Here is a 111734-nt window from a genome sequence, read left to right as displayed (position 1 = left end):
CCTTGTGATCCTGTGCTATCCCCTAAAGCTGACTTTCTGGAAAGCGTAATGGCCGTGCCTCTCCCCTCTGTAAAACCCACGTTGCGTTCACGCCTTGCCATGCGCTGGTATTCCTGGCTGTTCCTCGCCGGCGCGATCATTTACGGCGTGGCCTGGGCGATGCACTGGGACGACCGTGGCGTGTTGTGGCTGGCGGAGGGTTTCGAAACCCCGGCCGAGCGCCTGGAAAGCGTCTGGCTCCCGGACTACCACGCGGTGATCGACGCCAAGCTGCTGCCCGGCATGGAGAAGGACGAAGCCTCGGACCTCGCCTATAACCCGCTGACCAAGACCCTGTTCTCGGTGATGGGCAAGAACCCGTTCCTGGTTGAACTGACCCTGCAAGGCGACGTGCTGCGCAAGATGCCGCTCAACGGCTGGAACAATCCGGAAGGCGTGACCATGATGGAAAACGGCCTGATGGCCGTGGTCGATGAGCGCCAGCACAGCCTGACCATCGTCAAGGTCGACCCACAGACCCAGCAGTTGAACAAAGCCGACTTCCCGTCCTATGACCTGGGCCCGTCCAAGGACCAGAACAAAGCCTTTGAGGCGGTCACCTGGGACAAGCGCAACCAACAGCTGATCCTCGGCGAAGAACGCCCACCGGCCCTGTTCACCTGGAAAAGCGACGGCAGCCAGACCCTCACCGGCGCCAAGCAAAAGCTCGCCAGCACTGAACTGGACATGCGCAACCTGTCGGCGCTGACCGTCGACCCGCGTACCGGCCACCTGCTGGCGCTGTCGGCGGACTCCCATCTGTTGCTGGAACTGGACGAGAAGGGCGAGCAGGTCAGCTTCATGACCTTGCTCGGCGGCTTCAATGGCTTGAAGAACACCATCCCGCGTGCCGAAGGTGTGACCATGGACGAGAACGGCACGCTGTATATGGTCAGCGAGCCGAACCTGTTCTATCGCTTCGAGAAGCAGGCGCAGTAGTTCGATTACGTCAGATTTTTCTCTATCTGCGGCATAAGCCAGACACCCGGGGCGTTTAAGTTTAAATTCAGGCGACCGTGATATTCATTCGCCAGTTTTTACTCTGAGCCCCGCCCGATGCGTCGACTTGCCCGCCCCAAACCTGCTTTTTTTATCCTGATCCTGATCGCCCTGGTGGCGTGCGGTGTGGTTGCCCAGCAATTGCGTCTGTTTGAGCGTGCCTGGTTCAACTGGCAATCCTGGCGCAATCCCGCCGGGGAGCACTCCATTGGCCTTGGCGATTACCGGGTGGCCCTGGAGGCGCAGGTGATCGACGGCCTCAACGATGATGTCTCGGCACTGACCTTTGATCCGGTGCGCAACAGCCTGTTTACCGTGACCAACAAGAACGCTGAGCTGGTCGAACTGTCCCTGGACGGCAAAATCCTGCGGCGCATTGCGCTGGTGGGGTTTGGCGATGCCGAGGCCGTGGAGTACATCAGCGACAACACCTACGTGATCAGCGACGAACGCCAGCAGCGGCTGATCAAGGTCCACGTGGATGACGACACCCAATTCCTCGATGCCGCCGACGCCGAGCAAATGACCCTCGGCGTGCACCTGGGCGGCAACAAGGGCTTCGAAGGCCTGGCCTATGACTCGGTGGGCAAGCGCCTGTTTGTGGCCAAGGAACGCGACCCGATGCTGATCTACGAGGTCCACGGCTTTCCGCATTTCAAACCGGAAAAGACCTACTCGGTGCACGTGATCAACAACCCCAAGCGCGATGCCGGGTTGTTTGTGCGCGACCTGTCGAGCCTGCAATACGACGAGCGCAGCGGTCATCTGCTGGCGCTGTCAGATGAGTCATTTTTGGTGCTGGAACTGGATATCGACGGTCGCCCCCTGAGCAGCCTGTCGCTGCTCAAGGGGCGCCATGGCCTGAAGCAGCGCGTGCCTCAGGCCGAGGGGATCGCCATGGACAACGACGGCACGTTGTACATGGTCAGTGAGCCGAACTTGTTCTATGTGTTCAAGAAATGAACCCGATCCCAGCCATGGCGAGGATCGAATGTGGGAGCTGGCTTGCCTGCGATGCAGGCGACGCGGTCTTTCAGTAGTACCGGGGCGATGCCATCGCAGGCAAGCCAGCTCCCACACTGGGCCTGTGGTGCTTTTATGCCTTAAGGGTTTTTACGCCTTCCGGGGTGCCCAGCAGCAGTACGTCAGCCGGACGGGCCGCAAACAAACCGTTGGTGACGACGCCGACGATCGCGTTGATCTGGCGCTCCAGTTCCACCGGGTTGGTGATCTGCATGTTGAACACGTCGATGATGATGTTGCCGTTGTCGGTCAGCACGCCTTCGCGGTACACCGGGTCGCCGCCCAGTTTCACCAGTTCGCGGGCCACGTGGCTGCGGGCCATCGGGATCACTTCCACCGGCAGCGGGAACGCGCCGAGTACCGGCACCAGTTTGCTGGCGTCGGCGATGCAGATGAAGGTCTTGGCCACGGCCGCGACGATCTTCTCGCGGGTCAGGGCTGCGCCGCCGCCCTTGATCAGGTTCAGGTGTGCGTCGCTTTCATCGGCGCCGTCGACATAGAACTCCAGGTCGCTGACGGTGTTCAGCTCGTACACCGGAATACCGTGGCCCTTGAGCCGCGCAGCGGTGGCTTCGGAGCTGGCAACCGCGCCGTCGAACGCGCCCTTGTGCAGGGCCAGCGCATCGATAAAGCAGTTGGCGGTGGAACCGGTGCCGACACCGACGATGCTTTTATCGTCGAGTTTAGGAAGGATTAAATCGACGGCGGCCTGGGCCACTGCCTGTTTGAGTTGATCCTGGGTCATGCGGGCTCCGGAACGGGCGGGGAGTAAAGAGGGGCGCGAGTATAACCCAACAAAACCTCGGTTTTCGTGTGGTCGCCCGGCCAAACGCTGGGTTAGACTCCTTGGCCCTGCCCAACCCGCCCAGTGATGCTTTCCGATGCTTGAACAGTACGTCAAAAAGATCCTCACCTCGCGCGTTTACGACGTTGCCGTAGAAACCCCGCTGCAGACCGCCCGCCAGCTCTCCGAGCGGCTGGGCAACAAGGTCTGGCTCAAGCGCGAAGACTTGCAGCCGGTGTTCTCGTTCAAGATTCGCGGTGCCTACAACAAGCTGACCCAACTGAGCGCCGAAGAACGTGCGCGTGGCGTAGTCACCGCTTCGGCGGGCAACCATGCCCAGGGCCTGGCCCTGGCGGCCAAGGTGCTGGGGGTCAAGGCCACCATCGTGATGCCCAAGACCACGCCCGAGATCAAGGTCGAAGGCGTGCGCTCCCGTGGCGGAAAAGTGGTGCTGCACGGGGATTCTTTCCCGGAAGCCCTGGCGTATTCGCTGAAGCTGGTCGACGAAAAAGGCTACGTCTACATTCACCCCTACGATGATCCGCACACCATTGCCGGGCAGGGCACCGTGGCGATGGAGATCCTGCGCCAGCACCCGGGGCCGCTGGACGCGATTTTCGTCCCGGTGGGCGGCGGCGGCCTGATTGCCGGTATCGCGGCCTACGTGAAATACCTGCGGCCCGAAATCAAGATCATCGGCGTCGAGCCGGACGACTCCAACTGCCTGCAAGCCGCCATGGCGGCGGGCGAGCGCGTGGTATTGCCGACCGTGGGCATCTTCGCCGACGGCGTGGCGGTGGCGCAGATCGGCCAGCACACCTTCGACATCTGCAAGGATTACGTGGATGAAGTGATCACCGTCAGCACCGATGAAATCTGCGCGGCGATCAAGGACATCTACGACGACACCCGCTCCATCACTGAACCCGCCGGCGCCCTGGGCGTGGCGGGTATCAAGAAATACGTCGAGACCCGTGGCATCACCGGGCAAACCCTGGTGGCCATCGATTCCGGGGCCAACGTCAACTTCGACCGCCTGCGCCACGTGGCCGAGCGCGCCGAGCTGGGGGAAGGCCGCGAAGCCATCATCGCCGTGACCATCCCCGAGAAACCGGGCAGCTTCAAGGCCTTTTGCGAAGCCGTGGGCAAGCGCCAGATTACCGAATTCAACTACCGCTACCACTCAGGCCGCGAGGCGCACATCTTTGTCGGCGTGCAGACCCACCCGGAAAACGACCCGCGCAGCGCGCTGATCGCCAGCCTCACCAGCCAGGGTTTCCCGGTGCTGGACCTGACGGAAAACGAACTGGCCAAGCTGCACATCCGCCATATGGTCGGCGGCCATGCGGCGCACGTCAGCGACGAGGTGGTGTTCCGCTTCGAATTCCCGGAACGTCCGGGGGCACTGTTCAACTTCCTTAACAAATTGGGCGGGCGCTGGAACATCTCGATGTTCCACTATCGCAACCACGGCGCCGCCGATGGGCGCGTGGTGGCGGGCCTGCAAGTACCGGCGGACGAGCGTCACCTGGTGCCGGCGGCGCTGGAGGCCATTGGCTACCCGTACTGGGATGAAAGTGATAACCCGGCCTACCAGCTGTTCCTCGGTTGAGCGACTACGCTGACTGGGCGGCCTTCAAGGAATCGAGAACATGGAAACGCTGACCACCCTTAAAGTTATCCACATCGCGGCCACGGTGTTGCTGCTGCTCAGCGGCCTCGCCCTGGCAGTGCTGGCCTGGCGCAAACGCAGCGCGGGGCCGGCCTATACCGTGCAGCGGCCGTGGGTGTTTGTGTGGTTGTTGATGGGCATTTGCGTGGTGAGCATGCCGTTCACCGGCTGGTGGCTGGCGCACCTGATCGGCTGGCCGCTGGGGCAAACCTGGATCCTGGGTTCCAGCGTGATCTACACCGTGGCGGCGCTGAGCTGGTTCTGGCTGGTGGTGCGGCTTAATCGACTGCGGCTGGGCGGGGCGGGGAGTTTGAACTTTACCGTGGCGCTGGCGGTGGTGAGCCTGGTGGGGTTTGTGGCGATTGCCGGGTTAATGGGTGCCAAGCCCGTATGATCGTTCCCACGCTCCGCGTGGTAACGCCGCCCGGGACGCTCCGCGTCCCAAGAGCGGACGCAGAGCGTCCAGTGATGCATTCCCACGCGGAGCGCGGGAATGATCTTTAGCTGCGCAGGCTAATCACCGGCCAACCACGCTTCTCAGCCTCAGCCCGCAGATTCGGATCCGGATCCACCGCCACCGCATGCGTAACTTGCTCCAGCAGCGGCAGGTCATTCATCGAGTCGCTATAGAAGTAGCTGTCCTCCAGGTTATACCCGGTCTCTTCCAGCCAGCGATTCAAACGCGTCACCTTGCCCTCGCGAAAGCACGGGATATCCGTACTGCGCCCGGTGTAACGGCCATCCTGCATCTCGCATTCCGTCGCAATCAGGGTTTCAACCCCCAGCCGCTCGGCAATCGGCGCGGTCACAAAACGGTTGGTCGCGGTGATGATCACCAGCTTGTCGCCCGCCGCCCGGTGCTTGGCCAGCAACTCAACTGCCTTGGGCAGCACGATCGGCTCGATGCAGTCGCGCATGTAGTCGCGATGCCATTCATCCAGCTGGGCCATCTCGGTGCGGCCGAGGATTTCCAGGCAGAAGTTCAGGTACTCGGCGTTATCCAGCTTGCCGGCCAGGTAGTCCTGGTAGAACTCGTCGTTGCGGGCCTTGTAGGCCACCGCGTCGAGAATCCCGCGTTCACAGAGGTAATCGCCCCAGGCGTGATCGCTGTCACCCCCCAAAAGCGTGTTGTCCAAGTCGAATAAAGCCAGGCGCATTGCAGTTACTCGCTGAAAAGTCTGTAAAAAGGCGTCCAGAATACGGTCTTTTCACAAGAGTGCACATAAGGTAAGCAGCCTCGTTGCCGCTGTATCAATCTTTGTGGAACAATGCGGTGACATGCGTTTGCGAGGTTGTTGCCGTGATCGACCCCGATGGTTTCCGTCCTAATGTCGGGATTATTCTTACGAATGATGCCGGACAGGTGCTATGGGCTCGCCGTATCAACCAAGATGCCTGGCAGTTTCCTCAAGGCGGAATCAACCCCGACGAAACCCCTGAAGACGCCTTGTACCGTGAGTTGAACGAAGAAGTAGGCCTTGAACGTGAAGATGTGCAAATTCTGGCCTGCACCCGAGGCTGGTTGCGCTATCGTTTGCCGCAACGTCTGGTGCGTACCCACAGCCAACCGCTGTGCATCGGCCAGAAACAGAAATGGTTTCTCCTGCGCCTGATCTCCAACGAGCAGCGGGTGCGGATGGATTTGACCGGTAAACCGGAGTTCGATGGCTGGCGCTGGGTCAGTTATTGGTATCCGTTGGGCCAGGTGGTGACATTCAAGCGCGAGGTTTATCGTCGCGCTCTTAAAGAGCTTGCCCCGCGCCTTTTAGCGCGCGACTGACGACGGAGTTCGACCCCGAGCCATGCTCAATACGCTGCGCAAGATCGTCCAGGAAGTTAACTCCGCCAAGGATCTCAAGGCGGCGTTGGGGATTATTGTGTTGCGCGTCAAGGAAGCCATGGGCAGCCAGGTCTGCTCGGTTTACCTGCTGGACCCCGAGACCAACCGTTTTGTCCTGATGGCCACCGAGGGCTTGAACAAGCGCTCCATCGGCAAGGTCAGCATGGCGCCCAATGAAGGTCTGGTGGGCCTGGTGGGGACGCGTGAAGAACCCCTGAACCTCGAAAACGCGGCCGATCACCCGCGTTATCGCTACTTTGCCGAAACCGGTGAAGAGCGCTACGCCTCGTTCCTCGGTGCGCCGATCATTCACCACCGCCGCGTTGTCGGCGTGTTGGTCATCCAGCAGAAAGAACGCCGCCAGTTCGACGAAGGTGAAGAAGCCTTCCTCGTGACCATGAGCGCGCAGCTCGCCGGGGTTATCGCCCACGCCGAGGCCACCGGTTCGATTCGCGGCCTGGGGCGCCAGGGCAAGGGCATCCAGGAAGCCAAGTTCGTCGGCGTGCCGGGTTCGCCGGGTGCTGCTGTCGGTACCGCCGTGGTCATGCTGCCGCCCGCCGACCTGGACGTGGTGCCGGACAAGACCGTCACCGACATCGACGCTGAAATCATCCTGTTCAAGACCGCCCTCGAAGGCGTGCGCAATGACATGCGCACCCTCTCGACCAAGCTGGCCACCCAGCTGCGGCCTGAAGAGCGGGCGTTGTTCGACGTGTACCTGATGATGCTCGACGACGCGTCCCTGGGCAGCGAAGTCAAGGACGTGATCAAGACCGGCCAGTGGGCCCAGGGCGCGCTGCGCCAGGTGGTCACGGATCACGTCAACCGTTTCGAATTGATGGACGACGCCTACCTGCGCGAGCGCGCCTCGGACGTGAAGGACCTCGGTCGCCGTCTGCTGGCCTACCTGCAGGAAGAGCGCTCGACCACGTTGGTGTACCCCGACAACACCATCCTGATCAGTGAAGAACTGACCGCCACCATGCTCGGCGAAGTGCCGGAAGGCAAACTGGTGGGCCTGGTCTCGGTACTGGGTTCGGGCAACTCCCACGTCGCGATCCTGGCCCGGGCCATGGGCATTCCGACGGTGATGGGTCTGGTGGACCTGCCGTATTCCAAGGTCGACGGCATCGAAATGATCGTCGACGGCTACCACGGCGAGGTCTACACCAACCCCAGCGAAGTGCTGCGCAAGCAATACGCCGAAGTGGTGGAAGAAGAACGCCAGCTATCCCAGGGCCTCGACGCCCTGCGGGAACTGCCGTGCGTGACCCTCGACGGCCACCGCGTACCGCTGCTGGTCAACACCGGCCTGCTGGCGGACGTGGCACGTGCACAACAGCGCGGCGCCGAAGGGGTGGGCCTGTACCGCACCGAAGTGCCGTTCATGATCAACCAGCGTTTTCCGAGTGAGAAGGAGCAGCTGGCGATTTATCGCGAGCAATTGTCCGCCTTCCATCCGTTACCGGTGACCATGCGCAGCCTGGACATTGGCGGCGACAAGTCACTGTCGTATTTCCCCATCAAGGAAGACAACCCCTTCCTTGGCTGGCGCGGTATTCGCGTTACCCTCGACCATCCTGAAATCTTCCTCGTCCAGACCCGCGCGATGCTCAAGGCCAGCGAAGGCCTGAACAACCTGCGCATCCTGCTCCCGATGATCTCCGGCACCCACGAGCTGGAAGAAGCCCTGCACCTGATCCACCGGGCCTGGGGCGAAGTGCGCGACGAAGGCGCCGACGTGCCGATGCCGCCGATTGGCGTGATGATCGAGATTCCGGCGGCGGTGTACCAGGCTAAAGAGCTGGCGCGGCAGGTGGACTTCCTGTCGGTGGGCTCCAACGACCTGACCCAGTACCTGCTGGCCGTGGACCGCAACAACCCGCGGGTGGCCGACCTCTACGACTACCTGCACCCGGCGGTGCTGCAAGCCTTGCAGAACGTGGTGCGCGATGCCCATGCCGAAGGCAAGCAGGTGAGTATCTGCGGCGAGATGGCCGGTGACCCGGCGGCGGCCGTACTGTTGATGGCGATGGGCTTTGACAGCCTGTCGATGAACGCCACCAACTTGCCGAAGGTGAAATGGATGCTGCGCCAGATCAACCTGAGCCGGGCCAAGGAGCTGCTGGCGGAGTTGATGACTATCGACAACCCGCAAGTTATCCACAGCTCGCTGCAATTGGCGCTGAAGAACCTTGGGTTGGCGCGGATGATCAACCCGGCGTCTGCAAAGAGCCTCTAAACGGATTTCAGAGCCTGTCCCCAATCGAAATGTGGGAGCGGGCTTGCTCGCGAAAGCGGTGCATCAGTCAGCTTATGTATTGGCTGACACGCCGCCTTCGCGAGCAAGCCCGCTCCCACATTTGGTTTGCGTGAGGTTCAGATTTTGAGTTCAACTTCACCCAACTGTCCGCCATACGGCCCAAAACTGCGCTCCACGATATGCCGCGTCCCGTCGGCATTCACAATCAACGCCGTACTCGCCCGCGTCCCATAACTGGGGCTGGCAATAAACACACTCGACAGCAAACTCTCCGTCGCCAAGCCCACGCCGGTGTCCGGCAAGTCAGCAAACGGCGCCGTCTGCGGGTCGCTCAAAATCCCCAGCAAGGCTTCAGGCTGCGGATCTTCCAGTACTTCTGTCAGCGCCGCCTTGGCCTTCAACAACTTCGGCCACGGCGTATCCAGCCCTGCATTGGATAACCCATAAACCCCCGCCATCAATGGTGTCGGCGCAGATTCCTTGGCGTTGTAATGCCAAAGCTCGTCCCGCGTCCCGACCAGCAGGTTAAACCCGGCATATTCAATCGATCTGCCATTAACGTCGGCCAAATAGTCGTCAATCGACAGCGAACCGCTGAGAAAGCGCGCCACCAACTCACCCCGCGACTTGCGCGCCGGCGGCTGGTGCGGGTCACGGATATTGGTCAGCGCCGCAAAGCGCCCCTCTGCGCCAACTCCCAGCCAGGTCCCGCCCGCTTCCTGGTCCCTGCCCGCGTAAACATGGGGCGCATCCAGCCACTGGGCCAACGGCAAACTGGGCCGGGCATAAAATTCATCACGGTTGGCCGCGACGATCAGCGGCTGGGCGTGGCCCGGCCGCCAGGCGAAAACAATCAGGCACATAAGGCAATCCCTTTGTGTTTTGCCCACTCTACCCATAGAACCCTGTGCTTTGCATCCGTTAACATGCCGGTCTGTTTTCGGGGGCTCCCATGGAATTTCTGCTGTATTTGCTGCTGGGATCCTGCGCGGGCATGCTCGCCGGGCTGTTCGGCGTGGGCGGCGGCATCATTATTGTGCCGGTGCTGGTGTTCAGCTTCACCTTGCAGGGCTTCGATCCCGCGGTGCTGACCCACCTCGCTGTCGGCACGTCCCTGGCGTCTATTATCTTCACGTCGGTGAATGCGGTGCGTGAGCATCATCGGCGCGGCGCCGTGCGCTGGCCGATCTTCGTATGGATGGCCGTGGGTATCCTGCTGGGCGCGGGCGTTGGCGCGCTGACCGCCGAGGCGATCTCCGGGCCGCATCTACAGAAGATCATCGGTGTGTTCGCCCTGGTGATCGCCGTGCAGATGACCCTGGAGCTCAAGCCCAAGGCCAGCCGCCAGGTGCCGGGCAAGCTCGGCCTGACCCTGGCGGGCGGCGTGATCGGCTGGTCGTCGGCGATTTTCGGCACCGGCGGCGGTTCGTTGACCGTGCCGTTCCTGACCTGGCGCAGCGTGCCGATGCAGCAGGCAGTGGCCACTTCGTCGGCCTGCGGCTTGCCGATCGCCCTGGCCAGTGCGTTAAGTTTCATGATTCTGGGCTGGCATGATCCGCTGTTGCCCGATCATAGTCTCGGCTTTGTGTACTTGCCGGCGCTGCTGGGCATCGCCCTGACCAGCATGGTGGCGGCCCGTTTCGGCGCGCGCCTGGCGCACCGGCTGTCGCCGCGCTTGCTCAAGCGGCTGTTCGCCGGGCTGCTGTTTTGCGTAGGGCTGAATTTTTTGCTGTAACGCAGGCTTAATCGCGCACCGGCATGGTCCGATGCGCCATGACTATTGATTTAACGAGGAGTCGCAATGCTGCCTTACCCGCAGATCAACCCGGTGGCCGTGGCCATCGGTCCGCTGCAAATCCACTGGTACGGGTTGATGTACCTGATCGGCATCGGCGGTGCCTGGCTGCTGGCTTCCCGGCGTCTGAACCGTTTCGACCCGACCTGGACCAAGGAGAAGCTCTCCGACATGGTGTTCTGGATGTCGATGGGGGTCATCGTCGGCGGACGCCTGGGTTATGTGCTGTTCTACGACCTGCCAGCCTACATCGCCAACCCGACGCTGATCTTCGAGGTGTGGAAGGGCGGCATGGCGTTCCACGGCGGGTTTGTGGGGGTGATGATCGCCGCCTGGTGGTTTGGCCGGCGTAACGGCAAGTCGTTCTTCCAGTTGATGGACTTCGTCGCACCGTTCGTGCCGATTGGCCTGGGTGCCGGGCGCATCGGTAACTTCATCAACGCCGAACTGTGGGGCAAGCCGACTGACGTGCCGTGGGCCATGGTGTTCCCGCCGTTCAGCGACCCGGCGCAATTGCCGCGCCACCCCTCGCAGCTGTACCAGTTCGCCCTGGAAGGCGTGGCGCTGTTCCTGATCCTCTATATCTTCTCGCGCAAGCCACGCCCGACCATGGCCGTTTCGGGGATGTTCGCGTTGTTCTACGGGATCTTCCGCTTTATCGTCGAGTTCGTACGGGTGCCGGATGCGCAGCTGGGCTACCTGGCGTGGGGCTGGGTGACCATGGGTCAGATTCTCAGCCTGCCGATGATCATCGCCGGCCTGGGCCTGCTGTGGTGGGCTTACAATCGCCCGCAAGGCATCAAGAACACCGCGCTTTAAATTCGAACGCCGGGGCCCGAGGGTCCCGGCTTCAACGATACAGGTATACACATGAAGCAATATCTCGAACTACTGAACGATGTCGTGACCAATGGCCTGACCAAGGGCGACCGCACCGGCACCGGCACCAAGGCCGTGTTTGCCCGTCAGTTTCGGCATAGCTTGGCCGACGGCTTCCCGCTGCTGACCACCAAGAAGCTTCACTTCAAAAGCATCGCCAACGAATTGATCTGGATGTTGAGTGGCAACACCAACATCAAGTGGCTGAACGAAAATGGCGTGCGTATCTGGGACGAATGGGCCACCGAAGACGGCGACCTGGGCCCGGTGTACGGCGAGCAGTGGACCGCGTGGCCCACCAAGGACGGCGGCAAGATCAACCAGATCGATTACATGGTCGAGACGTTGAAGACCAACCCCAACAGCCGCCGCATCCTGTTTCACGGCTGGAACGTCGAGTACCTGCCGGACGAGACCAAGAGCCCGCAGCAGAACGCCCGGGACGGCAAGCAAGCGCTGCCACCTTGCCACCTGCTGTACCAGGCTTTTGTGCATGACGGTCATCTGTCGATGCAGTTGTACATCCGCAGCTCAGATGTATTCCTCGGCCTGCCGTACAACACCGCTGCCCTGGCGTTGCTCACCCATATGCTGGCCCAGCAGTGCGACCTGATCCCTCACGAGATCATCGTCACCACGGGCGACACCCATGCCTACAGCAACCATATGGAACAGATCCAGACCCAGCTGGCGCGCACGCCGAAGAAGCTGCCGGAACTGGTGATCAAGCGCAAACCCGCGTCGATCTACGATTACAAATTCGAAGATTTTGAAATCGTGGGCTATGACGCTGATCCGAGCATCAAGGCCGATGTAGCGATCTAAAAGCGATCTCGGTCCCAATGTGGGAGCGGGCTTGCTCGCGAATACGGTGTATCAGAAACACATTCAGTGGCTGACACACCGCTTTCGCGAGCGATCTCGCTCCCACATTTGTTTTGTGTACACATCAATGGCCGTGGCTTCTGCCCACATGTGAGGGCTCAGCCTCGCTGGCCGCGACACTCCCGCTGACTTCCAGTCGCTGCAAAATCCCGCACTGATCCAGATCCGGCCCGCCGCCACAGCGTTGGCGCAGGTCGAGCAACTGTTCCTGCAACGCCAGCAGCCCGTCGATCCGCGCCTTGACGTGGTGGATATGCTCGTCGATCAACGCATTCACGCTTTCGCACTGGTCCTGAGGACTGTCACGCAGGCCCAGCAGGCTGCGAATTTCCTCAAGGGTCATGTCCAGGCTGCGGCAGTTGCGGATAAACACCAGCCGTTCGGTGTGCGCCTGGGTGTACAGCCGGTAATTACCGTCACTGCGCGCAGGCGGCGGCAGCAGGCCTTCTTTCTCGTAATAACGGATGGTTTCCACCTGGCAATCCGTCAATTTTGCCAATTCGCCGATCTTCATCGCAGCAATCTCCAAAAGGATGCTTGACCCTATAGTGGCTACAGGGTCTTTACTTGGCAACAGGCACCTTTACGGACGCGACAGAATGAGCGATTCCATCCACACCCCGCACAAGCACGACCATGATCACGACCACGCGCACGATCACGGCCCCAAGCTCAAACCTGTGCAGAAGCACGACCATGGCAGCCATGGCGATTCCTGCTGTTCCAGCAAGGCCGCGCCGGCGCTGGTGAAGCTGACCGAAGCCCCGACAGCGGGCTCGCGGCTGAGCACCTTCCGCATCGAAGCCATGGACTGCCCCACCGAGCAGACGCTGATCCAGAACAAACTGGGCAAGCTTGCGGGTGTGCAGCAGCTGGAATTCAACCTGATCAACCGCATTCTCGGCGTCACCCACGACCTGCCGACGACCGCGCCGATCATCGACGCCATCAAGTCCCTGGGCATGCAGGCGGACCCCATCGAAGAAGGCGTCGCCCCGGCTGAGCCGCCGGCGAAGAAGCACTGGTGGCCGCTGGCTGTGTCCGGCGTGGGCGCGCTGGGGGCTGAAGTGCTGCACTTCACCAACGCAGCCCCGACGTGGGTGATTGCCCTGGTCGCGCTGATCTCGATCTTCAGCGGCGGCCTCACCACCTACAAAAAGGGCTGGATCGCCCTGAAAAACCTCAACCTGAACATCAACGCCCTGATGAGCATCGCCGTCACCGGCGCGATCCTGATCGGCCAGTGGCCGGAAGCGGCGATGGTGATGTTCCTGTTTACCGTCGCCGAGTTGATCGAGGCCAAGTCCCTGGACCGCGCACGTAACGCCATCAGCGGCTTGATGCAGATGACGCCGGAACAGGCCACGGTCCGTCAGGCCGATGGCAGTTGGGTTGAACAGGAGGTTAAAGTCATTGAACTGGGCGCCATCGTGCGGGTTCGTCCCGGCGAGCGCATTGGCCTGGACGGTGAAGTCACCTCCGGCCAGTCCACCATCGACCAGGCGCCGATTACCGGTGAAAGCCTGCCGATCGAAAAGACCGTGGGCGACAAAGTCTTCGCCGGCACCATCAACCAGGCCGGCTCCCTGGAATACAAAGTCACTGCAGCCGCCAACAACTCCACCCTGGCGCGGATCATCCACGCCGTGGAACAGGCCCAGGGCGCCCGCGCGCCAACCCAGCGTTTTGTCGACACCTTCGCCAAGGTCTACACCCCGGCGGTGTTCATCTTTGCCCTGGGTGTGGCGTTGATTCCGCCGCTGTTCATGGGCGGCGTATGGTTTGAATGGGTCTACCGCGCGCTGGTGCTGCTGGTGGTCGCGTGCCCATGTGCACTGGTGATTTCCACCCCGGTGACCATCGTCAGCGGCCTGGCGGCCGCGGCGCGCAAAGGCATCCTGATCAAGGGCGGTGTGTACCTGGAGGGTGGCTACAAACTCGACTACCTGGCCCTCGACAAGACGGGCACCATCACCCACGGCAAGCCGGTGCAAACCGATTACCTGGCGCTGTTCCCGAACATGGAAGACAGCGCACCGGCTTTGGCTGCAAGCCTGGCCGGGCGCTCCGATCACCCGGTGTCCCTGGCCATCGCGAACGCGGCTGTGGACAAAAACCTCACCGTGCACACTGTGGATAACTTCGAGGCCCTGACCGGGCGCGGTGTGAAGGGCGAGATCAATGGAGAGATCTATTACCTGGGCAACCACCGTCTGGTGGAAGAGCTGAACCTGTGCTCGCCGGCCCTGGAGAAGAAGCTCTTCGCCCTGGAAAAACAAGGCAAGTCCGTGGTCCTGTTGCTGGACAAGTCCGGCCCGCTGGCGCTGTTCGCCGTGGCCGACACCGTGAAGGACACCAGCCGCGAAGCCATCCAGCAGTTGCATGACCTGGGCATCAAGACCCTGATGCTAACCGGCGACAACACCCACACGGCCAAGGCGATCGCCGATCAGGTGGGCATCGACCAGGCCCAGGGCGACCTGTTGCCCACCGACAAACTGCAAGCCATCGAAGCGCTCTACGCCAAGGGCCACCGGGTCGGCATGGTCGGCGACGGCATCAACGACGCCCCGGCGCTGGCCCGTTCCGAGATCGGGTTTGCCATGGCTGCTGCGGGTACCGATACCGCCATCGAGACCGCCGACGTGGCCCTGATGGACGACGACCTGCGCAAGATTCCGGCATTCATTCGGCTGTCGCGGCAAACGTCGAGTATCCTCAAGCAGAACATCGCCCTGGCCCTGGTGATCAAGGCGATCTTCCTCGCGGTGACCTTCCTTGGGATGGCCACCATGTGGATGGCGGTGTTCGCCGACATGGGCGTGAGCCTGCTGGTGGTATTCAATGGTCTGCGCCTGCTGCGCAAATAGTCGATGAGAGGGTGGTGTGCTGAGTGCCGAGCTGAAGGCGTTTTACATGGTCGCCCGCCTGGGCAGCATTACCCAGGCGGCGAAAAAGCTCGGGCTCAGCCAGCCCACGGTGACCACCCAGATTCGTCACCTGGAAAGCCAGTACTCGGTGGAGTTGTTCTACCGTGGCGGGCGCCGACTGACCGTCAGTGATGAAGGCGCGCGGCTGTTGCCGATGGTCAAGGCGCTGTTGCAGCAGGAAGCGGACATCGAGTTTTTTCTGCGCAACAGTGGCCAGGTGCAAGGCACGTTGAGGATTGCCGCGACGGCGCCTTATTACATCCTCGACCTGGTCAAAACCTTCCGCGAGCGGCTGCCGCAGGTCGAGGTTTCGGTGGAGATCGGCAACTCCCAGCAGGTGCTGGAAGCGCTGGATGACTACCGCGTCGACGTCGCCGCCTCGTCCCAATTGCTTGAAGACCCGCGCCTGATCCGCCGGGTACTGGGCATGGACCCGCTGGTGCTGGCGGTGCATCGCAATCATCCGCTGGCGGTACTTGAACATGTACCGCTGACCGCGCTGGCCGGGCATACCTTGCTGATGCGCGAGCCGGGGTCGACCACCCGTCGATTGACCGAAGAGATGTTGCAGGGCGCCGGAGTGAATTACGGGCCGCTGCTGGAGATCGGCAGCCGGGAATCGATCCGTGAGGCAGTGCTGCGCAATATCGGCATCAGCATCATTGCCCGCCAGGAAGTGCCCCACGACCCGCAATTGCGCGTGCTGACCATCGAAAATGCGCCGCAGATTCCCGAGTATTTGTACTGCCTCAAAGAGCGAAAGGGCGCGCGGTTGCCGGCGGCTTTCCTGGGGTTGGCCCAGGAAATGTCTCCTCTCTGATCGTTCCCACGCTCTGCGTGGGAATGCCGGCCTGGACGCTCCGCGTCCGCTCTTAAGGTCGTGACGCGGAGCGTCACAGGATGTATTCCCACGCAGAGCGTAGGAACAATCTGTCGGCGCAACCCAAATCCACCAATACCACTATCGCCACGTTTTGCCTTTCTGCCACAAGAGGGACGCATTGCCTGCCTAGGATGACCTTCATCAGTTTGATGAGGTGCCTCCATGAACACAGCACAGACCCGCCCCGGCGCGCCAATGAAGGTGCGCGGTGTACAGAAACGCTTCGGCGCCTTCACCGCGCTGGATAACGTGTCCCTGGACGTCGCCGCTGGCGAACTGGTGTGCCTGCTGGGCCCGTCGGGCTGCGGCAAGACCACCTTGCTACGCTGCATCGCCGGCCTGGAGCGCCAGGACAGCGGCGAGTTGTACCTCGGCGACCGCGATGTTTCCCTACTGGCACCCCAGGCTCGGGACTACGGCATTCTGTTCCAGTCCTACGCGCTGTTTCCCAATCTCACCGTCGAAGCGAACATCGGCTACGGCCTCACCGGCAGTGGCCGTGATGAAGTGCGCAAGCGTGTCGGGCAGATGCTCGAACTGGTGGGTTTGGTGGGCAGCGAAAAGAAATACCCCGGCCAACTTTCCGGCGGCCAACAACAGCGTGTGGCACTGGCTCGCGCCCTGGCGCCGGCGCCGTCCTTGCTGCTGCTGGACGAACCCATGTCGGCCCTCGACGCCCGGGTGCGCGAGCATCTGTGCACCGAGCTGCGCCAATTGCAGCGCCGCTTGGGCATCACCACCCTGATGGTCACCCACAACCAGGACGAGGCCATGCTGATGGCCGACCGCATTGCCGTGATGAACAACGGCAAGGTCGAGCAGTACGCCACGCCCCAGGAAATCTACGACCGCCCGGCCACACCGTTCGTGGCCGAGTTTGTCGGCCAGGGCAACTGGCTGCCGTTCAGTCGCAACAGCGCCAGCCACGCTCAGGTTGGCGGCATGAACATGCGCCTGGCGGACAACGCTGGCGTCGCGAAATCGGGCCGTCTGTTCTGCCGCCCGGAAGCCATCAGCGTCAACCCGCCGGTGCATGAAGAAAACCTGTTCCCGGCCAAGGTCCGCGAGATCACTTTCCTTGGCAACCGCTGCCGCATGAGCTTCGAGCTGGACCAACTGCCCGGCCATCCGCTGCTGGCCGAATTGGCCCCGGAAGCCATGCCGCGCCTTGGCGCCCAGGACATCTGGGTCGCGCTGCCCCCGCGCAGCCTGCAGGTGTTTGCCTGAGATGGCCCGCGATATGACTCTGCCGATACCCGATAACGTGGCTCGTCAGGTTTCCCGTGCCGAACTCGGCGACCGTATTTTTGTAGTCGGCGGCAAGCTGCTCTGGCTGTGCCTGCTGGGCGTCGCGGTGCTGATGCCGCTGCTGGCGATCTTCTGGCGCGGCTTCAGCAGTGAAGCCGGGCAGGGCGGTGGCCTGGTGGCGGCGCGGGAGTTGGTCACCAGCGACAATTTCCACTGGTTGCTCGGTAACAGCCTGAAGGTTTCCGGCAGCGTTGCCGCCATCGTCGTACCACTGGCTTATCTGTTTGCCTACGCTTTGCAACGCACGCTTATTCCGGGCAAGGCGATCTGGCGCGGCATGTCGCTGCTGCCGTTGATGGCGCCGTCGATGTTGCCCGGGATTGCGCTGGTCTACCTTTTCGGCAACCAGGGCATGTTGCGCGGGCTGCTGTCGGACAACATCTATGGCTTCTGGGGCATCGTCCTCGGCGAAGTGATCTACACCTTTCCCCATGCCTTGATGATCCTGTTGTCGGCGCTTTCCCTGGCGGATGCACGTTTGTTCGATGCCGCATCGAGCATGGGCGCGAGTCCCGCCCGGGCGTTTCGCAGCATCACCTGGCCGGCGACGCGCCAGGCCGTGTTTGCCGCGTTTTGCCTGGTGTTCACCCTGACCATCACCGACTTCGGTGTGCCCGTGGTAGTCGGTGGCGACTATCAAGTACTGGCGCTGGAAGCCTACAAAGCTGTGGTCGGCCAGCAGCAATTCGGCCGCGGTGCCTTGATCGGCATGGTCCTGCTGCTGCCGGCACTGTTCAGCTTCGGTGTCGACGCCTGGTTGCGCCGCCGCCATGGCGACTCCATGAGCGGCCGCGCCCAGGTGTTCCAGCCGGCACCGTCGAAACTGCGGGATGGCTGCTACCTGGCCATCGTCCTGCTGATCTGCGCGATCCTGCTGCTGGTGTTCGGCATGGCGGTCTACTCATCCCTGGTGAAATTCTGGCCCTATAACCTTTCGCTGTCCCTGGCCCACTACCAGTTCGAAGACACGGCCGGCGGCGGCTGGCTGGCCTACCGCAACAGCATCACCATGGCCCTGTGCACCGCGTTGATCGGCAGCGTGCTGATCTTCACCGGCGCCTACCTGATGGAAAAGACCAGGGGCCAGAAGGGCCTGAACCTGGCGCTGCGCATGCTCAGCTTCGTGCCGATGGCGGTGCCGGGGTTGGTGCTCGGCTTGGGCTACGTGTTCTTTTTCAACCTCAACGGCAACCCGCTGCATGTGCTCTACGGCACCATGACGTTGCTGGTGGTGTGCACCATTGCTCACTATTTGACCACCGCCCAAATGACCGCCACCACGGCCCTGCGCCAACTGGACGCGGAATTCGAAGCCGCCGCGCTGTCGCTGAAGGCGCCGCTGTACCGCCATTACCTGCGGGTCACCGTGCCGATCTGCCTGCCGACGCTGCTGGACATCGTGCGCTACCTGTTCGTCTCGGCGATGACCACCGTCTCCGCCGCGATCTTCCTCTACAGCCCCGACACCATCCTCGCCGCCGTCGCCGTACTGAACATGGACGACGCCGGCAACGTCGGCGGTGCGGCGGCCATGTCGACCCTGATCCTGTTCACCTCGGCGGGCGTGTCCTTGCTGCTGGCGTGGGCCTCACGCGGCTTGTTGCGCCGCTCCCAGGCCTGGCGCCAAACCGCGCCCGGCCAATAATTCACCCATAAAGGAACTGCACCATGTTCAAGCCCCTGGCGTTAGCCGCTGCTGTGCTCACTGCGTTCAGCCTGAATGCCTTTGCCGCCAAGACCGAGTTGACCGTGTACACGGCCCTCGAAGCCGAGCAATTGAAGACCTACAAACAGGCCTTTGAAAAGGTTAACCCGGACATCGATATCAAATGGGTGCGCGATTCCACTGGCATCATCACCGCCAAGCTGCTGGCCGAAAAAGCCCGCCCGCAGGCTGACGTGGTCTGGGGCCTGGCGGCTTCCAGCCTGGCGATCCTCGACCAGCAGGGCATGCTGCAAAACTACGCACCGGCAGATTTGAGCAAGATCGGTGCGAACTACCGCGACGCCGCCAATCCTCCGGCCTGGGTCGGCATGGACGTATGGGCTGCGACCATCTGCTTCAACACTGTCGAAGCCGAAAAGCAGGGCCTGAGCAAGCCGGTGAGCTGGCAGGACCTGACCAAGCCTGAGTACAAGGGCAAGATCGTGATGCCCAACCCGGCCTCGTCCGGCACCGGTTTCCTGGATGTGAGCGCCTGGTTGCAGACCTTCGGCGAGAAGCAGGGCTGGCAGTACATGGACGACCTGCACCAGAACATCGGCCAGTACGTTCACTCCGGTTCAAAACCCTGCAAGCTGGCGGCCTCGGGTGAATTCCCGATCGGCATTTCCTTCGAATACCCGGCCGTTCAGCTGAAGCGCCAGGGCGCACCGCTGGACATCATCCTGCCGAAAGAAGGCCTGGGCTGGGATATCGAAGCCACTGCCGTGATCAAGGGCACTGCCCACGCAGACGCGGCACAGAAACTCGCCGACTTCTCCGCCAGCCCCGCGGCGATGGAGCTGTACAAGGAAAACTTCGCGGTACTGGCCCAGCCGGGCATCGCCAAGCCGCAGACCGAGTTGCCGGCGGACTACGAGCAGCGGTTGATCAAGAATGACTTTGCCTGGGCGTCGAAAAACCGCGACAGCATCCTGACCGAATGGCGCAAGCGCTATGACGGCAAGTCGGAAAAACAATAACCACCGATCGTTCCCACGCTCTGCGTGGGAACGCGGCTCTGGACGCTCTGCGTCCGCTTTTGTAGTCGTGACGCGGAGCGTCACAGGATGCATTCCCACGCGGAGCGTGGGAACGAGAGGTCTTCATGACACAACTGCTGATCATCGGCGCCGGCATCCTCGGCCTGTCCCACGCTTATGCGGCCGCCAAACGCGGCCTCAAGGTCAAGGTCTTCGAGCGCAGCGCCACACCGCTGGGTGCTTCCGTGCGCAACTTTGGCCAGGCACTGGTCACCGGCCAGCCGCCCGGGCCGATGCTCGACCTGGCGCGGGAAAGCCGCGAAATCTGGGGCCAGTGGGCGCAACTCGCCGGCATCCGGCTGAAGCGCAACGGCTCTTATTTGTTCGCCCGCACCGAAGCCGAAGAGCACTTGCTTGAAGCCTTCTGCGCCGGTCGCGCGCAAGAACACGGTTATCGCGTCAAGTTGCTGCAAGGCGCCGCCCTGCACGAGCTGTACGGTGGCCAGTTCGCCCATCACCGCGCTGCGCTTCACGGCCTGGATGATCAACAACTGTATTCGCGCGAGGCTATCCCGGCGCTGATCAAGTACCTGAGCCGCGAACTGAGCGTGGAGTTTCATTTCTCCACCCTGGTGCGCGACATCGAACCCGGCCAGGTACACACCACGGCCGGTTCCTTTCACGGCGAGCAGATCATTGTCTGCTCCGGCCACGACTACCAGACGCTGCTGGCCGAGCAGATCGGCGAACTCAACCCGCAAATCTGCCGCCTGCAAATGCTGCGCGCCCGGCCAGTGGTGGAGTTGAACCTGCAACACGCGCTGCTGACCGGCCTCAGCTGCGTGCACTACGGCGCCTTCGCCGACTTGCCGGAAGCCGCGCCGGTGCAGGCCGAAATCCTGCGGGACGTGCCGCACCTGCATGAAAACGGTATTCACCTGCTGATCAGCCCGACACCCTATGGCGAACTGATCATCGGAGATTCCCACCATTACGGCAGCGATCCTTCACCGTTCAACGCCGAACAGGTGGACAACTGGATGATCGAACTGGCCGAACATACACTGGGCTGCAAGATCCAGGTCGTGGAGCGCTGGCAGGGCGTCTATGGTTCCCGTGGCCCAGGGCCGTTTTCGTTCCTGCGGGCGGCGCCGGGGGTGAGTGCGGCGTTGATGCACACCGGCGTGGGCATGAGCGTTGGGCCGGCGATGGCGGAGCGCAATATCACAGAGTTGTGGGGGAGCGCGTGATGAACGCAGAGCAGGCAATCGCCGAGGTCTTCGGCCTTTACGAACAGCACGGCACGGCTGACTACATCGGCGAACCGGTCTCGCAGATCGAGCACATGTCCCAGGCTGCGCAGTTGGCCATGGCTGAGGGCTTCGATGATGAAGTGGTGCTGGCAGCGTTCTTCCACGATATCGGGCATATCTGCGGCCAAGGTGGCGAGAACATGGGCGGTTATGGTGTGGTCAGCCATGAACGGCTGGGCGCCGATTATCTGCGCCGCGCAGGCTTCAGCGAGCGGATGGCAAAACTGGTGGAATACCACGTGCAGGCCAAGCGTTATCTGACCTTCAGCCAGCCGGATTATTACGCACGCTTGAGCGAAGCCAGCCGCCGTACCTTGGGTTACCAGGGCGGCGTGATGACCGCCGAGGAAGCCCAAGCGTTCGAGCAGGACCCGCTGTGCGCCGTCAGCCTGCGCATGCGCCACTGGGATGAACAGGCCAAGGAAATGCATGTGCCGGTGCTGGACCTTGAAGTGTTGAAATCCAAGGCCCGGCAGTTGTTGGCGGCTTAGGTTTCGTCCAGGCGCTGGGCCAGGGCTTCGATCTGTTCCTGGCGTTCGGCCTGGCTCAACCTGGGGTGCGGGTTGAGGGACGACCATTGCGGATGGGCGCGGGCCTTGTTCAGGGCTTCCGGCAGCTTGCCTTCGCGCCAGGTCTTGTCCTGGGGCGTGTCGACCTTGATGCTGTGGATCGCCGCGTGGCCCCGCAGGTTCAGGGCCTTGAGCAGTTGCCGCTGGCGCAGGGCCAAGAGGCGCAGCACGCTGTCGTCGACGGTCAGCTCGCGCTGGCCCTTGATCTTGCCCAGCAGGCGGCTGCCATAACTGCGGGCAGTTTGCAGCGCGCCTCCCGCGATGGCGCCGGCGAGGGCGGCGGCGCCGAGGGTCAGGCCGCCTACGAGTAGATCCACACCTGCACCGGCCGCCGCGCCGGCCGCGATACCGCCACCGACCCGCACGCCCAGTTGCTTGAGGGTCTCGGGGTTGAACAGGTCATCGCCCCAACGCCCGTCCAGCAGCGGTAAATCGCTGGCGGCGGCGTCCTGCGGGCGGAAGCCGAACAACTTGAGCAAGGCCTCCACGCAACGCTGTTCGCGCTGGCGCACGGCTTTGCGCAGTTCGCTGATGGCTTGCTGTTCTACCTCGACTTCGCTGACCACGCTGCGGCGGCAGGCGGCGCAGTCGATCAGCAGTTCGGCAATCAATCGCGCAGCACTTTGCTGGCGGGCCTGGCGCTGGGCTTCCTGATCGAGGATCAGCCGCTCCAGTTGCCCACGGGAATTCTCCAGCAGCAGGGCGAGGCTTTCATAGAGGCGGCGCTCGCCGTCTTCCGGCGGCGCGACGCTGTCAAAACGCACCAGCGCGTGCAGACCGAGGCGGGCGAGGGCTTCGCGCCAGTCCGGCTCGCGGTGGTTGGCGCTGCTGACAAAATTGAGCACTGGCAGCAACGGTTTGCCACAGCTGGCCAGCACTTGCAGCTCATCGCGGTACTTGGCCAGCACCGGTTCCCGGGCGTCGATCACATACAGGCCCGCATCCGAGGCGAGCAGTTGGCGCAGCACCTTGGCTTCCTGTTCGAAGCGTTGCCGGGCCTCGCTGCCTTCCAGAAAACGCGCCAGCCGTGCCGGGCCGTCGAGGCGTTCGCCGGGACGGTCCAGGCGCTCGAGGTAATCGAGCAGGGCGATGGCATCTTCCAGGCCGGGCGTGTCGTACAGTTCCAGCAAGGCCTCGCCGTCTACCGACAGCCGAGCACCTTCGACATGCCGGGTGGTGCTGGGACGATGGGAGACTTCACCAAAGCCGACGTCTCGCGTGAGCGTGCGCAGCAACGAGGTCTTGCCGACGTTGGTGTGGCCGACCACCGCAAGTTTCAGGGGCTTAGTCATGACCGGTCTCCAGCCAAGTGAGCGGCGCGCAATCGGCGAACGGGATCTCCAGTTGTTGCAAGGCCGTGTGCCAATCACCCAGGCGCTCAGCATCCAGGGCCTGGCCGGCGGGCGCTTGCAGCAGCCAGACCCGAGTGGCGGTGGCGCTGCGGGCCAGTTCGGCAATCAGCGCAAGGCTGCCGCGATCCGGCGAGCGGCGTGGGTCGCAGGCGATGGCCAGGCGCGCGGGCGGGAAGCGGGTGAGTTGCTCCAGCAGCTTGTTGCGGGATTCACGGCTGTCGAGGATGCCGGCGTCCTTGACACTGGCCGGGAGCTTCGGCGGCCATGGGCGCTGGTCGTCCAGCTCGATGGCCACCAGCAGGGCGCCGTTGCTTTCCAGTTCACTGACGCCGCCGGTCACGTGGTGCAATTGTTCGGGCGCCGCATCATTGACCCCAAGCCGTTCGCTGCTGGGCATCAGCCGTTCACGCAGTTGGCTGTAGCCGGGCAGGTTAAGGTCGAGGCTCAAGGCGGCGCGCCCACGTTTCCAACGCCACAGGCACAGCAACGCAAGGATCAGCCGCGGCAGGATGCCGTATACCAGCAGCACGCCCACCAGCCAGGCGGCCCAGGCCTGGCGGGCGCTTTCGATATTCAAGGCGGCATCACCACTGGCGCGGATCATTTCGACAGTGGGCACATTGAAGCCGAGCAAGGCGGGCAGGGCCCCAAGGGTTTGGGTCACGGCGACAAAGGTGTCCGCTCGCAGGATGGTGGTTTCCCACACAAAGCCGTAGCGCCGGGTGGCCAACAGCGTCAGCAGGATCACCAGGGCGCTGAGCAGGGCCAGCAGCCACAGGCTGTTGACCAGCACACCGACGGCCCAGCGATTGAGCTTGCGCCGTTGCAGCAACAGCAGCAGGGCGGGCGCCAGTTGCGCGGCCTTGGCGTCGCGGGCGAGTTTTTCGCTGAGCCATAACCACAGGCGGCCGAGGCTGGCGCTGTGTTCACCGGCAAACAACAGGCCCAGGGCCCAGCTCAACAACAGGATCAGGTTCAAACCCAGCAGGCTGCCCAGGGCCCAGAACACATTGACCGGCGCCAACCCGTTGCCCAGCGCGGCAAACGCCAGGCCGGCGCCGCTGATAATGGCGACTGCCGCCAGCAGGATCAGCGCCAGGCGCGCACCTTGCAGCCAGCGGGTCAGGGCGGCGGTCAGGCCATCGCGTTCGGCCAGCCACAGCGCGCGGTTTTGAATGCGCGTGGGCAAATCGCCGCCGGCGCTGCGGGCCAGGCGATTGGCTTCCTGGTCTTCCAGGGCGCCCGCGTGTTCCTCGCGCAGGCGCACGGTCTCGGTCAGCCAGAGTGTTTGCAGGGGGGTCAGAGCTGTCACGCGCCGTCCTGTTGAGCCAGTGAGTCTGGAGCATAACCGCTGGAACGCCGGTTGGGGTATGCCGCGCGCGGCTCTGGTATTCTCGTCGCCATGAAAAAAACTCTCCCTTTAAGCCTGATCGCAGCCCTCGGTGAAAACCGTGTGATCGGCGTCGACAACAGCATGCCCTGGCATTTGCCGGGGGATTTCAAATATTTCAAGGCCGCCACCTTGGGCAAGCCGATCATCATGGGGCGCAAGACCTGGGATTCCCTGGGGCGACCGTTGCCGGGCCGGTTGAACATTGTGGTCAGCCGTCAGACCGATCTGGCGCTGGAAGGTGCGGAAGTTTTTCCGTCACTGGACGCGGCCGTGGAGCGGGCTGAGGAATGGGCCAAGGCGCAGGGCGTGGATGAGCTGATGCTGATCGGCGGCGCGCAGTTGTATGCCCAGGGGCTGGAGCAGGCGGATCGCCTGTATTTGACGCGGGTGGCGTTGAGCCCGGACGGGGATGCGTGGTTTCCCGAGTTTGATTTGAACCAGTGGAAGCTGGTGTCGAATGTCGAGAATGCGGCAGAGGGTGATAAGCCGGCTTACAACTTCGAAGTCTGGGAAAAAGCCTAAGAGCATCGCAGGCAAGCCAGCTCCCACAGTTGACCGAGTATTACTGAAAAAACCGGTTCAATGTGGGAGCTGGCTTGCCTGCGATAGCGGTCTGTCAGGCCTGCGCCAATTCCGCATGCTCATCGGCATTGAGCAGTTCTTTATCCGTCTGCTGCATGATCTGGCTGGTAATCGCCCCCGCCGTCATCGAACCGTTCACGTTCAACGCGGTACGGCCCATGTCGATCAGCGGCTCAACCGAAATCAGCAGCGCCACCAGTGACACCGGCAAGCCCATCGCCGGCAGCACGATCAGCGCGGCAAACGTCGCACCGCCGCCCACGCCCGCCACACCGGCCGAACTCAAGGTCACAATCGCCACCAGTGTTGCGATCCACAGCGGGTCCAGCGGGTTGATACCCACGGTCGGCGCAACCATCACCGCCAGCATCGCCGGATAAAGGCCGGCACAACCGTTCTGGCCAATCGTCGCGCCAAACGAGGCGGCAAAGCCGGCGATGGACTGCGGAATCCCCAAGCGACGGGTCTGCGCTTCAATGCTCAGCGGGATGCTCGCGGCGCTGGAGCGGCTGGTGAAGGCAAACGTCAGTACCGGCCAGACCTTGCGGAAGAACCTCAGCGGGTTGATCCCGGCCAGGGACAGCAGCAGGCCGTGCACCACAAACATCAGGCCCAGGGCCAGGTACGACACCACCACAAAACTGCCGAGCTTGATGATGTCTTGCAGGTTGGAACTGGCGACCACTTTGGTCATCAGCGCCAATACGCCGTACGGGGTCAGCTTCATCACCAGGCGCACCAGGCGCATCACCCAGGCTTGCAGGGTGTCGATGGCGTTGAGGACTTTCTGGCCTTTTTCCACGTCATCCTTGAGCAGTTGCAGCGCGGCAACCCCAAGGAATGCAGCGAAGATCACCACACTGATGATCGACGTCGGCTTGGCCCGGGCCAGGTCGGCGAACGGGTTCTGCGGGATGAACGACAGCAGCAGTTGCGGGATATTCAGGTCGGCGACCTTGCCCGCGTAATCACTCTGGATCACTTGCAGGCGCGCCATTTCCTGGGTGCCGGCCACCAGACCTTCGGCGGTGAGGCCGAACAGGTTGGTCAGGCCGATACCGATAAGCGCCGCGATTGCCGTGGTGAACAGCAGCGTGCCGATGGTCAGGAAGCTGATCTTGCCCAGGGACGAGGCGTTATGCAGGCGGGCCACGGCGCTGAGGATCGAGGCGAACACCAGCGGGATCACGATCATTTGCAGCAACTGCACGTAACCGTTGCCGACCAGGTCGAACCAGCCGATCGAGGCCTTGAGCACCGGGTTGCCGGCACCGTAGATCGCGTGCAGCACCACACCGAAGATCACGCCGAGTACCAACGCAAACAACACCTTCTTGGCGAGGCTCCAGTTGGTTCGGCGGGTTTGTGCCAGGCCCAGCAGCAAGGCCACGAACACCAGTAAGTTGAGAATCAGGGGCAGATTCATTGAAGCTCCGTTGAGAAGGCAGCCAATCGCAGGAGCCTGCGATTGCGAACCGGCAAGCCTAACAGCTTGAAATATATTGATTTAATAACGTTATCGCATGGTGACTGTCGTTTTTGGAATAAGCGGGTGACGCCCAGGCGTATGGCATTGGCGCGATCACGACGAAAGCGGTCGCGCTCGGGCGATAACTGTCATACAGATTTGTTAGCGTCGATGTCTTTCACTCAGGGAGAAAACGCACATGAAGCTAGCGCCGAAACTGTTTGCCGCCGCGCTGTGCCTGGGCCTCGCGAGCCAGGCCTTTGCCGCCACCGAGTTGAAACATTGGCCTGCGGCTGCCGCCAAGCAACTGGACACGATGATTGCCGCCAATGCCAACAAGGGCAACTTCGCGGTGTTCGACATGGACAACACCAGTTACCGCTACGACCTTGAAGAGTCATTGCTGCCGTACCTGGAAAACAAGGGCCTGATCACCCGCGACACCATGGACCCCTCCCTGAAGCTGATCCCGTTCAAAGACACCGCCGACCACAAGGAAAGCCTCTTCAGCTACTACTACCGCCTCTGCGAAGTCGACGACATGGTCTGCTACCCGTGGGTGGCGCAGATTTTCTCCGGCTTCACCCTCAAGGAGCTCAAGGGTTACGTCGACGAGATGATGGCGTCGGGCAAGCCGGTGCCGGTCACCTATTACGACGGTGACGTGGTCAAGAACATGGAAGTGCAGCCGCCGAAGGTCTTCACCGGCCAGGCTGAGCTGTTCAACAAGCTGATGGAAAACGGCATCGAGGTCTACGTGATGACCGCCGCGTCCGAGGAACTGGTGCGCATGGTCGCGGCCGATCCGAAGTACGGCTACAACGTCAAACCCGAGAACGTCATCGGCGTGACCACCTTGCTCAAGGACCGCAAGACCGGCGAGCTGACCACCGCCCGCAAGCAGATTGCCGCCGGCAAGTATGACGAGAAGGCCAACCTCGGCCTGGAGCTGACCCCGTACCTGTGGACCCCTGCCACCTGGATGGCCGGCAAGCACGCGGCGATCCTGACCTACATCGACGAGTGGAAAAAACCGGTGATCGTCGGTGGCGACACGCCGACCAGTGACGGCTACATGCTGTTCCATGACGTGGACGTGGCCAAGGGCGGCATCCACCTGTGGATCAACCGTAAAGACAAATACATGACCCAGCTCAACGGCATGATGGCCAAGCACGCTGCGGCCCAGGCCAAGGAAGGGTTGCCGGTGACGGCGGATAAAAACTGGGTGATCGTCAAGCCGGACGAGATTCAGTAAGACCGAGGCGCGGCCATCGCAGGCAAGCCAGCTCCCACATGGACCGAGTTCGCTCAGGCAACTCGGTCCATGTGGGAGCCGGGCTTGCCCGCGATGAGGCCGTCGGCAGCACTGCAAAACCCCAGCAAAAATAGATATCAATTGCGAGCCAATCTCATCCTCTGCTAGCGTGCGCACTTCCTGAACATCCCGTTCTTCTCAAGGTAGTGCTGTGCTCTCCTGGAATTCGCAGATCGCGCGCCTGTTCGCGGAGCAGAAGAAGGCCCTCGAAGCCTTCGTCACCCGCCGCACCGGCAGTGCCCAGGTGGCCGCCGACCTGACCCAGGAATCGTTCCTGCGCCTGGCCCGGCTGGACTCCGGCGAGAAGATCGACAACCTCCCGGCCTTCCTCTTCACCATCGCCAGTAACCTGGTGCGCGACCACCAGCGCCAGGCCATCCGCCGCGAGCGCCTGGATGCCGGCGAACCCAGCGAAGAACTGCCCTGCAGCAACCCAAGTGCCGACGAGCAATTGGCTGCCTATCAACAGGAGCAACTGATGCAGGACGCGATCCTGGCGCTGCCCGAAGCGACTCGGCAGATCTTCCTGCTTTATCATGTCGACGAACTTTCCTACCGCGAGATTGGCGAACGCCTGTCGATCACCCCGCGCAGTGTGGAATACCAATTGCGTCGGGCCTTGATCGAATGCCGTGCCTTTATCAAGGCGCGACTGGCCTGTGATGAACAAGGACGCCGGTCATGAGCGCCGCACCCACTGCCGACGAGTTGTTTGCCGAAGCGTCCGGCTGGTATTTCCGTCTTCAGGCTGAAGACGTCACGGCGGCTGAAATCGAAGCGTTTTCCGCATGGCTCGGGCAGGGTGCCGCCCAGGATGATGCGTGGCAGGAAGTCCAGGCGATGCTGGGTGGCCTGCGCGAGCCAGCGCGGGTGATTCGTCGGGCCGAGCAAGCGGCCTGGCGCAAGCCGGCGCGCCGTTGGGCCTGTGCTGCCGCTATGTTGCTGGCCGTCGGCCTGACGCTGCAGAACACGCCATGGCTGGATCGCCTGCGGGCTGACTACGCCACCGGCACCGGCGAGTCGCGCACCGTGGAACTGGCGGACGGCTCGCAGCTGCAACTCAACACCGACAGCGCTGTGCAGATCCGCATGAGCGCCGGTGAACGCCAGGTTCGCCTGTTGCGGGGCGAAGGATTTTTCAGCGTGACCAAGGATCCATCGCGGCCTTTCGTGGTGCAGTCCGGTGACGGTTGGGTGAAGGTAGTGGGTACGCAGTTCAGCGTTGCTCGCCGCGATGCGCAGACTCAGGTGCAAGTCGCCCAGGGCAAGGTTCAGGTCAGCTCCGGCGTGGGTGAGCCGGTGTACCTGGAGCCGGGGCGAGCGGTGGAGTATCAGGATCAACGCTTGGCCGCAGTCCACGCGTTCGACCCTGCCAGCGGGTTTGCCTGGCGCCAGCGGCAACTGGTGTTTCGCCAGCAGCCACTGTCTGAAGTGGTGGCCGAACTGAATCGCTACTGGCCGGGCAAGACCCTGGTGTTTGGCGATGCATTGCGCGATCGCGTGGTGTCCGGCGTATTCGAGATCGATAAACCTGACGCGGTCATCAAGGCCCTGGAATACACCCTCAACCTGCGTGCCGAGCATTACACCCCGTATTTGCTGGTGTTGCGCGAAGGCAAAGCGTCCTAGGCGAATCTTTTTCAAAAATCTTTCAGGGTTTCTCCCCAAGCCATCGTCCTTGATCACTGAGGCGTAAATAGTAAGCACTCTCAAGTAGTGCCGCGCCCGTTCACTGATTTTTGCACCGGGGAGCATCACCCATGGCACACCGATTCGCCGCACGGCCCTTGCTGGCGCTGGCCATTTCCTTGGCTTGCGGCACTGCGCCATTGTCTCTGCAGGCCGCCGAGACCACTCAGGCCCAGACCTACCGCTTCGATATTCCGGGACAAAGCCTGGATGGCGCATTGGCGGCGTTTTCGGCGGTGACGCGGGTTCAGGTGTTGGTGCCCAGTGAGTTGACCCAAGGTGTGGCATCGCCCGGCGTCAGTGGCAGCCTGGGGCAACGGGACGCTCTGGCGCGGTTGCTCGCGGGAACGGGTTTGAGTGCGGCCTTTATCAACGCCGATACCGTGACCCTGGAAAAGCGTGTGGCATCAGGCACAGCCCTTGAAGTGGGCGCAACCACCATCAGCGCCGAGCAGCTTGGGACGACAACCGAAGGCACCGGCTCCTACACCACCGGCGCGGTGACCATCGGCAAGGGTGAGCAGAAACTCAAGGATATCCCGCAATCGGTCAGCGTCATGACCCGCAAGCAGATGGATGACCAGAACACCACCAAGCTCTCCGAAGTGGTCAAGCGCACCCCGGGCCTGACGGCGACCAAATCACCCGGCCCCGGCATGTTCATCTTTTCCCGTGGCTTCGAAGTGGGCACCCTGCAATACGACGGTGTTGGCATCCCGCGTAACACCTACGCGCTGGGCAGCTACCTCACTGAAAACATGGCGATCTACGACCGTGTAGAGACGCTGCGCGGCCCAGCCGCCTTGCTACAGGGCGCCAACAGCCCCGGTGGCACCATGAACCTGGTGCGCAAGCGCGGCCAGGAGGCGCCGACAGTCACCATCACCGCCAAGGCAGGCTCCTGGGACCACTATGGCACCCAAGTCGATGCCGGCGGCCCGCTGAACGCCGAGGGCACGTTGCGCGGCCGCTTTGTGGCGGATTACGACACCACCCACTCGTTTGTCGACTACGCCGGCAGCTGGAACCAGACGGTGTATGCCGCCGTCGACTACGACTTCACCCCCGACACTACCGTCGGCGTGGGCATCAGCAACCAGAAAGGTCACTCTCGCCCGAACTTCATGTCTTTGCCGCGTTATGCCAATGGCAGCGACATCGGCCTTGCGCGCTCGACCTTTGTCGGTGCCAGCTGGAACCGTAGCGTCAACAACCAGACCCAAGTGTTCGCCGACCTGGAACATCGCTTCAACGACGACTGGAAACTGAAAGCCGCCGTGGTGGCCATGGATGAACACAACGACGCCACTTATCAGGCGACGTGGGACGAGATCCCCAATCCGGGCAGCACCGGCAACGTGCGTTATGTGGACTGGGTCACCGACTTCAACAACAAGAGCCGTGGGGTGGACGTCTACGTCAACGGCAAGTTCGAGACCCTTGGGTTCCGCCAGGAACTCGTGCTGGGCGCCAACTACTCGAAGCTTACGACCCACGACCTGTACGCCCGGGATGCCACCGACGGTGCGGATATCTTCAACATCGACCACAACCGTGTGCAGCGCGACAAATATCAATTATTCCAGGACGGCTCCGGGTCAAAGAACTGGTATGACATTCGCCAGAAAGGCATCTACGGCACTTGGCGCGTCCAGTTGCTGGACCCGCTGACCCTGATCGTTGGCGCCCGTACCAGTTGGTATGACTTTTCCTATATCGACCAAAGCGGTTTCCAGGGTGTGTACGACGCCCCTACTCAAAGCACCACCCAGACCACTGGCCGGGTCACGCCGTACGCAGGCCTGGTGTATGCCCTCAATGACCAATGGTCGGCCTACGCCAGCTATGCCGATGCATTCGAACCCCAGACCAACCTGACTACGTCCGGCAGCATGCTCAAGCCTATCGAGGGCAAGAATTACGAACTGGGCCTCAAAGGTGAATTGGCCGATGGTCGTCTCAATACCTCGTTTGCGATCTTCCGCTACGACCAGGAAAACCGTGGCGTGCAGGACCTGCAAGGGCCGATGAATTGTGGTGGCTGGTACTGCTCGGTCGCGTCGGGCAAGGTCCGCAGCCAGGGCTTTGAAGCCACCTTGAGCGGTGAGGTGCTGCCTGGTCTGCAACTGGCATCCAGTTACACCTACAACACCACCAAGTTCCTCAAGGACAATACTTACGAAGGCAAGATCTTCAGCACCTGGACCCCGAAGCACCTGCTCAAGGTGTGGGGTGATTACCAGTTGCCGGGTGACTGGGAGAAAGTCAGCGTCGGCGCCGGCGTTACCGCGCAAAGCAGCACTGAATCCTATGACCGCAACTTCAGTGTGCCGGGCAACGCCCTCTGGGATTCGCGGGTGGCCTACAAAATCAATCAGGAATTCACCGTGGCGGCGAACCTGAACAATATGTTCGACAAGAAGTACTACATCCCTGCGTACAACGCGACCTGGGGCAGCAACTACTATGGCGATCCGCGTAATGTGATGTTCACCATGACCTATACGCCGCAGTTCTGATTCAACCAGGCAAAAAAATGCCCCGCACATGGCGGGGCATTTTTATGGGCGAGGTTTACAGACCGTCAAGCATCGCCTTGTTACGCACAGCACCTTTGTCGGCACTGGTGGCCAGCAGGGCGTAAGCCTTCAACGCGGTAGTGACTTTGCGCGGACGCTTCTCCACCGGCTTCCAGCCTTTCTTGTCCTGCTCGACCCGGCGTGCCGCCAGTTCTTCATCGCTGATCAACAGGCTGATCGAACGGTTCGGAATGTCGATCAGCACCTTGTCGCCATCCTGCACCAGGCCGATGGCACCGCCCGCAGCGGCTTCCGGCGAAGCGTGGCCGATGGACAGGCCCGAGGTACCGCCGGAGAAGCGGCCGTCGGTGAGCAAGGCGCAGGCTTTGCCCAGGCCTTTGGATTTCAGGTACGACGTCGGGTAGAGCATCTCTTGCATGCCCGGGCCGCCTTTCGGGCCTTCGTAACGGATGATGACGATGTCGCCTTCCTTCACTTCGTCAGCGAGGATGCCGCGTACCGAACTGTCCTGGCTTTCGTAGATCTTGGCGCGGCCTTCGAACACGTGGATCGACTCGTCGACACCGGCAGTTTTCACCACGCAGCCATCCAGCGCGATGTTGCCGTACAGCACGGCCAGGCCGCCTTCTTTCGAGTAGGCGTGCTCAACACTGCGGATGCAGCCGTTTTCACGGTCGTCGTCGAGGGTTTCCCAACGGGTCGACTGGCTGAACGCGGTCTGCGTCGGGATGCCGGCCGGGCCTGCCTTGAAGAAGTGATGCACGGCTTCGTCGGTGGTCTGGGTGATGTCCCACTTGGCGATGCCTTCGGCCAATGATTTGCTGTGCACGGTCGGCAGGTCGGTGTGCAGCAAGCCGCCACGGGCCAGCGAACCGAGGATCGAGAAGATCCCGCCGGCACGGTGCACATCTTCCATGTGGTACTTCTGGATGTTTGGCGCGACTTTGCACAGTTGCGGCACGTGGCGCGACAGACGATCGATGTCCCGCAGGTCGAAGTCGATCTCGGCTTCCTGGGCGGCGGCCAGCAAGTGCAGGATGGTGTTGGTGGAACCGCCCATGGCGATGTCCAGGGTCATGGCGTTTTCGAACGCCTTGAAGTTGGCGATGTTGCGCGGCAACACCGACTCATCGTTCTCGGTGTAGTAGCGCTTGCACAGCTCGACGATGGTGCGGCCGGCCTGCAGGAACAGCTGCTCGCGGTCGCTGTGGGTGGCCAGTGTCGAGCCGTTGCCCGGCAAGGCGAGCCCTAAGGCTTCCACCAGGCAGTTCATCGAGTTGGCGGTGAACATGCCGGAGCACGAACCGCAGGTAGGGCAGGCGCTGCGCTCGTATTCCGCGACCTTCTCGTCAGAAGCGCTGGAATCGGCGGCGATGACCATGGCATCCACCAGGTCGAGGCCGTGGGAGGCGAGCTTGGTCTTGCCGGCTTCCATCGGGCCGCCGGAGACGAAGATCACCGGGATGTTCAGGCGCAGAGCGGCCATCAGCATGCCGGGGGTGATCTTGTCGCAGTTGGAGATGCACACGATGGCGTCGGCGCAGTGGGCGTTGACCATGTATTCCACGGAGTCGGCGATGATCTCGCGGCTCGGCAGGGAATACAGCATGCCGTCATGGCCCATGGCGATGCCGTCATCCACGGCGATGGTGTTGAATTCTTTTGCCACGCCGCCGGCGCGTTCGATCTCGCGGGCGACCAGTTGGCCCAGGTCCTTGAGGTGGACGTGGCCGGGTACGAACTGGGTGAACGAGTTGGCAATCGCGATGATCGGCTTCTTGAAGTCGTCATCTTTCATCCCCGTGGCGCGCCACAGTGCGCGCGCGCCGGCCATGTTGCGGCCGTGGGTGGATGTTTTCGAGCGGTAATCAGGCATTGGAGCACTCCGGGCGGCTAATCAAGTACTAAAGGGGAGTGAGCTTCTAATTGACGACTGGAACACCCGAAAAATGGCCGTGTGTCCGGAAGTTGCCACTCGCGTCGCGGGATCGCCGCTTGCTTGGGCCTCGAGCTCATAAACCCGCCGGGGGATGACTGGCGATGAATAGGTCCGATTCTACACCGCTGGCGGCCGGAGGGAATGGCCGCCAGCGTGTAGATAGCGCTTACGAGACGTGTGGGTGTGCAAGTTTCATGGTCAGCGACCGACCCGGGCGTTCGTCACCACGCCCCAAACGCTGAACACGATGAAGCTGATGGCGATGGTCATCAGCAGGTTTGCCCCGGCTTGGGCGAGGGCGGCGCTGCTGACGGCGGCGGTGATGAACATGATGCTGTTGCCGGCCGACGCGGCGGTGCCGGCGCTGCTGGAGAACAGCAACATGGCCGCAGAAATCGCGGCGGGGCGTACCAGGGTCACGGCCAGGGCGCTGATCAGCATCGGGATCAGCAGGGTGATGGTGGTGATAGCTCCAAGACCGACGATCAGCATCAGAAGCACGCCTGCGACAAGCAGCAATCCAAGGCCGATGTTGATTTGCCGGGACAGCGAGATGCGTTTTTGAAGATACGACGCCGCCAAGCCACCGAGCAGATAGGCCACGCCATACACCATGAGTACCAGTGCGTACTGGTATTCGGAGAGTTTCAGCGAGTCCATGAAAATCAACGGTGTCACGCTGATCAAGGCGAAGTAGCAGGCGAACACCAACGCGGCGATCCACCAGTAACGCAGGAAGTCGCGATTGGTTGCGACATCTTTCAGCGTACCGATGATCGACACCTGCGTGCGGTGCGGGCTGGCGGACTTGGAGGGCAGTATGCAGAACGCATGGATCAACATGCCCGACGCCATCAGTGCGAACCCATAGAAACTGCCTTGCCAGTCGAAGGTGGTTTGCAACCAGGAGCCGATCAGCGGTGACAAGGCGACGAACGAGCCGCTCAGGGTCATGTAGTAGAGGCGCACACGGGCTCGATCCTGTTCTTCGAACAGGTCCTCCACTAACGCGTGGCCCAGTACGAAGAAGCCGCAACCCATGGCCTGGATCGAGCGAAACAGCAGGAAGCTCAGGTAGTCCGTCGATAATGCGCAACCTATCGCACCCAGGATCGACAGCGTGATGCAACCGAGCAGGACTTCCTTGCGGCCCCATTTATCCGACAGCGGTCCGGCGACCAGTTGGGAAATCGAAAAAACCAGGGTGAACAGGCTGATGGACAGCGCCACATCGGCGGTGGGTGTATCGAACCTTTCAGCCAAGGCGGGGAAGGAGGGCAGCAGGATGTTGATCGGGAAGAAGCTGATAAGTGAGATGCAAGTGATGAGGATGAAGCGTGAGAGTTGGTGGCGTTTTATCTCGCTGCCGAGTAAGGGCGAGCAGGAAGACTCAGACATTGTTTTTATTTCCGGTGGGGTGCCAAAAACCGATATTAGCCTTGGGTGGCGAGAATTCAATCAATAAAGGTGGAGTCATTCTCTTCCAAGGGCATGCTGTAAAAGGCTGCATCGCCAAGGCCTCAATCAGTACTCAAAAGCTTTTCGAATTCATCGCTGAAAATCTGACCGTCGCTGTAACCGGCGCCTACGAAAAGAACCAACTGCTCTTTAAGGTCCTGTATGCCAAGGGCTTTCTCGATCTTGGTGTCGTTGAGAGCGGAGGAAATCCAAGTGTTAAGCCCCATGGCGGTTGAAATGAGCTGAGCTGTTTGTGAGATGTGGCCGGCTTCTATCAGGGCAACTCGGTAGGCTCTGGAGTGTGGGTACTTCCACCACAGTTTGTCGAATCGTGATGTAATGAAAATACCAAAGGGAAGATTGTCGATGAAGTGCTGGCCGTTAAGGTAGTTTCCAAGAGGCTCTTGTAGTCGACGAATCAGCCTGAGTGCGTGTAACTCCGGGTGGTAATAATAAAGTCCGGGATTTACGCCTCTTATGTTGTACGCATACACATAACCTTCGCTGGAGCTTAATCCACCACCTGACGGGCTGCTTCGTCTAGCGCGGAAAGAGGGGGGCGTTAAATGTGAGGTGTCTTGCAGGCGTTCTTTTAAGTGCCCTAGAGACAGGTAGAGCAGCGTACTCAGGTCTTCTAAAGAAATGCTTTTGTTTAAATAGGTGCGGCAGGTTTTTCGCTTAATTAACGTGTGTTGCAGTAACGGGTATGTTCTGAGAGATTCGTTTGGTGAGGGTTGCGGCAGACTGATAAAGTCTTCTGATTGGAGATGGGCGAACCGATTCGAGTCAGGAGGACTCTTGCGCATAACGCCCTGGCAGTGGGCCAAATAATGAGCTGCCCAACTGACGCTGTCTGTAGGTTGATCAGCGTCTGATAAGTCTTTTGTACCGATGTGGAATATCCTCGACAAGTCATCCCACCCCCACTGGTTATCTAACGTTGGCGCACCTTGTTGAATAATTGCATGGTGAGTGAACGTCGAGTCGATCTCAAACTCAGGGTTATAAAGCGAAAGGTCGTATATTAGTTCTAGCAGTCGCTGCGAGTGCGCGCGATCTAATTCAAATTGCTCATGAGTTTTGTAGTTCCAGATGATCAGATGTTGTGATTTGGTTAAGAAAAATAAGTTGGGATTTATGTGCATTGTTTTCTTCCCGTTCTTAGGGCTGGGTTGGCGTACAACCCAGCTTGTCATCAACGACTTATTTAGGCATTCCAATCAATGCGAATGCTGCCAGTGCTTTTGACTCAAGAACGATTGCCTTCATATCAGCTCTCCATTTCATTAAGTTAAATGGCTGTCACACAAAATGATTGTGACAGAAACTAGGCTAGGCGCTGGTTTTAGATTTATCTAGTCAGGAGGCGTAGGAGGATTCTGCTGGCGTTGTAGTATGTTTTTGCTGTAACGATGAAGCTATATGTGGTTTTTGACGTTGTACAAGAAATTAAAAAGTTTGCTTTTATTTGAAGGCGCGGCTTTGTGAATTGATGCTGCCCGGAGCCAGTCGGGCAGCATCGCGGGAATAACTTAGCTATTCGGCAACAACCGGCAAGTAATGCTCTTGATATACCGGGTCTCGGCAATCGCCGGGTGCACCGGGTGGTCCGGGCCCTGGCCGCCGCGTTCCAGCATCTGGATGTTGCGATCCAGGTGACGGGCGCTGGTCAGCAGGATGTTTTGCAGGTCGTCTTCCGGCAAGTGCATCGAGCACGAAGCGCTGACCAGGATGCCGTCCTTGCTGAGCAGGCGCATGGCTTGCTCGTTCAGGCGGCGGTAGGCGCCTTCGCCGTTCTTCATGTCTTTCTTGCGCTTGATGAAGGCAGGCGGGTCGGCCACGATTACGTCGAAACGCTCTTCGCTGGCTTTCAGCTCTTTGAGGGCTTCGAACACGTCGCCTTCGATGCAGGTCATTTTCTCGGCAACGCCGTTCAGTGCCGCGTTGCGCTCCACGCCGTCGAGGGCGAAGGCGGAGGCGTCGACGCAGAACACTTCACTGGCACCGAAGGCGGCCGCTTGCACGCCCCAGCCGCCGATGTAGCTGTACAGGTCGAGTACGCGTTTGCCTTTGGCATACGGGGCCAGGCGGGCGCGGTTCATGCGGTGGTCGTAGAACCAGCCGGTCTTCTGGCCCTGGATCACCGGCGCTTCGAACTTCACGCCGTTTTCTTCCAGTGCCACCCACTCCGGCACCAGGCCGAACACGGTTTCGACGTAGCGGTTGAGGCCTTCGGCATCACGCGCGGCGGAGTCGTTCTTGAACAGGATGCCGCTTGGCTTGAGCACTTGGGTCAGTGCGGCAATCACGTCTTCCTTGTGGGCTTCCATGGTCGCCGAAGCGATCTGCACCACCAGGATGTCGCCGAAACGGTCGACCACCAGGCCTGGCAACAAGTCGGAATCGCCGTACACCAGGCGGTAGAACGGCTTGTCGAACAGGCGGTCACGCAGGGACAGGGCGACGTTGATGCGGTGCACCAGCAGCGACTTGTCCAGCGGCAACTTGATGTCGCGGGACAGCAGGCGGGCGCAGATCAGGTTGTTCGGGCTCATGGCCACGATGCCGAGGGTCTTGCCGCCGGCTGCTTCCAGGATCGCCTGGTCGCCTGCCTGGAAGCCGTGAAGAGGTGTGGCGGTCACATCGATTTCGTTGCTGTAGACCCACAGGTGGCCGTTGCGCAAACGACGATCGGCGTTGGCTTTGAGACGCAGGCTTGGCAGGGACATGACGTCGCTCCGGAAAAAAGAGCGGGAGTATACCGTGTTGTGCAGTACTTGGCGGTGCCGCCGGACATGTGGGTTGTGATGTCCCTGTGGGAGCTGGCTTGCCTGCGATAGCATCACCTCGGTTATCTGAAAGACCGAGCCGTCTGCATCGCAGGCAAGCCCGCTCCCACATTCGGTCCGGTTTCAGTTCGGGTTTTTGAGGTGTCAGCCCGGTTGCCATAAAGGTTAGAATCGCCGCCTAGTCCAGAGTGTGCCCCCTATGTCCCAAGAGCTATCCGCCGAACAGATCCAACAGAGCCTCCAAGGCATCAGCGTGCCGCCTCAACCGCAAATCATGGTGGATTTGCAGATGGAGCAGTACATGCCCGATCCGGACCTGGAAGTGATCGCCCGGTTGATCGCCCAGGACCCGGGCCTCTCCGGCTCGCTGCTGAAGATCGTCAATTCGCCGTATTACGGTCTGAGCAACAAGATCGTCTCGATCCAGCGCGCGGTGAACCTGCTGGGCAGCCGCTCCATCGTCAACCTGATCAACGCGCAGTCGATCAAGGGCGAGATGAGCGACGACACCATCGTCACCCTCAACCGTTTCTGGGACACCGCCCAGGACGTGGCCATGACCTGCCTGGCCCTGGCCAAGCGCACCGGCAGCCAGGCGGTCGATGAAGCCTACGCATTGGGGCTGTTCCACGATTGTGGCGTGCCGTTGATGCTCAAGCGTTTCCCGAACTACATGAGTGTGCTGGAAGAGGCCTATGCCAACGCCGGCCCGGAGTGCCGTGTGGTCGACACCGAGAACCAGGCGTTCAACACCAACCATGCCGTGGTGGGTTACTACACCGCCAAATCCTGGCGCCTGCCGGAACATGTGACCGATGCCATCGCCAATCACCACAATGCCCTGGCGATTTTCAGCGACGAGTCCAACCACAAGCCGCAGCTGAAAAACCTGCTGGCGATCCTGAAAATGGCCGAGCACATTTGTGCGTCGTACCGCGTGCTGGGCAACCAGGTGGATGACCATGAGTGGAACGCCATCGGCCCGCTGGTGCTGGACCATATCGGCCTGTCGGACTACGACTTCGAGAGTTTGAAGTTGTCGATCCGCGAGCTGGGCGCGCACTAACCCTTTTTCCAAGAGGTACACATGCCCGAGTTACCGGAAGTCGAAACCACCCGGCGCGGAATTGCGCCGCACCTGGAAGGCCAGCGGGTCAGCCGTGTGGTGGTGCGTGAGCGGCGCCTGCGCTGGCCGATCCCGGAAGACCTGGATGTGCGGCTGTCCGGGCAACGCATCGTGCTGGTGGAGCGGCGGGCCAAGTATTTGTTGATCAATGCCGAGGTCGGCACGCTGATCAGCCACTTGGGGATGTCGGGCAACCTGCGCCTGGTGGAAGCCGGCAGCCCGGCGGCCAAGCATGAGCATGTGGATATAGAACTGGAGTCGGGCCTGGCCCTGCGCTACACCGACCCGCGACGCTTTGGCGCGATGCTCTGGAGCCTCGACCCACTGAACCACGAGCTGCTGATCCGCCTGGGGCCGGAGCCGTTGACCGACCTGTTCGACGGCGAGCGGCTATTCCAGCTGTCCCGTGGACGCTCGATGGCGGTGAAGCCGTTCATCATGGACAACGCGGTGGTGGTGGGCGTGGGCAATATCTATGCGACGGAAGCGCTGTTTGCCGCCGGGATTGATCCGCGTCGGGAAGCCAAGGGCATTTCCCGTGGGCGTTACCTGAAGCTGGCGATCGAGATCAAGCGCATCCTGGCGGCGGCCATCGAGCGCGGCGGCACCACGCTGCGGGACTTTATCGGCGGCGACGGGCAGCCGGGGTATTTCCAGCAGGAATTGTTCGTCTATGGCCGTGGTGGCGAGGCGTGCAAGGTCTGTGGGACCGAATTGCGCAACGTGATGCTGGGGCAGCGGGCGAGTGTGTTTTGCCCGAAGTGTCAGAGCTGACAATTTGTGGTGCTGCTGATGGCCTATTCGCGAGCAAGCCCGCTCCCACATTCGACCGAGTTCCACCTTTGGAATGCAGTCGAATGTGGGAGCGGGCTTGCTCGCGAAGGGGCTTAATGAAGCGCCAAGGGACTTAGGCCTTCCCGGTAATCAACCGGTACTTCTCCATCAGTTGCTCTTCCGTTTCCGGATGAGCCTCGTCCAGCGGAATGCAATCCACCGGGCAAACCTGCTGGCACTGGGGTTCGTCGTAGTGGCCGACACACTGGGTGCACAGGTTGGGGTCGATCACATAGATCTCTTCACCCTGGGAAATGGCAGCGTTCGGGCACTCGGGTTCGCAGACGTCGCAGTTGATGCAATCGTCGGTGATGATCAGGGACATGGAAACTCCTGCCAGGGCTGTCAGCCAAGGCATCTGAAAACTAATGCGCGCAATTGTGCCGCATTGGCGCCCGCAGTGCGAGTCACAGCGATGGACAGTAGGAGCCGGCTTGCCGGCGATGGCGATGGGGCAGTTGCACCGTGGCGCCTGGATCGCTGGCAAGCCAGCTCCTACTGTCCGGGATTATTTCTTGAATCGCAGGGTGAGAGCATCCGCCACAGCCGGGTGCACGAACTTGGTGATATCCCCGCCCAACGCCGCGATTTCCCGGACCAACGTCGAGGAAATGAACGAATAACGTTCCGAAGGCGTAAGAAACAGGCTTTCCACGTCCGGCGCCAGTTGGCGGTTCATGTTGGCCAGCTGGAATTCGTATTCGAAGTCCGACACCGCCCGCAGGCCGCGCAGGAACACATTGGCGTTCTGTTCCTTGGCGAAGTGCGCCAGCAGCGTCGAGAAGCCGACCACTTCAACGTTGGGCAGATGCTTGGTGACCTCACGGGCCAGCTCCACGCGCTGTTCCAGGGGAAACAGCGGGTTTTTCTTGGAGCTGGCAGCGACCGCGATAATCACATGGTCGAACAAGCGCGAGGCGCGTTCGACCAGATCGCCATGGCCCTTGGTGATTGGGTCGAAGGTACCTGGGTACAACACTCGGTTCATCGCGTCGTCCTGGCGGAGTCCGTTGGGGAACCGGATGGTATCGCAGCCATCCCGGTCGGCCAAGTCAACTTATTCAGAAGAAAGCACTATAGACACCGCGAATACCCGGTTTTTTCAGGCCGTTTTCAGACGTTCGGCCAATGCCGTCGCCAGTTGCGCCGTCAATCCATACACCGATAACTGCGGGTTAGCGCCAATGCTGGTGGGGAATAGCGAGCCATCGTGGATCGACAAGTTGCGCAGTTGATGATGGCGCCCCAGGCTGTCGGCCACGGCGTTTTTCGGTTCTTCCCCCATCGCGCAACCGCCCATTACATGAGCGCTGCCGAGCCGGGTTCGGTGCAATTCGAGGTTCAACCCGTCGATCATGCTGCGGGCTTCAGCCAAGGTGTTCACGTAGCGCGCATCGCCGTGCAGCGGCATCACCGACTTGGCGCCGCCGGCAAACTGAATCTCCGCCATGCTGTGGAATGCCCGGCGCAGGCCGTCCCAGGCGTAGGGCGAAACCTGATAATCGAGCACCGGTGTGCCATCGCCGCGTAATTCGACTGTGCCACCCGGGCTGTCGGGGTGGAAGCCGTCCCGCAGCAGCGCAAGCATGGCGTGGGTTTTCGGCAGTTGACCCATGTCCAGCGCGTTCTGCGTGCCGTAGCCGCCGAGCAAGGTGCTGGCCAGGCCCGGATGCAGTGGCGGTACTTCGAGCTTGTAGGACATTTTGCCGGTAGTGCCGTCCTGCCATTGGAAGTGATCGGAATAAATCGACTGCGGCGCGCCGTAGAACGGGTTGATCACCTCGTCGAACAACCCGGCGGAAAAATTCACCAGGTGTAAAAAGGTTCGCTTGCCCAGGCGCGAGTGGGGATCGGGTGCGTCCGAGCGCAGCAGCAGCGCCGGGCTGTTGATGCCGCCGCCGGCCAGTACGTAATGCTTGGCTTTGACTGTGATCTTGCGGCCTGTGGGTGCCACGCAATACTGATCCATGGCCACGCATTCGAGGCTGGTGATGGTGTCGCCGCTGAACTTCAGGCGTTCGGCACGGGCCAGGTACAGCAGCTCGCCGCCTTTCTCCAGGGTGGACGGAATGGTGGTCACCAGCATTGATTGCTTGGCGTTGACCGGGCAACCCATGCCGCAATACCCCAGGTTGAAACAGCCGCGCACATTGCGCGGGATCACGTGCCAGCTGTATCCAAGCTTTTCGCAGCCCTTGCGGATCACGTCATTGTTGGCATTCGGTGGCATGGCCCAAGGCGCGATGCCCAGGCGTTGTTCCATTTTTTCGAACCAGGGCGCCATTTCGGCGCTGCTGTGGCCCTTGACCGCGTACTCGCTGGCCCAGTGGGCGAGGGTCGGGTCCGGGGTGCGGAAGCTGGAGGTCCAGTTGATCAGCGTGGTGCCGCCGACCGCGCGGCCCTGCAGGATGGTGATAGCGCCGTCCTTGCTCATGCGGCCGATGCCTTCCTGATAGAGGCTGGCGTAGGCCTCGTCTTCCAGCAGCTTGAAGTCGTTGCTGGTCTTCAGCGGGCCTTCTTCGATCAGCAGCACCTTGTAGCCGGCGGCGCTGAGGATTTCGGCGGTGGTGCCGCCGCCGGCGCCGCTGCCGATGATCGCGACGTCGGCTTCCAGGGTCAGGTCCTGGTCGAGGGCGGTGCCATTGTGGGTCTTCCAGCCGCGGGCCATGCCATCGCGGAACAGATCAGGTACGGGCATCAGGGTCGTCTCTTGTTTTTATCGGGATGCAGATCAGATTTTCGGTGGGCCGGGGTAGCCGCAATGCGCCCAGGACTCGGGGCGGAAATACCAGGCCATGATCACCAGCTTGAGCAACGAGCCCTGGCCCATGCGCAGCAGGTTCAGGTAGCTGTTTTCCCAACGGTGCAGGAAGTTGCGGATCTGTTCGCCGCTGGCGTTTTCCCAGCTGCCCCACACCCCGGTCAGCGGCCCACGGGTGACGGCCATGCCCAAGACGTCGAACAATTGCTGGGTCAGCTTGAACATCTCGGGCGACAGGTGTTGCAGGCTGAAGTCGAGCTTTTTCAGGGTGTCGTCGATGCCGGCCACCACTACCTCGGCGCTGGCCACGCCCTCCAGCAGCACCGGAATCACTGCCCGCAAAAACGGCAGGTCACTGCTGCGCAACATCGCAAAGCCGCTGGCCGGGGTGCTGCTGGAGCAGCCGCTGAGGCTGGCGCCCAGCCCGGCGGTGGCCAGGAAGGCGCTGGCGCACAGGCCGAGTTTCAAGACGCCGCGCCGTGACAGCGCGGGTGATTCAGTCAGGCTAGGGTTCATTCTTATTGTTATCCCGGTGATGGGTTTGTTAGCGGACGAACAGCTTCTGGATCAACTTCTGGATGGATTTGCCATAGGGCGGGTAAATCAGCTTGGCCGCGTTCAGGCGTTGCTTGATCAGCACGCCCTTGGCCTTGCTGAAGGTCAGGAAACCTTCATGGCCGTGGTAATGGCCCATGCCCGACGGGCCGATGCCGCCGAAGGGCATGTCGTCCTGGGCTACGTGCAGCAACGTGTCGTTCAGGCACACGCCGCCGGAATGGGTTTCGTGCAGTACGCGGTTCTGTTCCGCCTTGTTGTAGCCGAAGTAATACAGCGCCAGTGGGCGAGGGCGCTGATTGATGTAGGCAAAGGCCTGGTCGAGGCCGCGATACGGCACGATCGGCAGCACCGGGCCGAAGATTTCGTCCTGCATCACGGTCATCTCGTCGCTGACATTCAGCAGCAGGCTGTGGGCCATGCGGCGGTCCTGGCCCTGGTCGTACAGCGGGACCAGGGTGGCACCCTTGTCGGTGGCGTCTTTCACGTAGCCGTTGAGCCGGGCCAACTGTCGTTCGTTGATGATGGCGGTGTAGTCCGGGTTGTCGGCCAGGGTCGGATAGAACCCGCGAACCGCCTTGCTGTAGGCCTCGACGAAGCCGTCTACACGGTCTTCCGGCACCAGCACGTAGTCTGGCGCCACGCAGGTTTGCCCGGCATTCAGCGCCTTGCCGAAGGCGATGCGTTCGGCGGCGTCCTTGAGCGGCACGTCGGCGGAAACAATCGCCGGTGATTTGCCGCCCAGTTCCAGGGTGACCGGCGTCAGGTGTTCGGCCGCCGCGCGCATCACGTGCTTGCCGATGCTGGTGGCGCCGGTGAACAGCAGGTGGTCGAAGCGCAGCTTGGAAAACGCCATGCCCACTTCAGCCTCGCCGAGCACCACGCACACCAGGTCCTCGGGGAAGATCTTCGCCAGCAGCGTCTTGAGCAACTGGCCGGTGGCGGGGGTGGATTCGCTGAGCTTGAGCATCACCCGGTTGCCGGCCGCCAATGCACCCACCAGCGGGCCGATGGCCAGGTACAACGGGTAGTTCCAGGGCACGATCACCCCGACCACACCCAGGGGTTGATAGATGACCTTGGCGGACGCGGGCTGGAAGGCAATGCCTACAGCGCGGCGGGAAGGTTTCATCCAACCCTTGAGGTGTTTGCTGGCGTAGTGAATGCCATGCAGGCTGGGCATCAGTTCGGCGAACAGGGTTTCGTCGGCGCTGCGGTGGCTGAAATCACGGCTGATGGCGTTGATCAGCGCCTGGCGCTCGTCACTCAACAGCTCGCGCAAGGCCTTGAGCCATTGCTGGCGCTGGGCGGCCGGCGGCATCGGGTTGGCGGCGTAGGCCCGACGTTGGGCGTCGAACAGTTCCTGGAGTTGGTCCAGCGCCTGGGAATCTTGCAGGTAGGCAACGTTGGCAGACATGGCGAAGTTCCCGATTGTTATTGGAATGCTTCAGTTTTTAGAGTCATTGCTCTAAATTGTCAAATAACATTGCACAACGTGCCGATTTATCCGGACAAGGATAGTCCGTAAGATGCCGCCATCACGGGTCTAGAAGTTGATTTCCCATGGCACCACGAGTAAAGACCAGCGAGCGCATTGTGCAAACCAGCCTGGAGCTGTTTAACCAGCAGGGCGAGCGCAGTGTCAGCACCAACCATATCGCTGCCCATATGGAAATTTCCCCGGGCAACCTGTACTACCACTTCCCCAACAAGCAGGCGATTATCGCAGTGCTGTTTCGTGAGTACGAAGCGTTGGTGGACAGCTTCCTGCGCCCGCCCCAGGGCCGTGCGGTGACCGTGGAAGACAAGCGCTTCTACCTGCAGGCGGTGCTGGCCGGCATGTGGCGCTACCGCTTCCTGCACCGTGACCTCGAACACCTGCTGGAAAGCGACCCGGAGCTGGCCACCGGCTACCGGCGGTTCTCCCAGCGCTGCCTGATCCAGGGCGCAGCCATCTACCAGGGGTTTGTCGATGCCGGCATCCTGAACATGGACCCGGTGCAAACCGAAGCCCTGACCCTCAACGCCTGGATCATCCTCACCTCATGGGTGCGCTTCCTGTGCACCACCAATGAAAAGTCCACGCACCTGAGCGCTGAGGCCATCAAGCGCGGTGTGTACCAGGTGCTGGTGCTGGAAGCCGGGTTTATCACCCCCAAGGCCAAGGACGCGGTGGATGCACTGTTCAAAGAGTTTTACGTGCCGTTGAATCAGGCGCTGGAAGAAGTGAAGTAGGATGTTTCCCGAACGCTAACCTAGCCACAGGAGTCAGTCATGCCGCTTGCCCAACTGATCAGCCCCCAGCAACTGGCCGAGCGCCAGAAGTCCGGCGGGCTGGTGATCCTCGATTGCCGCTTTGCCCTGGAAGACCCGGACTACGGCCTGTGCAGCTACGCCGAAGGGCATATCGAAGGGGCGCAGTATGCCGACCTGGAGCGCCACCTCAGCGGGCCGATAATCAAGGGCGTGACCGGTCGCCATCCGCTGCCGGCGCCGGATGCGTTTATCCGGCAACTGCGGGCATGGGGCGTTAACGCCGACAGCGATATCGTTTTGTATGACGACGGCCCCGGTGCCTATGCCGCCCGTGCCTGGTGGCTGCTGGCCTGGCTGGGCAAGCGCGACGGCGTGTTCATCCTCGATGGCGGCCTGAAAGCCTGGCACGCGGCGGGCTTCCCGTTGAGCCTGGATGCGCCGGTGATCGAGCCCGGCACCTTCAGCGGCACGCCGGACAACCACTTGCAACTGGACGCCGAACACCTGCAGAAACGCCTTGGCCAGCCCGGCCTGACCCTGATAGACGCCCGCGCCCAGCCGCGTTTTCGTGGTGAAGTGGAGCCTATCGACCCGGTTGCCGGGCATATCCCCGGCGCGCAATGTGCCGCATTCAATGAAAACCTGGGCAGCGACGGCCGTTTCCTGCCGGCGGACCAGCTCAAGCAACGCTTCGCCGCCAAGCTGCAAGACCGCTCGCCGGATGACCTGGTGGCCTACTGCGGCTCCGGCGTGACTGCCTGCCACAACCTGTTTGCGCTGTGCCTGGCGGGTTACCCGTTGGGCAAGTTGTACGCGGGGTCGTGGAGCGAGTGGATCACTGATCCAAAGCGGGAAGTTGCAACAGGCGACTGAGGTCTGCCTGACCCGGTCTGATCCAAAGTGTGGGAGCCCCCACATTTTTATCGGCGTTGTGTCAGTAGCCACTCCGGGATTCGCCGTTCCAGGTAGTAAGTTGGCTGTTTCAGTGAACCGTCCACAAACCCGACATGCCCGCCCTTGGCCAGCAGTTCGAACTCGGTGCAATCCGACAGTTCGCTGGCCTCGGGCAGGCTGTGGGCGAACACGAACGGGTCGTCCGCGGCCTGGATGATCAGGGTTGGTGTGCGAATGCCCCCGAGGTAATAGCGGCTGGAGGCGCGGCGGTAGTAGTCCTCGGCACTGAGGAACCCGTGCAGCGGCGCGGTAACGCGGCCGTCAAAGTCCCAGAACGTGCGCATCTTCTCCAGCGAGCCCAGGTCGGCGAGGGTTTTCAGGCCTGCCTCGCGGCCATCCTTGAGAAACCGGCTTTGTTTGACGCGGATATAGGCCAGCATTTCGCGCATGAAATGCTTCTGATAAACCCGAGAAAAGCCCAGGCCAATGCGATCGGCGCACTGATCCAGGCGAAACGGTACCGACACGGCTGCCGCACCTTGCAGCCCGCAGGCTTCGCCGGTTTCGCCCAAGTACTTGAGCAGCACATTCCCGCCCAGTGAATACCCCACCGCATACAGCGGCGCCAACGGGCGCTTGGCCCGCAGGTGAGCGATGGTTTCGGCCAGGTCTTCACTGGCGCCGGAATGGTAGCTGCGGGCAAGCAGGTTGGGTTCGCCGGAGCAGCCACGCCAGTTCAGCGCGACGCTGGCCCAGCCTTGGGTTGCGAGGGCTTTTTGCAGGCCGGCGACGTAAGGGGAGTTGGACGAGCCGGTCAGCCCGTGCAGTACCAGCACCAGCGGGGTGGTTGCGTCATGGGGCCCATGCCAGTCGAGGTCGAGAAAATCGCCGTCTGCCAGCCACAGCCGTTCGCGCTGGCGTTCGATGTGCGTGGTTTTGCGCCACAGCGGTCCCCACAACGTTTGCAGGTGCGGGTTGCCGAGGCCGAAGGCGGGGGAGAAGCGGTCGAGGGGCGGAGTCATGAAATTCTCGGTGCCGAATGGGCTTGCTCCAATCATTGTAGGAGCGAGCTTGCTCGCGAAAAACTCAAGATCACCGCGTTCCCCTGGTTTCCCGCGTCATCGTTAACGATCTTCGCGAGCAAGCTCGCTCCTACACGGTGCGTTGCCACAACGCGTAATACACCCGCCCGGATTTCTGCTCGCGGTGCAGGCGCCAGGTGCCCGGCAGGCCGAGTGTGGACGGTGCGGTTTCGCTTTCAGTGTAGATCCAGGCATCCGGCGCCAACCACTGACGCTCTTCCAGCAGCGCACATACAGTCGGCAGCAGGTTCTGGTTGAACGGCGGATCAAGAAACACCACGTCAAACTCACGGGCTTCCTGGGTTTCCAGGTAGCGCAACGCATCAGCCGTCTGCACTTGCCCGGTGGTGCAACGCAGGGTGCCCAGGTGTTCCTTGAGGCTGGCGACCGCCACATTGCTGGCATCCAGCGCCTGGCCCAGCGCCGCGCCACGGGACAGCGACTCCAGGAACAACGCGCCGCTACCCGCGAACGGGTCCAGCACCTTGGCCCCGGCGATATACGGCGCGAGCCAGTTGAACAGGGTTTCACGCACGCGGTCTGGCGTCGGGCGCAGGCCCACGACATCGGGGAAGCTCAGCTTACGGCTGCCCCACTCTCCGCCGATGATGCGCAGTTGGCCCACACCGTTGTGAACGTTGTGGACAGGTTTTTTGGGACGGGATGGACGGGCCATTAATGCTCCGGAACCCCGAGCGGTTGCTCGGCGGGTTTATCAGTGGGGGGCGGTAGTGGCTTTTGCGCAATCGTCGGGCCGGCGGTCACGATGACCATCTTGTCGGCACTCAAATGTTTGTTCAAAGCAGCTTTGACCTGGTCAACGGTCAGCGCCTGGGATTGTTTCATGAAATCTTCCAGGTAGCTCAGCGGCAGGTTGTAGAAACCCATGGCGCCCAGCTGCCCGACGATATCGGCGTTGCTCGCGGTGGACAGCGGGAAGCTGCCGGCCAGTTCGCGCTTGGCGTCATCGAGTTCTTTCTGTGTCGGGCCGGTCTTGAGGTAGTCGGCGAGTACGTCCTGCACCAATCGCAGCGTGCCGGCGCTCATTTCGGCGCGGGTTTGCAGGTTGATCATGAACGGGCCGCGTACCTGCATCGGCGAGAAGCCGGAGTATACGCCGTAGGTCAGGCCGCGTTTCTCGCGCACTTCGCTCATCAAACGGGTGCCGAAGCCACCGCCGCCGAGAATCTGGTTACCCAGGGACAGCGCGGCGTAATCCGGGTCGGCACGGTCGATACCCAGTTGCGCCAGCAGCAGGGTTGTCTGCTTGGACGGGAACTCGATGTGCGTGGTGCCAGCCTTGGGCTCGACCGGTTGGGCGATTTTCGCCAGCGCCGGGCCTTTTGGCAGGGACGCGGAAACCTTGGCGGTCATGGCTTCGGCTTCGGCGCGGGTCAGATCGCCGACTACGGAAATCACTGCGTTGCCGGCGGCGTAGGCCTTGGCGTGGAAGTCCTTCAATTGCGCAAGAGTCACCTTCGGCACGCTCTCGGCGTTGCCTTCGCTCGGGTGCGCGTAAGGGTGGTCGCCATAGAGCTGCTTGAACAGTTCGATACTCGCCAGTTTGCCGGGGTTCTGTTTCTGGTACTCGAAGCCCGCCAACAACTGGTTCTTGATCCGCGCCAGGGAGTCTGCCGGGAAGGTCGGCTTGCCGATCACGTCGTCAAACAGTGACAGGGCGGCGTCACGCTTGTCGCTGGCGCTCAGGCTGCGCAGGGAAACCAGCGCCATGTCGCGGTAGGCGCCATTGCTGAAATCGGCACCCAGGCCGTCGAAACCGGCGGCAATCTGGCTGACGTCCTTGCCCGGCACGCCTTCGTTGAGCATTGCGTTGGTCAACAGCGCCAGGCCTGGTGTTGCGCCGTCCTGGCTGCTGCCGGCGGCGAACAGGATGCGCATGTCGAACATCGGCAGTTCATGGGCTTCGACGAACAGCACCTTGGCGCCTTCGGCGGTGGTCCAGGTTTGCACGTCGAGCTTGCGGTTGGTCGGCGCCTTGTCGTCCAGCTCGGCCAGGGATTGCAGCTTGTTGGCGGACTTGGCCTGCTCCAGCGCCTGGCTGGCGACGGATTCGCTGGGGCGCAGCAAGTACACCGCGCAGGCCGCAGCCAAAGTCACCACGATCAGGCCGGGCAGCACCAGGCGGTTGTTTTTACGTTCACTCATGAGCGGTCTCCTCAGGCAAGACATGGGCGACGCTGAGACGTTCGCGGGTGAAATAGGTGCGTGCAGCTTTCTGGATATCTTCGGCGGTGACGCTTTGCAGCTCGGCCAGCTCGGTGTCCATGAGTTTCCAGGACAGGCCCACCGTCTCCAGGGAGCCGATGGCAGTGGCCTGGCTGGTGATCGAGTCGCGCTGGTAAACCACCCCGGCGATGACCTGGGCGCGGATACGCTCCAGTTCTTCAGCGCTCGGTGGCTTGGCCTTCAGCTCATCCAGCAGGCGCCAAAGGCCGGCTTCAGCCTGGGCCACGGTCTTTTTCTTTTGCAGGTTCGGTGTGGCAGTCAGGGTGAACAGGCTGTCACCGCGGGTGTAGGCGTCGTAGCTCGACGAGCCGCCGGACACCAGCTCTTCGCCGCGCTCCAGTTGTGTCGAGATGCGCGCGCTGTAGCCGCCGTCCAGCAGGGCCGAGATCAGGCGCAGGGCGTTGACCGAGCGTTTGTCTTCAGCGGTGGCCAGGCTCGGCACGTTGAAACCAAGGATCACGCTCGGCAGTTTGGTCTGTACATGCAGAGTCAGCAGGCGCTCACCGGGCTCGGCCAGCTCCAGCGGGATTTTCGCCGGGGGGACGTCGCGCTTGGGGATCGGGCCGAAATAGCGCTGGGCCAGGGTTTTGACTTCATCCGGGGTTACGTCGCCCACCACTACCAGGGTGGCGTTGTTCGGCACGTACCAGGATTGGTACCAGTGGCGCAGTTCTTCAACCTTCATGCGGTCCAGGTCGGCCATCCAGCCGATGGTCGGCGTGTGGTAGCCGCTGGCCGGGTAGGCCATGGCCTTGAAGCGCTCGTAGGCCTTGGACATCGGGTTGTCGTCGGTGCGCATCCGGCGCTCTTCCTTGATCACCTCGATCTCGCGGCTGAACTCGTCGGCCGGCAGGCGCAGGCTGGCCATGCGGTCGGCTTCCAGCTCGAAGGCGACGCCCAGGCGGTCACGGGCCAGCACCTGGTAGTAGGCGGTGTAGTCGTCGCTGGTGAAGGCGTTTTCTTCGGCGCCCAGGTCACGCAGGATCAACGAAGCCTCGCCGGGGCCGACTTTGGCGCTGCCCTTGAACATCATGTGTTCCAGGGCGTGGGACAAACCGGTCTGGCCCGGGGTTTCGTAGCTGGAGCCAACCTTGTACCAGACCTGGGAAACCACCACCGGGGCGCGATGGTCTTCGCGCACGACGACCTTGAGGCCGTTGTCCAGGGTGAATTCGTGGGTGGGTTGTGGGTCGGCAGCCAAAGCTGAAAGGGGCAGACAAACTGTGCTGAGCAGCAGGCCTGCGGCGCGGCGGGCTAGAGCATTCATTCGTTTTTAAACCTGTTGGGCTGCCCGCTTGGTCTTAGCGTCGGCGGGCGAGGAGGTGCTAGGATACTGGTCCGACCTAGGGACGGCCACTATGGCTGTCTTGTTAAGGCTCTATTTAGGCCTTACAAAATGTTGCGCATGAACGAGCTGGCTAAAAAACAGTCTGTTACGCATCGAATTTTATTTACCGGCACGCCCCCTGGCGCGTCGCTACCTTGAGATAGCCGTCTCCATGTTTGGTTCCAACGACGACAAGAAGACCCCAGCTGCGGCTGGCGAGAAAAAAGGCCTGTTCGGATGGCTGCGCAAAAAGCCGCAGGAAACCGTCGTCGAACAGCCGCAGGTTCAAGCTGAACCGATCCCCGAATCCATAGTAGAAGCCGAACCGGTTGCCGAAACACCGGCCCCGGTGGTGTTGCCGATGGCCGAGCCGGTGTTGCAGCCGGTGGTTGAGCCAGAACCTGCGCCAGAGCCAGAGCCAGAGCCAGAGCCAGAGCACAAGCCATGGCTGGTGTTGCCGGTGGCAGAAGAGCCTGTAGCACTGGTTGAAGACGAGCTGGCCGAGCATGTGGCGCCGCCGATTCCGGCCCTCGTGGAGCCTGCGCCCGTTGTGGTCCAAGCGCCGCCAGTGGTTGAGGTGCCTGCACCGGTGGTCGCCGAACCTGTTCCGGTCGCGGTCGCCGCGCCAGCAGTCATCGAAGAGCCTGCTGTTCCTGCCGAACCCGGCAAGACCGGTTTCTTCGCCCGCCTCAAGCAAGGCCTGAGCAAGACCAGCGCCAGCATCGGCGAAGGCATGGCCAGCCTGTTCCTCGGCAAAAAGACCATCGATGACGAGCTGCTGGAGGACATCGAAACCCGCCTGCTGACCGCCGACGTGGGCGTCGAAGCCACCGCCGTGATCATCCAGAGCCTGACCCAGAAGGTCGCGCGCAAGCAGCTGACCGACGCCGATGCGCTCTACAAGTCGCTGCAGGCCGAGCTGGCCAACATGCTCAAGCCGGTGGAAGCGCCGCTGATCATCGATACGCAGAAAAAGCCGTTTGTGATCCTGGTGGTTGGCGTCAACGGCGCCGGCAAGACCACCACCATCGGCAAGCTGGCGAAGAAGCTGCAACTGGAAGGCAAGAAAGTCATGCTCGCCGCCGGTGACACCTTCCGTGCCGCCGCCGTGGAGCAATTGCAGGTCTGGGGCGAGCGCAACAAGATCCCGGTCATCGCCCAGCACACCGGCGCCGATTCGGCTTCGGTGATCTTCGATGCGGTGCAGGCCGCCAAAGCGCGCAACATTGATGTGCTGATCGCCGATACCGCCGGTCGCTTGCACACCAAAGACAACCTGATGGAAGAGCTGAAGAAAGTTCGCCGCGTCATCGGCAAGCTCGATGCCGACGCGCCCCACGAGGTGTTGCTGGTGCTGGACGCCGGTACCGGCCAGAACGCCATCAGCCAGGCCAAACAATTCCACCAGACGGTCCAGCTGACCGGCCTGGCATTGACTAAGCTCGACGGCACGGCCAAGGGCGGTGTGATCTTCGCCCTGGCCAAGCAGTTCGGGTTGCCGATTCGTTACATCGGCGTCGGTGAAGGCATCGACGACCTGCGCACTTTTGAAGCCGAACCCTTTGTACAGGCACTGTTTGCCGAGCGGGAGCGTTCATGATTCGTTTCGAACAGGTCGGTAAACGCTACGCCAACGGGCATGTCGGCTTGCATGAGCTGAGTTTCCGGGTGCGTCGCGGCGAATTCTTGTTTGTGACCGGCCATTCGGGTGCCGGTAAAAGTACCTTGTTGCGCCTGCTGCTGGCCATGGAGCGCCCAACCACCGGCAAACTGCTGCTGGCGGGCCAGGACCTGGCAACCATCAGCAACGCACAGATTCCATTCCTGCGTCGCCAGATCGGCGTGGTGTTCCAGAATCACCAGTTGCTGTTCGACCGCACGGTGTTCAACAACATCGCCTTGCCGTTGCAGATTCTCGGTCTGTCCAAGGCCGAAATCGTCAAGCGCGTGGATTCGGCCCTGGAGCGCGTGGCGCTGTCGGACAAGACCGACCTGTACCCAGGCGACCTGTCCACCGGCCAGCAACAGCGCGTCGGCATCGCCCGCGCCATCGTCCATCGCCCGGCCTTGCTGCTGGCGGACGAACCCACCGGTAACCTCGACCCGCGCCTGGCCGCAGAAATCATGGGCGTGTTCGAAGACATCAACCGCCTGGGCACCAGCGTGCTGATCGCCAGTCACGACCTGGCGCTGATCGCCCGCATGCGCCACCGCATGCTGACCCTGCAACGCGGCCGCCTGATCGGTGACGGGGAGGCTGGGGTATGAGTGCAACACGCAGCCCGAAGGTTTCCGAGCGCGTCGCGCCAAAGGCGGCCGACCCGCAGCCACAGAAGAAAAAACGCGACGAAGACGATGGCCCGGATTTCGGCACCCTGGTGCATGCCTGGATCGAAAGCCACCGTGCCAGCCTGGTAGACAGCCTGCGCCGCCTCGGCAAGCAGCCGATCGGCAGCTTTTTTACCTGCCTGGTCATGGCCGTGGCCTTGAGCCTGCCCATGGGCTTGTCATTGCTGCTAAACAATGTCGAGCGCCTTGGCGGTTCGTGGCAGCGGGCGGCGCAGATTTCCCTGTACCTGAACCTGGATGCCAGCGCCCAGGACGGTGAGTCCCTGCGCGACCAGATCAAGGGCATTCCGGGTGTGGCCGAGGCTGAGTACATCAGCCGCGATCAAGCCCTGGAAGAGTTCCAGCAACAGTCCGGCCTGGGCGAGGCGCTCAAGGAGTTGCCGCAAAATCCGCTGCCGGGCGTGGTGCTGGTCACCCCGAACGAGGTCGACAAGACCACCCTGGAAGCCCTGCGACAAAAACTCGCAGAGCTGCCGAAGGTCCAACAGGCACAACTTGATCTAGTCTGGGTAGAGCGGTTGGCCGCGATTCTCAAGCTGGGCGACCGGTTTGTGTTCGGCCTGACGGTGTTGCTGGTGTCTGCATTACTTTTGGTGATAGGCAATACCATTCGTCTTCATATTGAAAACCGCCGCACCGAGATAGAAGTGATTAAACTCGTCGGCGGCACGGACAGCTATGTGCGTCGGCCTTTTCTGTACATGGGCGCGCTTTATGGCTTCGGTGCGGGAATTTTGTCCTGGGGCGTACTGGCTTTTGGCCTGAACTGGCTGAACGACGCGGTGGTGGGGCTTGCCGGTTTGTACGGCAGCGATTTTGCCCTGGCCGGCGTGCCGGCAGCCGATGGTCTGTCATTGTTGCTTGGGGCAGTGCTCTTGGGGTATATCGGTGCTTGGATTGCGGTCGCACGGCATTTACGTGAGCTGGCACCGAAGTAGTTAATGTCAGGGTAATGTGGTTTCGTTTGTATTGACCGTATCAGTGGTTTAGGGAACTTGTCCTACGGTTCCCGGTCAATTTTCGCAGTGCTGAACTGCACGAGTTATGTGAGTCGGAGGTTTTTTCGTATGACCACTTCTTTGCAACCTGCTTATGCTCTGGTCCCGGGTGCGAACCTGGAGGCCTATGTGCACACGGTCAACAGCATTCCATTGCTGACGCCCGAGCAGGAGCGTGAACTGGCCGAGAGTCTCTACTATGAGCAGGATTTGGGGGCGGCTCGGCAGATGGTGCTCGCCCACCTGCGTTTTGTCGTACATATCGCCCGTAGCTATAGCGGCTACGGCCTGGCCCAGGCTGACCTGATTCAGGAAGGCAACGTTGGCCTGATGAAAGCTGTGAAGCGCTTCAACCCGGAAATGGGTGTGCGCCTGGTGTCGTTTGCTGTGCACTGGATCAAGGCGGAAATTCACGAATTCATCCTGCGCAACTGGCGCATCGTGAAAGTCGCGACCACCAAGGCCCAGCGCAAACTGTTCTTCAACCTGCGCAGCCAGAAGAAACGCCTGGCGTGGCTGAACAACGAAGAAGTGCATCGCGTGGCCGAAAGCCTCGGCGTAGAGCCACGTGAAGTGCGCGAGATGGAAAGTCGCCTGACCGGCCATGACATGGCCTTCGACCCGGCCGCCGAAGCGGACGACGACAGTGCCTTCCAATCGCCGGCCAACTACCTGGAAGACCACCGGTACGACCCGGCGCGTCAGCTGGAAGATGCCGACTGGAGCGACAACTCCAATCACAACCTGCACGAAGCGCTGGAAGTGCTGGACGACCGCAGCCGTGACATTCTCTACCAGCGCTGGTTGGCAGAAGAAAAAGCCACGCTGCACGACCTGGCGCAGAAGTACAACGTGTCGGCCGAGCGGATTCGTCAGCTCGAGAAGAGTGCGATGAACAAGCTGAAACTGTCGATCGCCGCCTGACACAGGTAGCTAGGACAGCGCGATCGAAATGTGGGAGCGGGCTTGCTCGCGAAAGCGGTGGATCAGTCACCTAAGGTATTGACTGGCACACCGCTTTCGCGAGCAAGCCCGCTCCCACTTTTGTTTTGTGGTGGGTCAGTCAGCCCAAGGCGCCTTGCGCGAGTTGTTCAGCTCATTCAAATAGCTGTCGCCACCCAACTGACTCATCTGCTGCCGAATCCACGCCGCCCGTCGCGCGACATACGACGTTGGATGGCTGGCACTCCACACCCGCGGATTAGGCAACACCGCCGCCAGGTAGCTGGCCTGCTGGCGGGTCAGCGCCTTGGCGCTCACGCCAAAGTGATGCCGCGCCGCCGCTTCGGCGCCGAACACGCCTTCATCCCATTCCACGCTGTTGAGGTACACCTCAAGAATTCGCTGCTTGGGCCAGAGAATTTCGATCAGCCCGGTAAACCAGGCTTCCAGCCCCTTGCGGAAATAGCTGCGGCCGGTCCACAGGAACAGATTCTTCGACACCTGCTGGCTCAAGGTGCTGGCGCCACGAATCGAACCGCCGCGCTCGTTATGCTGCAATGCCGCCTGGATCGCGCCGAAATCAAAACCCCAATGTTGCGGGAAGCGCTGGTCTTCGCCGGCCATCACCGCCACTTTCAGTTCGTCGGAGATCTGATCCCACGGCACCCACGTGCGCTGTACGTCAATCGGCTCGCCGTCGACCCAGGACTCGACCTTGCGCTCAACCATCAGCGCAGTGCCCGGTGGTGGCACGAAACGGAACAGCAGCACCAGCAGCACGCTGCCGATGGCAAACCACTTGAGGGCTTTGAGAAAACGCTTGAAGAGGAGACGCAGCATAGAGATGGCTTGGCCGAACCCGTTGAGCGGGCCATTATACAGACCCTGCCCCCTGAGTCTGACTGGAGTTCCTCATGTTGCGTGGCTTTCTGATGCTGGCTGCCTTTTTCGGTTTCACCGGCGTCGCCCTGGGTGCGTTTGCCGCCCACGGCCTGAAAAACCGCCTGAGCGCCGAGTACCTGGCGATTTTCCACACCGGCGTGACCTACCAGTTGGTGCACACCCTGGCGCTGTTCGGCGTGGCACTGCTGGCGGCGCACATCCCGGGCAGGCTGGTGACGTGGGCGGGGGTGTCCTTTGCCGTGGGCATCCTGCTGTTCTCCGGCAGCCTGTATGTGCTGACCATGACCGGCATCAGCAAGCTCGGCATCATCACCCCGTTTGGTGGCCTGGCGTTCCTGCTGGGCTGGTTCTTCCTCGGTTTGGCGGCGTGGCGTCTACAGGCTGCCTGACCAAGGGGCTTGGGCCAGCAACGTCAATCACGCTAGAATGCTGGCCCCTAAAAACGATGGCGGCCCGTGGCATGCGCATTCAGTTGAACGGCGAACCCTTTGAACTGCCCGACGGTGAAACCGTTGCGGCCCTGCTGACCCGTCTGGACTTGACCGGACGCCGCGTCGCAGTGGAGCTCAACCAGGATATCGTCCCGCGTAGCCAGCACGTCGAGACCGCGCTCACCGAGGGTGACCAGGTCGAAGTGGTCCACGCCATCGGCGGCGGCTAGCCGTCCGGCGCTCCAGGGCGCCAACCCGCATTCTGCAGAACCTCACCCCAACTCGAGGATTTCCCATGAGCATCGTTCGTAGCGACAAGCCTTTCGTCCTGGCCGGTCGTACCTTCCAGTCGCGTCTGCTGGTCGGCACCGGCAAGTACCGCGACATGGAAGAAACCCGCCTGGCCATCGAAGCCTCGGGCGCCGAGATCGTTACCTTCGCCGTACGCCGCACCAACCTCGGCCAGATCGAGGGCGAGCCGAACCTGCTCGAAGTGCTGTCGCCGGATCGCTACACCTTCCTGCCGAACACCGCCGGTTGCTACGACGCCATCGAAGCCGTGCGCACCTGCCGCCTGGCCCGTGAGCTGCTCGACGGCCACAACCTGGTGAAGCTGGAAGTGCTGGCCGACCAGAAAACCCTGTTCCCCAACGTGATCGAAACCCTCAAGGCCGCCGAAACCCTGGTCAAGGAAGGCTTCGACGTGATGGTCTACACCAGTGATGACCCGATCATTGCCCGTCAATTGGCGGAAATCGGCTGCATCGCGGTGATGCCGCTGGCCGGCCTGATCGGTTCCGGCCTGGGCATCTGCAATCCGTACAACCTGCAGATCATCCTCGAGGAAGCCAGGATCCCGGTGCTGGTGGATGCGGGCGTGGGCACTGCCTCCGACGCCACCATCGCCATGGAACTGGGTTGCGATGCGGTGCTGATGAACTCGGCCATCGCCCATGCCCAGCAGCCGATCATGATGGCCGAAGCCATGCAACACGCAATCGTCGCCGGCCGCCTGGCGTACCTCGCCGGGCGCATGCCGAAAAAACTTTACGCCAGCGCCTCCTCGCCGCTGGATGGTCTGATCAAGTAAGAGCCATTGATGACTGAATCAAACGAAACGCCGAACACCCTGGAAGAAGGCGACGAGTCCAAGCACCGCCGCATCAAGAGTTTTGTGATGCGCGCCGGTCGCATGACCGAGGGCCAGCAAAAGGGCCTGGAGCAGGGCACGCCGCTGTTCGTCCTGCCGCTGGCAGACGCGCCGGTGGATTACGACCAGGTGTTTGGCCGCTCGGCACCACGCTCCCTGGAGATTGGCTTCGGCATGGGCCATTCCCTGCTGGAAATGGCCGCGGCTTCGCCGGAGCAGGATTTTATCGGGGTTGAAGTACACCGTCCGGGTGTTGGCGCGCTGCTGAACGGCGTGCTGACTCAGGGCCTGACCAACCTGCGGGTCTACGACTGCGACGCGATCGAAGTGCTCAACCGCTGCATCGCCGACAACAGCCTCGACCGGCTGATGCTGTTCTTCCCGGACCCTTGGCACAAGAGCCGCCACCACAAGCGCCGCATCGTCCAGGCTTCCTTCGCGGAACTGGTGCGCAGCAAGCTGAAAGTGGGCGGCATCCTGCACATGGCCACCGACTGGGAACCGTATGCCGAGTACATGCTGGAAGTAATGAACGTCGCCCCTGGCTACCGCAACCTGGCGGAAGACGGCAAATGCGTCCCGCGCCCGGCCGAGCGGCCGATCACCAAGTTCGAACGTCGCGGCGAGCGACTCGGGCATGGGGTTTGGGATTTGAAGTTCGAGAAAGTGGACTGATAAGTCCCAGGCTTGAAATGCAGTAAAAAATGTGGGAGCGGGCTTGCTCGCGAATGCGGTAGATCAGTCGACATTTACGCTGACTGACACACCGCATTCGCGAGCAAGCCCGCTCCCACATTTGTTTTGTGCCGCGCTTAAGGTCAGCGGCGATCCGCCACCACCCCGATCAGCACCAGCACCACCAACAACACCGGCGCCAGGCTGTAGTTGTTGAACTGGCTCAACCCGCGAACAATCCACGGCGTGGCATAGATCAGCGCAGCGCCGCTGCCGATCATGCACACCAGCGCCATCAGCGGCACGCGCAGCGCACCTGCGATGCTGCCCAGCCGTGCTTCGACCCAGCCCTTGATGTCGGCGCCAAACAGCACCAGCAGGCAGCCTACCAACGCCAGGGAGATTTCCGACAGGTTGCTACGGCTCCAGCGGGATACGGTGGCGAGCAGGTCGAGTACCAGATCCATTTGATTTCCTTAAGAGCAATCAGCTCAAAAACTTCTGCAGCAGGTCATTGAGAAAGAGTTGCCCGCGGTCGGTGGCCGCCAAGCGTGACGGTTCGACCTGCATCAGGCCACTTTGTTCTGCCTCGCGGCGAGCTTCATCGAGGCTGGCCAGTTCGAGGCCGGTACGCTCGGCGTAAAGCCTGGCTTCGACGCCGTCGGTGAGGCGCAGGGCGTTCATCAGGAACTCGAACGGTAACTCTTCGTTGGTCAGTTCTTTCGCGCCGGCCTGGTAGTTTTTCGCCGGGTTGAGGTAGTCCTTCGGTGCCCGGGTTTTCCAGGTGCGCACGATGCGCCCATCCGGATGGCTGAGCTTGCCGTGGGCGCCCGGCACCGATGCCGATAAAATCGCCAAAGCTCCAGTAGTTCAGGTTATGCCGCGCCGGCCGGCCCGGTTGGGCGTAGGCCGAGACTTCGTACTGGGCGTAACCGTGTTCGGCGAGCAACGCCTGGCCGGCTTCCTGAATGTCCCACAGGGTGTCGTCTTCCGGCAGCACGGGCGGCTGGTTCCAGAACACGGTGTTGGGTTCCAGGGTCAGTTGATACCAGGACAGATGCGTGGGCTTGAGGGCAATGGCCTGGCGCAGGTCGCCCAGGGCGTCCTCCAGGGACTGATCGGGCAAACCGTGCATCAAGTCCAGGTTGAAGTTGTCGAACCCGGCCTGGCGCGCCATGCCGGCGGCACGCACGGCTTCGTCACCGTTGTGGATGCGGCCCAGGGCTTCGAGTTTTTCCTGCTGGAAACTCTGGATGCCAATCGACAGCCGATTGATCCCCAGCTTGCGGTACGCCACGAACTTCTCTTGCTCGAAGGTACCGGGGTTGGCTTCCAGGGTGATCTCGATATCGCCGGCAAACGGGATGCGCGCTTCCACGCCCTTGAGCAACCGGCCCAGGGCAACGGCGCTGAACAGGCTTGGGGTGCCGCCGCCGAAAAAGATCGAACTCAGCTCACGGCCGTACACCGCGTGCAGGTCCTGATCGAGGTCGGCCAGCAACGCGTCGACGTACTCTTCCTCCGGCAGCACCTTGCTGGCGGTGTGGGAGTTGAAGTCGCAATAGGGGCATTTGCGCACGCACCACGGGATGTGGATATACAGCGCCAGGGGCGGCAGGTGAGGCAGGGCCGCCCGAGGTGTTTGCGCGCCACCGAGAATCAGTGGCTGCGCGGAGGTGTTCTGGGTCATTTCAGGCCCAGGCGCTGGCGCAGCAAATCCATTGCGCGGGCGCGGTGGCTGATCTGGTTCTTGTCGGCCGGGCTCAATTCGGCGCTGGAGACATTGCGCTCCGGCACCCAGAACAACGGGTCATAACCGAAACCGTGCTCGCCGCTGGCCGCGTGCAGGATGCGCCCGTGCCACAGGCCTTCACAGAGGATCGGTAATGGATCATCAGCGTGACGCACCAGGGCCAGCACGCAGACGAACTGTGCGCCGCGCATCGCGTCGGGCACGTCCTTGAGGGCGTCGAGCAGCTTGGCGTTGTTGGCCGCGTCGCCTTTACCGTCGGCGTAACGTGCCGAGTAGATGCCAGGCGCGCCGCCCAGGAAGTCCACGGCCAGGCCCGAATCGTCAGCCAGTGCCGGCAGGCCGGAAATACGCGCGGCGTTGCGGGCCTTGAGGATGGCGTTCTCGACAAACGACAGGCCGGTCTCTTCCGGCTCTACCTGGCTGAACTCGCCAATCGAGCGCAGTTGCACCGAGTCGCCGAGCATGGCCTGGAGTTCTTTGAGCTTGCCGGCGTTATGGCTGGCCAGTACGAGTTGTGTGAGGTTCATCATTGCGCCGGAAACAGTTCCTGGTTGAATTGGAAGCTATGGGCTTTGCCGCCGGTTTCAACATTGATGGTAAACGTCTTGTATTCCCGCTGTGTCACAGAGTATGGCGCGAGGTAATTAATCCCGCCTTTCTCGTCGATTTGCTTGAACGTCAGGATCTCGCTCTTGCCGCCCAGGTCCTTGATAGTGCCTGTCACTTGCGCGGCCACCGGGGTTACGCCCTTGATCACGGTCACGTTGATCAAGCCCTTCTCCTTGCTGCGCACCACGCCAACTTTCTGGGCGGTTTCCGGCTGCAGGAAGCTGGAGGTGAAGGTGTTGTAATGAACGGTGATATCGCCGAATTCTTTCTGGCGATTACCGTCGATAACATCCGCCGCCATAGCGCTGACGCTCAGGCACGCGGTGAGTAGAAAAACAGCCAGGCGACTCATGATCGTCCTCCTTGAAAATGGTTAGACGGCAATCTGGTGGTCCGTCAGGCCCGGGCTGCTGACCCGGTAGATCCCGATCTCACCCAGCAGGTTGGGCCATAGCTTACTCGCCCAGCCGTGACGATGCTGTTGATCGACGGCAAGGCGGTTGATGACTTTGGCTTCGCGCTCGCCACACAGCGCTTCGAAGTCTTCAAAGGTGCAGAAGTGGATGTTGGGCGTGTTGTACCAGGTGTACGGCAGGAAGTCCGACACCGGCATGCGGCCCTTGGTGGCCAGGTACCAGCGGCAACGCCAGTGGCCGAAATTGGGGAAGGTGATAATGCACTGGCGGCCGACGCGCAACATTTCGTCGAGGATCCGGTCCGGGTAGTGCACAGCTTGCAGCGCCTGGGTCATGACCACGATGTCGAAGCTGTTGCTGGCAAAGTTGCCGAGGCCCTTGTCCAGGTCCTGCTCGATCACGTTGATGCCCTTGGCCACGCACTGGGCGATGTTGTCCGGGTCGTTTTCCAGGCCATAGCCGGTGACTTGCTTGTTGTCGCGCAGCCAGCTCAGCAGTTCTCCATCGCCGCAACCCAAGTCGAGCACGCGGCTGCCGGCGGGGATCCAGTCTTGGATGATTTCCAGGTCGGCTCTCATGGCGTTCTCACAGTGCTATTCGGTTCATGTAATTGCTAAAGGCCTGCAAGTAACGCGGGATCGGGATCAGGAAGGCGTCGTGGCCTTGCGGTGCGTCAATCTCCAGGTAGCAGACGTCTTTCTTGGCGGCCATCAGCGCATCCACCAATTCCCGCGAGCGGGCCGGGGAGAAGCGCCAGTCGGTGGTGAACGACATCACGCAGAACTTGGCGGTGGCCGCCTCGAAGGTGCGCGCCAGGTCATCGTCGAAATTCGCCGCCGGGTCGAAGTAGTCCAGGGCCTTGGTCATCAGCAGGTAGGTGTTGGCGTCGAAACGCCCGGAAAACTCCTCGCCCTGATAACGCAGGTAGCTCTCGACCTGGAATTCGACGCTGTGGAAGTCGTAGTTGAGCTTTTCGCTCTTGAGGCCACGGCCGAATTTCTCGCCCATGGAGTCATCCGACAGGTAGGTGATGTGCCCGACCATGCGCGCGAGCATCAGCCCGCGCTTGGGGATCACGCCCGCTTCCTGGAACGAACCGCCGTGGAACTCAGGGTCGGTCAGGATCGCCTGGCGCGCCACTTCGTTGAAGGCGATGTTCTGCGCCGACAGCTTGGGGGCCGAGGCGATGGCCAGGCAATGGCGCACGCGGTCCGGGTAGGTGATGGTCCATTGCAGGGCCTGCATGCCGCCCAGGCTGCCGCCGATCACGGCGGCCCATTGGGCGATGCCCAGAACGTCGGCCAGGCGCGCCTGGCTGTGCACCCAGTCTTCCACGGTCAGCACCGGGAAATCGGCGCCAAACGGCTTGCCGGTTTCCGGGTTGAGGCTGCTGGGGCCGGTGGAGCCGTTGCAGCCGCCGAGGTTGTTCAGGCTGACCACGAAGAACTTGTTGGTGTCGATGGGCTTGCCGGGGCCGATGCAGCTGTCCCACCAGCCGGGCTTGCGCTCGTCCATGCTGTGGAAACCCGCAGCGTGGTGGTGGCCGGACAGGGCGTGGCAGATCAGCACGGCATTGCTGGCCGTGGCGTTCAGTTGGCCGTAGGTTTCATAGATCAGGTCGTAGGCGGGCAGCGAACGGCCGCAGGCCAGGGCCAGCGGTTCGCTGAAGTGCGCCACTTGGGGCACGACCAGTCCAACAGAATCGGGGGGGAAGGCAGTTGGCATCGACCCTGCTCTCGTTTAAATGAGGCGTAAGTCTAAAGACCGCTGCACCCAGCGGCAAGCAAAGGCCTGCGGCTGGTGTTTTTAAGGCTTTTTGTGGCGAGGGAGCTTGCTCCCGCTGGAGCGCGAAGCGGTCCCGGTCCGGCTGCCGCGATTTTGCAGATGCAACGCGGTCGGCCGTTTTGGGGCTGCTGCGCAGCCCAGCGGGAGCAAGCTCCCTCGCCACATTGTTGTCAGATCAGACCGAACAGTTCTTTGGGCATGAATGCGTAGAACGCCAAACGTGGAATCACCCAGCTTTGCAGCAGCTGAATCGCGATAAACGCGAAGATCGGCGAGATATCCAGCCCACCCAGGTTAGGTACCAGGCGACGGAACGGTGCCAGCACCGGCTCAGTGATCTGTGCCACCAGCTCGGCACCCGGGCTGCGGCTGCCCGGAGCGACCCAGGACAGGATCACGCTGATGATCATCGACCAGAAAATGATCTTCAGGAACAGCGAGAAGATCCCGATCAAGGCCCACGGCAGCAACAGCAGCGTGGTGGCCTGATAGCCATTGAGCAGCAGGATGACTGCGAACAGCAGGATCTGCAGCAGCAGCGCCAATACCAGCGACGACATGTCCAGGCCGAACAGGCTCGGGATCACCCGGCGCAGAGGCTTGAGCAGTGGCTGCGTGGCCTTTACCACGAACTGGCACAGCGGGTTGTAGAAGTTCGCCCGCACCAGTTGCAGGATAAAACGCATCAGCACGATCAGCAGGTACAGGCTGCCCAGGGTCTGGATGATGAAAATGGCAGCGTCATTGATTCCGAGCATGTTTGATTCCTATGTGGGGGACGACTATTTGCCCAGCTGCTCGGCCATTTCGGCCGAACGATGTGCTGCGGCACCCAGTGCTTTTTCCACCAGGGCTTCAAAGCCCCCGGCCTGGAACGATTCGATTGCCGCCTGGGTCGTGCCGCCGGGCGAGGTCACGCGACGGCGCAACTCGGCCGCGTCGACATCGCTGGTCACGGCCATCTGCGCGGCGCCCAGTGCGGTCTGCTCGGCCAGTTGCTCGGCGACTTCCTGCGGCAGGCCGAGTTTCACGCCAGCGGCGGTCATGGCCTCGATCAGCAGGAAGAAATACGCCGGGCCACTGCCGGAGACGGCGGTGACGGCGTCCAGTTGCTGTTCTTGTTCCAGCCACACGGCGAGACCTACGGCGGACAGCAGCTCTTGTGCCTGGTCGCGCTGTTGGGCAGTGACTTCGGATGTGGCGTACAAGCCGCTCACGCCCTTGCGCAGCAGCGCCGGGGTGTTGGGCATGCAACGCACAATCGGCTGGGCGCCGAGCCAGTGGGTCATGCTGGCGCAAGTGATGCCGGCGGCGATGGACACCACCAGTTGATGGGGCTTGAGGCTTGGGCGCAGGCTTTCGCACACGGCTTTCATGGCTTGTGGCTTGACCGCCAGCACTACCACGTCCACGCCTTCAATCGCTTCTGCGTTGTCGGCGAAGGTGTCGATGCCGTGCTCGGCGCTGACGCGGGAGCGGGTGTCGGCGCCCGGGTCGCTGGCGCGAATCTGTTGTGCTTCCAGGCCCTTGGCCCGCAGGCCGCCGATCAGGCTGGCCGCCATGTTGCCGGCGCCGATAAAGGCAATACGCGTGTTGCTCATGACAGGTCCTTACTCAGATGGAAGTCAGCCATTTCACGGCTGGCCATAGTCGCGGGCACCAAACAGGGCGGTACCGATCCGCACCCAGGTGGCCCCTTGGGCGATGGCCGACTCAAGGTCATGGCTCATGCCCATGGAAAGTGTGTCGAGCCCCAGGTCGAGGCTCGCTTGCAGGTCGCGCACGGTGGCGAAGACTGCGTCTTGCTCTGCACGGTCGTCGGTCGGCTCGGGAATCGCCATCAGGCCGCGCAGCTTCAGGCGCGGCAGGGCGCTGATGGCTTCGGCCAGGGCGGGCAGGTCGGCGGGTGTACAGCCGGACTTGCTGGCTTCGCCACTGACGTTGACCTGGATGCAGATATTCAGCGGCGGCAGGTCAGCCGGGCGTTGTTCGGACAGGCGTTGTGCGATTTTCAGGCGGTCCACGGAATGCACCCAGGCGAAGTTCTCGGCGATCGCACGAGTCTTGTTCGATTGAATGGGGCCGATGAAGTGCCAACTCAAGGGCAGGTCGGTTAATTCGGCCTGTTTGCCCAGGGCTTCCTGCAGATAGTTCTCGCCAAAGTCACGCATCCCGGCGGCATAGGCTTCGCGCACGGCCTGTGCGGGTTTGGTCTTGCTCACGGCCAGCAGGTGCACGCTGCCTGCGTCGCGCTGCGCGGCCTCGGCGGCTGCCCGGATCCGCTCGGAAACCAGGCCGATGTTGTCTGCTATGGTCGACATTCAAGTTGCGCCCGTGGATATGGAGTCCGCGGCATTCTACTGGAAATGGAAAGCCCTATGGATATCACTGAACTGCTGGCCGCCGGCGTACGCCTGCGGGCCTCCGACCTGCATCTGTCGGCGGGGTTGGCGCCGATGCTGCGAGTGGATGGCGAGGTCTGGCCACTCGATTGGCCTGTACTTGCGCCGGTGCAAGTGGCGGCGTTGCTCAGCCCTTTGCTGAACAATCACCAGCAAAAGGATTTCGAAACATCTCTTGAAACGGATTTTGCCTTCGAGTTGCCCGAGGTGGCGCGGTTTCGGGTGAATGTGTTCCAGCAGCACCGGGGCATGGGCGCGGTGTTTCGTACCATCCCCTCAACGGTGCAGAGCCTGGAACACCTGGGGTTGGGCGAGGTGTTCCGGCGCATCGCAGACCTGCCACGGGGGCTGGTACTGGTCACCGGGCCGACCGGTTCCGGCAAGTCCACCACCCTGGCAGCGATGATCGATTACCTCAACACCCATCGCCGTCAGCACATCCTCACCCTTGAAGACCCTATCGAATTTATCCATCAGCCGAAAAACGCCCTTATCAACCAGCGGCAGGTGCATCGCGACACCCACAGCTTCTCGGCCGCCCTGCGTTCGGCATTGCGGGAGGACCCGGATGTGATCCTGGTTGGCGAATTGCGGGACCTGGAAACCATTCGGCTCGCGCTGACGGCGGCGGAAACCGGGCATCTGGTGTTCGGCACGCTGCACACCACGTCGGCGGCTAAAACCGTGGACCGGGTGGTGGATGTGTTTCCGGCGGGGGAAAAGACCATGGTCCGCTCGATGCTCTCGGAGTCATTGCAGGCGGTGGTGTCCCAGGTGCTGGTGAAGAAGGTCGGCGGCGGGCGGGTGGCGGCTCACGAAATCATGCTCGGCACACCGGCGATTCGTAATTTGATCCGCGAGGACAAGGTGGCGCAGATGTATTCGGCGATTCAGACCGGCGGGGCGTTGGGGATGACGACGCTGGACATGAGTTTGAAGGCGTTGGTCAGCCAGGGGCTGATCAGCCGGGAACATGCCCGGGAGAAGGCGAGGGTGCCTGGGGATATTTAAGATCATGATCGTTCCCACGCTCCGCGTGGGAACGCAGCCCGTGACGCTCTGCGTCACAAGAGCGGACGCGGAGCGTCCAGTGAGGCATTCCCACGCAGAGCGTGGGAACGATCAAGCGTGGGAACGATCAATCAGCGCTGCACAATCCGCAGGTTGTTCTGCTCTTTAGGCAGAACACGCTTGGCAATCACGTAGTTCTTGTCCCAGAACGGCTTCTTCAGCGTATCGATGCTCACGGACTTGCCACGACGCGGTGCGTGGATGAAACGGTCGTTGCCCAGGTAGATGGCAACGTGGTTCACCTGGCGGCTCTTCAGTTTGAAGAACAGCAGGTCACCCGGTTTCAAATCCTTGCGCTCAACTTTCAGCCCGTGGCCGGCGGCCATGGCGTTGGAAGTGCGCGGCAAATCCACGGCTTTTACGTCGTTAAACGCATATTTCACCAAACCACTGCAGTCGAACCCTTTACTTGGGCTGCTGCCGCCCCAACGATAAGGAGTACCGAGCACGTTGACGGCACGGCTGAGGACGTTGCTGCTTTGCTTGGTGTTGACGGCCATCAGCCCTGGCGCCGCATTACCGTGGGCCTTGCTCAGTTGAGTCGGGCGCTTCACGGTCAGCTTTACCGATTTGGCGGAGCTGGTGGTGGCGTGAACTTTAGGGGTGAAACCGTTAACGTTGGGAAGTCGTTGCTCACGATTGGTGGCGTGGGCGGCCAGTGGCATTAATAGGCAAATGGTTAGCCATGTCTTGAAAAATGGTCGCATTAGGCGTGGCTCTTTTTGGTTTGCGCGCAACTTTATAACAGCTTTTTGTGTCGTGCTAAGGCCGTTTGTCGACTGAACCCTGGGGTCAAATTCAGGAAAACCGTGACGAATTGCCGCGATTGTCCTACACGAGTCAGGCGGTATAAGGCTTTGAGGGAAGCGAAGATACCATTTGCCGCATGTCGGGCGCCCGTAAAAAAGTCACAAAGAAACCAGAAATATTTATCTATCGAGGCTAAAGAGGTACTCCATGAACACCTATCGACAGGATGTTTCGCAACAAGACACCCACAGCAAGGTGATCGGCTACCTGCTTTGGATTTTCGGTTTTACCGGAGCTCACCGCTTTTATTACGGCAAGCCGGTGACCGGGACGATCTGGTTTTTCACCTTCGGTTTGTTCGGGATTGGCTGGTTGATCGACTTGTTCCTGATTCCGGCAATGGATCGCGAAGCGGACCTGCGATTTACCGCCGGGCCGATCGAGTACAACGTGGCCTGGATTCTGTTGGCGTTCCTGGGTGTGTTCGGTTTGCACCGCATGTATCAGGGCAAATGGATCAGCGGGATCATTTACCTGCTGACCGGGGGCTTGTTCCTGATCGGGGTGCTGTATGACTTCTGGACGCTGAATACGCAGATTTCGATCCGCAATGCCGAGCGCAACGGCGGCCGATAAGATTTGTGAAGATCCAAATGTGGGAGCGGGCTTGCTCGCGAATGCGATGTGTCAGTCGACATCTCTATTGACTGACCCACCGCTTTCGCGAGCAAGCCCGCTCCCACACTGACTGTGCCCACTCTGGATTGGATTTAAGCCTGGTAGCTGATCCGCCCATCCACCAAGGTGTACCGCACAGTCGCCGGCAGGCTATGGCCGATGAATGGGCAGTTTTCACCCTTGGACAGCCAGTGTTCCCCGGCAATCGTGGAGCTGGCCGGATCAAACAGCACCAGGTCCGCCGCCGAGCCCACCGCCAGCTTGCCCGCCGGCAGGCGCAGCGCCTCGGCAGGGCCCGCACTGAGACGCGCCAGCAGGGTCGGCAGGTCCAGCAAACCATCTTCCACCAACGTCATTGCCAGCGGCAGCAACAGCTCGACGCTGCTGATGCCTGGCTCCGTCGCACCGAACGGCGCCAGCTTGGCATCCCGCTCGTGGGGCTGGTGATGGCTGGAGATCGCCGAAACCACCCCGGACTTCACCGCCGCCCGCAAACCGTCACGGTCAGCGCGGGTACGCAGTGGCGGCTGCACGTGATACAGGCTGGAGAAGTCGATCAGCGCCTCATCCGTCAGAATCAGCTGATACAGCGCCACATCCGCCGTCACCGGCAATCCGCGGGCCTGGGCCTGAGCGATCAGGGCCACGCCGCGAGCGCTGGTCAGCTGGCTGAAGTGCGCGCGTACGCCGCTTTGTTCCACCAGCAGCAGGTCGCGGGCCAGGGCCACGGTCTCGGCGGTTTCCGGGATGCCCGGCAGGCCGAGGAAGCTCGCGGTGGCGCCTTCGTGGGCCAGGCCGCCTTCGGCCAGGTCACGGTCCTGGGAGTGGAAAATCACGGTCAGGTCGAAAGTCGCCGCATATTCCAGCGCACGGCACAGGGTGCGGGTGCTGCGAAAGCTCTCCAGGCCGTTGCCGAAGGCCACGCAGCCTGCGTCGCGCAGGGCGATCAGCTCGGCCAGTTGTTCGCCGTCCAGGCCTTTGCTCAGGGCGCCGATGGGGAACACTTTGCAGTTGCCGGCTTCGCGGGCGCGGTCGAGGATCAGTTCGGTCACCGCCGAGGTGTCCAGCACCGGTTTGGTGTGGGGCGGGCAGCACAGGCTGGTCACGCCACCGGCAGCGGCAGCGCGGGTTTCGCTGGTGATGTTGCCCTTGCGGCTGTAGCCCGGCTCACGCAGGGCGACGTTCAGGTCAACCAGGCCAGGCGCGGCGATCAGGCCTTTGGCGTCGATAGTTTCGCTGGCGCTGAAGCCTGCGGGTGCGGCGCCGATGGCAATGATCTTGCCGGCTTCCAGGTGCAGATCGGTGACTTGATCCAGGCCGCTGGCCGGATCGATGACTCGGGCGCCGAGAATGCTGAGCTTCACTGGGCGTTCTCCTGCTCGAATTGACGTTGCGCGGTTTGCCCGCTCATGGCCATGGACAACACCGCCATGCGGATGGCGATGCCGTACGTGACCTGGTTGAGAATCACCGACTGCGCGCCATCGGCCACCGCCGACTCAATCTCCACGCCACGGTTGATTGGCCCCGGGTGCATCACGATGGCGTCCGGCTTGGCGCCGGCCAGGCGTGCGGTGGTCAGGCCGAACAGGCGATAGAACTCGCCTTCGCTCGGCAGCAGGCCGCCCGCCATACGCTCGCGCTGCAGGCGCAGCATGATCACCACGTCCACATCCTTCAGGCCTTCGGCCATGTCGGTGTAGACCTTCACGCCGTACTGCTCGATACCGATCGGCAGCAGGGTCTTGGGGGCGATCACGCGGATGTCCGGGCAACCCAGGGTTTTCAGGGCCAGCATGTTCGAGCGCGCAACCCGCGAGTGCAGGATGTCGCCGACAATGGCCACCGAGAGGTTTTCAAAGCTGCCCTTGTGCCGCCGGATGGTCAGCATGTCGAGCATGCCCTGGGTCGGGTGGGCGTGACGGCCGTCGCCGCCGTTGATGATCGCCACATTCGGGCACACGTGCTCGGCGATGAAGTGCGCAGCACCGGAATCGCCGTGGCGCACCACGAACATGTCGGCGGCCATGGCTTCCAGGTTGCGCAGGGTGTCGAGCAGGGTTTCGCCCTTGCTCGCCGACGAGGTGGACACGTTCAGCGTGATCACGTCAGCCGACAGGCGTTGGGCCGCCAGTTCAAAGGTGGTGCGGGTGCGGGTCGAGTTCTCGAAGAACACGTTGCAGATGGTCTTGCCGCGCAGCAACGGGACTTTCTTCACCGCCCGGCCGCCGACTTCGAGAAACGAGTCGGCCGTGTCGAGGATTTCGGTGAGCAGTTCGCGGGGCAAGCCGTCGAGGGACAGGAAGTGTTGCAGCTGGCCCTGAGCATTGAGCTGCAGCGGGCGCTTGGCATCTAGAGGCGTCATCGCGGGGACTCTTTACAAGGCGGTTTAAAGGGCAAGGTCTTGCAGTTCGAGTTCGAGCGGCGTGGGACCGGACAATTTTACCCGCTGGTGGGCTTCCAGGGACAGGGTGGCGCCGACCACGTCCGGGCTGATCGGCAATTCGCCGGCGTCCAGGTCCAGCAAACAGACCAGGGTCACGCTGGCCGGGCGGCCGTAGTCGAACAGTTCGTTCATCGCGGCGCGGATGGTGCGACCACTCATCAGCACGTCATCGATCAGCACCAGGTGCTGGCCTTCGATCTCGAAGGGCAGGGCCGAGGGGCGCACTTGCGGGTGCAGGCCGTTCTGGCTGAAGTCGTCACGGTAGAAAGACACGTCCAGGGTGCCCAGGGGCGAGTCGCTGCCCAGTTCTTCCAGCAGCGCCTGGGCCACCCAGACGCCACCGGTGCGGATGCCGATAAAGCGCGGCTCGCTGATGGCACGGTGTTCCAGGTGCGCCTTGAGGCGGATCGCCATCTGGCTGATCAGATCGGCGGGATTGGGCAGGCTCATGGGTGCTCCTTCTAGGCCTCGCGCAGGCAAGGTCCGGGCTCAAACGTAAGAAGACGCGGCAAGCCGCGTCAGTCAGGATTCAAATAAAGCGGTGTTTTCATCCAGCCAGCCCTGCAACAGCAGGGCCGCGGCGATGGCATCCACCGGGTTGTCGCGGTAACTGCCTTTCTGCCCGCCACGGTCGCGACGCTCGCCCTTGGCTTCGAACGTGGTCAGGCGTTCGTCGTGGGTATAGAAGGGCAGGTTGTAGCGGCCGTTCAGGCGGCGGGCGAACTTTTCGGCCCGCAGGCACATCTCGCTCGGGGTGCCGTCCATGTTCAGCGGCAGGCCGACCACCACGGCGTCGGGCTTCCACTCCTTGATCAGGGCTTCGACCTGGTTCCAGTCCGGCACGCCGTTCTGGGCCTTCAGGGTGCACAGCTCGCGGGCCTGGCCGGTAATCACCTGGCCGACGGCGACGCCGATCTGTTTGGTGCCGTAGTCGAAACCGAGGATCAGACGCAAGGCCATCAGGCGTGCCCCGCCTGGCTGGTCAGCAGGCTGAGGTTGATCCGCAGCTTGGCGGCGGCCGCTTCCAGGCGCAGTTCGCTGGGGGTGTTGAACAGGATGTCGGCGTCGAACGGGCAGGTCAGCCAGGCATTGCTCGCCAGCTCCGCCTCCAGTTGCCCGGCTTCCCAGCCGGCGTAGCCGAGGGTGATCACACTTTGATCAGGCCCCACGCCGTCGGCAATCGCGAACAGGACGTCCTGGGACGTGGACAGGGACAACCCTTCAAGGTCCACGGTCGCCTGGAATTTCGGCCCGGTGGGGTGCAGCACAAAACCCCGGTCCGTCTGCACCGGCCCGCCGATGTAGATCGGTACGTGCTGGCAGCTGGCGGGTGGGTCGATGTCCGGGCGCAGTTGCTCGAGGATATCGGCCAGGTTCAGGTCTTGCGGGCGGTTGACCACCAACCCCATCGCACCATTGGCGGTGTGCTCGACGATGTAGGTCAAGGTCTGCGCAAAGTTCGGGTCGGCCATATGGGGCATGGCGATCAGGAATTGGTGCTTGAGGTAGGTCGGGCTGACATTTTTCATGTCCGCTAGTGTGGCGTTGGAGGGGCGAACTGACAAGCTGAGGATGCGCAGGAAATCACCGTCAGCATCAATTGCTCGACAGCCGATCACCCTTGGCAAAGCGCCAGGTGCGAATGATTTCCAGGCGGTCGATGTCGTTCAGGTCTCCGGTAAACGGCGCAAAAGGCGCCGCCAGCCGCACGATGCGTTGCGCTGCCTGGTCCAGCAGCGGTTGGCCGGAGGACTCCAGCACCTGCACCTCGTACAAGGTGCCGTCGCGGTTGATCGACACCAGCAGTCGCAAATTGCCGTAGATCTGCTGGCGACGGGCTTCGTCCGGGTAGTTCAGGTTGCCGATGCGCTCGACCTTCTTGCGCCACTCGTCCTTATACCAGGCGCCTTTGTCGCGCATGGTGGAGGCGGCGTTGAGGCGGTAGATCCGCGGGCGCTTGGCGTACAGCTGTTGTTCGTGGGCCAGTTCGGCTTCCAGGCTGGAGATCTCACTGGAGAGTTGCGAGCTGTCAAAAGTCGGGGCAGGCGGGGCAGGCGTGGGTTCGGTCTTGGCCTTTTCGCGCTGGGTCGGGGCTTTTTGCGGCTTGGGCGCCACGGTGGTGACCGCCGCCTTGGGTGCGGCCTGTTTCACCTCCGGCTTGGGCGCCGGCGGTGGCGTGACCTTATTGACCTTGTTGTCCTGGAATGGCGCGACTTCAGTGGTCTTGGGCACGGCCTTCTTGTCGAGGGTGCCGCTGCCTTGCTGGTTGTCCTGGGCGAGAAAGTCGGCCTTTTCGGGCTTCTTTTCGCTTTTGAACGTGGCGAGGGTGATTTCCAGGGTCTTGGTGATCTGCTTGGGTTCGGCAAAGGTGAAGCCCAGGCCGAGGATCAGCGCCAGGTGAATCAACGCCGCCAGAAACAGGGTAAATCCGAGCCGATCAGCCGGGCGCACGCCGCTGTGGGAGAGTTCGGGGGGCAGATCGGACGGGAGCGTCATGACAAGAAAACCAACATCGCGCGTTTCACAGGTGGCGCATGATAACGCAATGTTGGTTTGTGTCCGGCTGTTCTATGTCACTTGGCTTGTAGCTTGGCGGCAATCGCAGCCATCAGCATTTCGCCGATGTTCGTGCCAAATGCGTTGTCGATCTCGCGAATACAGGTCGGGCTGGTGACGTTGATTTCGGTGAGGTTCTCGCCGATTACGTCCAGGCCTACGAACAGCAAGCCTTTTTCGCGCAGGGTCGGGCCGACTTGGGCTGCAATCCAGCGATCCTTGTCCGTCAGCGGGCGGGCTTCACCCCGGCCACCGGCGGCCAGGTTGCCGCGGGTCTCGCCGGCGGCCGGAATGCGCGCCAGGCAGTAAGGCACCGGCTCGCCGTCGATCATCAGGATGCGCTTGTCGCCGTCCTTGATCGCCGGAATGTAGGCCTGGCCCATGATCTGCTGGGTGCCCAGCGCAGTCAGGGTCTCCAGGATCACCGACAGGTTCGGGTCGCCGGCGCGGTGGCGGAAGATCGAGGTACCGCCCATGCCGTCCAGCGGCTTGAGGATCACATCGCCGTGCTTGGCGGCGAATTCACGCAGCACATCGGCGCGGCGGCTGACCACGGTCGGCGGCGTGCACTGCGGGAACAGCGTGGCGAACAGCTTTTCATTGCAGTCGCGCAGGCTCTGGGGCTTGTTGACGATCAGCACGCCCGCGCGCTCGGCCTGCTCCAGCAGGTAGGTGGAGTAGACGAACTCCATGTCGAACGGCGGATCCTTGCGCATCAGGATCACGTCGAGGTCGCTCAGGGGGCTGTCGATTTCGTCTTGCAGCTCGAACCACTTCTCGGGGTTGGCAAACACCTGCAGGGGACGCATCCGCGCCCGCGCTTCACCGTCGCCCTGGTAAAGGTCCGGCTGCTCCATATAGAACAGGCTCCAGCCGCGGGCCTGGGCGGCCAGCAGCATGGCCAGCGAGCTGTCCTTTTTATAGGAAATGCTGGCGATAGGGTCCATGACAATGCCGACGCGAACGCTCATGGGGGATTTCCTCTAGCAAATAAGGGCGCATAAAAGTGGCGTCAGAGTGGCGCTGCGGCTGTTGTGGGTCAAGGAAAAACCACCACGCGGGTCGGCCGATAGATTGCGTTCTGAGACTGTGCTAAAAAGGCTGCCATGGCACATCAGCCCTTGAATTCCGAGGCTTTTGGCGCTCGTCCTGTGCAACATCAGGCAGTACACACCGAAAACCTATTCGCTGTGGCGATGGTAGAGCAGATATGGAACAGCATTCCAACGCCTTGAAAGTGATGGTGATCGACGATTCGAAAACGATTCGCCGCACGGCCGAAACACTGTTGAAGAACGTAGGGTGCGACGTCATCACGGCCATCGACGGTTTCGATGCCCTGGCCAAGATTGTTGACCATCATCCACACATTATCTTTGTCGACATCATGATGCCGCGCCTGGATGGCTATCAGACCTGCGCGCTGGTGAAGAACAACCCGGCGTTCAAGTCGATCCCGGTAATCATGCTGTCCTCCAAGGATGGTCTGTTCGACAAGGCCAAGGGGCGCATCGTCGGCTCTGATCAGTTTTTGACCAAGCCTTTCAGCAAGGAAGAACTGCTGAGCGCGATCAAGGCCTATGTACCGGGCTTCGCCGCAGTAGAACAAGCACACTGACGGGGGCCCCACGAGGGCTTGCGTCTACTAGATAAGTGGGGAAAACCATGGCACGTGTTCTGATCGTCGACGATTCGCCGACTGAAATGTACAAACTGACCGAAATGCTCGAAAAGCACGGTCACACCGTCCTCAAGGCCCAGAACGGCGGCGATGGCGTTGCGCTGGCCCGTCAGGAAAAGCCGGATGCGGTGCTGATGGATATCGTGATGCCGGGCCTCAATGGCTTCCAGGCCACCCGTCAGTTGACCAAAGATGCCGAGACCAGCCACATCCCGGTGATCATCATCACCACCAAGGATCAGGAAACCGACAAGATCTGGGGCGAGCGCCAGGGCGCCAAGGATTACCTGACCAAGCCGGTAGACGAAGAAACCCTGATCGCCACCCTGAACAAGGTGCTGGCCGGCTGACGGCACGTTCCCATGACCGAGTCGCAAACCGCCTTCGAGCTGCTGCTGGACATCGACCGCCGCTGCCGCTTGCTGGCTGCCGACCTGCCGTCCCAGGAAACCCGGCTGCTCAGCTGGAGCGGGATCGGGTTTCGCCTGGGCGAACACTGGTACGTGGCGCCCATGGGCGAGGTGGCGGAAGTGCTGCACGAACCGCGCTGTACCTTGATGCCCGGGGTCAAGCCGTGGATCAAGGGCGTGGCCAACCTGCGCGGGCGCTTGCTGCCGGTGATGGACCTGGGCGGTTTCCTTGGCCTTGAGCTGTCGGTGGCGCGCAAACAACGGCGGGTGCTGGTGGTGGAGTATCAGGACGTGTTTGTCGGCCTGTTGGTGGACGAGGTGGTGGGCATGCAGCATTTCGCACAAGACGCGTTGTCGACGAGCACCGCAGGCGGCGCGCCGTTTATCCAGGGCCAGTTCGACGGCGACCAGCTGTGGCAGGTCTTCAGCCCCTTCGCCCTGGCCCAGGCTCCAGGTTTCATGGATGTCGCCGCATGAGTACCGTCACCCCGGTCAAACCCCAGGAAGCCTCCCGCAGCCGCTCGCAGATCATCGTGCTGTTTATCGCGCTGATCGTGTTCATCATGCTGCTGTTCGCCAACTTCGCGTACCTCAACACCCAGTCTACCTACGACAAACAGTACATCGGCCACGCCGGTGAGCTGCGGGTGCTGTCCCAGCGCATCGCCAAGAACGCCACCGAGGCTGCCGCCGGCAAGGCGGCGGCGTTCAAGCTGCTGGGGGATGCACGCAACGATTTTGCCCAGCGCTGGGGTTACCTGAAAAAAGGCGACCCGGCCACCGGCCTGCCCGCTGCACCCACCGCCGTGCGTGCAGAAATGCGCGCCGTGCAGACCGACTGGGAAGCGCTGCTGAAAAACGCCGATGCGATTCTGGCCAGCGAGCAAACGGTGCTGTCGCTGCATCAAGTGGCCGCGACCCTGGCGGAAACCGTTCCGCAGTTGCAGATGGAGTCGGAAAAGGTTGTCGATATTCTGCTGCAACGCGGCGCACCGGCCAGCCAGGTAGCGTTGGCCCAGCGCCAGTCATTGCTGGCCGAACGCATCCTGGGGGCGGTAAACACCGTGCTGGCGGGGGACGAGACTGCCGTGCAGGCCGCCGATGCCTTCGGCCGCGATGCCAACCGTTTCGGCGTGGTGCTCAGCGGCATGCTCAACGGCAATCCCGGGCTGCGCATCACCCAGGTTGAAGACCACGACGCCCGCGCCCGGTTGGCGGAGATTTCCGAGCTGTTCGAATTCGTCTCCGGTTCCGTGGACGAAATCCTCGAGACCTCGCCGCAGCTGTTCCAGGTGCGCGCCTCGGCGAGCAATATCTTCAACCTGTCGCAAACCCTGCTGGACGAAGCCTCGCACCTGGCCACCGGCTTTGAAAACCTGGCGGACGGGCGCACTTTCGACACCATCGGCGGCTACGTGCTGGGCTTGCTGGCGCTGGCCTCGATCATCCTGATCGGCCTGGTGATGGTCCGCGAGACCAACCGCCAGTTGCGGGAAACCGCCGAGAAGAACGAGCGCAACCAGAACGCGATCATGCGCCTGCTGGATGAGATTGAAGACTTGGCCGACGGCGACCTGACCGTCACCGCCTCGGTCACCGAAGACTTCACCGGCACCATTGCCGACTCCATCAACTATTCCGTGGACCAACTGCGCGACCTGGTGGCCACCATCAACCTCACTGCCGGCCAGGTGGCTGGTGCGGTGCAGGACACCCAGGCCACCGCCATGCACCTGGCCCAAGCGTCGGAGCATCAGGCACAGCAGATTGCCGAAGCGTCCACGGCGATCAACCAGATGGCCCAGTCCATCGACCAGGTGTCGGCCAACGCCGCCGAATCTTCGGCAGTGGCCGAGCGTTCGGTAGAGATTGCCAACAAGGGCAACGAGGTGGTGCACAACACCATCCACGGCATGGACAACATTCGCGAACAGATCCAGGACACCGCCAAGCGCATCAAGCGCCTGGGGGAATCGTCCCAGGAAATTGGCGACATCGTCAGCCTGATCGATGACATCGCCGAGCAGACCAACATCCTCGCGCTCAACGCCGCGATCCAGGCGAGCATGGCCGGTGATGCCGGGCGTGGTTTTGCGGTAGTAGCCGATGAGGTACAGCGCCTGGCTGAGCGTTCTTCGGCGGCGACGCGGCAGATCGAAACCCTGGTGCGGGCGATCCAGACGGATACCAACGAAGCCGTGATTTCCATGGAGCAGACCACCACCGAAGTGGTGCGCGGTGCGCGGCTGGCCCAGGACGCCGGGGTGGCGCTGGAAGAGATCGAAGGCGTGTCTAAAACCCTGGCGGCATTGATCCAGAGTATCTCCAACGCGGCGCAGCAGCAGACGTCGTCGGCGGGGCAGATTTCCCTGACGATGAACGTGATCCAGCAGATCACCACTCAGACTTCGTCGGGCTCTACGGCCACTGCCGAGAGCATCGGCAACCTGGCAAAAATGGCCAGTCAGTTGCGGCGGTCGGTGTCGGGGTTCACCTTGCCGGCGGCGAAGCGGGTGGATGAGTGAAATGCGCCCTCGAAAACACCGAAAAGCAAATGTGGGAGCGGGCTTGCTCGCGAATGCGGTGTGTCAGTCGCCGACGCTTTGTCTGACCCACCGCATTCGCGAGCAAGCCCGCTCCCACAGTTGATCTCCTTTGTTTTGAGATCGGTGTACGCATGACCCAGCACTACCAGCAACTCATGAATTCAGACGGGAGCGGTTATGGTTGATCGGCACGACTACGTGGCCCTCGAATGGGTCAAGGGCGAAATTGCCGAAACCCTGAAACAGGCCCGTTCGGCGCTGGACGCCTATGTTGAAGAAAGCAGCAGCGAGGCCATCGGCCAGTGCCTGGAATGCATCCATCAGGTGCATGGAAGCCTGTTGATGGTCGAGTTCTACGGCGCGGCCCTGTTCGCTGAAGAAATGGAACAACTGGCCCTCGCCCTGCAAGGCGCGCGCGTCAGCCAGCGCGACGAAGGCATTCGCCTGCTGCAACAGGGCCTTGGCCAACTGCCGCTGTACCTCGACCGCGTACACAGCGCCCGGCGCGACCTGCCCCTGGTAGTGCTGCCGCTGCTCAACGACCTGCGCAGCGTGCGCGGCGAAAGCCTGCTCTCGGAAACCAGCCTGTTCAGCCCGCAACTGCTGGTGATCCCGCCGCTGCCCGAAGACGCCCTGGCCCAGCGCACGCCAGAGGATTTCCCCGAGCTGCTGCGCCAGTGGCGGCAGATGCTGCAACAGGCGCTGGTCGGTTTGCTGCGCGAAGACCACGGCCCCAGCAACCTGGAAGACATGGCGCGGGTCTTCGCCCGCCTCGAAGCCCTGTGCCATGGTGCGCCGCTGTTACCGTTGTGGCAGGTCACCTCGGCGCTGGTGGAAGGCATGCTCATTGGCGTGGTTGCCAACAGCCCGGCGTTGCGCAGTTTGCTCAAGGCCTGCGACAAGCCACTCAAGCGCCTGCTGATCCAGGGCATCAACGGCATCAACACCCCGGCCCCGGATGAGCTGCTCAAGAGCCTGTTGTTCTACGTCGCCAAAGTCACCCGACCGACTCCACGGATGCAAAGTTTGAAAGAACGATATGGCCTCGATGAAGCTTTGCCCGACAGCGCCGTGGTGGACGCCGAACGCGCCCGCCTGGCCGGCCCGGACCGCGACGCGATGGGCTCGGTGCTCGGCGCGTTGTGCGAGGAGCTGGTGCGGGTCAAGGAACGCCTGGACCTGTTCGTACGCAGCGACCGTCAGCACGCCTCGGACCTTGAGGCGTTGCTGGCGCCGCTGCGGCAGATCGCCGATACCCTGGCGGTATTGGGCTTCGGCCAGCCGCGCAAAGTGATCATCGACCAACTGGCGGTGGTACTCGGCCTGGCCCAGGGGCAGCGCGAACCCAACGATGCGGTATTGATGGACGTTGCCGGTGCGTTGCTCTACGTCGAGGCCACGCTGGCCGGGATGGTCGGCACTGTCGAGCCGGAGCGCCGCGAAGAAAGCCGCCTGCCTACCACCGACCTGACGCAGATCCACCACCTCGTCATCCGCGAATCCTGCCAGTGCCTGACCCAGGCCAAAGAGCTGGTGATCGACTGCATCGAGGCTCACTGGGACCGCCAGCGCCTGGAGTCGCTGCCCGAGTTGCTGACCCAGGTGCGCGGCGCGCTGGCGATGATTCCGCTGCCCCGTGCGGCGAGCCTGATGCGTGGCTGCAATGACTACGTCAACGAGCAACTGATGGTCGGCGACGCCGCACCTTCCGAGGCGCAGCTTGAGCATTTTGCCGATGTGCTCACCAGCCTCGAGTACTACCTGGAACGCATGCTCCAGGACCACGACGCCCCGGGCGAACGGGTGCTGGAAGTCGCCGCTTTAGGCCTGGCCGCGCTGGGCTATTTGCCGGCCGAAAAACCCTGGCGCCAGGCACTGCTTGAGCAGGGTGATACGCCCACGGAGCAAACCCCGTTCCTCGCCGATGCGTTGGCCAGCCCCACCTCGCGCCTCAACCCGCCGGCACTCCAGCGTCCCGGCAGCCTGCTGCCGCCGCCCGCCGGTGAAGAAGCCATTGATGATGAACTGCGGGAAGTCTTCCTCGAAGAAACCGCCGAAGTTCTCGACGTGCTGCATCGCTATGTGCCTGCCGGCACCGCCAGCCTGGAAGACAAGGCCACCCTGAGCGAAATGCGCCGCGCCTTCCACACCTTGAAAGGCAGTGGCCGCATGGTGCGCGCCCTGGTGTTGGCAGAGCTGGCCTGGGCCGTGGAAAACCTGCTCAACCGCGTGCTGGAGCGCAGCGTCGCGCCGGGCCCGGATGTGCAAGCGGTGCTGGATGACGTGTTGGAATTGCTGCCGGAGCTGATCACCGATTTTGCCGACGATGCCCAGCGCCAGCGCGATGACGTAGACGAACTGGCGGCACGCGCGCACGCCCTGGCCAGCCGTGTCGAACCGTCGTCCACAGACCCGGCCGCCCTGGACCCGCAGTTGCTGGAAATCTTCCGCAACGAAGCCCAGAGCCACCTCGACAGCCTCAACCACTTCCTGCAACAGGCCACCGAGCACCTGCCGCTGCAAGTCAGTGATGAACTGCAACGCGCACTGCACACCCTCAAAGGCAGCGCCTATATGGCCGGTGTGTTGCCCATCGCCGAACTGGCGCGCCCGCTGGATCACCTGACCCGCGAATACAAGGCCCACCGCCTGCCGCTGGACCTGGATGAAATCGAATTGCTGCTGGAGGCCGAGGCGTTGTTCCAGCGCGGCGTGCGCCAGCTGGACAGTGACCCTCACGCGGCCATCAATGGTGCAGCAGGGCTGATCGAGCGCACGCAAAACCTGCTGAACAGCCAGCTTGAAGCCTTGCTGAATGCGCCCAACACCGGCCTGCGGATCAAGCGCGACCCGCAGTTGATCGCCAACTTCCTGGCCCAGGGCATGGACATCCTGCTGGACGCCGAAAGCCTGCTGCGCCGCTGGCAACAGCACCCCGGCGAACGCCAGGAACTGAGCGCGCTGCTGGACGAACTGACCACCCTCGGCGAAGGCGCGCACCTCGCCGACCTGCACCCGATGGACGAATTGTGCGAAGCCTTGCTCGACCTCTACGGCGCAGTGGAAGAAAGCAGCCTGGCGGTCAGCGAGCGCTTCTTCCACGAGGCCGAACAGGCCCACGAAGCCCTGATCAACATGCTCGACCAACTGGCCGCCGGCCAGGAAATCAGCGCGGCGCCGGCCCGGGTACGCGCCCTGCGCGAGCTGCTGGATGAAGGCCTCGACCCGTCCGCCACCGGCTTGATCAAGACCGATGGCAGCCGCGCGCTGAGCATCTCCGAGCTGGGCGCCGCTACGGCGAAGCTCGATCAGGGTTTTGCGGTGGATGACGAGATCGTCGAGATCTTCCTTGAGGAAGCGGTGGACATCCTCGACAGCGCCGGCCAGTCCTTGAAGCGTTGGCTGCTGGACCCGGATAACGCAGCGCCGCTGTCATCGTTGCAGCGGGATTTGCACACCCTCAAGGGTGGCGCGCGCATGGCTGAAATCGGCGCGGTGGGCGACCTGGCCCTTGAGCTGGAAAACCTTTACGAAGGTTTGGTGGACCGTCGCTACAGCTATTCCAGCGAGCTGGCCAATGTGTTGATGGCCAGTCATGAGCGGCTGGCGCTGTTGCTTGAGCAACTGCAACACCAGCAACCGTTGAGCGACTCCTCCGACCTGATCAGCCACTTGCGTGAGTTGCGCCAAGGCACCGGACAAGCGGCGCCCGCAGCGGCCGCCGAAGTCGAGACGCCGGGCAGTGATCCCGAGCTGCTGGATATCTTTCTCGAAGAGGCCGCCGACATCCTCGACAGCTCCGGCGCCGCGCTGTTGCGCTGGCAGGCCGAGCCGAAAAATCGCCAGGAAGTCGAGACACTGCTGCGCGACCTGCACACCCTCAAGGGCGGCGCTCGCATGGTCGAGATCGGCCCGATTGGCGACCTGGCCCATGAGCTGGAGTTTCTCTATGAGGGCTTGTCGGCAGGTTTGCTGGCGCCCTCGGCGGAGCTGTTCGCCTTGCTGCAAGGCTGCCACGACCGCCTGGCGCAGATGATCGATGCGGTGGCGGCGGGAATGCCGGTGGGCTCGGTGGACCTGCTGATCGAGCGCATCAAGAGCCTGGTGCGTCCGGCTGAAGTGACGGACGCACCGCTGGCGTTGACGGCAACCAAAACCGAGGCGGTGCCGGCCAGCGACCCGGCCGCCGACATGGTGAAGATCTCTGCCGACTTGCTGGATGACCTGGTCAACCTGGCGGGTGAAACTTCGATCTTCCGTGGGCGTATCGAGCAGCAGGTCAACGATGCGAGCATCGCCCTCAACGAGGTGGAAACCACCATCGAGCGTATGCGCGATCAACTGCGCCGCCTCGACACCGAGACCCAGGGCCGCATCCTCAGCCGCCAGCAGGCCGAGGCCGAACGCCTGGGCTACGAAGAATTCGACCCGCTGGAAATGGACCGCCATTCCCAGTTGCAACAACTGTCCCGGGCCTTGTTCGAATCGGCTTCCGACCTGCTCGACCTCAAGGAAACCCTCGACCGCCGCAACCAGGACGCCCACAACCTGCTGCAGCAACAGGCGCGCATCAACACCGAGTTGCAGGAAGGCCTGATGCGCACGCGCATGGTGCCCTTCGAACGCATGCTGCCACGGCTTAAACGCATCGTGCGGCAGGTGGCGGGCGAGCTGGGCAAGGACGTGGAATTTATCGTCGGCAATGCCGAAGGCGAGATGGACCGCAACGTGCTGGAGCGCATGGTCGCGCCGCTGGAACACATGCTGCGCAACGCCGTCGACCACGGCCTGGAATCCCGCGATGCACGATTGCTGGCCGGTAAACCCGAGAAAGGCCGCATCACCCTGGACCTGACCCACGAAGGCGGCGACATCGTTTTCGACATGCGCGACGACGGCGCCGGCGTGCCGCTTGAAGCTGTGCGGCGCAAGGCGATCAAGCGTGGCTTGCTCGACCCCAACCTGGAAATCAGCGACCGCGACGTATTGCAGTTCATCCTGCAACCGGGGTTTTCCACTGCCGAAAAAATCACCCAGATTTCCGGGCGTGGCGTGGGCATGGACGTGGTGCATGAAGAAGTGCGCCAGCTGGGCGGCTCGATGGTCATCGACTCGACGCCGGGAGAGGGCGTGCACTTTCGCATTCGCCTGCCGTTCACCGTGTCGGTCAACCGGGCGATGATGGTGCAGTGTGCCGACGATCAATATGCGATCCCGCTGAACACCATCGAAGGGCTGGTGCGGGTCATGCCCCATGAGCTGGAAGGGCACTATCAGCAGGACCCGCCGCGCTACGAATACGCCGGCCAACGCTACGAACTGTTCTACCTCGGCGACCTGCTGCACACCGTCGGCCGGCCGAACCTGCTGGGCCAGTACCAGCCGCTGCCGGTGCTGCTGGTGCAATGCAACGAACGGCGCGTGGCGGTGCAAGTGGACGCCATGGCCGGCACCCGGGAGATCGTGGTCAAGGGCCTGGGGCCGCAGTTTGCCGGGGTGAAGGGCGTGTCTGGCGCAACCATCCTTGGCGATGGCCGCGTGGTGCTGATCATCGACCTGATGGCGCATATCCGCGCCCGGCCACCGGCGTTGCCGGCCCAGGCGGCGGACGCTCCGTTGATCCTCAACGACCCGCTGAAAAAGCGCCCGCTGCTGGTGCTGGTGGTGGACGACTCGGTCACCGTGCGCAAAGTCACCAGCCGCCTGCTGGAGCGCAACGGCATGAACGTGCTCACCGCCAAGGACGGCATCGACGCCATGGCCGTGCTGGAAGAGCACACCCCGGACCTGATGCTGCTCGACATCGAAATGCCGCGCATGGACGGCTTCGAAGTGGCCATCCAGGTGCGTGACGACCCGCGGCTGATGCGCATGCCCATCATCATGATCACCTCCCGCACCGGGCAAAAACACCGTGATCGTGCGATGGCGATTGGCGTCAACGACTACCTCGGCAAGCCTTATCAAGAGTCGGTGCTGCTGGAAAGCATCGCTTACTGGAGCAAGTCCCGTGCTTGATCACCGCGCAACTCAACTCACCGGCTTGCTGCTGCCATTGGCCGACCGTCACCTGTTGTTGCCCAACGTCGCCGTGGCCGAGCTGATCGACTTCCAGCGCGGCGAACCGGCCAGTGATGCGCCGCCGTGGTATTTGCGGCAGGTTACCTGGCGGGATCGGCAGTTGCCGTTGATCAGCTTTGAGGCCGCGTGTGGCGAGTCGGGCGTGGTGGGAGAGCGGGCGCGGATTGTGGTGTTGAACACCCTCGGAGGACGGCCGACGTTGAAGTTTATTGCGTTGGTGATCCAGGGGATTCCGCGCTCGTACAAGCTCGATAGCCAGTTGAGTTATGTGGACGTGCCGTTGTGCCCGCTGGAACTGGCGGCGGTGCAGGTGGGGGAGCATGTGGCCAGGGTGCCGGACTTGATGGGATTGGAGGCGTTGTTGGTCGAGGCCGGATTGGCCTGAGTGTAACCGTCAGTCAATCCGTGCAAACCGTTCGATTTTCGGTTGATCTCGATGCTCTGCCTGCCACAGGTCATAGGCACTTTGCATCGAAAGCCACAACCGAGCTTTGCTGATACCTGCCCGTTCAAGCCTTACCGCAAGATCCGGGCTGATTGGCGCGTGTCCGTGGAGGATTCTAGAGAATGTTTCTCTGGCGAAGCCAAGGCGCCGTGCCATTTCAGTAATGGTGATGCCCAAGGCCGGGATCACGTCCTCAAGCAGGATTTCGCCAGGGTGGGGAGGGTTATGCATGTCCATATCGATGCCTTTACTCAGTGATAGTCCAAATAATCGACCAGTTCTACTTGGTCGTTGAACATCCGAAAAATAATGCGCCAGTTACCGCTGATACTGACGGACCAGTAGTCGATCAGATCGCCTTTCAATCGGTGAAACCGCCAACCGGGCATGTCCAGTTCATCACGGTGTGTGGCTCTATTCAGAACCAGCAACACACGACGCAAGCGTTTTGCATGGTCTGCGTTGATACCTTTAGTAGAACCAGTCTCAAAAAAGACCCTGAGGCCTTTATGCTTCCAGCTAACGATCATGGCGAGATTGTGATGTGATACATCACGCTCTGCAATGGCCTTGTATCAGGTTTGGATATCAGATTCATAACGCCCAATCGGTGACATGCTTCGGACCGAAAAGGCTAGAGAGACGGGTTCCGAGCAACAACCCGAAAAGTTTGTAGGAGCAATCGGCGTGCGCTTTACGGTCGGATTTTTCCTGCAACCTCTCGCGCTGTGCATGAACTTGTTGTGCCCTGCGATCGCGCCTAGTCTTCGTGCGTCATCGCAAAAAACGGTGACACGGACGTGCAAGTCCGACGAAACTGTTTAGGCGTACAAACGCCCAGCCATTCAACGGGCGTTTTTTGTGCTCGCTGCTTTATGGCGGCTGCGCGCAGGAGGTCTTCGGACCTGCTGGGTGTCCTAAACAGGCCCGGTCTTGCACACCTGCGCACGGTCGCCACCCTTATTCGCGTGCAAGCGAACGGTGGCGCTCCTTACTCATCTGTTTAGGAGTTTCATCATGTTCAAACCTACCCCCAATCCGCCCCACAACACCGAAATCGAACACCGCAAACTCCAGGCCGCCGCCGAGCGTGCGATGGATCATTACTTTCCGACTTCGGCTTCATCTTCACTCTTTACCGTCACCCCCTCTCAATCCACCGAAGCCCTGCTGGCCAACGCTTCTGAAACCTTTGCCTCACTCAACGCGTTGACCTCCAACCTGGCCTTTGAATTGGAAGGTTCCCAGCGCGGTGTGGTGCTGGCCATTCAGCAGATGAGTGAGCTGGGGCAGTTACTGGTTGATCAGGCACTGGAGCAGGTTGCTCCTTCTTGCGCAGCCTAAAAACTTGATCGTTCCCAAAAAGGGACCTATCGTTCCCTTTTTGGGACTCTTCGGTCGCTGCCATGCAAACCTTGCCCCTTAGCACTGCGCTATTCACCGTGACTCAGCAGAAAGTCTTGGGTTTGCTCTTTGGCAAGCCCGACCAAAGCTTCTTCACCAATGAAATCGCCCGCTGGGCAAAGGTGGGCAAGGGCAGCCTGACCCGCGAGCTGGAGCGTTTGCAGTTGGCAGGCATCCTGACGGTGACGCGCCAGGGCAACCAAACCCACTACCAGGCCAACCCGCAGTGCCCCGTTTACTCGGAGCTGTTGGCCATCGTGCGCAAGACCCTGAGCCTGGATGAGCCATTGCGCAACGCACTGGCTCCATTTGCCACGCAACTGAAGTGGGCATTTATCTACGGTTCCATCGCCAAGGGCGAGGCGCACTCATCCAGTGACATAGATCTGATGCTGATCGGCGAAAGCCTCAACTACAGTGAAGTCATGGAGCAGCTCATGCCGCTGGAAGAGCAACTGGGCCGCACCATCAACCCGACGCTCTATACCCCCGAAGACTGGATCGGCAAATGGAATGCCGGTCATAGTTTTGTGCAGCGGGTGGCGGAGCAGGACAAGATCAACCTGATTGGGGAAAACCCCGTGGAGTCCAAGGATGGACAGCAAGGCAAACCTGGAGAACCTGCAACGTAGTGGTGGCTTGAAGGCTGAGCCGCCGGATCGCACGGAATGTGATGGGTTGATGCGCTCTGCCCGTGATCGATTGAAGGACGCCAAAACCCCGCAATTATCTTTCGCCAGCCGTTTTGATTTGGCTTACAACGCGGCCCACGCAATCGCCCTCACAGCCTTGCGCTTGCACGGCTATCGCTCGGACAAGCGCTATCTGGTGTTCCAATGCCTGCTTCATACCACCGCAGCCAACAAGGTTCAGGTAAGACTGTTTGCGCTATGCCACGAGCGCCGCAACCTGGCGGAATATGAAGGGTATATGGATGAGGATGAGGGGTTGTTGGAGCAACTGATTGCGCATACTCAAGCGCTATTGAAGGAGGTCGAACAGTGGGTGACTAACCAGAAATAGCGGCTTGGGTGATGAAGCGAGATCAGTCCCAAAAAGGGACTGATCGTTCCCATTTGGGGACTTCTGCGCACGTTCTCCCGAACAGCGCTGAGCAAATGTGGGAGCGGGCTTGCTCGCGAATACGGTGTGTCAGTACCCGATTTATCAACTGACCCACCGCATTCGCGAGCAAGCCCGCTCCCACATTTGAACTGTGTTGGGCCCGAGCCTCAGCGTTTGCTAATTAACCATTACTCCAATCGTAATGGTTCACCGCCCAGCTTGATTGATGCCCCCCCAATACCCTCCTAAGGTACAGCCCACGACAGCAAATCCCGTGGAGCGACCATGACAACAACAACTTCCCCCGACTCGCGCTGGACGCGGCGGCGCGATGAGAAGCAGCGCCGCCTCGCCTTGGTGCGATCCTTCGCCGATGGCGCCGTACTCCCCAGCGAGCGCATTGTCGAAGCCCTGGAAGCCCTGATCCTCCCCGGCGACCGCGTGGTGCTGGAAGGCAACAACCAGAAGCAGGCCGATTTCCTCTCGCGCTCCCTGGCCAAGGCCGACCCCGCCAAGCTCCACGACCTGCACATGATCATGCCCAGCGTCGGCCGCTCCGAGCACCTGGACCTGTTTGAAAAGGGCATCGCCCGCAAGCTGGATTTCTCCTTTGCCGGCACCCAGTCCCTGCGCATCAGCCAGTTGCTGGAAGACGGCCTGTTGGAAATCGGCGCGATCCACACCTACATCGAACTCTACGCACGGCTGGTGGTGGACCTGATCCCCAACGTGGTCCTGTCGGCCGGTTTCATGGCCGACCGCGCCGGCAATATCTACACCGGCCCGAGCACCGAAGACACACCCGCGCTGATCGAGCCGGCCGCCTTCAGCGATGGCATCGTCATCGTCCAGGTCAACCAACTGGTGGATGACGTCACCGACCTGCCGCGCGTCGACATCCCCGCGAGCTGGGTCGATTTCGTGGTGGTCGCTGACAAGCCCTTCTACATCGAACCGCTGTTCACCCGCGACCCACGCCATATCAAGCCCGTGCATGTGTTGATGGCGATGATGGCGATCCGCGGCATCTACGAAAAACACAACGTTCAATCGCTGAACCACGGCATCGGTTTCAACACCGCCGCCATCGAATTGATCCTGCCGACCTACGGTGAATCCCTGGGCCTGAAGGGCAAGATCTGTCGCAACTGGACCCTCAACCCGCACCCAACCCTGATCCCGGCCATCGAAAGCGGCTGGGTCGAAAGCGTTCATTGCTTCGGCACCGAACTGGGCATGGAGAACTACATCGCCGCCCGGCCGGATGTGTTCTTCACGGGTCGCGACGGCTCGCTGCGCTCCAACCGAATGTTCTGCCAGCTGGCCGGCCAGTACGCGGTGGACCTGTTTATCGGCGCCACCTTGCAGGTCGATGGCGACGGTCATTCCTCCACCGTTACCCGTGGCCGCCTCGCCGGTTTTGGTGGTGCGCCGAACATGGGCCATGACCCACGGGGTCGCCGCCACGGCACACCCGCCTGGCTCGACATGCGCCACGACGACGCCCCGGAAGCCTTGCTCGAACGCGGCAAAAAGCTCGTGGTGCAGATGGTCGAGACGTTCCAGGAAGGCGGTAAACCCACCTTCGTCGAAACCCTCGACGCGGTGGAAGTCGCCCGCAAAAGCGGCATGCCCCTGGCGCCGATCATGATCTACGGCGATGACGTCACGCACCTGCTCACCGAAGAAGGCATCGCCTACCTGTATAAGGCCCGCTCCCTGGAAGAGCGCCAGGCGATGATCGCCGCCGTGGCCGGGGTGACCGCCATCGGCATGCGCCACAACCCCAAGGACACCGCACGCATGCGTCGCGAGGGCTTGATTGCGCTGCCCGAAGACCTCGGCATCCGCCGCACCGATGCCACCCGCGAGCTGCTGGCCGCCAAGAGCGTGGCCGATCTGGTGGAGTGGTCCGGTGGCTTGTACAACCCGCCCGCCAAGTTCAGGAGCTGGTAAATGCACGCACTCAAACTGCACGACCTGACGCTGGCCGAACGCCTGGCCGACATGGCCGTCGACGCCATGATTGATGAGGCGGACCTGTCGCCGAAACCCGCCCTGGTAGACCGTCGCGGCAACGGCGCCCATACCGATTTGCACCTCGGCTTGATGCACGCCTCGGCGCTGTCGCTGTGGCCGGCGTTCAAGGAAATGGCCGAGGCCGCGGTCGAATTTGGCGAAGTCGGTTTGCCTCTGCGTGAAGCCCTCGGGCGCATCGGTCGCGAAGGTGAGCAGGTGATGCTCGTCACCACCAGCGGCGTAAATACCCATCGCGGCGCGATCTGGGCCCTCGGCCTGTTAGTCGCCGCCGCCGCACTGCAACCGGAATCCTGCACTGCCAGCGCGGTGACGTTGCGCGCCGCCCGCCTGGCCTTGCTCAACGACCGTTACGCACCGCAGCCGCTGAGCCACGGCGCCCAGGTCGCACAACGCTACGGCGCACGCGGTGCTCGCGAAGAGGCGCAACTGGGCTTCCCGTCGGTGCTGCAACGCGGCCTGCCCCAACTGAAGAAAAGCCGCCTGCAGCAACACGGCGAACAGAACGCGCGCCTCGACGCCTTGCTGGCGATCATGACCGACCTGGCCGACACCTGCGTGCTCTACCGCGCCGGCCCTGAAGGCTTGCAGGCCATGCAACAAGGCGCCCAAGCGGTGCTGGACGCCGGCGGCAGTGCAAGCCTCGCCGGCCGCCGCCAACTGCATGAGCTGGACCAGCAACTGCTGGCGCTGAATGCCTCCCCCGGTGGCGCCGCCGACCTGTTGGCCGCCTGCCTGTTTATCGACCGCCTCGACGGAGCGCTGTGATGGAAACCTTATCCTTTGAATTCCCCGCCGGGCAGCCCGCCAAGGGCCGCGCGCTGGTAGGCTGCGTCGGCTCCGGCGACCTCGAAGTGCTGCTGGAACCGGGCACCGCCGGCACCCTGACGATCCAGGTGCAGACCTCGGTGAACGGTGCGCAGCTGCGTTGGCAGCATCTGTTCGAACGGATCTTCCAGGAACAGACACCCCCCGCATTGAACATCGATATCCACGACTTCGGCGCCACACCCGGCGTGGTGCGCTTGCGCCTGGAGCAAGGCTTCGAGGAGATCGGTCATGACTGACTTGCTCAACAAACACAGCTTTGTCGAACTCGGCGCCCGGCAACGGGCCAAGGCCTTGCTCGACGCGGGCAGCTATCGCGAACTGATCGACCCGTTCCAGCGCGTCATGTCGCCGTGGCTGAGCCGCCAGGGCGTGGTGCCGCAGGCAGATGACGGCGTGGTGATCGCCAAGGGCAGCATCGCCGGCTTGCCGGTGGTCATCGCGGCCATCGAAGGCAATTTCCAGGGCGGCAGTCTCGGTGAAGTCGGCGGCGCGAAGATGGCCGGTGCACTGGAGTTGGCTGCTGAAGACAACCGCAACGGCATCCCGACGCGCGCCATCCTGCTGCTGGAAACCGGCGGCGTGCGCTTGCAGGAAGCCAACCTGGGCTTGGCCGCGATCGCCGATATCCACGCAGCGATTGTCGACCTGCGCCAGTACCAGCCGGTGATCGGCGTGGTGGCGGGCAGCGTCGGTTGCTTTGGCGGCATGTCCATCGCGGCAGGCTTGTGCAGTTATCTGCTGGTGACCCGTGAGGCGCGCCTTGGCCTGAACGGCCCGCAGGTGATCGAGCAGGAAGCCGGCCTTGAAGAATACGACTCCCGTGACCGGCCCTTCATCTGGAGCCTGACCGGCGGTGAGCAGCGTTTCAACAGTGGCTTGGCCGACCGGTATGTGGCCGACGACGTGGCGCAGATTCAGCAGCAGATCACTGAGCTGCTGCAACAAGGCTTGCCGGAAAACCAGCGCAGCCGTCAGGTTGATCACTATCTGGAACGCCTGGCCGCACTGAACGCCGAACCGCAAATCGACCCGGCGACGGTTCGCGATCTGTATCAGGGAGAACGCTCATGAGAGGTTTGCAGTGGTTCAACGCATTGAGCGGCGACGCAGCGCCAGTGAGCGGTTTGCCGAACTCGCTGAAAGTTGCCGACGGCGTGCTCGGTGATCAGCCAGTGCGCTTTATCGCGGTGGTCACCGACCCACAAAACCGCTTCCCTCGCGCTCGCAACGGTGAAGTCGGTTTGCTGGAAGGCTGGGGCTTGGCCAAGGCCGTTGATGAGGCGATCAACACCGGCGACAAGCGTCCGCTGATTGCCATCGTGGATGTGCCGAGCCAGGCCTACGGTCGTCGCGAAGAGGCGTTGGGCATTCACCAGGCATTGGCCGCCGCTGCCGACAGCTACGCCCGTGCCCGCCTGGCCGGTCACCCGGTGATCGCGCTGCTGGTGGGCAAGGCGATGTCCGGCGCCTTCCTCGCCCATGGTTACCAGGCCAACCGCCTGATTGCCCTGCGCGACCCCGGCGTGATGGTGCATGCCATGGGCAAGGCTTCGGCGGCGCGGGTAACCCTGCGCAGTGTTGAAGAGCTGGAAACCCTGGCTGCCAGCGTGCCGCCGATGGCCTATGACATCGACAGCTATGCCAGCCTCGGCTTGCTCTGGGAGACCTTGTCGGTCAGCCAGATCGAGCAGCCCACCACCGAAGATGTGGCGCGGGTCAGCGATTGCCTGGTGCAGGCGATCAAGGATGTGCAGGCCGGCGGTCGGGACCTGAGCGGTCGCCTGGGCGCCACTAACCGCGCGGCCTCCAGCCACGTGCGCCAACTGCTGCGGGAGCAATGGTGAACGCTCACGACTTGCTCTGGGGCATGACCCCGGCGCATGCGCCCGCTGATGCGCCGGCCTGGGTGCTGGAAGCATTGGCCGCTGGGCATCCGGTGGTGGTGCGGCGTGCCGTCGCGTCGCCGGGCCAGGTAGCGGTGGGGGTACGCGGGCGCTTGCGCGAGCAGCGCTTCGCCGCCGTGATGCCGATGGCGGCGGTGCAGCGGCGCGTGGTGCCGGAAGACCTGCGCGGTGTGATCTCGCCAAGGGATTTGCCGGCGTTGCAGGCCCTCGCTCAGTTGCGACCGGTGCTGGCGGGAGAGAGTTGGGGCGTCACCGGCAGTGCGGGTTTCGAGTTGGCCAGCGGCGTCGAAGCGCTGCATGCCAAGAGCGATCTGGATTTGATTCTGCGCACGCCCGAGCGCCTTGATCGCAGCGATGCAGAGGACCTGCTGGCGATACTGGATACGGCGGTGTGCGCCGTCGACCTGCAACTGCAAACGCCGTTTGGCGCGGTCGCGTTGCGTGAATGGGCCGGTGGTTCGCGTCGCGTGCTGCTGAAGAACGCCAGCGGCGCGCAGTTGGTGCTCGATCCTTGGCAGGCCGTGGCATGAGTAGCCTCCTGGCATTCCCGGGGCAGGGCGCCCAGCGTCCCGGCATGCTCCAGCAACTGCCGCGTGCGGTGCTGGACGAAGCCAGTGCTGCCCTCAATGAGGATGTGCTTACCCTGGATTCTGCCGAAGCGCTGGCCTCGACCCGTGCCGTGCAGCTCTGCCTGTTGATTGCCGGTGTGGCCAGTGCGCGTTTGCTGGAACACACCCCCGATTACGTCGCCGGCCTGTCCATTGGTGCCTATCCGGCGGCCGTGATCGCCGGCTCGCTGGACTTTGCCGACGCGTTGAAACTCGTCAGCCTGCGCGGCGAATTGATGCAACACGCGTATCCCCACGGCTACGGCATGACCGCCCTTATCGGCCCGGACCTGTCCACCGTCGAAGCCTTGCTTGCTCAGGCCCACAGCCCGCAAACCCCGGTTTACCTGGCCAATATCAATGCCGACAACCAGACGGTCATCGCCGGCAGCGATGAGGCCATGAAGGCGGTCGCCAATCTGGTGCGCGGCAACGGCGTCGCCAAACGCCTGGCCGTCAGCGTGCCGTCTCATTGCGTACTGCTGGAAAAACCCGCCGAGGCCCTGGCCGAAGCATTCGCCCAAGTGACACTGAAACCGCCGAGCATCAACTACCTCAGCAGCACCCGCGCCCGGCCGATCCACAACACCGAACACCTGCGCGACGACCTCGCCTTCAACATGTGCCGCATCGTCGACTGGCGCGGCACCGTGCAAAGCGCCTTCGAGCGCGGTGTGCGCCTGCATATCGAACTGCCTCCCGGTGCCGTGCTCACGGGCCTCGCGCGCCGGGTGTTCGAGCAAGGCACCGTCATCGCCTTCGAAGGCGCCCGCCTGGACACCTTGCAGGCCTTGCTGCGAGAGGAGGGAAATCATCACCGATAGAGCTCCACCAAGGCTGATGCTGGTCGGTCAAGAGATAGAGCGGGTCACCAATGACCTGTGGCGAGGGAGCTTGCTCCCATTGGAGTGCGCAGCGCTCCGAGGATTTCAGGGCCGCTACGCAGCCCAACGGGAGCAAGCTCCCTCGCCACAGGTACGGTATTCATCTTTATCGGATCGGCATTGCCGCCCAAGGCTTTCGAAGCACAAAAACAACAATTTCGATGAAGCACTTTGAGGACAACCATCATGATTATTTACGGTGTGGCGTTGCTGGCGATCTGCATGTTGGCCGGCGTGATTCTGGGCGACATGCTCGGCGTGTTGCTGGGAGTCAAATCCAACGTGGGCGGGGTGGGGATCGCGATGATCCTGCTGATCTGCGCACGGTTGTGGATGCACAAACACGGCGGCATGACCAAGGAATGCGAGATGGGTGTCGGCTTCTGGGGTGCCATGTACATCCCGGTGGTGGTGGCGATGGCGGCGCAACAGAACGTGGTGACCGCGCTGCACGGCGGCCCGGTGGCGGTGCTGGCGGCGATTGGTTCGGTGGTGGTGTGCGGTTGCACGATTGCTTTGATCAGCCGTACGCACAAAGGCGAACCGTTGCCCGATGAAGAGCCGCTGATCGCGGTTGCACCTGTCGCGGGAGGTCGCTGATATGTGGGAACTCATCGAGAAAGGCCTGGCAAATAACGGCTTGGTCACCGCCTTTGCATTTGTTGGCGTGGTGATGTGGATTTCGGTGGTGCTGTCCAAGCGCCTGACCTTCGGGCGCATCCACGGCTCAGCCATCGCGATTGTGATCGGGCTGGTGCTGGCCTGGGTGGGCGGCACCTTGACCGGCGGGCAGAAAGGCCTGGCGGACGTGGCGCTGTTTTCCGGGATCGGCTTGATGGGCGGCGCCATGCTGCGGGACTTTGCCATCGTGGCCACGGCGTTTGAAGTACAGGCCACCGAGGCGCGCAAGGCCGGCTTGATTGGTGCGATTGCCTTGCTGCTGGGCACGGTGCTGCCGTTTATTGTGGGCGCGAGCATCGCCTGGGCGTTTGGTTATCGCGATGCGATCAGCATGACCACCATCGGCGCGGGCGCGGTGACGTACATCGTCGGGCCGGTGACCGGGGCGGCGTTGGGTGCAAGCTCGGATGTGGTGGCGCTGTCCATCGCGACTGGGTTGATCAAGGCGATCCTGGTGATGGTGGGCACGCCCATGGCGGCACGCTGGATGGGCCTGGATAACCCGCGCTCGGCGATGGTGTTTGGCGGCCTGGCCGGTACGGTGAGCGGCGTGACGGCAGGCCTGGCAGCGACGGACCGGCGGTTGGTGCCGTATGGCGCACTGACCGCCACCTTTCACACCGGGCTTGGGTGTTTGCTGGGGCCGTCGGTGCTGTACTTCATCGTGCGCGGGATTGTCGGCTGACCCGAGAGGTGTCGACCGCTTTTGTGGCGAGGGAGCTTGCTCCCGCTGGAGCGCGAAGCGGTCCCAATGCATTCTTCCTGAAACAACGCGGGCGCTGATTTTACGACTGCTGCGCAGCCGAGCGGGAGCAAGCTCCCTCGCCACAGGGGATCATTGTCAGGTTTGACGATTCGCATACATCCGGCACTCTGCCAACAGCGCGAGCAAGTTCGGGTCGCGCTCCTTGGCTTTCAGAAACACCACGCCAATGTGCTGCTGCAAACGGTAGCGCGGTTGCAGGGGAATCAGCTTCACCCGGTTCTCGTACACCGCCGCAATCCGTCCCGGCAGCAGCGCATAACCCACGCCCGAGCTGACCATGCTCAGCAGGGTGAAGATGTCGTTGACCTGCATCGCCACCTTCGGCTCGAACCCTGCCTGCTTGAATACGCGGTTGCCATCCTGATGGGTGGCGAAGCCTTGGGTGAGGGTGATGAAGGTGGCGTCGCGCACGTCCGCCAGGTCGATTTCCTGTTCGCGGTCGAAGGGTGAATCGGCCGGGGTGGCGAGGAAGATGTCGTCGGAAAACAGCGCGATCTGCTCGCAGTCGGGATCGTTGGCGTGCTCGTCGAGGGAGATCAGGATCGCATCGACTTCCATGTTCTTCAGCTTGTACAGCAGGTCGAAATTGGAGCCGAGGATCAGGTCGATATTCAGCTCGCTGCGGCGAATCTTCAGCCCCATGATCAACTGCGGCACGGTCTTCACCGTCAGCGAATACAGCGAGCCCAGCTTGAAGCGCTCGGCGGAAAAGCCGGCGGCCTCGCGGGTCACCCGCACACTGTCCACCACATCCTGCACCAGCTTCTGCGCACGCTCCTCCAGCACATAGGCGCTTTCCAGCGGCGTGAGGTTGCGCCCTTCGTGCTTGAACAGCGGGCAGCGCAGGGCGTTTTCCAGGGAGTGGATCGCCCGGTGCACGCTGACGTTGCTGGTCTGCAGTTCAGCCGCCGCCCGCGCCAGGTTACCGGTGCGCATGAACGCCAGGAAGATTTCCAGCTTCTTGAGGGTGAACTCTTCGTCGATCAGCATGGGCGTGACTCTTGTTCGAATGCCGTCGATTGTGCCCCTAAAACCAGTTCACTCCCAGCCATGCGCTGCACAGGCCCAACACCACGCCGAGGATGATCAGCCAGATTGCGTTGAGCCTTGTGTAATACACCACGGCAGCGCTGGCCAGGGTCAGTACCAGGCTGGTGGCGTTGTTTTCCAGGCTGTTCATCAGGATGTAGCTGGCGGCCAGGATCAGCCCGATGGAGATCGGCAACAGACTGCCCTTGACCCGCTGCACCCACGGGGTCTTGGTGTGTTTTTCCAGCCAGCCGGCGCCGAGGTAGGTGAGTACCGAGCAGGGCACCAGCTTGGCGCTCAGGGCCACCAGGGCGCCGGGCAACCCGGCGGCTTGCTGGCCGATAAATACCAGGAACATGCCATTGGGCCCGGGCAAGGCCTGGGCAGGGCGAAGAAGGCGACGAACTGGGCGTCGGTGATCCAGTTCATGTCGGTGACGGTGTAGCGGTGGATATCGCTCAGGGCCACGGTGTTGCCGCCAATCGCCATCAGCGACCACAGCGCGCATTGGATCATCAGGTGAAACAGCACGCTCTGCATCAGCCAGCCACCTTCTGCTTGCCCATGAAACTCAAGGCCAGGGAGCTAGGAATGCAGATCAGCAGGACCATCCACAGCGGCAGCACCAGCACCGCCATCAATACGAAGGTCAGGACGAACGCGCTGTAGTTGGCCAGGGTTCGCGGCATGGCCTTGAGCAGGCGCAGAGTGGTGCCGAGCATCAGTCCGGTGGCGATCGGCATCACCGCGCCGAAGATCTGCTGCACCACGTCATGGCTCCACCATTTGGCATAGGCGTAGCCGGCCAGTACGGTGATCAGCGAGGGGAACAGATACAAGCCGACCACGGTCACAACCGCACCTGGCAAGCCGTGCAGGCGCCGGCCGTAGATGATGCCGACGTTGGCGATATTCGGCCCGGGAAAGAATTGGCCGGTGGTCAGCAACTCGTTGAAGCCTTGTTCGCTGACCCACTGCCGGCGGTCGACCATCATCTGCCGCGCCCAGGGCATCACGCCGCCAAAGCCGAACAGGCCGACCATGGCGAAGTTGTAAAACAATTGCCACAGACTCGGGTGGGGCTGGGCAGGTTCGAGGTCGGGCATGGGCGTTACCGATGAGGGGCTTTTATGTAGGAGCTGGCTTGCCTGCGATAGCGGTGGGTCAGACATGCATCTGCTGCTGATACACCGCTATCGCCGGCAAGCCAGCTCCCACAGGATGAAGCGAATCATCCATCGGCATGTGTATTTGGGCAAATGAAGAAAGGTTGTTACCTGATGTTGGATGGGTGACGTCAGAATGGTCGAGGTGATAACCGTTATTCGAGGTGAGTGACACATGTATCACGGGGAACGATTCAACGCCTGGAGCCACTTGCTCGGGGCGGTTGCGGCTTTTGTGGGTGCGGTATGGATGTTGGTGGTGGCCGGTATGGACGGCAGCCCCTGGAAGATTGTCAGCGTAGCGATCTACGGTTTCACATTGCTGGTGTTGTACAGCGCGTCCACCGTTTACCACAGCGTGCGCGGGCGCAAGAAAGCGATCATGCAGAAGGTCGATCACTTTTCGATCTACCTGCTGATCGCAGGCAGTTACACGCCGTTTTGCCTGGTGACGTTGCGCGGGCCGTGGGGCTGGACGCTGTTCGGGATTGTGTGGGGGCTGGCGGTGATCGGCATCCTGCAGGAGATCAAGCCACGCTCCGAGGCGCGGATCCTGTCGATCGTGATCTACGCCGTGATGGGCTGGATCGTGCTGGTGGCGGTCAAGCCGCTGATTGCTGCGCTGGGGCCTACCGGGTTTGCCTGGCTGGCGTCGGGCGGGGTGCTGTACACCGTGGGCATTATTTTCTTTGCCCTGGAGGACCGCCTGCGGCACTCCCACGGGATCTGGCATTTGTTCGTGATTGGCGGCAGCCTGCTGCATTTCGTGGCGATCATGGGGTACGTGTTATAGCCGGTCCAACTGCTCCTGGGCCCGGCTGCCGAAGATCTCCAGCAGGCTCGCCAGCATATGCGGCGGCGGTTCGTCGGCGCGGGTCAGGGCGTACAAGGTGATCGGCAGCGGCGGCGCAAGGGGGCGAATGCAAGTAGTGGCCGGCGACGCGCCGAGGGCGGTGAACGGATCAATCACCGCCAGCCCGGCGCCGGATTCGACCATGGCCCTGGCCAGGGAATAGGTCTGCACTGCGATGCTGACCCGTGGCGGTGGATCGACCGCTTCCAGGTAGCTGTCCAGCTTCGCCGACAACGGGTCGGCGCTGGACAGGCCAATCAACGGCGCGCCCGCCAGGGCCATCAGCGGCAAGGGTTTGCCCAACTCGTTTTCCTTCCAGTAAGCCTTCGGCGCCAACGCCACCAGCACGCCGTGGGCCAGGGCCTGGGCGGTCAGGCCCGGGTGATCGGGCGGTTGCAGGGTCAGTGCCACGTCGACCTCACGCATCAGCAGGTTTTGCACCAGCTCGCGGCTGTGGGCGCTGGACAGCTCGCAGGCGATGTCCGGGTAGCGTTGGGTCCATTCGCGGATGGCCGGCGGCAGCAACGACAAGGCCAGCGCGGGTGTGGCGCCGATACGCAGGCTCTGGCCCGGCTCGCGGCGCAGGTTCTGTGCCAGGCGCCGCACGCCTTGCAGGCTTTCGGTGACCTTGTCGACTTCGCGTTCCAGCGCCAGCGCTTCCGGGGTTGGCTGCAGCTTGCCGCGTATACGCAGGAACAGCGGGAACCCCAACTGCAACTCGGCGTGCTGCAGCACCTTGCTCACCGCCGGCTGCGAGACATGCAGCAACTGGGCGGCGGCGCTGATGGAACCGGTCTGGCGGATGGCCTGGAAGATTTCGATATGACGCAAGCGCATGGGCAGTCCATAACCTTTGTTTATGGGTGACCCATCTTTATTCATTGTCCCGCCGCTGTCACCTGCCTCTAACCTTCAAGCCTGACATCGCACGGTTAAGGGACGCACATGGCTCAGCAGGTTTGCATCATCGGTGGCGGGGTTATCGGCCTGGCGAGTGCCTACGCGCTGGTGCGTGCCGGCATGCAGGTGACGGTGGTCGAAGCCCGGGAAACCCTGGGCAGCGAGACCAGCTTCGCCAACGGCGGGCAACTGTCCTACCGCTATGTCGCACCGCTGGCCGACAAGGGCGTGCCGCTGCAAGCCATCGGCTGGATGCTGCGCGGTGACTCGCCGCTGAAGCTGCGCCCGCGCATGGACCCGGCGCAGTGGCGCTGGATGGCCTCGTTCCTGGGCGCCTGCCGTGGCTCGGTGAACCAGCGCAATGCGGCCCACTTGCTGCGCCTGGCGTCCTTGAGCCAGGGCACCCTGCAACGCTGGCGTGAAGAAGACCAACTGGGCGGTTTCCACTGGCGGCGCAACGGCAAGCTGGTGACCTTTCGCAGCCTCGACAGCTATGAACGCGCCTTGAACAAAGTGACCGACCCGCTGCAACAGCAAGTGCTCTCGGCGGCGGACTGCGCACGGCTGGAACCGACCCTGGACAGCGCCAGTTTTGCCGGCGGCATCTATACGCCCAATGAAGAGGTCGGCGACTGCCATGGGTTCTGCCAGCAACTGGCGGCGCGCCTTGAAGCGTCGGGGCGTTGCACGTTCCTGTTGGGGCGCAAGGTGACGGCGATTCGTCACAGCGCAGGCGCCGTGCAGGCTATCGAAATGGGCAGTGAAGTCTTGCCGGTGCAGCACCTGGTGCTGGCCGCCGGGCACCGCAGCCCCGAGCTGGCCTTGCCGGGTATGTCACTGCCGCTGTATCCCCTCAAGGGTTACAGCCTGAGCGTGCCGATTGGCGCGCAGCATCAGGCGCCGAACATCAGCATCACCGATTACGACCGCAAGATCGTCTACGCGCGCATCGGTGAGCAACTGCGGGTGGCGGCGATGGTGGATATTGTCGGCTTCGACACCCGCCTGGAACCCAAGCGCCTGGCGCTGATTAAACGCCAGGCATTTGAGACGTTCCCGCTGGCCGGTGACTACCAGCACGCGGTCGAATGGGCCGGTATGCGCCCGGCCACGCCTACCGGCGTGCCGCTGATTGGTGCCAGCGCCTACAGCAACCTGTGGCTTAACCTCGGCCACGGCGCCCTCGGGTTTACCCTGGCTTGCGGCAGCGGCCAGGTACTGGCCGAGTTGATTGGCCGGCACACCACTTCCATTGATATGCAGGGCTTCGCGCCCCGAGCCGCTTGAGGATATTTCGATGACCATCACCCGAATCAACAGCAACAGCCGCTTGTCTGGCGCCGTGGTGTTTCAGGACCTGGTGTTTTTGTCCGGCCAGGTGCCGGGCGAAGGCCGTGATGTAAAGACCCAGACCGAACAGGTGCTGGCCAGGATTGATGCGCTGCTGGCCGAGGCCGGCAGCGACAAGGATCATCTGCTGAATGCGACCATCTACCTGAACAATATCCAGGAGGGTTTTGCGCCGATGAATGAAGTCTGGTCCGCCTGGCTATCGCCGGGGCAGGCACCGACGCGTACCACGTTGCAGGCGCAGTTGGCACGACCGGACGTGCTGGTCGAGATCAGTGTCATTGCAGTGCGCCGTACCTGAACCTTTAACCACCAACGGAGAATAACAATGCAAAAAATCACGTTGATCGGCTGCACCCTGGGGCTGTTGTTGGGGGCTCAGGCCCATGCCACCGAGGCCCCCTTGGACGGCACGCTGAGCAAGATCGCCAACGCCAGGAGCATCACCCTCGGCTATCGCGATGCCTCGGTGCCGTTTTCCTATGTGGGGGATCACAGCGGCAAGCCCATGGGCTATTCGGTGGAGCTGGCGAACAAGATCGTCGAGCGTATCCAGCAGAAAACCGGTGTGCCGAAGCTCAACGTGAAGTACAACCTAGTGACTTCCCAGACCCGCATAGCCCTGGTGCAAAACGGCACCGTGGACCTGGAATGCGGTTCCACCGGCGTGACCGCCGAGCGGCAGAAACAGGTGGCGTTTTCCTACGGGTTTATCTACGTGAAGGGCCAGTTGCTGACCGCCAACGACAGCGGCATCAAAAGCTTCGCCGACCTGCAAGGCAAGAACGTGGTAACCACCGCCGGTACCACCAATGAGCGGTTCCTCAAGAGCTACAACGTCGATCACAAACTGAACATGTCGGTGATCAGCGCCAAGGACCACGGCGAAGCCTTCCAGATGCTGCAATCTGGCCGGGCGGCGGCGTTCTACATGGATGATGCGTTGCTCTACGGCGAGCGCGCCAAGGCCAGGGACCCGCACAAGTGGGTGGTGGTCGGGGAAGAACAGTCGCGGGAAATCTACAGCTGCATGGTGCGCAAGGACGACCCGCAGTTTCTCGCGGTGGTCAACGAGACCCTGGCCGGGCTGTACAGCTCGGGGGAGATCAACGGGATTTACCAGCGCTGGTTTGAGCAGCCGATTCCGCCCAAGGGCTTGAACCTGGAATTCCCGATGACCAGTGAGTTGAAGGCGATTATTGCGACGCCTGTGAGTGACCCGGTGGAGTAGCGGAGTGCAAACCCGATCCAAATGTGGGAGCTGGCTTGCCTGCGATAGCGGTGGGTCAGTTGCACATCTGTTGCTGATACACCGCTATCGCAGGCAAGCCAGCTCCCACATTAGATTGGGTTTGCAAGGCAGGGTTTAGAAGTCGCCCCAGAGTTGTTGAGCCACCGCCAGCGCAACGACTGGCGCAGTTTCGGTACGCAGCACCCGTGGGCCCAGCCGTGCGGCATGAAACCCCGCACCTTGTGCCGTCTCGACTTCCCCATCAGTCAATCCACCCTCCGGCCCGATCAGGAAGGCCAGGCTCCCAGGCTTGGCGTGGCTCACCAGGGGCTCGGCCACCGGGTGCAGCACCAGCTTCAAATCCGCTTCGGCCTGTTTCAACCAATCCGCCAGCAACAGCGGTGGGTGAATCACCGGCACCCGCGAGCGACCGCACTGCTCGCACGCGCTGATCGCCACCTGGCGCCAGTGCTGCAGGCGTTTGTCGGCGCGTTCGTCCTTGAGGCGTACTTCGCAGCGGTCGCTGAAGATCGGGGTGATTTCATTCACCCCAAGCTCGGTGGCTTTCTGGATCGCCCAGTCCATCCGCTCGCCACGGGACAGGCCCTGGCCGAGGTGAATCTGCAACGGCGATTCGACCTGCCCGGCGAAGGTTTCGGTGACTTGCACCACCACGCGTTTTTTGCCGACTTCCAGCAAGCTGGCGCGAAACTCCTGGCCGGAACCGTCGAACAACTGCACGGGGTCGCCTTCGCTCATGCGCAATACGCGGCTGATGTAGTGCGCCTGGGCTTCCGGCAACTCGTGGTCGCCAAGGCTCAGGGGGGCGTCGACAAAAAAGCGGGACAGTCTCATTTCTGTTCTCTGGAAATAGTGTGCAGGGCGGACGCGGAGCGTCCATGGCTGCATTCCCACGCGGAGCGTGGGAACGATCAACTCAATCAGCCCGGATCACGAAACCCCGGGTGGAAATCCTTGGGCACCGCCACGCTGACCTTGCTGTTGGTGGCAATGTCGATCCCTTCGCTGGCCACTTCAGCCAGGAAGTCGATCTGCTTCGGGGTGATCACATACGGCGGCAGGAAGTACACCACGCTGCCCAACGGCCGCAGCAGCGCGCCACGCTCCAGCGCATGCTCGAACACCTTCAGGCCACGGCGTTCCTGCCACGGGTAGGCGGTCTTGGTGGCCTTGTCCTGCACCATCTCGATGGCCAGCACCATGCCGGTCTGGCGCACTTCCGAGACGTGCGGGTGGTCCACCAGGTGCGCGGTGGCGGTGGCCATGCGCTGGGCCAGGGCCTTGTTGTTTTCGATGACGTTGTCTTCTTCGAAGATATCCAGGGTCGCCAGGGCCGCCGCACAGGCCAGCGGGTTGCCGGTGTAGCTGTGGGAGTGCAGGAAGGCGCGCAGGGTCGGGTAGTCGTCGTAGAAGGCGTCGTACACATCGTCGGTGGTGACCACCGCGGCGAGCGGCAGGTAGCCGCCGGTCAGGGCCTTGGACAGGCACAGGAAGTCCGGGCGGATGCCGGCCTGTTCGCAGGCGAACATCGTACCGGTGCGGCCAAAGCCCACGGCGATTTCGTCGTGGATCAGGTGCACGCCATAACGGTCGCAGGCTTCGCGCAGCAGCTTGAGGTACACCGGGTGGTACATGCGCATGCCGCCGGCGCCCTGAATCAGCGGCTCGACGATCACGGCGGCCACGGTGTCGTGGTTTTCGGCCAGGGTCTGCTCCATGGCCAGGAACATGTTCCGGGAATGTTCTTCCCAGCTCATGCCGTCGGGGCGCAGGTAGCAGTCGGGGCTCGGCACCTTGATGGTGTCCAGCAGCAGGGCTTTATAGGTCTCGGTGAACAGCGGCACATCGCCTACCGACATCGCGGCGATGGTTTCGCCGTGGTAGCTGTTGGTCAGGGTGACAAAGCGCTTTTTGTTCGGCAGGCCGCGGTTGAGCCAATAGTGAAAGCTCATCTTCAGCGCGACTTCGATGCACGACGAGCCGTTGTCGGCGTAGAAGCAGCGGGTCAGGCCTTCGGGGGTCATCTTCACCAGGCGCTCGGACAGCTCGATCACCGGCTGGTGGCTGAAACCGGCGAGGATCACGTGTTCCAGCTGGTCGACCTGGTCCTTGATGCGCTGGTTGATACGCGGGTTGGCGTGGCCAAACACGTTGACCCACCAGGAACTGACGGCGTCGAGGTAGCGTTTGCCTTCGAAGTCTTCCAGCCAGATGCCTTCACCGCGCTTGATCGGGATCAGCGGCAGTTGCTGGTGGTCTTTCATCTGGGTGCAGGGATGCCACAGCACCGCAAGGTCGCGTTGCATCCACTGGTTATTCAAACCCATGTTTATTCTCCTCGAAGCGGCTCGCGACGTGCGCGGGCGAAACAATCGCGCAAGCCTATGCAATGCAGGCCTGTGTCACAACCCAATTGCATGTTTGTAGGGCAAATCGCAGTAAACGCAGGACGGTCTGTCACGTTTCTTGGGAATAGTCCTTAATCTCTTGTTAACTTACTCTGCATACGCTCTTGATCGTATTTCTCGATATTTCAAAGCGAAATTTTCCGCTTTAATTCGATAGGTAAATCGATAGTCTTGCCACAGCTCTTACGGGATTTGGGACATGCAACTACGTAATTCACCGGCCCGCTATGGCTGGGTCAGCATCGTTTTGCACTGGGGCGTGGCCCTGGTGGTGTTCGGTCTGTTCGCATTGGGCCTGTGGATGGTCGGTCTCGACTACTACAGTGCCTGGCGCAAAGACGCCCCGGACCTGCACAAGAGCATCGGCATTACGCTGTTCGCCATCATGCTCGTGCGGATCGTCTGGCGCCTGGTCAGCCCGCCGCCGCCACCGCTTGCCAGCTATAGCCGCATGACGCGTCTGGGGGCTGCGTTTGGCCACGCGTTCCTGTATCTCGGGCTGTTTGCCGTGATGATTGCCGGTTACCTGATTTCCACCGCAGACGGTGTCGGGATCCCGGTGTTTGGCCTGTTTGAGATTCCTGCACTGGTTTCCGGGCTACCGGACCAGGCAGACACTGCAGGCGTGGTGCATTTGTACCTGGCCTGGGTATTGGTGGTGTTCGCCGGCCTGCATGGCGTGGCCGCGCTGAAACACCATTTCATTGATCGTGATGTGACCCTGGTTCGTATGCTGGGGCGCAAAGCCTGATGTTCAACCTCGACTCACAAGGAATAGAAAGCATGTTGAAAAAGACTCTCGCCGCTCTGGCCATCGGTTCTGCCCTGCTGACTGCCGGTCAGGCGATGGCAGCTGACTACGTTGTCGACAAGGAAGGCCAGCACGCCTTCGTTGACTTCAAGATCAGCCACTTGGGCTACAGCTTCATCACCGGTACCTTCAAGGACCTGGACGGCAAGTTCAGCTTCGATGCTGCCAAGCCTGAAGACAGCAAGATTGAGTTCAACGTCCGCACCGCCAGCGTGTTCACCAACCACGCCGAACGTGACAAGCACATCGCCAGCAAAGACTTCCTGGACGTTGGCAAGTTTGCCGATGCCAAGTTCGTCTCCACCAGCGTCAAGACCACTGGCAAGAATGCTGCTGGCCAAGTCACTGCTGACGTGACCGGCGACCTGACCTTTCACGGCGTGACCAAGCCGATCGTCGTCAAGGCGACCTTCCTGGGTGAAGGCAAGGATCCATGGGGCGGCTACCGTGCCGGCTTTGAAGGTACTACCTCCTTCAATCGCCAGGACTTCGGCAAGCAGATGGACCTGGGTCCAGCGTCCAACAACGTTGAGCTGTACGTGACGTTTGAAGGTGTGAAAGCGAAGTAATTTTCGCCGGCCACACAAAAATGCCCCGGATCTCGCGATCCGGGGCATTTTTTATGGCGCTTTGAAAACTCAGCGGTTGCGGGTCAGCAACGCCGGTTTTTCACCACGTGGACGGCCCGGCAGTTGATCCAACTGCTCAGGTGTCAGCGTGCGATCGCTTTTCGACTCTTTGTGGATGATCTTCGGTGCCGGGCCGCCGCGCGGGTTTTGCACCGCTGGCTCCGACAGGCGAGGTTGATCATCACGGGCCGGGCGACGGTTGCGCGACTCTTCGCGACGGGCCTGGCCGTCACGCGGTGCACCGTTGCGCGGGCCGCTGCGCTTGGCAGGCGGGGTGCCGGTGGTGGCGCCGTTGCTGCTGCGCGGACCGTTCTGGCGACCTTGCGGCTGCCCGCCGGTACGCGGAGTACCTGCGCCTGCGCCCTGGGCTGGAGCGCCCGGACGACGACCACGGCCCTGGGCCGGCTTGGCCTGGGGCACGTAGTCAACGCGGTTACCGAAGTTGTCCACGTCGTCGTCCAGGAACTCGTCCGGAGCACGGTCGGCAGCAGCACGTGGCGGTTGGCTCGGCTGGCGCTGTTCGCGGGCCGGGGTGCCTTCACGGGGCTTTTGCTCACGGGCCGGGCGTTCGCCACGGCCATTGGTCGCAGCCTTGTCCTTGCCGCCCTTGTCCTTGCCCTTGTCTTTACGACCGCCACCACCGCCGCCGCCGTTCGGGCCATCGCCCTTCGGACCGCGTGGGTTGTTGCGCGGGTTGCGCACGTCCGGACGCTCGCGTACTTCAGGCTTCTCGGCCTCAACGGCGCTGGAGTCGAAGCCCATCAGGTCGCCGTCGGCGATTTTCTGCTTGGTCATGCGCTCGATGCTTTTCAGCAGCTTTTCTTCGTCCGGTGCGACCAGGGAAATGGCCTCGCCCGAACGACCGGCCCGGCCAGTACGGCCGATACGGTGCACGTAGTCTTCGTCGACGTTTGGCAGCTCGAAGTTGACCACGTGGGGCAGTTGGTCGATGTCCAGGCCGCGAGCGGCGATGTCGGTGGCGACCAGGATGCGCACTTCACCGGCCTTGAAGTCGGCCAGGGCTTTGGTGCGGGCGTTCTGGCTCTTGTTGCCGTGGATCGCGACGGCGGTGAGGCCGTGCTTGTCCAGGTACTCGGCCAGGCGGTTGGCGCCGTGCTTGGTGCGGGTGAACACCAGCACCTGTTCCCACGCGCCGGCGGTGATCAGGTGGGCCAGCAGCGAACGCTTGTGGGCGGCCGGCAGGCGGAATACGCGCTGCTCGATACGCTCGACCGTGGTGTTCGGCGGCGTGACTTCAATGCGCTCGGGGTTGTGCAACAACTTGCCCGCCAAAGCGGTGATGTCGTTGGAAAACGTGGCCGAGAACAGCAGGTTCTGGCGTTTGGCCGGCAGGCGCGCGAGGACCTTTTTCACGTCATGGACAAAGCCCATGTCGAGCATGCGGTCGGCTTCGTCCAGCACGAGGATTTCCACGTGGGACAAATCGACGCTGCCTTGGCCGCACAGGTCGAGCAAGCGACCCGGGCATGCAACCAGTACGTCGACACCACGGGACATGGCCTGAACCTGTGGATTCATGCCGACGCCGCCGAAGATGCAGGCGCTGACGAACTTCAAGTCGCGGGCATACAGCTTGAAGCTGTCATGCACTTGGGCGGCGAGTTCGCGGGTAGGGGTCAGGACCAGTACGCGCGGTTGGCGCGGGCCATGACGCTGGGATTTGTCCGGGTGACCGTTGGGGAACAACCGCTCCAGGATCGGAAGGGCGAAGCCGCCGGTTTTACCAGTACCTGTCTGAGCCGCAACCATCAGGTCGCGGCCTTGCAACACGGCGGGAATGGCCCGCTGTTGCACCGGAGTAGGCTCGGTATAGCCCGCTGCCTCGATGGCGCGGACTAAAGCCTCGGAGAGACCGAGGGAAGCAAAGGACATGAGTAATCCTGTTTTAGTTAGGGCTTGGCCCAGAGGGATAGTCTTGCCTGGCGTGAATGGCGTTTAGATGAACGCAATCCCGTCCGGTCCTGCTGGGGCTGGCGGGCACTCAGACGGCTCGCGCGGGCTTGAAAGCTGCGCTGTAGCGGGGTCGGGTGCCTTTTGCAAGACCGAAGCGTCCGGGCGTAAGCCTGGCGGAAAGGCCGGAGTATAACAGAGCAATCACTCTGCGCTGCTTTCCTGCTGCTCAACGGTGCGTACGGGCAGGGCTGATGCGCTGGTTTGCGGGCTGCTGCCTGCATATTTGGCGCTCAAGGCCGCGTAGGCAGGCTCTTGCTTGAAGCGTTTGAGTTCGGCGGCGAAGCGTTGCACCAGCAAATCCATGCCGGCACCGCGGCGCACGGCCAGGAACTGTGGCTGGCTGCTGACTACCTGGGGTGCCTGGGTGACCTGGTCCTCAAGTCCAAGGGCCTTGAGTACATGCTGGCCAACCCGACGGTCCGTGATCACCAGGTCGATCCGGCCAAGGGCCAGTTTGCCGAAGTTGGCCTCATGGCTGGCGGCCGGCTCCTGCTTGAACAGGGTGGACTCGCTGAATTCGGCGCCATAGAGGTAGCCTGGCGAGGTGCCGATGGTCAGGCCGCGCAGGTCGTCGAAGGTCTGGAACGGGTGTGGGCGCTGATTGGCGTAGAACAGCACGAACTCCACCTCGGACAGCGGCTCGCTGGGGTACAGCAGCACCGCGTCGCGTTCATGGCTATGGAAAATATCCAGTGCGCCGTCGGCCTGGCCCTGGTCGAGCATCGCCAGGCAGCGCTTCCAGGGCAGGAATTGCCAATCCACATCGATGCCCAGGCGCTGGAACACGATCACCGTGGTCTCGTAGTCGAGCCCGCGCATGGTGCCGTTGTCGTCGTAGACGTAAGGCGCCCAGGGCTCGGTGACAATGCGCAGTTTCTCGCCATGGGCACCGAGGCTCAGGCAAGCGAAAAGAACAGCAGTCAATAACCGGAAAGTGACAGGCATACCCTGAGATTACGACTGTATCGGGCTAAAGAGAAGCTCTGGCACAGTGATCTGCGGGCGCCCGCCAGGTTTACTTGCCCGGAGATTTGATCAGGTGTTCGTAGATCGCCTCGCGCCGCTCGCCGAGAATCAGCCGCACCACGGGATTGCCAAACCAGTGCTCCAGCAGATGGGCATCCACCGGTCGGCCCTGGCGCTCTTCCTGGGTTTTGTCGGGCCTTGTCCCACCAAACCGGGCCACACGCCTGGTCGAACTCGTTTTCATGTTCGTAGCAGCCGTAGAGGATTTCCCGGATGAACTGCTGCTGGTGCTTGGGCAGTGCCAGGGTGATCAGCTTGTACATCAAGCGTTGCAGACGAGGCGGGCGGGGCAGGTGGGCGGAAACCTGGCGCGTGTCATTCAGGGCCGTGGCGCTGGTGGGGTTTGCCCCATGCTTGGCGATCCACGCCTTGACCTTGGCCCGGAACAGCTGCTTGCGGCTCCAGTAATGGTGGATCAGGTCCGGGCATTCGCGCACGTTGAGGGTGCGATAGGCGGCAATGGACAGGCAGAACTCTTCCAGGGTGTAGGCGCCCTGGGCGTGGGGAAACAGTTCGTCCATCAACTCGATCGAGCGGTCGAGGATGTGCGCGTCCTGCTGCGTCAGGCCCATGACCCCGGAATTGAGGGTCATCATGTCATCGTCGGCCACGCCCATGTCCAGCAGGCGCTGGTACAGGGCGCTGTACAGAATGCTTTCGTGGTTGTCGCCGTACTTGGTGTAGAAGGCGTTGCACAGCAGGGTGCCGGGCTGCACGCGTTCAAACAGCGCCAGGGGCGAATGGTGGAAAAACGTATCGGTGTCGATCAGCAGCGCCACTTCGGATTCTCGCAACACTTGCCGCAGCACTACGTGCTTGGTGCGAAAGTGGTAGCCGTGAGGCTCGCTCCAGCGTTTGCGCGTGGCTTCGTCCAGCGGGCGTACCCGTACCGGCAGCAGGCGGTAGGGCTCGGGGTTGTCGCTGAAGACCTGGATGTCGATGCCTGTGTCCGGCTCGTCCCGCAGGAACGACAGGGCGCTGGCGATGCTGAATACCGCTTCCTGATGGTAAGTCTCTGCGCCGAACACCAGGTAGACCAGTTGCGGGCGGGACGTCGGGGCGGATGTATTCATGGACTGCAGAATTCCGTGGGCGTTTAGAACGGCAAAGGCCCTCATTATGAGGGCCTTTGCATTTCGGAACAGACCTTAGCGTGGCAGCTTCAGGTTGTTCCAGACAGCGAGGCTTGGCTCAGCCTGGTTCAGGGTATAGAAGTGCAACCCTGGCGCGCCACCTTGCAACAATTGTTCACACATTTCGCTGATGACCTGTTCGCCGAACGCCTGGATGCTCTTGACGTCGTCGCCGTAGGCTTCCAGTTGTTTACGAATCCAGCGTGGGATTTCCGCGCCGCAGGCGTCAGAGAAGCGCGCCAGTTTGCTGTAGTTGGTGATCGGCATGATGCCCGGCACGATCGGGATGTTCACGCCCATCGCTTGTACACGCTCAACGAAGTAGAAGTAGCTCTCTGCGTTGAAGAAGTACTGGGTGATCGCGCTGTTGGCGCCGGCGTTGGCCTTGCGCACGAAATTCTGCAGATCGTCTTCGAAATTGCGCGCCTGGGGGTGCATCTCCGGATAAGCGGCCACTTCGATGTGGAAGTGATCGCCGGTTTCTTCGCGAATGAAGCTCACCAGGTCATTGGCGTAGCGCAGCTCGCCGCTGGCCATGCCCATGCCGGAGGGCAGGTCACCGCGCAGGGCGACGATGCGCTTGATGCCGGCTTGCTTGTACTGGGTCAGCAGGCTGCGCAGGTCGGCCTTGCTGTCGCCCACGCAGGACAAATGCGGAGCTGCAGGTACTTTGGCTTGGCTTTCCAGCTGCAGCACGGTGTTGATCGTGCGATCGCGGGTGGAGCCACCGGCACCGTAGGTGCAGGAGAAGAAATCGGGGTGGTAGCTGGCCAACTGCTTGGCAGTTGCCATCAGTTTTTCATGCCCAGCATCGGTCTTGGTCGGGAAGAACTCGAAGCTGTAGCGACGGTCTTGGGACATGGTCATACCTATGGAAACTCATAAAGCCAGAAGGTGCACACCGTCAATGTGGGAGCGGGCTTGTGTGGGAGCCGGGCTTGCCCGCGATGCAGGCACCTCGGTGCGTCAGTCACACCGAGGTGATGCTATCGCAGGCAAGCCAGCTCCCACTTAGAGCCGGTGCCTACAGTAGGACTTAGTAGCGGTAAGCGTGCGGCTTGAACGGGCCTTCGACCGTCACGCCGATGTAGTCGGCCTGGGTCTTGGTCAGTTGAGTCACTACGCCGCCGAAGCCGCGGACCATTTCCAGGGCCACTTCTTCGTCGAGTTTCTTCGGCAGTACTTCCACGGTCAGGCGCTCGGCTTTCTGGGCGGGCGACAGGTCGGCGTATTTCTGGCCGAACAGGAAGATCTGCGCCAGTACCTGGTTGGCGAACGAGCCATCCATGATGCGGCTTGGGTGGCCAGTGGCGTTGCCCAGGTTGACCAGACGGCCTTCGGCCAGCAGGATCAGGTAGTCATCGTTCTGCGGGTCGAAATCGCCAGCACCGGTACGGTGAACCTTGTGTACCTGTGGCTTCACTTCTTCCCATGCCCAGTTCTTGCGCATGAAAGCGGTGTCGATTTCGTTGTCGAAGTGACCGATGTTGCACACCACGGCGCGCTTTTTCAGGGCCTTGAGCATGTTCGAGTCGCACACGTTCACGTTGCCGGTGGTGGTCACGATCAGGTCGATCTTGCCCAGCAGGGCCTTGTCGATGCTGGCTTCGGTGCCGTCGTTCTGGCCGTTGATGAACGGCGAAACCACTTCGAAACCGTCCATGCAGGCTTGCATGGCGCAGATCGGGTCGACTTCGGAGACTTTAACGATCATGCCTTCCTGACGCAGGGACTGGGACGAACCCTTGCCCACGTCACCGTAGCCGATCACCAGCGCTTGCTTGCCGGACAACAGGTGGTCGGTGCCGCGCTTGATCGCATCGTTCAGGCTGTGACGGCAGCCGTACTTGTTGTCGTTCTTGCTCTTGGTCACCGAGTCGTTGACGTTGATGGCCGGGATTTTCAGCTCGCCCTTGGCCAGCATGTCCAGCAGGCGGTGAACGCCGGTGGTGGTTTCTTCGGTCACGCCGTGGACGCGGTCGAGGATCTGCGGGTATTTCTTGTGCAGCAGCTCGGTCAGGTCGCCGCCGTCGTCGAGGATCATGTTGGCGTCCCATGGCTTGCCATCCTTGAGGATGGTTTGCTCCAGGCACCACTCGTACTCTTCTTCGGTTTCGCCTTTCCAGGCGAACACGGCGATACCGGCAGCAGCGATAGCGGCAGCGGCCTGGTCTTGAGTCGAGAAAATGTTGCAGGACGACCAGCGTACTTCGGCACCCAGGGCAACCAGGGTTTCGATCAGCACGGCAGTCTGAATGGTCATGTGGATGCAGCCGAGAATCTTCGCGCCCTTGAGCGGCTGCTCAGCGGCGTACTTGCGACGCAGGCCCATCAGGGCTGGCATTTCGGATTCGGCGATAAAGGTTTCGCGACGGCCCCAGGCAGCGAGGGACATGTCGGCGACTTTGTAGTCGGTAAAACCTGCAGGCGTGATTACAGCGCTCATGAAGAGCCTCCATTCGTAGTGTG

107 protein-coding genes, 3 pseudogenes and 1 riboswitch (1 of these 111 cut by a window edge) are annotated in these 111734 nt (G+C 62.0%); of the genes and pseudogenes, 59 read left to right on the top strand and 51 right to left on the bottom strand.

Annotated elements, in window-relative coordinates:
- Positions 1–48: 48 nt before the first annotated feature.
- Both QF039_RS27810 and QF039_RS27805 read left to right on the top strand, forming a co-directional pair.
- Positions 49–978, top strand: coding sequence for an SdiA-regulated domain-containing protein (locus tag QF039_RS27810; RefSeq protein ID WP_177020261.1), 930 nt, complete (start codon positions 49–51; stop codon positions 976–978).
- A 117-nt stretch (positions 979–1095) separates the two neighbouring features.
- Positions 1096–2001, top strand: a complete 906-nt coding sequence (locus QF039_RS27805; RefSeq protein ID WP_177046773.1) for an SdiA-regulated domain-containing protein — start codon at positions 1096–1098, stop codon at positions 1999–2001.
- 133 nt (positions 2002–2134) lie between these two features.
- Here QF039_RS27805 and rpiA read toward each other — a convergent pair whose 3' ends face one another.
- A complete protein-coding gene (rpiA, locus tag QF039_RS27800) occupies positions 2135–2806 on the bottom strand; it encodes a ribose-5-phosphate isomerase RpiA (protein ID WP_008438935.1) in 672 nt (223 codons plus the stop codon).
- 136 nt (positions 2807–2942) lie between these two features.
- Between rpiA and ilvA the strand changes: the two genes are divergently transcribed.
- Positions 2943–4457: a threonine ammonia-lyase, biosynthetic gene (gene ilvA, locus QF039_RS27795; protein ID WP_003213834.1), complete on the top strand. Its 1515-nt coding sequence runs from the start codon at positions 2943–2945 to the stop codon at positions 4455–4457.
- Between the two features lie 40 nt (positions 4458–4497).
- A complete protein-coding gene (locus QF039_RS27790; RefSeq protein ID WP_102370118.1) occupies positions 4498–4911 on the top strand; it encodes a DUF2269 family protein in 414 nt (137 codons plus the stop codon).
- Positions 4912–5017: 106 nt separating this feature from the next.
- On the opposite strand, the gene QF039_RS27785 is transcribed toward QF039_RS27790, so the two are convergent.
- On the bottom strand, positions 5018–5674 hold the full coding sequence (locus QF039_RS27785; protein WP_307521750.1) for an HAD family phosphatase: 657 nt from the start codon (positions 5672–5674) through the stop codon (positions 5018–5020).
- A gap of 143 nt (positions 5675–5817) precedes the next feature.
- On the opposite strand from QF039_RS27785, the gene QF039_RS27780 reads away from it, so the two are divergent.
- Positions 5818–6297, top strand: coding sequence for an RNA pyrophosphohydrolase (locus QF039_RS27780; protein ID WP_003176750.1), 480 nt, complete (start codon positions 5818–5820; stop codon positions 6295–6297).
- A 22-nt stretch (positions 6298–6319) separates the two neighbouring features.
- Positions 6320–8599, top strand: a complete 2280-nt coding sequence (gene ptsP, locus QF039_RS27775) for a phosphoenolpyruvate--protein phosphotransferase (RefSeq protein ID WP_003213828.1) — start codon at positions 6320–6322, stop codon at positions 8597–8599.
- A gap of 137 nt (positions 8600–8736) precedes the next feature.
- Here the strand turns inward: ptsP and QF039_RS27770 are convergent, their stop codons facing one another.
- Positions 8737–9483 carry an NRDE family protein gene (locus tag QF039_RS27770; RefSeq protein ID WP_307521746.1) on the bottom strand — a complete coding sequence of 249 codons (747 nt, stop codon included), beginning with the start codon at positions 9481–9483 and terminating at the stop codon, positions 8737–8739.
- Between the two features lie 89 nt (positions 9484–9572).
- Between QF039_RS27770 and QF039_RS27765 the strand changes: the two genes are divergently transcribed.
- The 3 genes from QF039_RS27765 to QF039_RS27755 all read left to right on the top strand — a co-directional run bounded on the left by QF039_RS27765 (position 9573) and on the right by QF039_RS27755 (position 12119).
- On the top strand, positions 9573–10355 hold the full coding sequence (locus QF039_RS27765; RefSeq protein ID WP_003213825.1) for a sulfite exporter TauE/SafE family protein: 783 nt from the start codon (positions 9573–9575) through the stop codon (positions 10353–10355).
- A gap of 66 nt (positions 10356–10421) precedes the next feature.
- Positions 10422–11234 (top strand): prolipoprotein diacylglyceryl transferase, encoded by an 813-nt coding sequence (gene lgt, locus QF039_RS27760; protein WP_003213823.1) that lies wholly within the window; start codon positions 10422–10424, stop codon positions 11232–11234.
- A 51-nt stretch (positions 11235–11285) separates the two neighbouring features.
- On the top strand, positions 11286–12119 hold the full coding sequence (locus QF039_RS27755) for a thymidylate synthase (RefSeq protein WP_003213821.1): 834 nt from the start codon (positions 11286–11288) through the stop codon (positions 12117–12119).
- A gap of 124 nt (positions 12120–12243) precedes the next feature.
- Here QF039_RS27755 and cadR read toward each other — a convergent pair whose 3' ends face one another.
- Positions 12244–12693, bottom strand: coding sequence for a Cd(II)/Pb(II)-responsive transcriptional regulator (gene cadR / locus QF039_RS27750; RefSeq protein WP_017476559.1), 450 nt, complete (start codon positions 12691–12693; stop codon positions 12244–12246).
- A gap of 85 nt (positions 12694–12778) precedes the next feature.
- Here cadR and QF039_RS27745 point away from each other — a divergent pair, with 85 nt between their 5' ends.
- The 7 genes from QF039_RS27745 to QF039_RS27715 all read left to right on the top strand — a co-directional run bounded on the left by QF039_RS27745 (position 12779) and on the right by QF039_RS27715 (position 21789).
- Positions 12779–15049 carry a heavy metal translocating P-type ATPase gene (locus QF039_RS27745; protein ID WP_307521742.1) on the top strand — a complete coding sequence of 757 codons (2271 nt, stop codon included), beginning with the start codon at positions 12779–12781 and terminating at the stop codon, positions 15047–15049.
- A 16-nt stretch (positions 15050–15065) separates the two neighbouring features.
- Positions 15066–15929, top strand: coding sequence for a LysR family transcriptional regulator (locus QF039_RS27740; RefSeq protein WP_307521740.1), 864 nt, complete (start codon positions 15066–15068; stop codon positions 15927–15929).
- Between the two features lie 225 nt (positions 15930–16154).
- A complete protein-coding gene (locus tag QF039_RS27735; protein ID WP_177080618.1) occupies positions 16155–17219 on the top strand; it encodes a putative 2-aminoethylphosphonate ABC transporter ATP-binding protein in 1065 nt (354 codons plus the stop codon).
- 1 nt (position 17220) lies between these two features.
- Complete coding sequence (locus QF039_RS27730; protein ID WP_307521737.1) at positions 17221–18945, top strand: putative 2-aminoethylphosphonate ABC transporter permease subunit; 1725 nt, start codon at positions 17221–17223, stop codon at positions 18943–18945.
- Between the two features lie 23 nt (positions 18946–18968).
- Positions 18969–19985, top strand: a complete 1017-nt coding sequence (locus tag QF039_RS27725) for a putative 2-aminoethylphosphonate ABC transporter substrate-binding protein (protein ID WP_307521735.1) — start codon at positions 18969–18971, stop codon at positions 19983–19985.
- A gap of 125 nt (positions 19986–20110) precedes the next feature.
- The gene (locus QF039_RS27720) at positions 20111–21235 is read left to right on the top strand and encodes a TIGR03364 family FAD-dependent oxidoreductase (protein WP_307521733.1); all 1125 of its coding nucleotides are present in this window, start codon (positions 20111–20113) and stop codon (positions 21233–21235) included.
- Positions 21235–21789: a phosphonate degradation HD-domain oxygenase gene (locus QF039_RS27715; protein WP_178912567.1), complete on the top strand. Its 555-nt coding sequence runs from the start codon at positions 21235–21237 to the stop codon at positions 21787–21789. Before QF039_RS27720 ends, QF039_RS27715 begins: the two co-directional genes overlap by 1 nt.
- Here the strand turns inward: QF039_RS27715 and QF039_RS27710 are convergent.
- Together QF039_RS27710 and QF039_RS27705 are read right to left on the bottom strand one after the other, a co-directional pair.
- The gene (locus tag QF039_RS27710; protein WP_307521729.1) at positions 21786–23159 is read right to left on the bottom strand and encodes a GTPase/DUF3482 domain-containing protein; all 1374 of its coding nucleotides are present in this window, start codon (positions 23157–23159) and stop codon (positions 21786–21788) included. The genes QF039_RS27715 and QF039_RS27710 overlap by 4 nt on opposite strands.
- Entirely contained in the window at positions 23152–24531 is a 1380-nt protein-coding gene (locus tag QF039_RS27705) for a DUF2868 domain-containing protein (RefSeq protein ID WP_307521727.1), read from the bottom strand. Before QF039_RS27705 ends, QF039_RS27710 begins: the two co-directional genes overlap by 8 nt.
- A gap of 90 nt (positions 24532–24621) precedes the next feature.
- On the opposite strand from QF039_RS27705, the gene QF039_RS27700 reads away from it, so the two are divergent.
- Positions 24622–25134: a dihydrofolate reductase gene (locus QF039_RS27700; protein ID WP_307521725.1), complete on the top strand. Its 513-nt coding sequence runs from the start codon at positions 24622–24624 to the stop codon at positions 25132–25134.
- Positions 25135–25228: 94 nt separating this feature from the next.
- On the opposite strand, the gene QF039_RS27695 is transcribed toward QF039_RS27700, so the two are convergent.
- On the bottom strand, positions 25229–26620 hold the full coding sequence (locus QF039_RS27695; protein ID WP_003213804.1) for an L-cystine transporter: 1392 nt from the start codon (positions 26618–26620) through the stop codon (positions 25229–25231).
- Positions 26621–26861: 241 nt separating this feature from the next.
- On the opposite strand from QF039_RS27695, the gene QF039_RS27690 reads away from it, so the two are divergent.
- The 4 genes from QF039_RS27690 (at position 26862) to QF039_RS27675 (ending at position 32188) form a co-directional block, all read left to right on the top strand.
- Entirely contained in the window at positions 26862–27920 is a 1059-nt protein-coding gene (locus tag QF039_RS27690; RefSeq protein WP_256344258.1) for a haloacid dehalogenase-like hydrolase, read from the top strand.
- Between the two features lie 211 nt (positions 27921–28131).
- On the top strand, positions 28132–28665 hold the full coding sequence (locus tag QF039_RS27685; RefSeq protein ID WP_177020251.1) for an RNA polymerase sigma factor: 534 nt from the start codon (positions 28132–28134) through the stop codon (positions 28663–28665).
- Positions 28662–29609 (top strand): FecR family protein, encoded by a 948-nt coding sequence (locus QF039_RS27680; protein WP_177020250.1) that lies wholly within the window; start codon positions 28662–28664, stop codon positions 29607–29609. The genes QF039_RS27685 and QF039_RS27680 overlap by 4 nt, the downstream gene beginning before the upstream one ends.
- Before the next feature lie 131 nt (positions 29610–29740).
- Positions 29741–32188 carry a TonB-dependent receptor gene (locus QF039_RS27675; protein ID WP_177020249.1) on the top strand — a complete coding sequence of 816 codons (2448 nt, stop codon included), beginning with the start codon at positions 29741–29743 and terminating at the stop codon, positions 32186–32188.
- Between the two features lie 55 nt (positions 32189–32243).
- On the opposite strand, the gene ilvD is transcribed toward QF039_RS27675, so the two are convergent.
- The 4 genes from ilvD to QF039_RS27655 form a co-directional block, all read right to left on the bottom strand.
- A complete protein-coding gene (gene ilvD / locus QF039_RS27670) occupies positions 32244–34085 on the bottom strand; it encodes a dihydroxy-acid dehydratase (RefSeq protein WP_307521718.1) in 1842 nt (613 codons plus the stop codon).
- A gap of 261 nt (positions 34086–34346) precedes the next feature.
- On the bottom strand, positions 34347–35546 hold the full coding sequence (locus QF039_RS27665; RefSeq protein WP_307521715.1) for an MFS transporter: 1200 nt from the start codon (positions 35544–35546) through the stop codon (positions 34347–34349).
- Positions 35547–35668: 122 nt separating this feature from the next.
- Complete coding sequence (locus tag QF039_RS27660) at positions 35669–36751, bottom strand: SagB/ThcOx family dehydrogenase (protein WP_307521713.1); 1083 nt, start codon at positions 36749–36751, stop codon at positions 35669–35671.
- 387 nt (positions 36752–37138) lie between these two features.
- Positions 37139–38335, bottom strand: a complete 1197-nt coding sequence (locus QF039_RS27655; RefSeq protein WP_242153282.1) for a class I SAM-dependent rRNA methyltransferase — start codon at positions 38333–38335, stop codon at positions 37139–37141.
- 313 nt (positions 38336–38648) lie between these two features.
- Between QF039_RS27655 and QF039_RS27650 the strand changes: the two genes are divergently transcribed.
- Together QF039_RS27650 and mutM are read left to right on the top strand one after the other, a co-directional pair.
- Entirely contained in the window at positions 38649–39461 is an 813-nt protein-coding gene (locus QF039_RS27650; protein WP_173882995.1) for an HDOD domain-containing protein, read from the top strand.
- A gap of 21 nt (positions 39462–39482) precedes the next feature.
- On the top strand, positions 39483–40295 hold the full coding sequence (gene mutM / locus QF039_RS27645) for a bifunctional DNA-formamidopyrimidine glycosylase/DNA-(apurinic or apyrimidinic site) lyase (protein ID WP_008438968.1): 813 nt from the start codon (positions 39483–39485) through the stop codon (positions 40293–40295).
- A 133-nt stretch (positions 40296–40428) separates the two neighbouring features.
- Here the strand turns inward: mutM and QF039_RS27640 are convergent, their stop codons facing one another.
- The 5 genes from QF039_RS27640 to QF039_RS27620 all read right to left on the bottom strand — a co-directional run bounded on the left by QF039_RS27640 (position 40429) and on the right by QF039_RS27620 (position 45088).
- Complete coding sequence (locus QF039_RS27640) at positions 40429–40680, bottom strand: YfhL family 4Fe-4S dicluster ferredoxin (protein WP_003213796.1); 252 nt, start codon at positions 40678–40680, stop codon at positions 40429–40431.
- Positions 40681–40863: 183 nt separating this feature from the next.
- The gene (gene coaD / locus QF039_RS27635) at positions 40864–41343 is read right to left on the bottom strand and encodes a pantetheine-phosphate adenylyltransferase (RefSeq protein WP_307521710.1); all 480 of its coding nucleotides are present in this window, start codon (positions 41341–41343) and stop codon (positions 40864–40866) included.
- A 114-nt stretch (positions 41344–41457) separates the two neighbouring features.
- Positions 41458–43053 carry a GMC family oxidoreductase gene (locus tag QF039_RS27630; protein WP_307521708.1) on the bottom strand — a complete coding sequence of 532 codons (1596 nt, stop codon included), beginning with the start codon at positions 43051–43053 and terminating at the stop codon, positions 41458–41460.
- Between the two features lie 33 nt (positions 43054–43086).
- The gene (locus QF039_RS27625; RefSeq protein ID WP_087693254.1) at positions 43087–43632 is read right to left on the bottom strand and encodes a twin-arginine translocation pathway signal protein; all 546 of its coding nucleotides are present in this window, start codon (positions 43630–43632) and stop codon (positions 43087–43089) included.
- A gap of 28 nt (positions 43633–43660) precedes the next feature.
- On the bottom strand, positions 43661–45088 hold the full coding sequence (locus tag QF039_RS27620; protein ID WP_307521705.1) for a coniferyl aldehyde dehydrogenase: 1428 nt from the start codon (positions 45086–45088) through the stop codon (positions 43661–43663).
- A gap of 146 nt (positions 45089–45234) precedes the next feature.
- Between QF039_RS27620 and QF039_RS27615 the strand changes: the two genes are divergently transcribed.
- Both QF039_RS27615 and QF039_RS27610 read left to right on the top strand, forming a co-directional pair.
- Complete coding sequence (locus QF039_RS27615) at positions 45235–45906, top strand: TetR/AcrR family transcriptional regulator (RefSeq protein WP_003213791.1); 672 nt, start codon at positions 45235–45237, stop codon at positions 45904–45906.
- A 39-nt stretch (positions 45907–45945) separates the two neighbouring features.
- Complete coding sequence (locus QF039_RS27610; protein WP_087693253.1) at positions 45946–46800, top strand: sulfurtransferase; 855 nt, start codon at positions 45946–45948, stop codon at positions 46798–46800.
- Between the two features lie 47 nt (positions 46801–46847).
- Here the strand turns inward: QF039_RS27610 and QF039_RS27605 are convergent, their stop codons facing one another.
- From QF039_RS27605 to QF039_RS27590, 4 genes are all read right to left on the bottom strand, one after another.
- Positions 46848–47843 (bottom strand): hydrolase, encoded by a 996-nt coding sequence (locus tag QF039_RS27605; protein WP_087693252.1) that lies wholly within the window; start codon positions 47841–47843, stop codon positions 46848–46850.
- 130 nt (positions 47844–47973) lie between these two features.
- The gene (gene rsmD / locus QF039_RS27600; protein ID WP_003213788.1) at positions 47974–48579 is read right to left on the bottom strand and encodes a 16S rRNA (guanine(966)-N(2))-methyltransferase RsmD; all 606 of its coding nucleotides are present in this window, start codon (positions 48577–48579) and stop codon (positions 47974–47976) included.
- Positions 48579–50069 (bottom strand): pitrilysin family protein, encoded by a 1491-nt coding sequence (locus QF039_RS27595; protein ID WP_003213787.1) that lies wholly within the window; start codon positions 50067–50069, stop codon positions 48579–48581. Before QF039_RS27595 ends, rsmD begins: the two co-directional genes overlap by 1 nt.
- On the bottom strand, positions 50062–51417 hold the full coding sequence (locus tag QF039_RS27590; protein ID WP_226475463.1) for a pitrilysin family protein: 1356 nt from the start codon (positions 51415–51417) through the stop codon (positions 50062–50064). The genes QF039_RS27595 and QF039_RS27590 overlap by 8 nt, the downstream gene beginning before the upstream one ends.
- A 232-nt stretch (positions 51418–51649) precedes the next feature.
- On the opposite strand from QF039_RS27590, the gene ftsY reads away from it, so the two are divergent.
- The 4 genes from ftsY to rpoH all read left to right on the top strand — a co-directional run bounded on the left by ftsY (position 51650) and on the right by rpoH (position 55748).
- Entirely contained in the window at positions 51650–53077 is a 1428-nt protein-coding gene (gene ftsY, locus QF039_RS27585; RefSeq protein WP_307521697.1) for a signal recognition particle-docking protein FtsY, read from the top strand.
- A complete protein-coding gene (ftsE, locus tag QF039_RS27580) occupies positions 53074–53745 on the top strand; it encodes a cell division ATP-binding protein FtsE (RefSeq protein ID WP_003213784.1) in 672 nt (223 codons plus the stop codon). The genes ftsY and ftsE overlap by 4 nt, the downstream gene beginning before the upstream one ends.
- Complete coding sequence (gene ftsX / locus QF039_RS27575; RefSeq protein ID WP_003213783.1) at positions 53742–54764, top strand: permease-like cell division protein FtsX; 1023 nt, start codon at positions 53742–53744, stop codon at positions 54762–54764. Before ftsE ends, ftsX begins: the two co-directional genes overlap by 4 nt.
- Positions 54765–54893: 129 nt before the next feature.
- Positions 54894–55748, top strand: a complete 855-nt coding sequence (gene rpoH, locus QF039_RS27570; protein ID WP_003176698.1) for an RNA polymerase sigma factor RpoH — start codon at positions 54894–54896, stop codon at positions 55746–55748.
- A 135-nt stretch (positions 55749–55883) separates the two neighbouring features.
- Here the strand turns inward: rpoH and mtgA are convergent, their stop codons facing one another.
- Positions 55884–56606, bottom strand: coding sequence for a monofunctional biosynthetic peptidoglycan transglycosylase (gene mtgA, locus QF039_RS27565; RefSeq protein WP_087693250.1), 723 nt, complete (start codon positions 56604–56606; stop codon positions 55884–55886).
- Between the two features lie 74 nt (positions 56607–56680).
- Between mtgA and QF039_RS27560 the strand changes: the two genes are divergently transcribed.
- The 4 genes from QF039_RS27560 to trmB all read left to right on the top strand — a co-directional run bounded on the left by QF039_RS27560 (position 56681) and on the right by trmB (position 58925).
- Positions 56681–57058 carry a DUF423 domain-containing protein gene (locus QF039_RS27560; protein WP_003213781.1) on the top strand — a complete coding sequence of 126 codons (378 nt, stop codon included), beginning with the start codon at positions 56681–56683 and terminating at the stop codon, positions 57056–57058.
- A gap of 71 nt (positions 57059–57129) precedes the next feature.
- Positions 57130–57330: a sulfur carrier protein ThiS gene (thiS, locus tag QF039_RS27555; protein ID WP_008434168.1), complete on the top strand. Its 201-nt coding sequence runs from the start codon at positions 57130–57132 to the stop codon at positions 57328–57330.
- Positions 57331–57395: 65 nt separating this feature from the next.
- Positions 57396–58190: a thiazole synthase gene (locus QF039_RS27550; protein WP_003213779.1), complete on the top strand. Its 795-nt coding sequence runs from the start codon at positions 57396–57398 to the stop codon at positions 58188–58190.
- A 9-nt stretch (positions 58191–58199) separates the two neighbouring features.
- On the top strand, positions 58200–58925 hold the full coding sequence (gene trmB / locus QF039_RS27545; RefSeq protein ID WP_003213778.1) for a tRNA (guanosine(46)-N7)-methyltransferase TrmB: 726 nt from the start codon (positions 58200–58202) through the stop codon (positions 58923–58925).
- 143 nt (positions 58926–59068) lie between these two features.
- Here the strand turns inward: trmB and QF039_RS27540 are convergent, their stop codons facing one another.
- The 9 genes and pseudogenes from QF039_RS27540 to QF039_RS27500 form a co-directional block, all read right to left on the bottom strand.
- The gene (locus QF039_RS27540) at positions 59069–59392 is read right to left on the bottom strand and encodes a DUF3392 domain-containing protein (protein WP_003213776.1); all 324 of its coding nucleotides are present in this window, start codon (positions 59390–59392) and stop codon (positions 59069–59071) included.
- A gap of 19 nt (positions 59393–59411) precedes the next feature.
- Positions 59412–60615: pseudogene (gene hemW, locus QF039_RS27535) on the bottom strand (radical SAM family heme chaperone HemW).
- Entirely contained in the window at positions 60612–61208 is a 597-nt protein-coding gene (rdgB, locus tag QF039_RS27530; protein ID WP_008434161.1) for an RdgB/HAM1 family non-canonical purine NTP pyrophosphatase, read from the bottom strand. The pseudogene hemW and the gene rdgB overlap by 4 nt, the downstream one beginning before the upstream one ends.
- The gene (locus QF039_RS27525) at positions 61205–61639 is read right to left on the bottom strand and encodes a DUF4426 domain-containing protein (protein ID WP_177020246.1); all 435 of its coding nucleotides are present in this window, start codon (positions 61637–61639) and stop codon (positions 61205–61207) included. Before QF039_RS27525 ends, rdgB begins: the two co-directional genes overlap by 4 nt.
- A 21-nt stretch (positions 61640–61660) precedes the next feature.
- A complete protein-coding gene (gene metW, locus QF039_RS27520; RefSeq protein ID WP_003213768.1) occupies positions 61661–62281 on the bottom strand; it encodes a methionine biosynthesis protein MetW in 621 nt (206 codons plus the stop codon).
- Positions 62282–62288: 7 nt separating this feature from the next.
- Positions 62289–63428 (bottom strand): homoserine O-acetyltransferase, encoded by a 1140-nt coding sequence (locus QF039_RS27515; protein ID WP_008434158.1) that lies wholly within the window; start codon positions 63426–63428, stop codon positions 62289–62291.
- 230 nt (positions 63429–63658) lie between these two features.
- The gene (locus QF039_RS27510) at positions 63659–64246 is read right to left on the bottom strand and encodes a YggT family protein (RefSeq protein WP_003213764.1); all 588 of its coding nucleotides are present in this window, start codon (positions 64244–64246) and stop codon (positions 63659–63661) included.
- Between the two features lie 24 nt (positions 64247–64270).
- Positions 64271–65089 (bottom strand): pyrroline-5-carboxylate reductase, encoded by an 819-nt coding sequence (gene proC, locus QF039_RS27505; protein ID WP_008434156.1) that lies wholly within the window; start codon positions 65087–65089, stop codon positions 64271–64273.
- Positions 65090–65122: 33 nt separating this feature from the next.
- The gene (locus tag QF039_RS27500) at positions 65123–65809 is read right to left on the bottom strand and encodes a YggS family pyridoxal phosphate-dependent enzyme (protein WP_307521685.1); all 687 of its coding nucleotides are present in this window, start codon (positions 65807–65809) and stop codon (positions 65123–65125) included.
- A gap of 57 nt (positions 65810–65866) precedes the next feature.
- Here QF039_RS27500 and QF039_RS27495 point away from each other — a divergent pair, with 57 nt between their 5' ends.
- Complete coding sequence (locus tag QF039_RS27495) at positions 65867–66901, top strand: type IV pilus twitching motility protein PilT (RefSeq protein ID WP_008434153.1); 1035 nt, start codon at positions 65867–65869, stop codon at positions 66899–66901.
- A 131-nt stretch (positions 66902–67032) separates the two neighbouring features.
- Here QF039_RS27495 and QF039_RS27490 read toward each other — a convergent pair whose 3' ends face one another.
- Positions 67033–67668 carry a C40 family peptidase gene (locus tag QF039_RS27490; RefSeq protein ID WP_023659314.1) on the bottom strand — a complete coding sequence of 212 codons (636 nt, stop codon included), beginning with the start codon at positions 67666–67668 and terminating at the stop codon, positions 67033–67035.
- 250 nt (positions 67669–67918) lie between these two features.
- On the opposite strand from QF039_RS27490, the gene QF039_RS27485 reads away from it, so the two are divergent.
- Positions 67919–68347: a TM2 domain-containing protein gene (locus QF039_RS27485; protein WP_003213752.1), complete on the top strand. Its 429-nt coding sequence runs from the start codon at positions 67919–67921 to the stop codon at positions 68345–68347.
- A 134-nt stretch (positions 68348–68481) separates the two neighbouring features.
- Here the strand turns inward: QF039_RS27485 and QF039_RS27480 are convergent, their stop codons facing one another.
- The 7 genes from QF039_RS27480 to gshB form a co-directional block, all read right to left on the bottom strand.
- Entirely contained in the window at positions 68482–69753 is a 1272-nt protein-coding gene (locus QF039_RS27480) for a dihydroorotase (protein WP_003213750.1), read from the bottom strand.
- A complete protein-coding gene (locus QF039_RS27475) occupies positions 69750–70754 on the bottom strand; it encodes an aspartate carbamoyltransferase catalytic subunit (RefSeq protein ID WP_003213748.1) in 1005 nt (334 codons plus the stop codon). Before QF039_RS27475 ends, QF039_RS27480 begins: the two co-directional genes overlap by 4 nt.
- Before the next feature lie 24 nt (positions 70755–70778).
- Positions 70779–71285, bottom strand: a complete 507-nt coding sequence (gene pyrR, locus QF039_RS27470; RefSeq protein WP_003213746.1) for a bifunctional pyr operon transcriptional regulator/uracil phosphoribosyltransferase PyrR — start codon at positions 71283–71285, stop codon at positions 70779–70781.
- A gap of 72 nt (positions 71286–71357) precedes the next feature.
- A complete protein-coding gene (gene ruvX, locus QF039_RS27465; RefSeq protein WP_003213744.1) occupies positions 71358–71795 on the bottom strand; it encodes a Holliday junction resolvase RuvX in 438 nt (145 codons plus the stop codon).
- Positions 71795–72364 carry a YqgE/AlgH family protein gene (locus QF039_RS27460; RefSeq protein WP_003213742.1) on the bottom strand — a complete coding sequence of 190 codons (570 nt, stop codon included), beginning with the start codon at positions 72362–72364 and terminating at the stop codon, positions 71795–71797. The genes ruvX and QF039_RS27460 overlap by 1 nt, the downstream gene beginning before the upstream one ends.
- Before the next feature lie 67 nt (positions 72365–72431).
- Positions 72432–73331, bottom strand: coding sequence for an energy transducer TonB (locus tag QF039_RS27455; RefSeq protein ID WP_003213740.1), 900 nt, complete (start codon positions 73329–73331; stop codon positions 72432–72434).
- A gap of 77 nt (positions 73332–73408) precedes the next feature.
- Complete coding sequence (gshB, locus tag QF039_RS27450) at positions 73409–74362, bottom strand: glutathione synthase (protein ID WP_003213738.1); 954 nt, start codon at positions 74360–74362, stop codon at positions 73409–73411.
- A gap of 239 nt (positions 74363–74601) precedes the next feature.
- On the opposite strand from gshB, the gene pilG reads away from it, so the two are divergent.
- The 6 genes from pilG (at position 74602) to QF039_RS27420 (ending at position 84494) form a co-directional block, all read left to right on the top strand.
- Positions 74602–75009 (top strand): twitching motility response regulator PilG, encoded by a 408-nt coding sequence (gene pilG, locus QF039_RS27445; protein WP_003213736.1) that lies wholly within the window; start codon positions 74602–74604, stop codon positions 75007–75009.
- Positions 75010–75056: 47 nt separating this feature from the next.
- Positions 75057–75422 (top strand): twitching motility response regulator PilH, encoded by a 366-nt coding sequence (pilH, locus tag QF039_RS27440; protein ID WP_003213734.1) that lies wholly within the window; start codon positions 75057–75059, stop codon positions 75420–75422.
- Positions 75423–75434: 12 nt separating this feature from the next.
- Complete coding sequence (locus tag QF039_RS27435; protein ID WP_003213731.1) at positions 75435–75959, top strand: chemotaxis protein CheW; 525 nt, start codon at positions 75435–75437, stop codon at positions 75957–75959.
- Positions 75956–78007: a methyl-accepting chemotaxis protein gene (locus QF039_RS27430; protein ID WP_008434142.1), complete on the top strand. Its 2052-nt coding sequence runs from the start codon at positions 75956–75958 to the stop codon at positions 78005–78007. Before QF039_RS27435 ends, QF039_RS27430 begins: the two co-directional genes overlap by 4 nt.
- Positions 78008–78205: 198 nt before the next feature.
- Positions 78206–84046 (top strand): Hpt domain-containing protein, encoded by a 5841-nt coding sequence (locus QF039_RS27425; RefSeq protein WP_307521674.1) that lies wholly within the window; start codon positions 78206–78208, stop codon positions 84044–84046.
- The gene (locus QF039_RS27420; RefSeq protein ID WP_003213725.1) at positions 84039–84494 is read left to right on the top strand and encodes a chemotaxis protein CheW; all 456 of its coding nucleotides are present in this window, start codon (positions 84039–84041) and stop codon (positions 84492–84494) included. Before QF039_RS27425 ends, QF039_RS27420 begins: the two co-directional genes overlap by 8 nt.
- A 9-nt stretch (positions 84495–84503) precedes the next feature.
- On the opposite strand, the gene QF039_RS27415 is transcribed toward QF039_RS27420, so the two are convergent.
- Positions 84504–84791 carry a HigA family addiction module antitoxin gene (locus QF039_RS27415; RefSeq protein ID WP_087693245.1) on the bottom strand — a complete coding sequence of 96 codons (288 nt, stop codon included), beginning with the start codon at positions 84789–84791 and terminating at the stop codon, positions 84504–84506.
- A 14-nt stretch (positions 84792–84805) separates the two neighbouring features.
- The gene (locus QF039_RS27410) at positions 84806–85084 is read right to left on the bottom strand and encodes a type II toxin-antitoxin system RelE/ParE family toxin (RefSeq protein ID WP_087693244.1); all 279 of its coding nucleotides are present in this window, start codon (positions 85082–85084) and stop codon (positions 84806–84808) included.
- A 487-nt stretch (positions 85085–85571) separates the two neighbouring features.
- Between QF039_RS27410 and QF039_RS27405 the strand changes: the two genes are divergently transcribed.
- The 12 genes from QF039_RS27405 to madM all read left to right on the top strand — a co-directional run bounded on the left by QF039_RS27405 (position 85572) and on the right by madM (position 94653).
- Entirely contained in the window at positions 85572–85898 is a 327-nt protein-coding gene (locus QF039_RS27405) for a DUF6124 family protein (protein WP_102370093.1), read from the top strand.
- A 62-nt stretch (positions 85899–85960) separates the two neighbouring features.
- Positions 85961–86590, top strand: coding sequence for a nucleotidyltransferase domain-containing protein (locus tag QF039_RS27400; protein ID WP_177122496.1), 630 nt, complete (start codon positions 85961–85963; stop codon positions 86588–86590).
- Positions 86553–86981 carry a hypothetical protein gene (locus tag QF039_RS27395; RefSeq protein WP_003216800.1) on the top strand — a complete coding sequence of 143 codons (429 nt, stop codon included), beginning with the start codon at positions 86553–86555 and terminating at the stop codon, positions 86979–86981. The genes QF039_RS27400 and QF039_RS27395 overlap by 38 nt, the downstream gene beginning before the upstream one ends.
- Before the next feature lie 327 nt (positions 86982–87308).
- Positions 87309–88979, top strand: coding sequence for a malonate decarboxylase subunit alpha (gene mdcA, locus QF039_RS27390; protein ID WP_026077844.1), 1671 nt, complete (start codon positions 87309–87311; stop codon positions 88977–88979).
- A complete protein-coding gene (locus QF039_RS27385; protein ID WP_307521665.1) occupies positions 88980–89828 on the top strand; it encodes a triphosphoribosyl-dephospho-CoA synthase in 849 nt (282 codons plus the stop codon).
- Positions 89828–90127 (top strand): malonate decarboxylase subunit delta, encoded by a 300-nt coding sequence (locus QF039_RS27380; protein WP_003216806.1) that lies wholly within the window; start codon positions 89828–89830, stop codon positions 90125–90127. The genes QF039_RS27385 and QF039_RS27380 overlap by 1 nt, the downstream gene beginning before the upstream one ends.
- Positions 90120–90962, top strand: coding sequence for a biotin-independent malonate decarboxylase subunit beta (locus QF039_RS27375; RefSeq protein ID WP_102370090.1), 843 nt, complete (start codon positions 90120–90122; stop codon positions 90960–90962). Before QF039_RS27380 ends, QF039_RS27375 begins: the two co-directional genes overlap by 8 nt.
- On the top strand, positions 90959–91735 hold the full coding sequence (gene mdcE, locus QF039_RS27370; protein ID WP_177009101.1) for a biotin-independent malonate decarboxylase subunit gamma: 777 nt from the start codon (positions 90959–90961) through the stop codon (positions 91733–91735). The genes QF039_RS27375 and mdcE overlap by 4 nt, the downstream gene beginning before the upstream one ends.
- On the top strand, positions 91729–92325 hold the full coding sequence (locus QF039_RS27365) for a malonate decarboxylase holo-ACP synthase (protein WP_008434124.1): 597 nt from the start codon (positions 91729–91731) through the stop codon (positions 92323–92325). Before mdcE ends, QF039_RS27365 begins: the two co-directional genes overlap by 7 nt.
- On the top strand, positions 92322–93227 hold the full coding sequence (mdcH, locus tag QF039_RS27360) for a malonate decarboxylase subunit epsilon (RefSeq protein ID WP_307521660.1): 906 nt from the start codon (positions 92322–92324) through the stop codon (positions 93225–93227). Before QF039_RS27365 ends, mdcH begins: the two co-directional genes overlap by 4 nt.
- A 246-nt stretch (positions 93228–93473) precedes the next feature.
- Positions 93474–93887 carry a malonate transporter subunit MadL gene (madL, locus tag QF039_RS27355; RefSeq protein WP_102604131.1) on the top strand — a complete coding sequence of 138 codons (414 nt, stop codon included), beginning with the start codon at positions 93474–93476 and terminating at the stop codon, positions 93885–93887.
- 1 nt (position 93888) lies between these two features.
- Positions 93889–94653, top strand: a complete 765-nt coding sequence (madM, locus tag QF039_RS27350; protein ID WP_003216820.1) for a malonate transporter subunit MadM — start codon at positions 93889–93891, stop codon at positions 94651–94653.
- Positions 94654–94809: 156 nt separating this feature from the next.
- Here the strand turns inward: madM and QF039_RS27345 are convergent, their stop codons facing one another.
- From QF039_RS27345 to QF039_RS27335, 3 genes and pseudogenes are all read right to left on the bottom strand, one after another.
- Entirely contained in the window at positions 94810–95724 is a 915-nt protein-coding gene (locus tag QF039_RS27345) for a LysR substrate-binding domain-containing protein (protein ID WP_003216822.1), read from the bottom strand.
- 37 nt (positions 95725–95761) lie between these two features.
- Positions 95762–96252: pseudogene (locus QF039_RS27340) on the bottom strand (chromate transporter).
- 50 nt (positions 96253–96302) lie between these two features.
- Positions 96303–96869: a chromate transporter gene (locus QF039_RS27335; RefSeq protein WP_307521655.1), complete on the bottom strand. Its 567-nt coding sequence runs from the start codon at positions 96867–96869 to the stop codon at positions 96303–96305.
- 235 nt (positions 96870–97104) lie between these two features.
- On the opposite strand from QF039_RS27335, the gene QF039_RS27330 reads away from it, so the two are divergent.
- Positions 97105–97722 carry a hemolysin III family protein gene (locus QF039_RS27330; RefSeq protein ID WP_008434116.1) on the top strand — a complete coding sequence of 206 codons (618 nt, stop codon included), beginning with the start codon at positions 97105–97107 and terminating at the stop codon, positions 97720–97722.
- On the opposite strand, the gene QF039_RS27325 is transcribed toward QF039_RS27330, so the two are convergent.
- Positions 97717–98619 carry a LysR family transcriptional regulator gene (locus QF039_RS27325; RefSeq protein ID WP_093204136.1) on the bottom strand — a complete coding sequence of 301 codons (903 nt, stop codon included), beginning with the start codon at positions 98617–98619 and terminating at the stop codon, positions 97717–97719. The genes QF039_RS27330 and QF039_RS27325 overlap by 6 nt on opposite strands.
- 108 nt (positions 98620–98727) lie before the next feature.
- On the opposite strand from QF039_RS27325, the gene QF039_RS27320 reads away from it, so the two are divergent.
- Genes QF039_RS27320 through QF039_RS27310 form a run of 3 tightly spaced genes read left to right on the top strand, consistent with a single transcriptional unit; the run spans position 98728 to position 101263 of the window.
- Positions 98728–99969: a D-amino acid dehydrogenase gene (locus tag QF039_RS27320; RefSeq protein WP_307521650.1), complete on the top strand. Its 1242-nt coding sequence runs from the start codon at positions 98728–98730 to the stop codon at positions 99967–99969.
- Positions 99970–99979: 10 nt separating this feature from the next.
- Positions 99980–100333 carry a RidA family protein gene (locus QF039_RS27315; protein WP_087693233.1) on the top strand — a complete coding sequence of 118 codons (354 nt, stop codon included), beginning with the start codon at positions 99980–99982 and terminating at the stop codon, positions 100331–100333.
- A 27-nt stretch (positions 100334–100360) separates the two neighbouring features.
- Positions 100361–101263, top strand: coding sequence for a transporter substrate-binding domain-containing protein (locus QF039_RS27310; protein ID WP_087693232.1), 903 nt, complete (start codon positions 100361–100363; stop codon positions 101261–101263).
- A gap of 135 nt (positions 101264–101398) precedes the next feature.
- Here QF039_RS27310 and QF039_RS27305 read toward each other — a convergent pair whose 3' ends face one another.
- Both QF039_RS27305 and QF039_RS27300 read right to left on the bottom strand, forming a co-directional pair.
- Positions 101399–102118: a 16S rRNA (uracil(1498)-N(3))-methyltransferase gene (locus tag QF039_RS27305; protein ID WP_087693231.1), complete on the bottom strand. Its 720-nt coding sequence runs from the start codon at positions 102116–102118 to the stop codon at positions 101399–101401.
- 86 nt (positions 102119–102204) lie between these two features.
- On the bottom strand, positions 102205–103611 hold the full coding sequence (locus tag QF039_RS27300) for an adenosylmethionine--8-amino-7-oxononanoate transaminase (RefSeq protein ID WP_307521646.1): 1407 nt from the start codon (positions 103609–103611) through the stop codon (positions 102205–102207).
- A 280-nt stretch (positions 103612–103891) separates the two neighbouring features.
- On the opposite strand from QF039_RS27300, the gene QF039_RS27295 reads away from it, so the two are divergent.
- Complete coding sequence (locus QF039_RS27295) at positions 103892–104443, top strand: cytochrome b (protein ID WP_003216842.1); 552 nt, start codon at positions 103892–103894, stop codon at positions 104441–104443.
- A gap of 32 nt (positions 104444–104475) precedes the next feature.
- Positions 104476–105072, top strand: a complete 597-nt coding sequence (locus QF039_RS27290; RefSeq protein ID WP_003216844.1) for a YceI family protein — start codon at positions 104476–104478, stop codon at positions 105070–105072.
- 69 nt (positions 105073–105141) lie between these two features.
- Here the strand turns inward: QF039_RS27290 and QF039_RS27285 are convergent, their stop codons facing one another.
- From QF039_RS27285 to ahcY, 5 genes and pseudogenes are all read right to left on the bottom strand, one after another.
- Complete coding sequence (locus QF039_RS27285) at positions 105142–107025, bottom strand: DEAD/DEAH box helicase (RefSeq protein WP_003216846.1); 1884 nt, start codon at positions 107023–107025, stop codon at positions 105142–105144.
- Between the two features lie 222 nt (positions 107026–107247).
- A complete protein-coding gene (locus tag QF039_RS27280) occupies positions 107248–108051 on the bottom strand; it encodes an ABC transporter substrate-binding protein (RefSeq protein ID WP_023659310.1) in 804 nt (267 codons plus the stop codon).
- 70 nt (positions 108052–108121) lie between these two features.
- Positions 108122–109205 (bottom strand): annotated as a pseudogene (locus QF039_RS27275) (hypothetical protein).
- 75 nt (positions 109206–109280) lie between these two features.
- A complete protein-coding gene (gene metF / locus QF039_RS27270; protein ID WP_307521640.1) occupies positions 109281–110126 on the bottom strand; it encodes a methylenetetrahydrofolate reductase [NAD(P)H] in 846 nt (281 codons plus the stop codon).
- Between the two features lie 175 nt (positions 110127–110301).
- Positions 110302–111711 carry an adenosylhomocysteinase gene (ahcY, locus tag QF039_RS27265; RefSeq protein WP_003216850.1) on the bottom strand — a complete coding sequence of 470 codons (1410 nt, stop codon included), beginning with the start codon at positions 111709–111711 and terminating at the stop codon, positions 110302–110304.
- Between the two features lie 21 nt (positions 111712–111732).
- Positions 111733–111734: riboswitch (S-adenosyl-L-homocysteine riboswitch) on the bottom strand; it runs 104 nt beyond the window's last position.

Source organism: Pseudomonas sp. W2I6 (genome assembly GCF_030815935.1).
Taxonomy (GTDB): Bacteria; Pseudomonadota; Gammaproteobacteria; order Pseudomonadales; family Pseudomonadaceae; genus Aquipseudomonas.
The sequence above is the reverse complement of the archived record's forward strand: the minus strand, read 5'-3'. Positions and strand labels throughout refer to the sequence as shown.

Excerpts from the sequence above, each read along its gene's own strand:
- QF039_RS27305 (WP_087693231.1), bottom strand. The coding sequence starts at position 102,118 with ATGAGACTGTCCCGCTTTTTTGTCGACGCCCCCCTGAGCCTTGGCGAC.
- coaD (WP_307521710.1), bottom strand. The coding sequence starts at position 41,343 with ATGAACCGAGTGTTGTACCCAGGTACCTTCGACCCAATCACCAAGGGC.
- QF039_RS27715 (WP_178912567.1), top strand. The coding sequence starts at position 21,235 with ATGAACGCAGAGCAGGCAATCGCCGAGGTCTTCGGCCTTTACGAACAG.
- mdcA (WP_026077844.1), top strand. The coding sequence starts at position 87,309 with ATGACAACAACAACTTCCCCCGACTCGCGCTGGACGCGGCGGCGCGAT.
- QF039_RS27675 (WP_177020249.1), top strand. The coding sequence starts at position 29,741 with ATGGCACACCGATTCGCCGCACGGCCCTTGCTGGCGCTGGCCATTTCC.
- QF039_RS27625 (WP_087693254.1), bottom strand. The coding sequence starts at position 43,632 with ATGAACCCTAGCCTGACTGAATCACCCGCGCTGTCACGGCGCGGCGTC.
- QF039_RS27640 (WP_003213796.1), bottom strand. The coding sequence starts at position 40,680 with ATGTCCCTGATCATCACCGACGATTGCATCAACTGCGACGTCTGCGAA.
- QF039_RS27590 (WP_226475463.1), bottom strand. The coding sequence starts at position 51,417 with ATGAATGCTCTAGCCCGCCGCGCCGCAGGCCTGCTGCTCAGCACAGTT.
- QF039_RS27375 (WP_102370090.1), top strand. The coding sequence starts at position 90,120 with ATGACTGACTTGCTCAACAAACACAGCTTTGTCGAACTCGGCGCCCGG.
- QF039_RS27290 (WP_003216844.1), top strand. The coding sequence starts at position 104,476 with ATGTTGAAAAAGACTCTCGCCGCTCTGGCCATCGGTTCTGCCCTGCTG.
- QF039_RS27415 (WP_087693245.1), bottom strand. The coding sequence starts at position 84,791 with ATGGACATGCATAACCCTCCCCACCCTGGCGAAATCCTGCTTGAGGAC.
- QF039_RS27805 (WP_177046773.1), top strand. The coding sequence starts at position 1,096 with ATGCGTCGACTTGCCCGCCCCAAACCTGCTTTTTTTATCCTGATCCTG.
- ftsX (WP_003213783.1), top strand. The coding sequence starts at position 53,742 with ATGAGTGCAACACGCAGCCCGAAGGTTTCCGAGCGCGTCGCGCCAAAG.
- rdgB (WP_008434161.1), bottom strand. The coding sequence starts at position 61,208 with ATGATGAACCTCACACAACTCGTACTGGCCAGCCATAACGCCGGCAAG.
- pilG (WP_003213736.1), top strand. The coding sequence starts at position 74,602 with ATGGAACAGCATTCCAACGCCTTGAAAGTGATGGTGATCGACGATTCG.
- QF039_RS27710 (WP_307521729.1), bottom strand. The coding sequence starts at position 23,159 with ATGACTAAGCCCCTGAAACTTGCGGTGGTCGGCCACACCAACGTCGGC.
- ftsE (WP_003213784.1), top strand. The coding sequence starts at position 53,074 with ATGATTCGTTTCGAACAGGTCGGTAAACGCTACGCCAACGGGCATGTC.
- QF039_RS27615 (WP_003213791.1), top strand. The coding sequence starts at position 45,235 with ATGGCACCACGAGTAAAGACCAGCGAGCGCATTGTGCAAACCAGCCTG.
- QF039_RS27425 (WP_307521674.1), top strand. The coding sequence starts at position 78,206 with ATGGTTGATCGGCACGACTACGTGGCCCTCGAATGGGTCAAGGGCGAA.
- QF039_RS27610 (WP_087693253.1), top strand. The coding sequence starts at position 45,946 with ATGCCGCTTGCCCAACTGATCAGCCCCCAGCAACTGGCCGAGCGCCAG.
- QF039_RS27435 (WP_003213731.1), top strand. The coding sequence starts at position 75,435 with ATGACCGAGTCGCAAACCGCCTTCGAGCTGCTGCTGGACATCGACCGC.
- QF039_RS27330 (WP_008434116.1), top strand. The coding sequence starts at position 97,105 with ATGTATCACGGGGAACGATTCAACGCCTGGAGCCACTTGCTCGGGGCG.
- ftsY (WP_307521697.1), top strand. The coding sequence starts at position 51,650 with ATGTTTGGTTCCAACGACGACAAGAAGACCCCAGCTGCGGCTGGCGAG.
- rsmD (WP_003213788.1), bottom strand. The coding sequence starts at position 48,579 with ATGGCCCGTCCATCCCGTCCCAAAAAACCTGTCCACAACGTTCACAAC.
- QF039_RS27455 (WP_003213740.1), bottom strand. The coding sequence starts at position 73,331 with ATGACGCTCCCGTCCGATCTGCCCCCCGAACTCTCCCACAGCGGCGTG.
- QF039_RS27525 (WP_177020246.1), bottom strand. The coding sequence starts at position 61,639 with ATGAGTCGCCTGGCTGTTTTTCTACTCACCGCGTGCCTGAGCGTCAGC.
- cadR (WP_017476559.1), bottom strand. The coding sequence starts at position 12,693 with ATGAAGATCGGCGAATTGGCAAAATTGACGGATTGCCAGGTGGAAACC.
- QF039_RS27725 (WP_307521735.1), top strand. The coding sequence starts at position 18,969 with ATGTTCAAGCCCCTGGCGTTAGCCGCTGCTGTGCTCACTGCGTTCAGC.
- mdcE (WP_177009101.1), top strand. The coding sequence starts at position 90,959 with ATGAGAGGTTTGCAGTGGTTCAACGCATTGAGCGGCGACGCAGCGCCA.
- rpoH (WP_003176698.1), top strand. The coding sequence starts at position 54,894 with ATGACCACTTCTTTGCAACCTGCTTATGCTCTGGTCCCGGGTGCGAAC.
- QF039_RS27655 (WP_242153282.1), bottom strand. The coding sequence starts at position 38,335 with ATGTCCCTGCCAAGCCTGCGTCTCAAAGCCAACGCCGATCGTCGTTTG.
- QF039_RS27785 (WP_307521750.1), bottom strand. The coding sequence starts at position 5,674 with ATGCGCCTGGCTTTATTCGACTTGGACAACACGCTTTTGGGGGGTGAC.
- QF039_RS27335 (WP_307521655.1), bottom strand. The coding sequence starts at position 96,869 with ATGCCCGACCTCGAACCTGCCCAGCCCCACCCGAGTCTGTGGCAATTG.
- QF039_RS27495 (WP_008434153.1), top strand. The coding sequence starts at position 65,867 with ATGGATATCACTGAACTGCTGGCCGCCGGCGTACGCCTGCGGGCCTCC.
- ahcY (WP_003216850.1), bottom strand. The coding sequence starts at position 111,711 with ATGAGCGCTGTAATCACGCCTGCAGGTTTTACCGACTACAAAGTCGCC.
- QF039_RS27630 (WP_307521708.1), bottom strand. The coding sequence starts at position 43,053 with ATGCCCGTACCTGATCTGTTCCGCGATGGCATGGCCCGCGGCTGGAAG.
- QF039_RS27475 (WP_003213748.1), bottom strand. The coding sequence starts at position 70,754 with ATGACGCCTCTAGATGCCAAGCGCCCGCTGCAGCTCAATGCTCAGGGC.
- QF039_RS27285 (WP_003216846.1), bottom strand. The coding sequence starts at position 107,025 with ATGTCCTTTGCTTCCCTCGGTCTCTCCGAGGCTTTAGTCCGCGCCATC.
- QF039_RS27460 (WP_003213742.1), bottom strand. The coding sequence starts at position 72,364 with ATGAAAAATGTCAGCCCGACCTACCTCAAGCACCAATTCCTGATCGCC.
- QF039_RS27730 (WP_307521737.1), top strand. The coding sequence starts at position 17,221 with ATGGCCCGCGATATGACTCTGCCGATACCCGATAACGTGGCTCGTCAG.
- thiS (WP_008434168.1), top strand. The coding sequence starts at position 57,130 with ATGCGCATTCAGTTGAACGGCGAACCCTTTGAACTGCCCGACGGTGAA.
- QF039_RS27320 (WP_307521650.1), top strand. The coding sequence starts at position 98,728 with ATGGCTCAGCAGGTTTGCATCATCGGTGGCGGGGTTATCGGCCTGGCG.
- QF039_RS27485 (WP_003213752.1), top strand. The coding sequence starts at position 67,919 with ATGAACACCTATCGACAGGATGTTTCGCAACAAGACACCCACAGCAAG.
- ilvD (WP_307521718.1), bottom strand. The coding sequence starts at position 34,085 with ATGCCTGATTACCGCTCGAAAACATCCACCCACGGCCGCAACATGGCC.
- QF039_RS27660 (WP_307521713.1), bottom strand. The coding sequence starts at position 36,751 with ATGCACATAAATCCCAACTTATTTTTCTTAACCAAATCACAACATCTG.
- QF039_RS27560 (WP_003213781.1), top strand. The coding sequence starts at position 56,681 with ATGTTGCGTGGCTTTCTGATGCTGGCTGCCTTTTTCGGTTTCACCGGC.
- QF039_RS27430 (WP_008434142.1), top strand. The coding sequence starts at position 75,956 with ATGAGTACCGTCACCCCGGTCAAACCCCAGGAAGCCTCCCGCAGCCGC.
- trmB (WP_003213778.1), top strand. The coding sequence starts at position 58,200 with ATGACTGAATCAAACGAAACGCCGAACACCCTGGAAGAAGGCGACGAG.
- QF039_RS27550 (WP_003213779.1), top strand. The coding sequence starts at position 57,396 with ATGAGCATCGTTCGTAGCGACAAGCCTTTCGTCCTGGCCGGTCGTACC.
- QF039_RS27695 (WP_003213804.1), bottom strand. The coding sequence starts at position 26,620 with ATGAATCTGCCCCTGATTCTCAACTTACTGGTGTTCGTGGCCTTGCTG.
- QF039_RS27720 (WP_307521733.1), top strand. The coding sequence starts at position 20,111 with ATGACACAACTGCTGATCATCGGCGCCGGCATCCTCGGCCTGTCCCAC.
- QF039_RS27770 (WP_307521746.1), bottom strand. The coding sequence starts at position 9,483 with ATGTGCCTGATTGTTTTCGCCTGGCGGCCGGGCCACGCCCAGCCGCTG.
- QF039_RS27395 (WP_003216800.1), top strand. The coding sequence starts at position 86,553 with ATGGACAGCAAGGCAAACCTGGAGAACCTGCAACGTAGTGGTGGCTTG.
- ptsP (WP_003213828.1), top strand. The coding sequence starts at position 6,320 with ATGCTCAATACGCTGCGCAAGATCGTCCAGGAAGTTAACTCCGCCAAG.
- QF039_RS27665 (WP_307521715.1), bottom strand. The coding sequence starts at position 35,546 with ATGTCTGAGTCTTCCTGCTCGCCCTTACTCGGCAGCGAGATAAAACGC.
- QF039_RS27680 (WP_177020250.1), top strand. The coding sequence starts at position 28,662 with ATGAGCGCCGCACCCACTGCCGACGAGTTGTTTGCCGAAGCGTCCGGC.
- gshB (WP_003213738.1), bottom strand. The coding sequence starts at position 74,362 with ATGAGCGTTCGCGTCGGCATTGTCATGGACCCTATCGCCAGCATTTCC.
- pilH (WP_003213734.1), top strand. The coding sequence starts at position 75,057 with ATGGCACGTGTTCTGATCGTCGACGATTCGCCGACTGAAATGTACAAA.
- ilvA (WP_003213834.1), top strand. The coding sequence starts at position 2,943 with ATGCTTGAACAGTACGTCAAAAAGATCCTCACCTCGCGCGTTTACGAC.
- QF039_RS27810 (WP_177020261.1), top strand. The coding sequence starts at position 49 with ATGGCCGTGCCTCTCCCCTCTGTAAAACCCACGTTGCGTTCACGCCTT.
- proC (WP_008434156.1), bottom strand. The coding sequence starts at position 65,089 with ATGAGCAACACGCGTATTGCCTTTATCGGCGCCGGCAACATGGCGGCC.
- QF039_RS27605 (WP_087693252.1), bottom strand. The coding sequence starts at position 47,843 with ATGACTCCGCCCCTCGACCGCTTCTCCCCCGCCTTCGGCCTCGGCAAC.
- ruvX (WP_003213744.1), bottom strand. The coding sequence starts at position 71,795 with ATGGCCTTGCGTCTGATCCTCGGTTTCGACTACGGCACCAAACAGATC.
- QF039_RS27700 (WP_307521725.1), top strand. The coding sequence starts at position 24,622 with ATGAAAAAAACTCTCCCTTTAAGCCTGATCGCAGCCCTCGGTGAAAAC.
- QF039_RS27410 (WP_087693244.1), bottom strand. The coding sequence starts at position 85,084 with ATGATCGTTAGCTGGAAGCATAAAGGCCTCAGGGTCTTTTTTGAGACT.
- QF039_RS27765 (WP_003213825.1), top strand. The coding sequence starts at position 9,573 with ATGGAATTTCTGCTGTATTTGCTGCTGGGATCCTGCGCGGGCATGCTC.
- QF039_RS27515 (WP_008434158.1), bottom strand. The coding sequence starts at position 63,428 with ATGCCAACTGCCTTCCCCCCCGATTCTGTTGGACTGGTCGTGCCCCAA.
- QF039_RS27345 (WP_003216822.1), bottom strand. The coding sequence starts at position 95,724 with ATGCTGATCGACGAAGAGTTCACCCTCAAGAAGCTGGAAATCTTCCTG.
- QF039_RS27755 (WP_003213821.1), top strand. The coding sequence starts at position 11,286 with ATGAAGCAATATCTCGAACTACTGAACGATGTCGTGACCAATGGCCTG.
- pyrR (WP_003213746.1), bottom strand. The coding sequence starts at position 71,285 with ATGAGCCTGCCCAATCCCGCCGATCTGATCAGCCAGATGGCGATCCGC.
- mdcH (WP_307521660.1), top strand. The coding sequence starts at position 92,322 with ATGAGTAGCCTCCTGGCATTCCCGGGGCAGGGCGCCCAGCGTCCCGGC.
- QF039_RS27295 (WP_003216842.1), top strand. The coding sequence starts at position 103,892 with ATGCAACTACGTAATTCACCGGCCCGCTATGGCTGGGTCAGCATCGTT.
- QF039_RS27380 (WP_003216806.1), top strand. The coding sequence starts at position 89,828 with ATGGAAACCTTATCCTTTGAATTCCCCGCCGGGCAGCCCGCCAAGGGC.
- QF039_RS27510 (WP_003213764.1), bottom strand. The coding sequence starts at position 64,246 with ATGCTCGGAATCAATGACGCTGCCATTTTCATCATCCAGACCCTGGGC.
- QF039_RS27620 (WP_307521705.1), bottom strand. The coding sequence starts at position 45,088 with ATGTCTGCCAACGTTGCCTACCTGCAAGATTCCCAGGCGCTGGACCAA.
- rpiA (WP_008438935.1), bottom strand. The coding sequence starts at position 2,806 with ATGACCCAGGATCAACTCAAACAGGCAGTGGCCCAGGCCGCCGTCGAT.
- madL (WP_102604131.1), top strand. The coding sequence starts at position 93,474 with ATGATTATTTACGGTGTGGCGTTGCTGGCGATCTGCATGTTGGCCGGC.
- mtgA (WP_087693250.1), bottom strand. The coding sequence starts at position 56,606 with ATGCTGCGTCTCCTCTTCAAGCGTTTTCTCAAAGCCCTCAAGTGGTTT.
- QF039_RS27280 (WP_023659310.1), bottom strand. The coding sequence starts at position 108,051 with ATGCCTGTCACTTTCCGGTTATTGACTGCTGTTCTTTTCGCTTGCCTG.
- QF039_RS27745 (WP_307521742.1), top strand. The coding sequence starts at position 12,779 with ATGAGCGATTCCATCCACACCCCGCACAAGCACGACCATGATCACGAC.
- QF039_RS27310 (WP_087693232.1), top strand. The coding sequence starts at position 100,361 with ATGCAAAAAATCACGTTGATCGGCTGCACCCTGGGGCTGTTGTTGGGG.
- QF039_RS27385 (WP_307521665.1), top strand. The coding sequence starts at position 88,980 with ATGCACGCACTCAAACTGCACGACCTGACGCTGGCCGAACGCCTGGCC.
- QF039_RS27735 (WP_177080618.1), top strand. The coding sequence starts at position 16,155 with ATGAACACAGCACAGACCCGCCCCGGCGCGCCAATGAAGGTGCGCGGT.
- metF (WP_307521640.1), bottom strand. The coding sequence starts at position 110,126 with ATGTCCCAAGACCGTCGCTACAGCTTCGAGTTCTTCCCGACCAAGACC.
- lgt (WP_003213823.1), top strand. The coding sequence starts at position 10,422 with ATGCTGCCTTACCCGCAGATCAACCCGGTGGCCGTGGCCATCGGTCCG.
- madM (WP_003216820.1), top strand. The coding sequence starts at position 93,889 with ATGTGGGAACTCATCGAGAAAGGCCTGGCAAATAACGGCTTGGTCACC.
- QF039_RS27595 (WP_003213787.1), bottom strand. The coding sequence starts at position 50,069 with ATGAGTGAACGTAAAAACAACCGCCTGGTGCTGCCCGGCCTGATCGTG.
- mutM (WP_008438968.1), top strand. The coding sequence starts at position 39,483 with ATGCCCGAGTTACCGGAAGTCGAAACCACCCGGCGCGGAATTGCGCCG.
- QF039_RS27365 (WP_008434124.1), top strand. The coding sequence starts at position 91,729 with ATGGTGAACGCTCACGACTTGCTCTGGGGCATGACCCCGGCGCATGCG.
- QF039_RS27405 (WP_102370093.1), top strand. The coding sequence starts at position 85,572 with ATGTTCAAACCTACCCCCAATCCGCCCCACAACACCGAAATCGAACAC.
- QF039_RS27500 (WP_307521685.1), bottom strand. The coding sequence starts at position 65,809 with ATGTCGACCATAGCAGACAACATCGGCCTGGTTTCCGAGCGGATCCGG.
- QF039_RS27325 (WP_093204136.1), bottom strand. The coding sequence starts at position 98,619 with ATGCGCTTGCGTCATATCGAAATCTTCCAGGCCATCCGCCAGACCGGT.
- metW (WP_003213768.1), bottom strand. The coding sequence starts at position 62,281 with ATGAGAGCCGACCTGGAAATCATCCAAGACTGGATCCCCGCCGGCAGC.
- QF039_RS27490 (WP_023659314.1), bottom strand. The coding sequence starts at position 67,668 with ATGCGACCATTTTTCAAGACATGGCTAACCATTTGCCTATTAATGCCA.
- QF039_RS27690 (WP_256344258.1), top strand. The coding sequence starts at position 26,862 with ATGAAGCTAGCGCCGAAACTGTTTGCCGCCGCGCTGTGCCTGGGCCTC.
- QF039_RS27315 (WP_087693233.1), top strand. The coding sequence starts at position 99,980 with ATGACCATCACCCGAATCAACAGCAACAGCCGCTTGTCTGGCGCCGTG.
- QF039_RS27790 (WP_102370118.1), top strand. The coding sequence starts at position 4,498 with ATGGAAACGCTGACCACCCTTAAAGTTATCCACATCGCGGCCACGGTG.
- QF039_RS27300 (WP_307521646.1), bottom strand. The coding sequence starts at position 103,611 with ATGGGTTTGAATAACCAGTGGATGCAACGCGACCTTGCGGTGCTGTGG.
- QF039_RS27400 (WP_177122496.1), top strand. The coding sequence starts at position 85,961 with ATGCAAACCTTGCCCCTTAGCACTGCGCTATTCACCGTGACTCAGCAG.
- QF039_RS27540 (WP_003213776.1), bottom strand. The coding sequence starts at position 59,392 with ATGGATCTGGTACTCGACCTGCTCGCCACCGTATCCCGCTGGAGCCGT.